The 113,201-nt window shown below is 67.2% G+C and carries 110 protein-coding genes, 1 tRNA gene, 1 pseudogene and 1 riboswitch (1 of these 113 running past the window's edge); of the genes and pseudogenes, 47 read left to right on the top strand and 65 right to left on the bottom strand.

The genetic code is table 11. The features are described 5' to 3' along the window. Nucleotides 1–520 carry the 5' portion of a 3-hydroxyacyl-CoA dehydrogenase gene (locus AC5Y4T_RS17095; protein WP_499954448.1) on the bottom strand. Its footprint begins 245 nt before the window's first position, so 520 of the gene's 765 nt are visible here — the first part of the coding sequence; it begins with the start codon at nt 518–520; the stop codon falls past the left edge of the window. Nucleotides 521–568: 48 nt separating this feature from the next. Beyond that, on the bottom strand, nt 569–1,651 hold the full coding sequence (locus AC5Y4T_RS17090; protein WP_499954446.1) for a CaiB/BaiF CoA transferase family protein: 1,083 nt from the start codon (nt 1,649–1,651) through the stop codon (nt 569–571). A gap of 119 nt (nt 1,652–1,770) precedes the next feature. Between AC5Y4T_RS17090 and AC5Y4T_RS17085 the strand changes: the two genes are divergently transcribed. Together AC5Y4T_RS17085 and AC5Y4T_RS17080 are read left to right on the top strand one after the other, a co-directional pair. After that, nucleotides 1,771–2,583 (top strand): enoyl-CoA hydratase, encoded by an 813-nt coding sequence (locus AC5Y4T_RS17085; protein WP_499950568.1) that lies wholly within the window; start codon nt 1,771–1,773, stop codon nt 2,581–2,583. Nucleotides 2,584–2,672: 89 nt separating this feature from the next. Then, nucleotides 2,673–4,064, top strand: a complete 1,392-nt coding sequence (locus tag AC5Y4T_RS17080) for a DUF2867 domain-containing protein (protein WP_499954443.1) — start codon at nt 2,673–2,675, stop codon at nt 4,062–4,064. On the opposite strand, the gene AC5Y4T_RS17075 is transcribed toward AC5Y4T_RS17080, so the two are convergent. Together AC5Y4T_RS17075 and AC5Y4T_RS17070 are read right to left on the bottom strand one after the other, a co-directional pair. Further along, entirely contained in the window at nt 4,027–4,749 is a 723-nt protein-coding gene (locus tag AC5Y4T_RS17075) for a CPBP family intramembrane glutamic endopeptidase (protein WP_499954441.1), read from the bottom strand. The genes AC5Y4T_RS17080 and AC5Y4T_RS17075 overlap by 38 nt on opposite strands. Continuing rightward, nucleotides 4,746–5,894, bottom strand: coding sequence for an NAD(P)H-binding protein (locus AC5Y4T_RS17070; RefSeq protein WP_499918284.1), 1,149 nt, complete (start codon nt 5,892–5,894; stop codon nt 4,746–4,748). The genes AC5Y4T_RS17075 and AC5Y4T_RS17070 overlap by 4 nt, the downstream gene beginning before the upstream one ends. A 72-nt stretch (nt 5,895–5,966) precedes the next feature. On the opposite strand from AC5Y4T_RS17070, the pseudogene AC5Y4T_RS17065 reads away from it, so the two are divergent. From AC5Y4T_RS17065 to AC5Y4T_RS17055, 3 genes and pseudogenes are all read left to right on the top strand, one after another. After that, nucleotides 5,967–6,107: pseudogene (locus tag AC5Y4T_RS17065) on the top strand (type III polyketide synthase); the annotation flags it as partial. 53 nt (nt 6,108–6,160) lie between these two features. Continuing rightward, nucleotides 6,161–6,661, top strand: coding sequence for an isoprenylcysteine carboxyl methyltransferase family protein (locus AC5Y4T_RS17060; RefSeq protein ID WP_499954439.1), 501 nt, complete (start codon nt 6,161–6,163; stop codon nt 6,659–6,661). Continuing rightward, nucleotides 6,658–7,674 (top strand): NAD(P)/FAD-dependent oxidoreductase, encoded by a 1,017-nt coding sequence (locus AC5Y4T_RS17055; RefSeq protein ID WP_499954437.1) that lies wholly within the window; start codon nt 6,658–6,660, stop codon nt 7,672–7,674. Before AC5Y4T_RS17060 ends, AC5Y4T_RS17055 begins: the two co-directional genes overlap by 4 nt. On the opposite strand, the gene AC5Y4T_RS17050 is transcribed toward AC5Y4T_RS17055, so the two are convergent. The 9 genes from AC5Y4T_RS17050 to AC5Y4T_RS17010 all read right to left on the bottom strand — a co-directional run bounded on the left by AC5Y4T_RS17050 (nt 7,675) and on the right by AC5Y4T_RS17010 (nt 18,656). Further along, nucleotides 7,675–8,478 (bottom strand): crotonase/enoyl-CoA hydratase family protein, encoded by an 804-nt coding sequence (locus AC5Y4T_RS17050; RefSeq protein WP_499954435.1) that lies wholly within the window; start codon nt 8,476–8,478, stop codon nt 7,675–7,677. After that, complete coding sequence (locus AC5Y4T_RS17045; RefSeq protein ID WP_499950565.1) at nt 8,475–9,623, bottom strand: thiolase family protein; 1,149 nt, start codon at nt 9,621–9,623, stop codon at nt 8,475–8,477. The genes AC5Y4T_RS17050 and AC5Y4T_RS17045 overlap by 4 nt, the downstream gene beginning before the upstream one ends. Before the next feature lie 226 nt (nt 9,624–9,849). Beyond that, nucleotides 9,850–11,334 carry an aldehyde dehydrogenase family protein gene (locus AC5Y4T_RS17040; protein WP_499954433.1) on the bottom strand — a complete coding sequence of 495 codons (1,485 nt, stop codon included), beginning with the start codon at nt 11,332–11,334 and terminating at the stop codon, nt 9,850–9,852. A gap of 91 nt (nt 11,335–11,425) precedes the next feature. Next, on the bottom strand, nt 11,426–12,643 hold the full coding sequence (locus AC5Y4T_RS17035; protein WP_499950563.1) for a cytochrome P450: 1,218 nt from the start codon (nt 12,641–12,643) through the stop codon (nt 11,426–11,428). Between the two features lie 10 nt (nt 12,644–12,653). After that, a complete protein-coding gene (locus tag AC5Y4T_RS17030; protein WP_499954431.1) occupies nt 12,654–13,664 on the bottom strand; it encodes an SDR family oxidoreductase in 1,011 nt (336 codons plus the stop codon). Continuing rightward, nucleotides 13,657–14,811: a spirocyclase AveC family protein gene (locus AC5Y4T_RS17025; protein ID WP_499954429.1), complete on the bottom strand. Its 1,155-nt coding sequence runs from the start codon at nt 14,809–14,811 to the stop codon at nt 13,657–13,659. Before AC5Y4T_RS17025 ends, AC5Y4T_RS17030 begins: the two co-directional genes overlap by 8 nt. 3 nt (nt 14,812–14,814) lie before the next feature. Beyond that, nucleotides 14,815–15,933 carry an ABC transporter substrate-binding protein gene (locus AC5Y4T_RS17020; protein WP_499954427.1) on the bottom strand — a complete coding sequence of 373 codons (1,119 nt, stop codon included), beginning with the start codon at nt 15,931–15,933 and terminating at the stop codon, nt 14,815–14,817. An 85-nt stretch (nt 15,934–16,018) separates the two neighbouring features. Beyond that, entirely contained in the window at nt 16,019–16,876 is an 858-nt protein-coding gene (locus tag AC5Y4T_RS17015; protein ID WP_499954425.1) for a CbbQ/NirQ/NorQ/GpvN family protein, read from the bottom strand. Between the two features lie 55 nt (nt 16,877–16,931). Next, on the bottom strand, nt 16,932–18,656 hold the full coding sequence (locus tag AC5Y4T_RS17010; RefSeq protein WP_499954482.1) for a nitric oxide reductase activation protein NorD: 1,725 nt from the start codon (nt 18,654–18,656) through the stop codon (nt 16,932–16,934). Nucleotides 18,657–18,777: 121 nt separating this feature from the next. Between AC5Y4T_RS17010 and AC5Y4T_RS17005 the strand changes: the two genes are divergently transcribed. The 8 genes from AC5Y4T_RS17005 (at nt 18,778) to metE (ending at nt 28,581) form a co-directional block, all read left to right on the top strand. Continuing rightward, a complete protein-coding gene (locus AC5Y4T_RS17005) occupies nt 18,778–19,752 on the top strand; it encodes an SDR family NAD(P)-dependent oxidoreductase (RefSeq protein ID WP_499954423.1) in 975 nt (324 codons plus the stop codon). Between the two features lie 84 nt (nt 19,753–19,836). Further along, nucleotides 19,837–20,979, top strand: coding sequence for an acyl-CoA dehydrogenase family protein (locus tag AC5Y4T_RS17000; protein WP_499954421.1), 1,143 nt, complete (start codon nt 19,837–19,839; stop codon nt 20,977–20,979). Next, nucleotides 20,976–22,097: an acyl-CoA dehydrogenase family protein gene (locus tag AC5Y4T_RS16995; protein ID WP_499954419.1), complete on the top strand. Its 1,122-nt coding sequence runs from the start codon at nt 20,976–20,978 to the stop codon at nt 22,095–22,097. Before AC5Y4T_RS17000 ends, AC5Y4T_RS16995 begins: the two co-directional genes overlap by 4 nt. Beyond that, nucleotides 22,097–22,744 (top strand): nitroreductase family protein, encoded by a 648-nt coding sequence (locus AC5Y4T_RS16990; protein WP_499954415.1) that lies wholly within the window; start codon nt 22,097–22,099, stop codon nt 22,742–22,744. The genes AC5Y4T_RS16995 and AC5Y4T_RS16990 overlap by 1 nt, the downstream gene beginning before the upstream one ends. A gap of 138 nt (nt 22,745–22,882) precedes the next feature. Beyond that, nucleotides 22,883–24,190, top strand: a complete 1,308-nt coding sequence (locus AC5Y4T_RS16985; RefSeq protein ID WP_499954414.1) for a TetR/AcrR family transcriptional regulator — start codon at nt 22,883–22,885, stop codon at nt 24,188–24,190. A gap of 70 nt (nt 24,191–24,260) precedes the next feature. After that, on the top strand, nt 24,261–25,103 hold the full coding sequence (locus AC5Y4T_RS16980; RefSeq protein WP_499918303.1) for an SDR family oxidoreductase: 843 nt from the start codon (nt 24,261–24,263) through the stop codon (nt 25,101–25,103). A 184-nt stretch (nt 25,104–25,287) separates the two neighbouring features. Beyond that, complete coding sequence (locus AC5Y4T_RS16975; RefSeq protein WP_499954413.1) at nt 25,288–25,929, top strand: SDR family oxidoreductase; 642 nt, start codon at nt 25,288–25,290, stop codon at nt 25,927–25,929. A gap of 56 nt (nt 25,930–25,985) precedes the next feature. Further along, nucleotides 25,986–26,155, top strand: a riboswitch (cobalamin riboswitch). A gap of 155 nt (nt 26,156–26,310) precedes the next feature. Beyond that, a complete protein-coding gene (gene metE / locus AC5Y4T_RS16970; RefSeq protein WP_499954412.1) occupies nt 26,311–28,581 on the top strand; it encodes a 5-methyltetrahydropteroyltriglutamate--homocysteine S-methyltransferase in 2,271 nt (756 codons plus the stop codon). Between the two features lie 36 nt (nt 28,582–28,617). On the opposite strand, the gene AC5Y4T_RS16965 is transcribed toward metE, so the two are convergent. Beyond that, nucleotides 28,618–30,351, bottom strand: a complete 1,734-nt coding sequence (locus tag AC5Y4T_RS16965; protein ID WP_499918307.1) for a DUF3556 domain-containing protein — start codon at nt 30,349–30,351, stop codon at nt 28,618–28,620. 303 nt (nt 30,352–30,654) lie between these two features. Between AC5Y4T_RS16965 and AC5Y4T_RS16960 the strand changes: the two genes are divergently transcribed. The 3 genes from AC5Y4T_RS16960 to AC5Y4T_RS16950 all read left to right on the top strand — a co-directional run bounded on the left by AC5Y4T_RS16960 (nt 30,655) and on the right by AC5Y4T_RS16950 (nt 33,829). Then, complete coding sequence (locus AC5Y4T_RS16960; RefSeq protein WP_499954411.1) at nt 30,655–32,019, top strand: flavin monoamine oxidase family protein; 1,365 nt, start codon at nt 30,655–30,657, stop codon at nt 32,017–32,019. A gap of 79 nt (nt 32,020–32,098) precedes the next feature. Then, nucleotides 32,099–33,460 (top strand): HNH endonuclease signature motif containing protein, encoded by a 1,362-nt coding sequence (locus AC5Y4T_RS16955; RefSeq protein WP_499954410.1) that lies wholly within the window; start codon nt 32,099–32,101, stop codon nt 33,458–33,460. 138 nt (nt 33,461–33,598) lie between these two features. After that, nucleotides 33,599–33,829 carry a hypothetical protein gene (locus AC5Y4T_RS16950; RefSeq protein ID WP_499954409.1) on the top strand — a complete coding sequence of 77 codons (231 nt, stop codon included), beginning with the start codon at nt 33,599–33,601 and terminating at the stop codon, nt 33,827–33,829. Between the two features lie 37 nt (nt 33,830–33,866). Here the strand turns inward: AC5Y4T_RS16950 and AC5Y4T_RS16945 are convergent, their stop codons facing one another. Continuing rightward, nucleotides 33,867–34,376, bottom strand: coding sequence for a DoxX family protein (locus tag AC5Y4T_RS16945; protein WP_499954408.1), 510 nt, complete (start codon nt 34,374–34,376; stop codon nt 33,867–33,869). 68 nt (nt 34,377–34,444) lie between these two features. Here AC5Y4T_RS16945 and AC5Y4T_RS16940 point away from each other — a divergent pair, with 68 nt between their 5' ends. The 3 genes from AC5Y4T_RS16940 to AC5Y4T_RS16930 all read left to right on the top strand — a co-directional run bounded on the left by AC5Y4T_RS16940 (nt 34,445) and on the right by AC5Y4T_RS16930 (nt 37,372). Next, a complete protein-coding gene (locus AC5Y4T_RS16940; RefSeq protein WP_499954407.1) occupies nt 34,445–35,059 on the top strand; it encodes an NADPH-dependent F420 reductase in 615 nt (204 codons plus the stop codon). Between the two features lie 94 nt (nt 35,060–35,153). Next, nucleotides 35,154–36,761: a pyruvate, phosphate dikinase gene (locus tag AC5Y4T_RS16935; protein WP_499954480.1), complete on the top strand. Its 1,608-nt coding sequence runs from the start codon at nt 35,154–35,156 to the stop codon at nt 36,759–36,761. Beyond that, nucleotides 36,758–37,372, top strand: a complete 615-nt coding sequence (locus AC5Y4T_RS16930; protein ID WP_499954406.1) for a MarR family transcriptional regulator — start codon at nt 36,758–36,760, stop codon at nt 37,370–37,372. The genes AC5Y4T_RS16935 and AC5Y4T_RS16930 overlap by 4 nt, the downstream gene beginning before the upstream one ends. Here AC5Y4T_RS16930 and AC5Y4T_RS16925 read toward each other — a convergent pair whose 3' ends face one another. From AC5Y4T_RS16925 to AC5Y4T_RS16915, 3 genes are all read right to left on the bottom strand, one after another. Then, nucleotides 37,373–38,599 carry a wax ester/triacylglycerol synthase domain-containing protein gene (locus AC5Y4T_RS16925; RefSeq protein WP_499954405.1) on the bottom strand — a complete coding sequence of 409 codons (1,227 nt, stop codon included), beginning with the start codon at nt 38,597–38,599 and terminating at the stop codon, nt 37,373–37,375. Between the two features lie 25 nt (nt 38,600–38,624). Further along, the gene (locus AC5Y4T_RS16920) at nt 38,625–39,533 is read right to left on the bottom strand and encodes an alpha/beta fold hydrolase (protein ID WP_499954404.1); all 909 of its coding nucleotides are present in this window, start codon (nt 39,531–39,533) and stop codon (nt 38,625–38,627) included. 108 nt (nt 39,534–39,641) lie between these two features. After that, complete coding sequence (locus tag AC5Y4T_RS16915) at nt 39,642–40,118, bottom strand: VOC family protein (protein ID WP_499954403.1); 477 nt, start codon at nt 40,116–40,118, stop codon at nt 39,642–39,644. Nucleotides 40,119–40,240: 122 nt separating this feature from the next. Here AC5Y4T_RS16915 and AC5Y4T_RS16910 point away from each other — a divergent pair, with 122 nt between their 5' ends. Further along, nucleotides 40,241–41,104 (top strand): alpha/beta fold hydrolase, encoded by an 864-nt coding sequence (locus tag AC5Y4T_RS16910; protein ID WP_499954401.1) that lies wholly within the window; start codon nt 40,241–40,243, stop codon nt 41,102–41,104. Between the two features lie 75 nt (nt 41,105–41,179). On the opposite strand, the gene gnd is transcribed toward AC5Y4T_RS16910, so the two are convergent. Both gnd and AC5Y4T_RS16900 read right to left on the bottom strand, forming a co-directional pair. Further along, entirely contained in the window at nt 41,180–42,202 is a 1,023-nt protein-coding gene (gnd, locus tag AC5Y4T_RS16905) for a phosphogluconate dehydrogenase (NAD(+)-dependent, decarboxylating) (RefSeq protein ID WP_499954399.1), read from the bottom strand. A gap of 13 nt (nt 42,203–42,215) precedes the next feature. Beyond that, a complete protein-coding gene (locus tag AC5Y4T_RS16900) occupies nt 42,216–43,625 on the bottom strand; it encodes a glucose-6-phosphate dehydrogenase (RefSeq protein WP_499954397.1) in 1,410 nt (469 codons plus the stop codon). A 130-nt stretch (nt 43,626–43,755) separates the two neighbouring features. Here AC5Y4T_RS16900 and AC5Y4T_RS16895 point away from each other — a divergent pair, with 130 nt between their 5' ends. After that, the gene (locus AC5Y4T_RS16895) at nt 43,756–44,580 is read left to right on the top strand and encodes an adenylate/guanylate cyclase domain-containing protein (RefSeq protein ID WP_499954395.1); all 825 of its coding nucleotides are present in this window, start codon (nt 43,756–43,758) and stop codon (nt 44,578–44,580) included. On the opposite strand, the gene AC5Y4T_RS16890 is transcribed toward AC5Y4T_RS16895, so the two are convergent. After that, nucleotides 44,577–44,741, bottom strand: a complete 165-nt coding sequence (locus tag AC5Y4T_RS16890; protein ID WP_499918322.1) for a hypothetical protein — start codon at nt 44,739–44,741, stop codon at nt 44,577–44,579. The genes AC5Y4T_RS16895 and AC5Y4T_RS16890 overlap by 4 nt on opposite strands. Before the next feature lie 155 nt (nt 44,742–44,896). Between AC5Y4T_RS16890 and AC5Y4T_RS16885 the strand changes: the two genes are divergently transcribed. Then, on the top strand, nt 44,897–45,577 hold the full coding sequence (locus tag AC5Y4T_RS16885) for a guanylate cyclase (protein ID WP_499918989.1): 681 nt from the start codon (nt 44,897–44,899) through the stop codon (nt 45,575–45,577). Nucleotides 45,578–45,584: 7 nt separating this feature from the next. Here the strand turns inward: AC5Y4T_RS16885 and AC5Y4T_RS16880 are convergent, their stop codons facing one another. The 6 genes from AC5Y4T_RS16880 to AC5Y4T_RS16855 form a co-directional block, all read right to left on the bottom strand. Continuing rightward, nucleotides 45,585–45,908 (bottom strand): putative quinol monooxygenase, encoded by a 324-nt coding sequence (locus AC5Y4T_RS16880; protein WP_499954393.1) that lies wholly within the window; start codon nt 45,906–45,908, stop codon nt 45,585–45,587. A gap of 361 nt (nt 45,909–46,269) precedes the next feature. After that, the gene (locus AC5Y4T_RS16875; protein WP_499918324.1) at nt 46,270–46,827 is read right to left on the bottom strand and encodes a peptidoglycan endopeptidase; all 558 of its coding nucleotides are present in this window, start codon (nt 46,825–46,827) and stop codon (nt 46,270–46,272) included. Between the two features lie 186 nt (nt 46,828–47,013). Then, complete coding sequence (locus tag AC5Y4T_RS16870; RefSeq protein ID WP_499954391.1) at nt 47,014–47,373, bottom strand: hypothetical protein; 360 nt, start codon at nt 47,371–47,373, stop codon at nt 47,014–47,016. Between the two features lie 62 nt (nt 47,374–47,435). Further along, the gene (locus tag AC5Y4T_RS16865; RefSeq protein ID WP_499954389.1) at nt 47,436–47,819 is read right to left on the bottom strand and encodes an Mtp family mycobacterial-type pilin; all 384 of its coding nucleotides are present in this window, start codon (nt 47,817–47,819) and stop codon (nt 47,436–47,438) included. Nucleotides 47,820–47,882: 63 nt separating this feature from the next. Then, nucleotides 47,883–48,281, bottom strand: coding sequence for a VOC family protein (locus AC5Y4T_RS16860; RefSeq protein WP_499954387.1), 399 nt, complete (start codon nt 48,279–48,281; stop codon nt 47,883–47,885). 111 nt (nt 48,282–48,392) lie between these two features. Then, on the bottom strand, nt 48,393–48,731 hold the full coding sequence (locus AC5Y4T_RS16855; protein WP_499954385.1) for a WhiB family transcriptional regulator: 339 nt from the start codon (nt 48,729–48,731) through the stop codon (nt 48,393–48,395). A 336-nt stretch (nt 48,732–49,067) separates the two neighbouring features. Here AC5Y4T_RS16855 and AC5Y4T_RS16850 point away from each other — a divergent pair, with 336 nt between their 5' ends. Together AC5Y4T_RS16850 and AC5Y4T_RS16845 are read left to right on the top strand one after the other, a co-directional pair. Then, nucleotides 49,068–49,706 carry a methyltransferase domain-containing protein gene (locus AC5Y4T_RS16850; protein ID WP_499954383.1) on the top strand — a complete coding sequence of 213 codons (639 nt, stop codon included), beginning with the start codon at nt 49,068–49,070 and terminating at the stop codon, nt 49,704–49,706. Nucleotides 49,707–49,989: 283 nt separating this feature from the next. Continuing rightward, entirely contained in the window at nt 49,990–50,490 is a 501-nt protein-coding gene (locus AC5Y4T_RS16845) for a nitroreductase/quinone reductase family protein (protein WP_499918330.1), read from the top strand. Nucleotides 50,491–50,539: 49 nt separating this feature from the next. Here AC5Y4T_RS16845 and AC5Y4T_RS16840 read toward each other — a convergent pair whose 3' ends face one another. The 4 genes from AC5Y4T_RS16840 to ychF form a co-directional block, all read right to left on the bottom strand. Continuing rightward, on the bottom strand, nt 50,540–50,770 hold the full coding sequence (locus AC5Y4T_RS16840) for a type II toxin-antitoxin system RelE family toxin (RefSeq protein ID WP_499954478.1): 231 nt from the start codon (nt 50,768–50,770) through the stop codon (nt 50,540–50,542). 29 nt (nt 50,771–50,799) lie between these two features. Continuing rightward, nucleotides 50,800–51,075, bottom strand: a complete 276-nt coding sequence (locus AC5Y4T_RS16835; protein WP_499954476.1) for a type II toxin-antitoxin system Phd/YefM family antitoxin — start codon at nt 51,073–51,075, stop codon at nt 50,800–50,802. A gap of 88 nt (nt 51,076–51,163) precedes the next feature. Further along, nucleotides 51,164–51,424, bottom strand: a complete 261-nt coding sequence (locus AC5Y4T_RS16830) for a limonene-1,2-epoxide hydrolase family protein (RefSeq protein ID WP_499954381.1) — start codon at nt 51,422–51,424, stop codon at nt 51,164–51,166. Nucleotides 51,425–51,433: 9 nt separating this feature from the next. Continuing rightward, nucleotides 51,434–52,507, bottom strand: coding sequence for a redox-regulated ATPase YchF (gene ychF, locus AC5Y4T_RS16825; RefSeq protein WP_499954379.1), 1,074 nt, complete (start codon nt 52,505–52,507; stop codon nt 51,434–51,436). 140 nt (nt 52,508–52,647) lie between these two features. On the opposite strand from ychF, the gene AC5Y4T_RS16820 reads away from it, so the two are divergent. Then, nucleotides 52,648–53,832, top strand: coding sequence for a DUF6542 domain-containing protein (locus AC5Y4T_RS16820; protein ID WP_499954377.1), 1,185 nt, complete (start codon nt 52,648–52,650; stop codon nt 53,830–53,832). Between the two features lie 69 nt (nt 53,833–53,901). Here AC5Y4T_RS16820 and AC5Y4T_RS16815 read toward each other — a convergent pair whose 3' ends face one another. Further along, nucleotides 53,902–54,912, bottom strand: coding sequence for a 4-hydroxy-3-methylbut-2-enyl diphosphate reductase (locus tag AC5Y4T_RS16815; RefSeq protein ID WP_499918335.1), 1,011 nt, complete (start codon nt 54,910–54,912; stop codon nt 53,902–53,904). An 89-nt stretch (nt 54,913–55,001) separates the two neighbouring features. On the opposite strand from AC5Y4T_RS16815, the gene AC5Y4T_RS16810 reads away from it, so the two are divergent. Genes AC5Y4T_RS16810 through AC5Y4T_RS16795 form a run of 4 tightly spaced genes read left to right on the top strand, consistent with a single transcriptional unit; the run spans nt 55,002 to nt 58,274 of the window. Beyond that, complete coding sequence (locus AC5Y4T_RS16810; protein ID WP_499950540.1) at nt 55,002–55,601, top strand: lipid droplet-associated protein; 600 nt, start codon at nt 55,002–55,004, stop codon at nt 55,599–55,601. Continuing rightward, complete coding sequence (gene xseA, locus AC5Y4T_RS16805) at nt 55,598–56,854, top strand: exodeoxyribonuclease VII large subunit (protein ID WP_499918337.1); 1,257 nt, start codon at nt 55,598–55,600, stop codon at nt 56,852–56,854. Before AC5Y4T_RS16810 ends, xseA begins: the two co-directional genes overlap by 4 nt. Further along, a complete protein-coding gene (locus AC5Y4T_RS16800; protein WP_499918338.1) occupies nt 56,844–57,113 on the top strand; it encodes an exodeoxyribonuclease VII small subunit in 270 nt (89 codons plus the stop codon). Before xseA ends, AC5Y4T_RS16800 begins: the two co-directional genes overlap by 11 nt. A gap of 60 nt (nt 57,114–57,173) precedes the next feature. Then, complete coding sequence (locus AC5Y4T_RS16795; RefSeq protein WP_499954374.1) at nt 57,174–58,274, top strand: 3-beta-hydroxysteroid dehydrogenase; 1,101 nt, start codon at nt 57,174–57,176, stop codon at nt 58,272–58,274. Here AC5Y4T_RS16795 and AC5Y4T_RS16790 read toward each other — a convergent pair. Genes AC5Y4T_RS16790 through AC5Y4T_RS16780 form a run of 3 tightly spaced genes read right to left on the bottom strand, consistent with a single transcriptional unit; the run spans nt 58,271 to nt 61,363 of the window. Then, nucleotides 58,271–59,809, bottom strand: a complete 1,539-nt coding sequence (locus AC5Y4T_RS16790) for a carboxylesterase/lipase family protein (protein ID WP_499954372.1) — start codon at nt 59,807–59,809, stop codon at nt 58,271–58,273. The genes AC5Y4T_RS16795 and AC5Y4T_RS16790 overlap by 4 nt on opposite strands. A gap of 25 nt (nt 59,810–59,834) precedes the next feature. Further along, nucleotides 59,835–60,632 (bottom strand): dienelactone hydrolase family protein, encoded by a 798-nt coding sequence (locus tag AC5Y4T_RS16785; RefSeq protein WP_499954370.1) that lies wholly within the window; start codon nt 60,630–60,632, stop codon nt 59,835–59,837. A 32-nt stretch (nt 60,633–60,664) separates the two neighbouring features. After that, the gene (locus AC5Y4T_RS16780) at nt 60,665–61,363 is read right to left on the bottom strand and encodes a DUF4245 domain-containing protein (protein ID WP_499918342.1); all 699 of its coding nucleotides are present in this window, start codon (nt 61,361–61,363) and stop codon (nt 60,665–60,667) included. A 55-nt stretch (nt 61,364–61,418) separates the two neighbouring features. On the opposite strand from AC5Y4T_RS16780, the gene glpX reads away from it, so the two are divergent. The 3 genes from glpX to AC5Y4T_RS16765 are packed head-to-tail and all read left to right on the top strand — an operon-like array spanning nt 61,419 to nt 65,001. Then, entirely contained in the window at nt 61,419–62,498 is a 1,080-nt protein-coding gene (glpX, locus tag AC5Y4T_RS16775) for a class II fructose-bisphosphatase (RefSeq protein WP_499918343.1), read from the top strand. Nucleotides 62,499–62,524: 26 nt separating this feature from the next. Next, complete coding sequence (locus AC5Y4T_RS16770; RefSeq protein ID WP_499950535.1) at nt 62,525–63,931, top strand: class II fumarate hydratase; 1,407 nt, start codon at nt 62,525–62,527, stop codon at nt 63,929–63,931. 53 nt (nt 63,932–63,984) lie between these two features. Next, complete coding sequence (locus AC5Y4T_RS16765) at nt 63,985–65,001, top strand: hypothetical protein (RefSeq protein ID WP_499954368.1); 1,017 nt, start codon at nt 63,985–63,987, stop codon at nt 64,999–65,001. Nucleotides 65,002–65,015: 14 nt separating this feature from the next. Here the strand turns inward: AC5Y4T_RS16765 and AC5Y4T_RS16760 are convergent, their stop codons facing one another. The 5 genes from AC5Y4T_RS16760 to AC5Y4T_RS16740 form a co-directional block, all read right to left on the bottom strand. Further along, complete coding sequence (locus AC5Y4T_RS16760) at nt 65,016–66,458, bottom strand: adenylate/guanylate cyclase domain-containing protein (protein ID WP_499954474.1); 1,443 nt, start codon at nt 66,456–66,458, stop codon at nt 65,016–65,018. Nucleotides 66,459–66,602: 144 nt separating this feature from the next. Beyond that, nucleotides 66,603–67,478, bottom strand: a complete 876-nt coding sequence (locus AC5Y4T_RS16755) for a polysaccharide deacetylase family protein (protein ID WP_499918346.1) — start codon at nt 67,476–67,478, stop codon at nt 66,603–66,605. A gap of 57 nt (nt 67,479–67,535) precedes the next feature. Continuing rightward, the gene (gene phoH2, locus AC5Y4T_RS16750; RefSeq protein WP_499918347.1) at nt 67,536–68,837 is read right to left on the bottom strand and encodes an RNA 5'-3' helicase PhoH2; all 1,302 of its coding nucleotides are present in this window, start codon (nt 68,835–68,837) and stop codon (nt 67,536–67,538) included. A 246-nt stretch (nt 68,838–69,083) separates the two neighbouring features. Then, nucleotides 69,084–69,911, bottom strand: coding sequence for an acyl-ACP desaturase (locus AC5Y4T_RS16745; protein ID WP_499954366.1), 828 nt, complete (start codon nt 69,909–69,911; stop codon nt 69,084–69,086). 131 nt (nt 69,912–70,042) lie between these two features. Then, the gene (locus AC5Y4T_RS16740) at nt 70,043–71,512 is read right to left on the bottom strand and encodes a glycine hydroxymethyltransferase (protein ID WP_499954364.1); all 1,470 of its coding nucleotides are present in this window, start codon (nt 71,510–71,512) and stop codon (nt 70,043–70,045) included. A gap of 115 nt (nt 71,513–71,627) precedes the next feature. Here AC5Y4T_RS16740 and coaA point away from each other — a divergent pair, with 115 nt between their 5' ends. Continuing rightward, nucleotides 71,628–72,566: a type I pantothenate kinase gene (gene coaA / locus AC5Y4T_RS16735; protein ID WP_499918351.1), complete on the top strand. Its 939-nt coding sequence runs from the start codon at nt 71,628–71,630 to the stop codon at nt 72,564–72,566. A gap of 26 nt (nt 72,567–72,592) precedes the next feature. Here the strand turns inward: coaA and AC5Y4T_RS16730 are convergent, their stop codons facing one another. The 3 genes from AC5Y4T_RS16730 to AC5Y4T_RS16720 all read right to left on the bottom strand — a co-directional run bounded on the left by AC5Y4T_RS16730 (nt 72,593) and on the right by AC5Y4T_RS16720 (nt 75,452). Beyond that, nucleotides 72,593–73,015 carry a hypothetical protein gene (locus AC5Y4T_RS16730; RefSeq protein ID WP_499954362.1) on the bottom strand — a complete coding sequence of 141 codons (423 nt, stop codon included), beginning with the start codon at nt 73,013–73,015 and terminating at the stop codon, nt 72,593–72,595. Nucleotides 73,016–73,243: 228 nt separating this feature from the next. Next, a complete protein-coding gene (locus tag AC5Y4T_RS16725) occupies nt 73,244–74,623 on the bottom strand; it encodes a hypothetical protein (protein ID WP_499918353.1) in 1,380 nt (459 codons plus the stop codon). Nucleotides 74,624–74,663: 40 nt separating this feature from the next. Then, nucleotides 74,664–75,452 (bottom strand): (2Z,6E)-farnesyl diphosphate synthase, encoded by a 789-nt coding sequence (locus AC5Y4T_RS16720; protein ID WP_499954472.1) that lies wholly within the window; start codon nt 75,450–75,452, stop codon nt 74,664–74,666. 175 nt (nt 75,453–75,627) lie between these two features. Here AC5Y4T_RS16720 and trhA point away from each other — a divergent pair, with 175 nt between their 5' ends. Next, nucleotides 75,628–76,401, top strand: coding sequence for a PAQR family membrane homeostasis protein TrhA (gene trhA / locus AC5Y4T_RS16715; RefSeq protein ID WP_499918354.1), 774 nt, complete (start codon nt 75,628–75,630; stop codon nt 76,399–76,401). A gap of 19 nt (nt 76,402–76,420) precedes the next feature. On the opposite strand, the gene AC5Y4T_RS16710 is transcribed toward trhA, so the two are convergent. The 4 genes from AC5Y4T_RS16710 to mca form a co-directional block, all read right to left on the bottom strand. Continuing rightward, a complete protein-coding gene (locus AC5Y4T_RS16710; RefSeq protein ID WP_499950529.1) occupies nt 76,421–76,804 on the bottom strand; it encodes a nuclear transport factor 2 family protein in 384 nt (127 codons plus the stop codon). A 77-nt stretch (nt 76,805–76,881) separates the two neighbouring features. Continuing rightward, nucleotides 76,882–78,897, bottom strand: a complete 2,016-nt coding sequence (locus tag AC5Y4T_RS16705) for a thioredoxin domain-containing protein (protein ID WP_499954360.1) — start codon at nt 78,895–78,897, stop codon at nt 76,882–76,884. Continuing rightward, nucleotides 78,884–79,177: a hypothetical protein gene (locus AC5Y4T_RS16700; RefSeq protein ID WP_499918357.1), complete on the bottom strand. Its 294-nt coding sequence runs from the start codon at nt 79,175–79,177 to the stop codon at nt 78,884–78,886. The genes AC5Y4T_RS16705 and AC5Y4T_RS16700 overlap by 14 nt, the downstream gene beginning before the upstream one ends. Next, on the bottom strand, nt 79,174–80,046 hold the full coding sequence (gene mca / locus AC5Y4T_RS16695) for a mycothiol conjugate amidase Mca (RefSeq protein ID WP_499918359.1): 873 nt from the start codon (nt 80,044–80,046) through the stop codon (nt 79,174–79,176). Before mca ends, AC5Y4T_RS16700 begins: the two co-directional genes overlap by 4 nt. 113 nt (nt 80,047–80,159) lie before the next feature. On the opposite strand from mca, the gene AC5Y4T_RS16690 reads away from it, so the two are divergent. The 3 genes from AC5Y4T_RS16690 (at nt 80,160) to greA (ending at nt 85,724) form a co-directional block, all read left to right on the top strand. Continuing rightward, nucleotides 80,160–80,594 carry a DUF4307 domain-containing protein gene (locus AC5Y4T_RS16690; RefSeq protein WP_499918361.1) on the top strand — a complete coding sequence of 145 codons (435 nt, stop codon included), beginning with the start codon at nt 80,160–80,162 and terminating at the stop codon, nt 80,592–80,594. Nucleotides 80,595–84,176: 3,582 nt separating this feature from the next. Beyond that, nucleotides 84,177–84,512: a hypothetical protein gene (locus tag AC5Y4T_RS16685; protein ID WP_499918362.1), complete on the top strand. Its 336-nt coding sequence runs from the start codon at nt 84,177–84,179 to the stop codon at nt 84,510–84,512. 717 nt (nt 84,513–85,229) lie between these two features. Then, nucleotides 85,230–85,724: a transcription elongation factor GreA gene (gene greA / locus AC5Y4T_RS16680; protein WP_067348672.1), complete on the top strand. Its 495-nt coding sequence runs from the start codon at nt 85,230–85,232 to the stop codon at nt 85,722–85,724. Nucleotides 85,725–85,755: 31 nt separating this feature from the next. Here greA and AC5Y4T_RS16675 read toward each other — a convergent pair whose 3' ends face one another. From AC5Y4T_RS16675 to AC5Y4T_RS16660, 4 genes are all read right to left on the bottom strand, one after another. Then, a complete protein-coding gene (locus AC5Y4T_RS16675) occupies nt 85,756–86,922 on the bottom strand; it encodes a cystathionine gamma-synthase (RefSeq protein WP_499918363.1) in 1,167 nt (388 codons plus the stop codon). An 11-nt stretch (nt 86,923–86,933) separates the two neighbouring features. Continuing rightward, entirely contained in the window at nt 86,934–87,668 is a 735-nt protein-coding gene (locus AC5Y4T_RS16670) for an RDD family protein (protein ID WP_499918364.1), read from the bottom strand. Between the two features lie 87 nt (nt 87,669–87,755). Next, entirely contained in the window at nt 87,756–89,162 is a 1,407-nt protein-coding gene (locus AC5Y4T_RS16665; protein ID WP_499954358.1) for a cystathionine beta-synthase, read from the bottom strand. A 63-nt stretch (nt 89,163–89,225) separates the two neighbouring features. After that, nucleotides 89,226–90,293, bottom strand: a complete 1,068-nt coding sequence (locus AC5Y4T_RS16660; protein ID WP_499954356.1) for an alpha/beta hydrolase fold domain-containing protein — start codon at nt 90,291–90,293, stop codon at nt 89,226–89,228. Between the two features lie 244 nt (nt 90,294–90,537). Between AC5Y4T_RS16660 and AC5Y4T_RS16655 the strand changes: the two genes are divergently transcribed. Together AC5Y4T_RS16655 and AC5Y4T_RS16650 are read left to right on the top strand one after the other, a co-directional pair. Beyond that, on the top strand, nt 90,538–91,500 hold the full coding sequence (locus tag AC5Y4T_RS16655; RefSeq protein ID WP_499954470.1) for an SGNH/GDSL hydrolase family protein: 963 nt from the start codon (nt 90,538–90,540) through the stop codon (nt 91,498–91,500). 93 nt (nt 91,501–91,593) lie between these two features. Continuing rightward, the gene (locus AC5Y4T_RS16650; protein ID WP_499918367.1) at nt 91,594–92,811 is read left to right on the top strand and encodes an acetyl-CoA C-acetyltransferase; all 1,218 of its coding nucleotides are present in this window, start codon (nt 91,594–91,596) and stop codon (nt 92,809–92,811) included. Between the two features lie 137 nt (nt 92,812–92,948). On the opposite strand, the gene AC5Y4T_RS16645 is transcribed toward AC5Y4T_RS16650, so the two are convergent. Beyond that, nucleotides 92,949–93,806: a Bax inhibitor-1/YccA family protein gene (locus AC5Y4T_RS16645; RefSeq protein WP_499918368.1), complete on the bottom strand. Its 858-nt coding sequence runs from the start codon at nt 93,804–93,806 to the stop codon at nt 92,949–92,951. Nucleotides 93,807–94,021: 215 nt separating this feature from the next. Here AC5Y4T_RS16645 and AC5Y4T_RS16640 point away from each other — a divergent pair, with 215 nt between their 5' ends. The 3 genes from AC5Y4T_RS16640 to AC5Y4T_RS16630 are packed head-to-tail and all read left to right on the top strand — an operon-like array spanning nt 94,022 to nt 97,656. Continuing rightward, a complete protein-coding gene (locus tag AC5Y4T_RS16640) occupies nt 94,022–95,068 on the top strand; it encodes an enoyl-CoA hydratase/isomerase family protein (protein WP_499918369.1) in 1,047 nt (348 codons plus the stop codon). A gap of 14 nt (nt 95,069–95,082) precedes the next feature. Beyond that, nucleotides 95,083–95,865 (top strand): enoyl-CoA hydratase, encoded by a 783-nt coding sequence (locus tag AC5Y4T_RS16635; protein WP_499918370.1) that lies wholly within the window; start codon nt 95,083–95,085, stop codon nt 95,863–95,865. 9 nt (nt 95,866–95,874) lie between these two features. Then, nucleotides 95,875–97,656, top strand: a complete 1,782-nt coding sequence (locus tag AC5Y4T_RS16630; protein WP_499918372.1) for an alpha/beta hydrolase — start codon at nt 95,875–95,877, stop codon at nt 97,654–97,656. Here AC5Y4T_RS16630 and AC5Y4T_RS16625 read toward each other — a convergent pair. Continuing rightward, on the bottom strand, nt 97,653–98,090 hold the full coding sequence (locus tag AC5Y4T_RS16625; protein WP_499918373.1) for a rhodanese-like domain-containing protein: 438 nt from the start codon (nt 98,088–98,090) through the stop codon (nt 97,653–97,655). The two genes, AC5Y4T_RS16630 and AC5Y4T_RS16625, sit on opposite strands and share 4 nt — an antisense overlap. Beyond that, a complete protein-coding gene (locus AC5Y4T_RS16620; RefSeq protein ID WP_499950519.1) occupies nt 98,087–98,698 on the bottom strand; it encodes a cupin domain-containing protein in 612 nt (203 codons plus the stop codon). Before AC5Y4T_RS16620 ends, AC5Y4T_RS16625 begins: the two co-directional genes overlap by 4 nt. Before the next feature lie 115 nt (nt 98,699–98,813). Between AC5Y4T_RS16620 and AC5Y4T_RS16615 the strand changes: the two genes are divergently transcribed. Next, complete coding sequence (locus AC5Y4T_RS16615; RefSeq protein ID WP_499954354.1) at nt 98,814–99,257, top strand: lipoprotein LpqV; 444 nt, start codon at nt 98,814–98,816, stop codon at nt 99,255–99,257. Nucleotides 99,258–99,359: 102 nt separating this feature from the next. Next, nucleotides 99,360–100,424 (top strand): patatin-like phospholipase family protein, encoded by a 1,065-nt coding sequence (locus AC5Y4T_RS16610; RefSeq protein WP_499954352.1) that lies wholly within the window; start codon nt 99,360–99,362, stop codon nt 100,422–100,424. Between the two features lie 32 nt (nt 100,425–100,456). Here AC5Y4T_RS16610 and AC5Y4T_RS16605 read toward each other — a convergent pair whose 3' ends face one another. From AC5Y4T_RS16605 to AC5Y4T_RS16560, 10 genes are all read right to left on the bottom strand, one after another. Then, nucleotides 100,457–101,326: a patatin-like phospholipase family protein gene (locus AC5Y4T_RS16605; protein WP_499954350.1), complete on the bottom strand. Its 870-nt coding sequence runs from the start codon at nt 101,324–101,326 to the stop codon at nt 100,457–100,459. Between the two features lie 23 nt (nt 101,327–101,349). Continuing rightward, the gene (locus tag AC5Y4T_RS16600) at nt 101,350–102,240 is read right to left on the bottom strand and encodes a class II glutamine amidotransferase (RefSeq protein ID WP_499950517.1); all 891 of its coding nucleotides are present in this window, start codon (nt 102,238–102,240) and stop codon (nt 101,350–101,352) included. A 25-nt stretch (nt 102,241–102,265) separates the two neighbouring features. Beyond that, nucleotides 102,266–102,739: an SRPBCC family protein gene (locus tag AC5Y4T_RS16595; protein ID WP_499918381.1), complete on the bottom strand. Its 474-nt coding sequence runs from the start codon at nt 102,737–102,739 to the stop codon at nt 102,266–102,268. Nucleotides 102,740–102,759: 20 nt separating this feature from the next. After that, a complete protein-coding gene (locus AC5Y4T_RS16590) occupies nt 102,760–104,385 on the bottom strand; it encodes a long-chain fatty acid--CoA ligase (RefSeq protein ID WP_499954348.1) in 1,626 nt (541 codons plus the stop codon). A 218-nt stretch (nt 104,386–104,603) separates the two neighbouring features. Further along, on the bottom strand, nt 104,604–105,722 hold the full coding sequence (locus AC5Y4T_RS16585; RefSeq protein WP_499954346.1) for a WD40 repeat domain-containing protein: 1,119 nt from the start codon (nt 105,720–105,722) through the stop codon (nt 104,604–104,606). A 380-nt stretch (nt 105,723–106,102) separates the two neighbouring features. Beyond that, nucleotides 106,103–106,876, bottom strand: coding sequence for a DUF427 domain-containing protein (locus AC5Y4T_RS16580; protein ID WP_499950514.1), 774 nt, complete (start codon nt 106,874–106,876; stop codon nt 106,103–106,105). A gap of 8 nt (nt 106,877–106,884) precedes the next feature. Further along, nucleotides 106,885–107,157 carry a DUF6295 family protein gene (locus AC5Y4T_RS16575; protein ID WP_499918385.1) on the bottom strand — a complete coding sequence of 91 codons (273 nt, stop codon included), beginning with the start codon at nt 107,155–107,157 and terminating at the stop codon, nt 106,885–106,887. A 9-nt stretch (nt 107,158–107,166) separates the two neighbouring features. After that, nucleotides 107,167–107,922, bottom strand: coding sequence for a dienelactone hydrolase family protein (locus AC5Y4T_RS16570; RefSeq protein ID WP_499950513.1), 756 nt, complete (start codon nt 107,920–107,922; stop codon nt 107,167–107,169). A gap of 107 nt (nt 107,923–108,029) precedes the next feature. Beyond that, a complete protein-coding gene (locus AC5Y4T_RS16565) occupies nt 108,030–108,827 on the bottom strand; it encodes a hypothetical protein (RefSeq protein ID WP_499954344.1) in 798 nt (265 codons plus the stop codon). Nucleotides 108,828–108,962: 135 nt separating this feature from the next. Next, the gene (locus AC5Y4T_RS16560; protein WP_499954342.1) at nt 108,963–110,189 is read right to left on the bottom strand and encodes a methyltransferase; all 1,227 of its coding nucleotides are present in this window, start codon (nt 110,187–110,189) and stop codon (nt 108,963–108,965) included. Nucleotides 110,190–110,432: 243 nt separating this feature from the next. On the opposite strand from AC5Y4T_RS16560, the gene AC5Y4T_RS16555 reads away from it, so the two are divergent. Then, nucleotides 110,433–111,614 (top strand): serine/threonine-protein kinase, encoded by a 1,182-nt coding sequence (locus AC5Y4T_RS16555; protein WP_499954340.1) that lies wholly within the window; start codon nt 110,433–110,435, stop codon nt 111,612–111,614. A gap of 44 nt (nt 111,615–111,658) precedes the next feature. Here AC5Y4T_RS16555 and AC5Y4T_RS16550 read toward each other — a convergent pair. Then, nucleotides 111,659–111,735 (bottom strand) — tRNA-Leu (locus AC5Y4T_RS16550). 351 nt (nt 111,736–112,086) lie between these two features. On the opposite strand from AC5Y4T_RS16550, the gene AC5Y4T_RS16545 reads away from it, so the two are divergent. Both AC5Y4T_RS16545 and AC5Y4T_RS16540 read left to right on the top strand, forming a co-directional pair. Beyond that, on the top strand, nt 112,087–112,986 hold the full coding sequence (locus tag AC5Y4T_RS16545) for a PPE family protein, SVP subgroup (protein WP_499918393.1): 900 nt from the start codon (nt 112,087–112,089) through the stop codon (nt 112,984–112,986). A gap of 58 nt (nt 112,987–113,044) precedes the next feature. Then, nucleotides 113,045–113,201, top strand: a 157-nt coding sequence (locus AC5Y4T_RS16540) for a PPE domain-containing protein (RefSeq protein ID WP_499954468.1), incomplete at its 3' end; no start/stop codon positions are given.

Genomic DNA, 113,201 nt, shown 5'->3' with positions numbered 1-113,201 from the left:
TCGGCAGGGTCATGCCGACGACGCCGCCCTTGGACGCCGAATAGGCCGCCTGGCCGATCTGGCCCTCGAACGCGGCGACCGAGGCGGTGTTGATGATGACGCCCCGCTCTGGGCTTGCTTCGGGACCGATGGCTTCCGTCTTGGCGATGCGCTCGGCGGCCAGCCGCAGCACGTTGAAGGTGCCGATCAGGTTGACCCCGATCACCTTCTTGAAGCCGTCCAGCGGGAACGGGCCGTCCTTGGACAGGGTCTTGATGGCGTTGCCGATGCCGGCGCAGTTGACGTTGATCCGCAGTGTGCCCATCGACTCCGCGGCGTCCAGGGCCTTGCCGACGGCGGCCTCGTCGGTGACGTCGGCCTCGACGAAGCGAGCACGATCGCCCAGCTCACGGACCGCTTCTTCGCCACGCAGGTCGATCACGACCACCTGGGCGCCGCGGTCGAGCAGTCGTTTGGTGGTGGCCAGGCCCAGGCCTGACGCTCCGCCGGTGACGACGGCAACGGCGTCTTTGATCTCCATCCGAGTCCTTCCCTGATCGCTTGAGTCCAGCCAACTGGTTGGTTGGGACTATACCCATTCCCTGAGAACAGCTTCGGGGTCGGTCACCGGCGCCGCGGGCCGCGGCGTCTCCGGCGCGGTACGGGAGAACCGCGGCGCCGGTAGCGGCTGCAAGCCGCCGTTGACCTCGTAGAACGTGTCGCGCTCGGTGATGTGCGGCTCGGTCTGAACCTCGCCGAAGGCCAGCACGGGCGTCACGCACGCGTCGGAGTCGGCGAACACCTTGGCCCAGTGGTCGCGGTCCTGGCTTGCGAACTTCTCCGTCAGCAGGGCCCGCAGCTCGGGCCAGCGGCCGACGTCGTTCTGGCCGGGCAGGTCGGCGCCGTCCAGGCCGAGCCCGGCCAGCATGGCGGCGTAGAACTGCGGTTCGATGGCGCCGACCGCGACGTAGCGCCCGTCGGCGCATTCGTAGGTGTCGTAGTAGGGCGCTCCGCCGTCGAGCAGGTTGGTGCCGCGCGCGTCGGTCCACATCCCGGATGCACGCATCTGCCACATCATCTGGATCAGCACGCTCGAGCCGTCCACCATCGCGGCGTCGACCACCTGGCCCTCGCCGGAGGTCTGCCGCTCCCATAGGGCGGACAGGATGCCGAGCAGCAGGAACATGGAGCCGCCACCGAAGTCACCGACCAGGTTCAGCGGCGGGACCGGCCGCTCGTTCGCCCGGCCGATGGAGTGCAGGATGCCGTTCAGAGAGATGTAGTTGATGTCGTGGCCCGCCTGCTGGCTGCGCGGGCCGGTCTGGCCCCAGCCGGTCATGCGGGCGTAGACCAGCCTGTCGTTGACCTTGGCGCAGTCCTCGGGGCCCAGGCCGAGCCGCTCGGTGACGCCCGGGCGGTAGCCCTCGATCAGCACGTCGGCTTTGGCGATCAGTTTGAGGACGAGGCCGCGTCCTTCGTCGGACTTCAGGTCGGCGGTCACCACCCGCCGGTTGCGCATCATGGCGTCCTTGGCGACTCCACCCGGCCCCGAGGAGGGGCGGTCGATGCGCACGACGTCGGCGCCCAGGTCCCCCAGGATCATCGCGGCGTGCGGGCCGGGGCCGATGCCGGCCAACTCGACAACACGCAGTCCGTTCAACGGTCCAGCCACGATCCACCGACCTTTCGTCCGCTTTGACGCCCTTGACCGTTGTCACCAAACAACCAGTCGTTCGACATCTTCGCAGCCGCGCCGCAGGACCGCGCACCCCGGTCACTTATGGTGAGCCGATGACTACTTCGGCGATCGCCACCCTGACACCCGTCGCGGGCCTTGACGTCACGCTGTCCGACGGCGTTCTGTCGGTGACCATCAACCGACCCGACAGCCTGAATTCGCTGACCGTTCCGGTGATCACCGGACTCGCGGACGCGATGGAGTACGCGGCCACCGACCCTGAGGTCAAGGTCGTGCGACTGGGCGGCGCCGGACGCGGCTTCAGCTCCGGTGCGGGCATCAGCGCCGACGACGTCTCCGACGGCGGCGGCGTGCCACCGGACGAAATCATCCTCGAGATCAACCGGCTGGTGCGCGGGATCGCCGCGGTGCCGCACCCGGTGGTCGCTGTGGTCCAGGGACCCGCGGCCGGCGTCGGCGTCTCCATCGCCCTCGCGTGCGACGTCGTATTGGCTTCGGAGAGCGCGTTTTTCATGCTCGCCTTCACCAAGATCGGGTTGATGCCCGACGGTGGGGCGTCGGCGTTGGTGGCGGCCGCGATCGGCCGGATCAGGGCCATGCAGATGGCGCTGCTTCCGGAGCGGCTGACCGCCGCCGAGGCCTTGTCGTGGGGCCTGGTCACCGCGGTCTATCCGGCCGGCGACTTCGATGCCGAGGTGGACAAGGTGATCGCCCGGTTGTTGAGCGGCCCGGCGGTGGCCTTCGCCAAGACGAAGCTGGCGATCAACGCGGCCACGCTGACCGAGCTGGACCCCGCCCTGCAGCGTGAATTCGACGGACAGTCGGTGCTGCTGAAATCCCCCGACTTCGTCGAGGGCGCAACGGCCTTCCAGCAGCGGCGCACTGCCAACTTCACCGACCGGTGAAGTTGATGCGGTGATCGGCCGCAACGCTTAAGCAGCCTTCGATGAGGTAATCCTCGTCGTCAGACCCACTGACGAACGACGGAGGATCGATGCCCGAACAGGTGCGATGCCTGGTTACCGGAGCGACCGGCTACATCGGCGGACGCCTGGTCCCCCGACTGCTGGACGACGGCCATCACGTTCGGGCGCTGGCGCGCAACCCGGACAAGCTGGCGCAGGTGCCGTGGCGGCAACAGGCCGAGGTGGTCCGCGGCGACCTGGGCGACCTCGATTCACTGACCGCCGCGTTCGACGGCATCGACGTGGTCTATTACCTCGTCCACTCGATGGGTACCTCAAAGGATTTCGCCGCCGAGGAAACCCGCGCCGCCCGTAACGTCGCGACGGCCGCGCGGCGCGCCGGGGTGCGACGAGTGGTGTATCTGAGTGGGCTGCATCCCGAAAACCGCGATCTCTCACCACATCTCGCGTCACGCAGGGACGTCGGCGACGCGCTGATCGATTCCGGGGTCGAGACGGTGGTGTTGCAGGCTGGGGTGGTCGTCGGCTCGGGGTCGGCGTCGTTCGAGATGATCCGGCACCTCACCGACCGGTTGCCGGTGATGACCACGCCGAAATGGGTGCACAACAAAATTCAGCCGATCGCGGCGCGCGACGTGCTGTACTACCTGGCCGCGGCGGCTTCTCTTTCGAAGGCCCCGGTCCCGGAGTCGCGCACCTGGGACATCGGCGGGCCCGACGTGCTGGAATACGGCGACATGATGCGCGTGTATGCCGACGTGGCGGGGTTGGGCAAGCGCTACCTGATCGTGCTGCCTTTTCTGACCCCCACGATCGCCAGCCTATGGGTGGGGACGGTGACCCCGATCCCGGCCGGCCTGGCACGGCCGCTGATCGAATCGCTGGAATGCGATGCGGTGATGCGCGATTCCGACATCGACGGCATCATCGCGCCGCCGCCGGGCGGGCTGACCGGCTACCGGCGGGCGGTCGAACTCGCGCTCGCCCGCGCCGCGCGTGGCGTCCCCGAACCCACCTGGTCATCGTTGCGGTCCGAACCGGCCGAGGCCCTGCCCACGGACCCGGACTGGGCGGGCGAGATCGTTTACACCGATGTTCGGACCGCCGCGACCGCCGCCGAGCCCGGCGACGTCTTCACGGCGGCGGAGGGCGTCATGAACTCGCGGGCGGCCGACTGGAAGGTCGACGAGCGCACGGCGGGAACCCTATTGCGGCTGCGCTCCACCAAGCGAGCGCCGGGACGCGAGTGGCTCGAGATTGCGGTCACCGGCCAAGACGGTCGGGGCGCCCGTTATACGCAGCGCTCGATCTTCCTGCCGAGGGGTATCCCGGGGCGGCTGTACTGGTTCTTCGTCTGGCCCGCCCGCGTCGCCGCACGGCGCGCGCTGGCCCGCGAGGTCATCGCGTCAGCGGATGGAGAAGTCAGACGCCGAACATCGGGGGCAGCACGAGAACCATGATCAGCCCCCACACCAGATGGGTGAGCATCGGCGCCAGGACACCGCCGGTCGCCCGGCGCTCGAACGCGCACACCGTCCCCAGAATGATCGCGGCGAAGCCGAGCATCGGATTGCCGCTGGCCAGCGTCGCGCACGTGTAGAGGACGGTCGAGATGATGATCGGATGGCGGCGGCCCAGGGCGGTGTAGAGCGCGCCGCGAAAGAACACTTCTTCGGCGACGCCGTTGATCAGTGTGATCGCCACGATCACCGGATACCACCCGTGGTGGGCGTAGAGCAGCACCCGGGTTATCAACTCCGCCACGGGGGTGATCTGCCGGACGATCAGCCCGCCCACCACGAAAGCCCCGCCCACCAGCAGGCCGACGCCCGTGCCGGTGAGGACCGGCCGCTGGTTGCGTCCCCGCCAACAGATGCCGCCGAGGTGCAGCGGGCCGGAGACCAGCGCTCCGGCGGTCCACACCGCCGCCAGCACCAGCGTCAGCCAGTAAAAGCTTGCATCCCCTGGATGCCGCCGCAACGACAACCCGAGCACGCCGGCCCCGAGGACCACCGTGATGGCCACGATGACCCGCCGGCGCCGCACCACTCCGGGCGATTCGTTATGGGGCACAGCGACATTGGTGACCGCACGGCGTAATTCGGTGAAGACGCCGCTGTGATATTGACTCGCGGACTGGGTCATGCAGGGTGCACCTTCGGGGTCAGGGCGATCAGGATGTCGAGGCCGGTGCGCACGGCTCCGGCCATCGGGCCGGGAACCCTGTCGACCAGCCCCAGGGTCGGCCGCACGATCGACGGGGTCACCCGCCGGGCGAGCCGGCGGATGCGCAGCGCGTCGCCGCCGGCCCAGGCGGGATCGGTGTTGGCGAGGTGGTGTGGATCGGCCAGCGCGTTGACGGGACGCGGCCGATGCGTGGACTGGCCGGCCAGGGCCAGCGCGATGGACTCGTCGATGCCGAGCAGGCCGCCGGGCGGGTCGGGAACGCGATCGCGCAGCCCGCTGGCCGAAGCCACCATCGGGTGGTCCAGCGATTCGACCAGATCACCCGCCAGTCCCGGGGGCACCGGCAGGGCGACGCCCGTGATCAGCGAGGCCAGCGTGGTGTCGATCCTGCCGACCGGCAGTCCGGTGTGCCAGCGGCCGGAGACGCGTGAGTACGCCTTGAGCAGGTCCCGGTAGGACGTGGTGTCCGGGCCGGCGATGTCGTAAGCCCCGGCGGGCACCAGGTCGCGATCGGCCGCGGCCACGAGATAGTGCAGGACGTCGCGGATGGATATCGGGTCGATCGGGTTGTCCATCCAACTCGGGATCGGGATCAGCGGAAAACGATCACCGACGTAGCGCATCATCTCGAACGACGTCGAGCCGGCGCCGATGATGATCGCAGCGCCCAGCCATACCAGCTCCGGGCCGTCCGGGATGGTGAGCGCCTCGGCCACCTCGGCCCGACTGGTCAGGTGCTCGGACAGATCCTCGTCCGCGGGCACGAAGCCGCCCAGGTAGACGATGCGTCGCACCCCGGCGTCGCGAGCCGCCGCCGCGAAGTTCGCCGCCGCGGCCTTGTCGGCGTCGCGAAATCCGGGCTGCCCGATCGCGTGCACCAGGTAATACGCCGTGTCAACGGGACCGCAGCCGGCGAAAGCGGAGGCCAGCGTCTCGGGGTCGGCGGCGTCCAATCTCACCGGCGTGACGTCGTCGAACCAGCCGAACCGCTTGAGGCGCGCCGGGTTTCGCGTCGCCGCGATTACCTGATGCTGATCGTCCAGCAGAGCGGTGACCAGGCGTGATCCCACGTAACCGGTGGCACCGGTGACCAAAGCCCGCATATCGCAGACCCTAGCGGCCCGGCAGGGCGGCGGGCAGGTGAACCGGCGGCGCGGCGGCGCCGTCACCTCGACATGGAGGCATGCGGTGGTTTCGCCGCCTCGACGGGCGCTGCGCTAAGAGATTGGTCCATTGCCGGGGTTGCGGTGAAGTCTTCACCCAACCCCTATACCCAAACTGAAGCCATCCGCGCGCCGACCGACGTCGCCGATCCGCGGACGACGGTGCTGGTGCTGCCGGGCCGGCGGAGCTGGTAAAGACTGTAGCCATGTATTACCTGCTGGTCCTGGCGGTCGGACTCGAACGCATCGCGGAGCTGGTGGTTTCCACCCGCAACGCGCGCTGGTCGTTCACCCAGGGCGCCAAGGAGTTTGGCCGATCGCACTATCCGGTCATGGTGATCATTCACGGCGGGTTACTGGTCGGCTGCCTCGTCGAACCGTGGGCGCTGCACCGGCCCCTCATCGGGTGGCTGGGCTGGCCGATGCTGGCGGTGGTGGTGGCCAGCCAGGCATTGCGCTGGTGGTGCATCACGACGCTGGGGCGGCGGTGGAACACCCGGGTGATCGTTTTGCCGCGGGCCCCCTTGGTGCGTCAGGGGCCCTACCGGTGGCTGCACCATCCGAACTACGTTGCGGTGGTGGCCGAGGGGTTGGCGTTGCCGCTGGTGCATACGGCTTGGCTGACCGCCGCCGTCTTCACGCTGGCCAACGCCGCACTGCTCAGGGTGCGACTGCAGGTGGAGAACTCCGCGTTGGGTTACACGTGACCGATTACGATGCGGACCTGCTGATCGCCGGCGGCGGCCCGGCGGGCCTGGCGACGGCGCTACATGCGCGACGGCTTGGACTTTCGGTGATCGTGGCCGAGCCGCGGGACAGCCCCATCGATAAGGCGTGTGGCGAAGGGTTGATGCCCGGCGGGCTGGCCGAATTGACCTCGCTGGGTGTGGATCCCGTCGGCATGCCTTTTCACGGGATCGCTTACGTCAGTGAACGGGTGCGGGCCCAGGCGCGCTTTCGGGGCGGGCCGGGCCGCGGCGTGCGCCGCACCACATTGCATGCGGCGCTGGCCGCGCGCGCGAAAGAGCAGGACACCGATTGGATCCGCACCCGAGTGACGAGCGTGGCGCAGGACGCCCACGGCGTCTCCGCCGCGGGTGTGCGCGCGAAATGGTTGGTGGCGGCCGACGGCCTGCATTCACAGGTCCGGCGCGCCGCCGGGATCACGGCAACGGCGGGGGCGCCGCGACGCTACGGGGTGCGGAGGCACTACCGGGTGCCGGCATGGTCGGAATTCGTCGAGGTGTACTGGTCGCGCTGGGGTGAGGCGTACGTGACGCCGGTCGAACCCGATCTCGTCGGTGTGGCGATCCTGTCGCGTGGCCGGCCCGACCTGGCCTGGTTTCCGCGGCTGGCCCGCCGGCTGCGCGGCGCCGCCTCGGGGCAGGCCCGCGGCTGCGGCCCGTTGCGTCAGCTGGTCTCCCGCCGGGTCGCGGGGCGAGTACTGCTGGTCGGGGACGCGGCCGGCTACGAGGACGCGCTCACCGGCGAGGGCATCAGCCTGGCGCTCAAGCAGGCCGCTGCGGCCGTCGACGCCATCGTCACCGACGCGCCGGCGTCCTACGAGCGGGCCTGGCACCGGATCACCCGCGATTACCGGCTGCTCACCCGGACGCTGGTGTTGGCGAGCTCGTCGCGGGCGGTGCGGCGCGCCGTCGTGCCGACCTGCACGCTGCTACCCGCGGTGTTCGGCCGCGGCGTCAACATCCTGGCGGGCTAGCTAGCGCGCCTGCCAGACCGGCTCCCGCTTCTCGGCGAACGCCCTCGGCCCCTCTTTGGCGTCCTCGGATTTGAGCAGGGCCTTCATCTCGCGCATGGTGCGCTCCCACCCCGGTTCGTCGCCCACCACGACGCCGTCATCGACGCCGTAGGCGACCCGCTTGCTGGCCTGCACCGACAGCGGGGCGTTGACGGTGATCCGCGCGGCCAGCGCCAGCGCGGCCTCCAGCACCGAGCCCTGCGCGACGACCTCGTTGATCAGGCCCCAGTCGCAGGCGGCGGCCGCGCTGAGCGGTTCGCCGGTCAGCAGCAGCCGCATCGCCACCTTGCGCGGCAGCTGCTCGGCGATGCGGAAGACGCCGCCGGCGGCGGCGATCAATCCCCGCTTGACCTCGGGGAGGCCGAACTGCGCTCGCTCGTCGGCCACCACCAGGTCGCTGGCCAGGGCCAGCTCGGTGCCACCGCCGAAGGCGGTGCCGTTGACCGCGGCGATGGTGGGCTTGTCGATGAAGTGGTGGACGTATCCGGCGAAGCCCCACTCGGGATGCTCGGGGTGATAGATGTTCTCCCGGCGTGCGATCGCCTTGAGGTCGGCGCCGGCGCAGAACGACTTGTCGCCCGCGCCGGTGACCACCACCGCCCGCACCTCGGGGTCGCGCTGCGCCTCTTCGAGCGCGTCCCCGAGGCCGATGCTGACGGCGGCGTTCACGGCGTTGCGGGCTTCGGGGCGGTTGATGGTTATCACCATCACGTTGCCCCGGCGCTCGGCCAGGGCCCCCTTCTCAAGGGCATCAGCCTCGGTCACAACAGTTCCACGATGGTGGCGTTGGCCTGGCCGCCGCCCTCGCACATGGTCTGCAAGCCGTACTGAATTCCCTTGTCCCGCATGTGATACAGCAGGGTGGTCATGATCCGGGCGCCGGACCCGCCGAGCGGGTGCCCCAACGCGATGGCGCCGCCGTTGGGGTTGAGCTTCTTCTCGTCGGCGCCGATGTCCTTGAGCCACGCCAGCGGAACCGGCGCGAACGCCTCGTTGACCTCGTAGGCGCCGATGTCGTCGATCGACAGCCCGGAGCGCTTGAGCGCCTTCTGCGTCGCGGGGATGGGCGCGGTCAGCATGATCACCGGGTCCGCGCCGGCCAGCGCTGCGGTGTGCACCTTGGCGATCGGCTTGAGCCCCAGCTCCTTTGCCTTTTCGGCGGACATGAACAGGATCGCCGCCGAGCCGTCGGAGATCTGCGACGAGTTGCCGGCGTGAATCACGCCGTCTTCCTTGAACGCCGGCTTCAGCGAGGCCATCTTCTCCATCGGCGTGCCGCGTCGGATGCCTTCGTCCTTAAGGACCACATTGCCGTCGGCCACGCTGATGCCCACGATCTGGTCATCGAAGGCGCCGGCATCCTGTGCGGCAGCGGCCTTTTCGTGAGAATCGAGAGAGAACTGGTCGAGCGCGGTGCGATCGAACCCCCACTGCTCGGCGATCATCTCCGCGCCGATGCCCTGGTTGGGGATCTGGCCTTGGTAGCGGTCCAGGAATGCCTGGGGATACGGGCGCCCGCCGTTGGCCAGCGATGCGCCCATCGGGGTCCGCGACATCGACTCGACACCACCGGCGACGACGACGTCGTAGTGCCCGGCGATGACCCCGGCGGCGGCGAAGTGGATGGACTGCTGGCTGGAGCCGCACTGGCGGTCCACGGTCACGCCCGGGACGGTCTCGGGCCAGCCTGCCGTCAGCAGGGCGGTGCGGCCGATGTCGAGGGCCTGCTCACCGGCCTGCATGACGCAACCCCAGATGACGTCGTCGACCAGGCCCGGATCGACGCCGGCCTTGTCGACCAGGCCGTTGAGCACCTGCGCGGACAGATCCGCCGCGTGTACTCCGGACAATCCGCCGTTGCGCTTGCCGATCGGTGAACGCACTGCCTCGACGATGACGGCCTCAGCCATGGTCTTGTCTCCTTTGACATGTGGACTTCGAAAAGAGTGGAGTCTTGCCGTTGATTGTCAACCAAGGGGTTGGGCGGGCGAAGCCCGGGGTGCCGTGGGAGGGCCGGTCCCCGTCCGAGATTGCGAACGGGATTCGGCGCCGCCACCCGACTCAACCGAAATTGCCGCCACGGTCGCGATGGGTCCGAAACCGCGACCATGACGGCAATCTCGTCGAAAGTGATTCCTAGCCGGCGGGGTATGCGACCGACTTGATCTCGGTGTACTGGTCGAATCCGGCCACACCGTTCTGGCGACCGATGCCGCTCTCCTTGTAGCCACCGAACGGCGTGTCGGCAGCGTAGCCGGCGCCGCCGTTGACGCCCATGAAGCCGGCCTTGATCCGGCGGGTCACCGACAGCGCGCGCTCTAGCGAACCCGCGAACACGTTGCCGGCCAACCCGTACACACTCTCGTTGGCGATCCTGATCGCGTCCTCCTCGTCCTCGAACGGGATGACCGAGAGCACCGGGCCGAAGATCTCCTCTTGCGCGATGGTCATCTTGTTGTCGACGTCGGTGAAAAGCGTTGGGCGGATGAAGTATCCCTTGTCGAAGCCGGTTTCCGCGCCGGGGCCACCGACCAGCGCGGTGGCACCCTCGTCGACACCCTTTTGGATGTAGCCCGTCACCCGCTCGTACTGCCGCTGCGAGATCACCGGCCCGCACAGCGTCGCGGGGTCCTGCGGGTCGCCGCACGTGACGTTCTCGTAGATGTTCTTGAGGATCTCCACGCCTTCGTCATAGCGGGACCGCGGCAGCAGCAGCCGGGTCGGGTTGGCGCAACCCTGGCCGGCGTGCATGCACGGCGCGATGCCGACCATGCAGGCCGTCGCGAAGTCGGCGTCCTCCAGGACGATGGTGGCCGACTTGCCGCCGAGCTCGAGGAACAGCCGCTTCATCGTCGCGGCGCCCTTTTCCATGATCCGCTTGCCGACCACCGTCGAGCCGGTGAACGAGATCAGGTCGACCTTGGGCGACAGCGTCAGCTCCTCACCCACGAAGTGGTCGGAGGCCGTGACGACGTTGACGACGCCGGCGGGGATGTCGGTCTTCTCGGCGATCAGCCGGCCCAGCCGGTTCGCGTTGAACGGTGTGTTCGGCGCGGGCTTGAGCACCACGGTGTTGCCGCTGCCCAACGCCTGGCCGAGCTTGTTGAGCGTGACCTCGAACGGGAAGTTCCACGGCACGATCGCGCCGACCACACCGACCGGCTCCCGCCACACCTTGATGGTGGTGTTGGCGCCGGTGAGGCTGATAACCCGGTCCCCGAGGTCGGTCTCCCAGGCGTACGAGTCGATCAGCCGAGCGGGGTATTTCAGGCCGTCCGCCAGCGGCGCATCCAGCTGGGGCCCGTACGTGATCGCGCGGGGCGCGCCGACCTCGAGGATGAGCTCCTCGCGCAGCTCGTCGATCTCGGACTCGATGGCCTCGTGCAGCTGCAGCAGGCAGCGCTTGCGCAGCTCCTTGTTGGTCGACCAGTCGGTCTCGTCGAAGGCGCGCCGGGCCGCGTCGATGGCCCGGTGCATGTCCTCCTTCGAGGCGTCCGAGACCTCGCCCAGGGACTCCTCGGTCGCGGGGTTGATGTTGGTGAAGGTGCCGGCCTGGCCTTCGACGAGCTTGCCGTCGATCATCATCTTCGGCTCGAAGCGGACCTTTACAGCCTCAGTCATATCTGTCACTCTCTTCTGACTCGGTAGAAGGGCTACGGAGAGCCTTACCGGAAACTAGCCGATTGGCAAGTTGCACCCTTCAGCGGGCCGGTCATCGCGGATCGAACAGCACCGGAACCGACGTCGGTGACCGGAAGACCTGGCCGCGGATGTGGGGGTCGTCCGCATCGGGGTCCAGGCGCAGATTCGGCAGCCGGTCGAGCAGAAGGTTGATGGCGGTGCGCATTTCGAGCCGCGCCAGGTGCATGCCGAGGCACACGTGCACGCCATGCCCCCAGCCCAGATGCGCCCGGGCCTCCCGGTGGATGTCGAAGGTATTCGGATCGGGATAGCGATCCTCCTGGCGGTTCGCCGAACCGAGCATCGGCATCACCGTCGCCCCGGCCGGGATCGCCACGCCTCCGAGTTCGGTGTCGCGAGTCGCCACCCGGGTGATGGTCAACAGCGGCGACTCCCAGCGCACGCCTTCCTCGATCGCCTGGGGCAGCAACGATCGATCCGCGCGGACCGCATCCAGCTGCGCCGGATCCGACAACAGCGCCAAAAGCAGGCTGCCGAGCGCGCGGTAGGTCGTCTCGACGCCCGCCGGCAGCAGCAGCCGAAGGAACGAGAAGATCTCCTCGTCCGCAAGCTTTTCCCCGTCGATCTCGGCCGCGCCGAGGGCGCTGATCAGATCGTCCTTCGGCTCGGCGCGGCGGGCCTCGAGTATCGGCGCGAAGTAGTCGCACAGGGCGGCCGAGGCCGCGAGCCCGCGTTCGGGGTTCATCAGCCAGCTCAGCAGCGAGATCGACCACCGCTGAAACTGTGGGTAATCCTCTTCCGGCAAGCCCAGCAGCCCCGCGATGATCTGGCTCGGGTAGTCGAAGGTGAATTCCTTGACCAGATCGGCCTTGCCATTGGGCGCGAACTTGTCGATCAGGCCGTTCGCCACGCGGCCGACCAACTCGTCCTGCCAGCGCGCCAATGACTTCTGCGAGAACGCCTTGGACACCAACGAACGCAACCGGCCGTGGATCGGCTCGTCCATGCCGAGCATCACGCCTTCACCCAGCACGGGCCCGAATGCGGCGATGACCGCGGCCGAGGAGAACGTCTCGTTGTCGCGCAGCATCTGCTGGATGTCTTCGTGGCGGTACACGATGAACATCGGCAGCCCTTCCTCGTGCGGAAGCGCGCCCGACGTCTCGAGTCGCTGCACCGGTTCCTCGCGGCGCAGCCTCGCCAATTCGGTGTACGGGTCCCGCACGTCACCGGATATCGCGTCGTCGAAGGCGCCGAAATCCGCCAGGTCGTCGAAAAGTTGTTCCATGGTTGCCCCTTCAATCCCCTTGCGCCGCACCCTGTTGCGACGAGAATCGCCCCGCCACCGCGGCCAGCCGCTGCAGTACCGGCTGCGGAAGAACACGGGCGACGAAGACCATCGCCTTTTGACTTGTCGTCAACGGCCACGCCCCGCCCCGCATCGCGCCTTGCCGGGGTATGCCCAGCACGATCCGCGACAGGTGGTGCATGCCCGACGCGGGCAGGATCCTGTTGGCCACCAGCAACATCGAGGCGTCCGGACCGTTGCCTCGGCGGCGGAATGCTCCCCGATCCTCGATCGCCTTGAGCAGGCCGTCGGTGAACCGCTCCGGCGGCCGTGCCATTTTCATCGCGAACCGCCCGCGGCCGTTCATGGTGTTGTGCAGGCGGGCGTACGGGCCGTTGAAGTTTCGGTCATCGGTGGTGCCGGCGTCGGTGATGATCTCGGTGTCATACGTGCCGGCCACCAGGACGGTGACACCGAGACCGAACGGCGCGATCTCGCACGCCATCGACTCCCCCCAGCGCTCCAGGGCCCCCTTGGCCGCCGAGTACGGCGCGGTGGCGGGCTGGCCCCGCACCCCGGCCGCGCTGGACACCAGCACGATGCGCCCCCGGCCGGCCGCCCGCATCGACGGCAGCAGCGCCTGGGTGAGCGTGACGGGACCCAGGACGCTGGTGGCGAACATGCGCTGCCACAGCGCCATGTCGGTCTCCTCGACCATGCCGGCGGCCGAGATTCCCGCGTTGTGCACCAGTGCGTATGGCGCGCCCACCGTCTCTTCGATTGTTTTGGCCGCCAGAGCGATTGACGCGCTGTCCGTCAGGTCGAGCTGGACGCCGATCAACCGGTCGTCAGGCGCCGCGAGCCCCTGTTCCTGAATAGCCTCGCGCAGCAGCGGCATTCCTTGATCGGGCGTCCGCATGGCCGCGACCACGCGCCACCCCTCCCGGTACATCCGCACCGCCGAGGCGAAGCCCAGTCCGCGCGACGCTCCGGTGATGACGACCGTGCGCGGCTCAGCCATTCTTGCCCTGGGCCGCACAGGCTCCTTGACCGGGCGGCGGCGGTTGGACGTGCGGTCGGCCGTTGGGCTCCCCACTCGCCCACGTGGACCAGATGCCGACGGAGTAGGGCCCTTGTGCGCCCTCCTTCTCGTAAAACCCCTGCGGGTCATACACTTTCGCCTCCGGATATGGCCATGGGCAGGCCACCGAAGTGGCGGCGTGACTGACCTTGATGAGCCAGAACCAGCCACCGTAGGCGAAGTAGGACACATTGATGATCACGAACATCACCAAAAATGTCCCCAGCACCGGACGCGTCGGAAACAACTTCGCTTTCGCCGCAAGCTTTTCCGCCACCGACTTGCCGGTGTCGTCGCGGTAGCACAGGATCGCGGCCGGCACCATCACGAAGCACACCGAGAACGACTCCCAGATCAGCGGGAACTGGAAGGTGGTGCCGGTGAACACCGATCCCCACGGGATCACCTGCGAGTAGATGTACATGCCCCAGTGCACCAGGATGTTTTCCAGGAAGGCATCGAAAACGAATCCGATCACCAGCGTGATCAGGCCCAGGCTGACCAGCGGATGCCGCGACACGTAACTCGTGGGCCCGTACTTTGCCTGCAGTCGGCGCAGGGTCCAGACCGCCGGGAAATAGGGCCCGAAATAGAACATCACGTAGCCGAAGACCACGAATGGTTCGACCGTCGGCGACAACGACACCAGCGGCCAGGATTCCGGCCAGTGGACGAGATCGGGGTTGTAGACGGCGAACGGTGACCAGTTCATGATCGGGTCCTGCCACACGATCAGCGTGGTACACAGGAACATCAACATCACCGGGCTACCCGGATTGCGGCGCCAGCCCCTGATGAACACGATCAACAGCAGGATCAGTGCCCCAACCGTGGCCCAATCCAGGAACCCGATGTAGTCCAGCCCGAACGTGAATTTCACCGGACGGGGCCGACCAACCACGTTCGGGTTTGCGACGCGAGGGTCAAGGGCCACACGGCAATTGGCGATGAAGAAGAGCGCGAACGCGGCCAGTGCCGCGCCGGCGATCCAACCGCCCCAGCCGCGCTTGTCTTTGCGCTGCGCGACGGCCGGTTCCTCCTGTGCGGCAGGCGGTGTCGTTTGTTCGGTAGACGGGTTCGTGCTCACGAGTCAGCCTTCCTCCCCGAAGCGATCGACCAGATGCGAGTTGACGCCGTCGGCATCGAGGGTGCGTGCCACCAGGTAGCCGGCGCCCATCCAGGCCCGCCGCGTCCACTTGCCGAACGACACCCGGGTGCCGGGGGCGCCCGACGCGGCGGGCATCATCTTCACCCGCTCGAGGGCCTCTTTGACGCCGCGCGGGCTCAGCGGATGGGCATCGGTGAACGCGCGCACCAGTGTCGCGGCGACGTCGCGGTTCACCACGGTCACGCAGAACTCGGGGCGACTGCCGTCGTACTTTTCCGCATAGGTGTCGAGGAAGTCCTGGCCGATCCGGTTCGCCTCGTCGTACTGGTCGACGCCGATCCAGCCCATGAACGCCTGCCACATGATCGGGTTGACCCACGCGTTCTGCCACGCCGTCGTGGTGAAACGGGGTGGGTCCCATCCCAGGGCCTCGAGCGCCGGGTTGACGAAGACGATTCCGAATCCGAATCCCAGGTGGACGATCGCCTCGGCCTTGGCCTCGTGAAGCGTCTGGACCGCGGCGCTGATGTCCTGGGCCGTCTGGGCTATCGAAACCTCCGCCACGATGCGAATACCCTTGCGCCGACAGGCACTTCGCAGGTTCTTCAGATAGCTCTCGCCGATGAGGCTCTGCTCGACCAGAACCCCGATCTCGGCGAGTCCTCGTTTGGCGATCAGGTCGGCCAGGAAGATCGGCTCGTCGGTCATCGATCCCTGCGGGAACGAGAACGTCCACTCGCCCAGCCAGTCGTCGGTGCCGGTCACGCTGATCGCGGGGACCTTGAACCGTTCCTCGATCGCTTCTCGCAACGGCACGCAGTTATCGGTGATGTTCGGGCCGAAGACGACGAGGCAGCCCTCGTCGACGAGCTCGCCATACGCATCGATCACCGCCTTGACCGACCCCTTTGGCAGACCCTCCACCTCGCGATAGATCATCTGCACGGACCGATCCATCAGGCCCTGCTCGACCGCCTGTCCGAAGATGAGATCGAAGGTCTGGGTGAAGGAGGCGAACAGCTCCTCGGGGAATCCCGGGGGAAGCTTGAAGTCCATGAGATAGCCGACCTTGATCGGCTCTGCGCTGCTCTCGTAGGACATCCGACCTCCCGGGTGACTGGATTTTGCGTGGGCCGATGCGAAAACCTAATATTTGTTCAGACCCTAGCGGGGGCAATATGCAGCGTCAATCGTCGGGCCCGCCGGACCCGCTCGGCGCCAGGTAGATCTCGATCATTTCGCCCAGCGCCTTGCCCACTGCGACGTCGTCGGTCAGCGGGCCCGCAATCGCGGCGCGGGCCGCCTCGCGCATGCTCAGGCCCTCGGCGACCAGCCTGCCCGCGGCGATCAACACCCGCGTCGACGCGACCTCGCGCAGCCCGCCGGTTTCCAGCCGGCGGATGACCTGCCCGAAACGAACCAGTTCGGCCGCGGTGGGCCCGTCCACACCCGCCTCGTGCGCGACGATGCCTTCTTCGAGATCTGCTGCGGGGAAATCGAATTCGATGGCAACCATCCGCTGCCGTGTCGAATCCTTCAGATCCTTCAGCACGCTCTGATAGCCGGGGTTGTAGGAGACGACCAGGCCGAATCCGGGTGCCGCGTCCAGCGTGACGCCGAGTCGCTCGATCGGCAGCTGTCGTCGATAGTCGGAAAGCGGATGCAGCACCACGGTCGTGTCCTGCCGGGCTTCCACCACTTCGTCGAGGTAGCAGATCGCTCCCTCACGCACCGCATGGGTCAGCGGGCCGTCCACCCACACCGTCTCGTCGCCGCGCAGCAGATACCGGCCGACCAGGTCCGCGGTGGTGAGGTCGTCATGACACGCGACGGTGATCAGCGGCCGGCCCAGGTCGTACGCCATCGCCTCGACGAATCGGGTCTTGCCGCACCCCGTCGGGCCCTTCAGAACCAGCGACAGACCCTGGCGGTAGGCCGCCTTGAAAACGGCCTCTTCGCTGCCGACCGCTCGGTAATAGGGCCGTACGGTCTGCGCCTCGGGGGTCCCGCCGTTGACGTAAGCAAGTCCGGATTCGTTGGCCATAGCTTCCCTTCTGCTGCCTCCGGCGATTGGAGCCTAGCCGGAACAGATGTTTGTTTCAAGTACCACACCGAGCGGCATCGACGCCCCCGAGCGCCAACTTCGTTCTGCGACTTGGCATCACCGACACCCTGCGGCGAACCTCCGCCGATCGCAGTGCGGAGCGAAACAGCGGCCCGATGACACCGGCGAGCTGATCGGGTCGCGCGATCGTCGCGTGCGCGGTGCTGCCGAACACCCGGCGCAGCGATTGCACGTCGGTTCCGGCGCCGATCGTCAGGCATACGCAGCCGGTCCCCCGGCGGCGGGCCTCGCTCAGCGCGCGGCGCGCATCCGCGGCACCGTAAGCCCGCTCGTATCCGTGGTCGTAGGCCAGCCCGTCGGACAGCACCACCAGCAGCCGCCGTGACGTACCGCCGCGCGCCTCCAGGGTCGCCGAACCATGGCGGATCGCCGCGCCCAGCCGCGAATACGCGCCGGGTTCAAGGCTATTGAGTCGCCTGATGACCTGGGCGTTCAGCTGGTCGTCGAACCGCTTGACGGGCACCATGCTCACCGCGCGCCGGCCCTGCGAGTAATAGGCGTACAGCGCGACGCGGTCACCGAGATCGTGCAACGCCACGGTCAGGTTGGCGGCCGCCGCGCGCTGGTGTTCATGCACCGTGCGCCCGACTGTTCCGGGTTCGGCCGCCGAGCCCGACACGTCGAGCAGGAGCAGCACCGAGAGGTCGCGCCGGCGCCGCAGGCTGTCGAGATACACGGCCTCGTCGGGCACCGATCCGGCCCGCACTTCGACCCGGGCTTCCACCGCGGCATCGATGTCGATGTCGTCGCCCTGCACCTGGCGGTGGCGGCGGTGCAGACCCATGCCGAGCCGCGACAGCGGCCGCCGCACCCCGATGGCGTCGTCGATGGGCTGGGTGGCCGACCCCTTGATCTGTGGCTCGACCTCACGCACCGTGCACCAGGCCGGCCGATAGTTCTTGCGCGCGACGTCCCATTCCGGATACCGCACACCGTCCGCGGCTGTTCGCCCCTCGTGGTCGGCGTCTGCATCGTCGTCGCCGGTGGTCGAGGCGAGCGAGGCGACGGCGTATGCGCCGCGCCTGCCGGAATGGGTGCGGTGGGTCGGGGTGTCAGCACCGGGCGGACCGCCGCCACGGCCGGTCTTGCGCGCCGACGAGAGCATCTTTTTCAGCCACTTACCGATGAATCCGCCCCCGCCGACCGGACTGGTGAACAGGTCCGGATCGTCGGAGTCGTCCACCTCGCCGTCGTCGAGTTCCTCCAGTTCCGTTGCGGCATTGCTTCGCGGCGCGTGCTCGGGCTTCGCGGCGTCGTCTTGTTTTGCCACCCGGGCGCACGCGGCAATGACCTTGGCCGCACGAATCACGCCGAACTCCGGCGCCGGGTCGTCGAGCGCGTCCCGCGAGGCCGCGATGGCGAGGGAAGCGCGGGGCGAAGCGCTGCGAGCCGCGATGTCGCGGTCGCCCAGCGACGCCAAAACGCTTGGCAGCAATGGTGCGTTCGCGACCAATGCCCGGTGGCCTTCGACCGCCAGGTAGCGCCTTGCCAGCTTGCGGTGCCGAACCAGCGTGCCCACCACTTCGGGCGCCAGGCTGCCGGCGGCAATCATCGACGCTTGCACCGCCACGGCCTCCAGTTGCGCGAGCGGGCCCGCGGCGGCATCAATGTGGATGATCTGGCCATCTGTCCACGCCGGTTCGCCCCGTGACAGCCCGTCGACCGCGACGGCTTGGCCCGCCAGCGCGGAAGCGAGCATGCCCAGGACCTGCGGCCGGTCGGCACGGGCGCCGTCCACGCTCAACCTCCGGATTGTTGACCAAATATCTGTTCCACCGTAAAGTCCGGCTGCACAGCAGTCAACGAAGCGGGAGCACACGATGCTTGACTTCACCGGCCAGGTGGCGGTGGTAACCGGTGCCGGTCGGGGGCTCGGTCGGCTGTACGCGCTGGACTTGGCCCGCCGGGGTGCGGCGGTGGTGGTCAACGACCTCGGCGGCTCGATGCGCGGCGACGGTTCTGACTCAAAAGTCGCCGACGACGTGGTCGACGAGATCAAGAATGCCGGCGGCACGGCGATCGCGTCGTACGACTCCGTGGACAACGCCGCGGGCGGTCAGGCGATCATCGATGCGGCGGTGGACGCATTCGGGCGCCTTGACGCCGTCGTCAGCAATGCCGGCATTTTCGGCAGCGCGCCCTTCGAGGACCTCTCGTACGCAGACTGGACGCGGATGCTGCGCGTGCACCTCGACGGCGGCTTTCACCTGTCCCAGCCCGCATATCGCGTGATGAAGAACAACGGGGGCGGACGATTCGTGTTCATCTCGTCGTCCGCCGGGATCTTCGGCCAGCCGATGGAGGCCCACTATGCGGCGGCCAAGGCCGGCCTGGTCGGATTGACGAACGTCATCGCCATCGAAGGCGAGCCGCACGGGATACTCGCCAATTCCGTTATGCCCACCGGCTTCTCACGAATGGTGACCGAGACGGTCGGTGACGAGAAGTTCCTCGCGGAATCCGGCTTCATGCAAGCGATCCGACCGGAGCTCGTCGTGCCGCTGGTGACGTTTTTGGCCAGCACCGCCTGCACGTTCACCCACCGCAACTATTCCGCGGCCGCCGGCCGCTATGCGCGGGTGTTCGTCGGCCTCACCGAAGGCTGGCTCGCCGACGCCGAGAACCGGCCAACCGCCGAGGACATCGAGGCGCATATCGAGCAGATCTCCTCGACGGAGAATTTCATCGTGCCCGCGTCGATCGTGGACGAGGTGCTCGAAGTGTGTGATCGACGCGGTGTCAGCCCGATGCCGGGTAATGCCGAGGTGGCCTTCCCCGAACCCCGAGGGAGTTGATTGACCAACGATCTGCTCAACCGTAAAGTCCGGCTTGGCCACAAGGCTTTCCGACGCCGAAGACGACGCTGAAGACAGAGGAACGTGGACTTTTCCTACCCGGTGGAAGTGGAACAGTTTCGCAGCGAGCTGCGTGACTGGCTGTCGCGCAACCTCACCGACGAGCTGGTGGCGGCCCGCCGGCCGACCGGCCGCGACGACGCCGCGTTCGAGATGCTGCGCGCATGGAACGCGACGATGGCCGACGCGGGATGGGCCGCAGTGTCTTGGCCCCCCGAATACGGCGGACGCGGCGCAACGGTGCTCGAGCAGCTGGTCTACACCGAAGAGACCACCCGGGCTCGAGCTCCTATGCCGCTCAACGTGATTGGACTCAACAATATCGCCCCGGCGATCATGCAGTACGGCACCGAGTCGCAGAAGCTCACCCTGCTCCCCCGCATGATGCGCGCCGACGACATCTGGTGCCAGGGCATGTCGGAGCCCGAGGCGGGGTCCGATCTCGCGGCGCTGCGCACCCGCGCCGTGCGAGACGGTGACGACTTCGTCGTCAACGGCCAGAAGATCTGGACTTCCCTTGGGCATCGGGCCGACTGGTGTCAGCTCTACGTGCGCACCGATCCCGACGCGCCCAAGCACAAGGGGATCTCCTGCCTGATCGTGGACATGACGCTACCGGGCATCGAGGTCCGCCCGCTGGTCACACTCAACGGTGACGCCGACTTCGCCGAGGTCTTCTTTCACGACGTGCGGGTGCCGGCTGACGCGTTGCTGGGTCCGCTCAACGCGGGCTGGCAGGTGGCCACCACGACGCTCAGCCACGAGCGCGCCGGGGCCGCAAGGCTGTACGCCGAGATGCAGGCCCGGCTCGAAGAGCTGGTCCACGACCTCGCCGGCGCCGGCGCCCTGAGCGATCCGGTGAAGCTGCGGCGCCTCGGCGAAATCGTGGTCCGCATCAAGTATCTCGAGGTCCTGTGTCAGCGGTCGATCTCGGCGACGCTGCATGGTGGTGACGCGTTCGGCTCGGCAAGCCTCGCAAAGACCGTGTGGGGCGAGATCGGCCAGGACCTGGCCGCTCTGGCCTTCGACGCCCTGGGCACCCAGGGTGCCGGCGCGCCATGGGCGAACTATCGCCTGACGTCGCGGTCGCTGACCATCGCGGGCGGTACCACGCAGATCAACAAGAACATCACCGCGCAACGAGTGCTGGGGCTGCCGCGCAAATGAACCTCGAACTCACCGACGAGCAGGTGGCGCTGCGCGACACCACGCGGCGCTTTCTCGCTGACAAGGCATCGATTTCGCAACATGTCCGTCCGCTGCTGGGCGATCCGGCCGGAACGGACGAGGCGGTCTGGCGCGGTCTTGCCGATCTCGGTGCCACCGGGCTGCTGGTGCTGGAGGAGTACGGCGGCGCCGGCATGACGATGGTCGAGGCGGGCATCGTCGCCGAGGAGCTGGGCGCCGCGCTGCATCCGGGCCCTTGGTTGTCGACCGCGGTGGCCGCCGCGCGGGCGCTGACCCGGCTCGGGGACAACGACATCGCACCGAAGTTACTGCGCGGCATCGCCGACGGCAGCACGGTGGCCACCGTTTGCTTCCCGGATTCGGCGAACGCCTCGATCGTCGCGAGCCGACGCGATGACGCCATCGGGTTGCGCGGTGAGATCGCCGCGGTGCCCGACGCCGCGGCCGCCGATGTTCTGCTCGTGGTCGCCGAAGACGCCGACGACACTGCGCTTTTCGCGGTGCGGGCCGGCTCGTCCGGGCTTTCGGTCACCGCGGAGCACGGCATCGACCCCACCCGTAAGCACTTCCGCGTCACGTTCGACTCCGCACCCGCACAACGACTGGCCGCGGCGTCCGCGCACGACCAAGCGGCGGTGATCGACGACGTGCTGATCGCCGCCGCGGCCGATGCGCTCGGCGCCGCGCGCGCCGTAATGGACCTCGCCGTCGAATATGCGAAAAGCAGAACGCAATTCGGTCAGACGATCGGCTCCTTCCAGGCCGTCCAGCATTTGTGTGTGGACATGTTCGAGACGGTCGAGTTGGCCCGCAGCGGTGTGATCCACGCGTTGTGGGCCAGCGACGCATACCCCGAAGCGGATAGCCAACAGGGCGAAGAGCGCCATCTCGCCGCGCTGCGGGCCAAGGCGTTCGCGGGACGGCTGGCCACCGTGGCCGACACCGCCATCCAGGTGTTCGGTGGGATCGGCTACACGTGGGAGCACGATGCCCACCTGTACCTCAAGCGCCTGCTGAGCTGGAGTGCGTTTCTCGGCGGTCCCGATGGTTACCTCACCGAACTCGGTGCGCGCCTTGCCAAGAGAGGCGGGGCCTGATGGAGATCGACTACCTGCTCACCGCGACGCCGTCGGCGCGCAAATCGCTCGACCTCAACGCGCCGGTCGACCTCGACGACATCCGCGACTGCCTGCGCATCGCCCTGCAGGCGGCGAACGGGTCGAATGCCCAGGCATGGCGCTGGCTGGTGATCTCGGATCCGGCGCTGCGCACCGAAATCGCCGGGTTGTATCACCAGGCCTACCTGCTACGGGTAGGTGGACAGCTAATCGCCGACCTCATGCCCGCGGGAACTCCGGAGAGCAGGGTGATGTCGTCGACGGAGTGGTTGGTCGAGAATATGGCGAGCGTGCCGCTGCTGGTAATCCCTTGCTATGAACCGTATTTGCCTCGCATCGAGGGCGATGAATCGTTTCATTTGGCAACGTTGTACGGCTCCATCTTCCCGCCGGTGTGGAATTTCCAGCTGGCCCTGCACACCAGGGGATACGGGACGTGCATCACCACCTTGCATCTGCATCACGAAGCGGAAATCCGGAACCTGCTCGGCATCCCGCCGACCTACGTTCAGGGCTGCCTCCTGCCAGTGGGCCGCCTGCGGTCGGGCCGCAGGTTTTCACCGGCGCGCCGGCGGCCGCTCGAGGAAGTGGTCGCGCGCGACCGCTGGGATGGCCCACCGCTCTAGAATGGGGCTTTCACGGCTTTGTGCAGGGCGTTCAACGCGCGCAGTCTGATAGCCTCTAACAAAGATTTGGTTCGGCTAGAGAGGACGAACGCGAATGCTCGCCGACCCGCAATCGTCCGGATTCGCACACCGCTGACCATGGCCAAGGCCGAGTCCCTGCGCGCCGGCGGCACAGCCGAATCCCCGACCCGCCGCGCCGAAATCCTCGCCACCGCGGCGTCATTGATCGCATCCTCGGGTCTGCGGACGTCGCTGCAGGAGATCGCCGACGCGGCAGGCATCCTTCCCGGCAGCCTGTATCACCACTTCGAATCCAAAGAGGCCATCCTGGTCGAGCTGATCCGCCGCTACCAGGACGACCTGGAGCGCATCGGCCGGGCGGCCCAGGCGAGACTGGACGAACCAGACTCCCGCCCGGCCGCCGAACAGATCATCGAACTCGGTTCGGCGATCGCCGACTGCGCCGTGGAACACCGCGCCGCGTTGCAGATGTCGTTCTACGAGGGGCCGAGTACCGACCCGGAGTTGATCAAGCTGACGCAGCAACGGCCCGTGGCGATCCAGGAGGCGATGCTGCAGACGCTGCGAGCCGCCCGGTGGAGCGGTTACATCAAATCCGACATCGACCTTCCCACCCTGGCCGACCGTATCTGCCAAACGATGCTGCAGGTCGGGCTCGATGTCATGCGCCACAAGTCCGCCCCCGACCAGGTGGCCCGGCTGCTGTGCCGAATCATCTTGGAAGGCTTGGCAACTCGGCCGCCCACCGACTCGGCACTGGACCGCTCCAAAGCCTTCACCGCAGCCAGCGACGTGATCGCGACATGGTCCGACGACAGCGACGCGGACCCGAGCGACAAGGCGGCCGCGGTGCGTGCGGTGGCACGGGCCGAATTCGGCCGTCGAGGATACGAGGTAACCACGATCAGGGACATCGCCTCGGCGGCCGGTCTCGGCACCGGAACGGTGTATCGGGTGATCGGGTCCAAGGACGAACTCCTCGCGTCGATCATGGAATCCTTCGGCCGGAAGGTCGAGGCGGGCTGGGTCAGCGTCTTGCGCTCGGAATCCACACCGATCGAAAAGCTGGACGCGTTGAGCTGGGTCAACGTCAATGCCCTCGACCGGTTTTCCGACGAATTCCGGATCCAGCTGGCCTGGATGCGCCAATCGCCCCCGGACACGCCCAACCCCGGCTGGCTGTACGCCACTCGGCTGCGGCAGATGAAAATGCTGCTCTCCGAGGGCATCCGGTCGGGCGAAATCGGCGTCGACGCGCCGTCCACCGCGATGTTGTCCCGTTGTGTCGTCGGCCTGCAGTGGATACCGGAGAACATCCTGCAAGACATCGGCACCCGCGCGGGTCTGGTGCACGCCCGCGACACCGTGCTGCGCGGCGTCGCCGTCCCCCGCAAGCAAACCCTCATCAACCCGCCCCGGTATTGAACCAAATAACTGTTACCCATACAGTTGAGCAGTTAGAACCGCGTTGGCATTATCCGAGAAGGGGATTTCCATGACCATTGTCGATCGGTTGCGCTACGACGGCAAGCGCGCTCTCGTCGTCGGTGGCGCGACTGGCATGGGCGCCGCGGCGGCCAAGTCAGCGGCCGAGTTGGGCGCCGAAGTCATCGTGATGGACTACGCGCCGGTGAAGTACGACGTCGCCAAGTCCATTCAGGTCGACCTGCGCGACACCGCGTCGATCGACGCCGCGATCGAACAGCTGGACGGCCCGATCCACGCCGTGTTCTCCGCCGCTGGCATCGCCGACGGGACCACCGACCTGATGGCGATCAACTTCCTCGGCCACCGGCACCTCATCGAGCGCCTGCTCGAGCGCAACCAGCTTCCGTCGGGCTCGGCGATCTGTTTCATCTCCTCGGTCGCCGGCATGGGCTGGGAAAACGACCTGGACCTGCTGACCGAGTTCTTGGCGACGCCGGACTTCGCGTCGGCCCAGGAGTGGGTCAAGGCGCACGAGGCCGAGGGCATCATCCACTACGGCTTCTCCAAGAAGGTCGTCAACGCCTACGTCGCGACCCAGGGCTACCCCCTGCTGAAGAAGGGCATTCGGATCAACGCGATCTGCCCGGGTCCCACCGACACCCCGCTGGCCCAGTCCAACGCCGACCTGTGGCTGACGTTCGCCCAGGACTACCGCGACGAGACCGGCTCGAAGGTGCACACCCCGGAGCAGATGGGCGACGTGATGGCGTTTTTGAACAGCGCCGCCGCCTTCGGCATCAACGGCATCACGCTGTTGGTCGACTATGGGCACACGATGGCCTCGCTCACCAACGCCTACCCGCCCGGCAAGCCGATCATCGACATCATCATGGGACGGGTGAAGCTTTAGTGGTGGTCGCGAGCGCGGCGTAGCCGGGCGAAGCGAGCCGCCACCATCGAACCCGTGGTGGTCGCGAGCGCGGCGTAGCCGGGCGAAGCGAGCCGCCACCATCGAACCCGTGGTGGTCGCGAGCGCGGCGTAGCCGGGCGAAGCGGGCCGCCACCATCGGGCGAGCCTCGGTACCGTCGAAGGCATGGCACGGATCATCGTCTTCGGCGGACACGGCAAGGTCGCGCTGCAACTCGCACGAGACCTGACCCAACGGGGCGACCAGGTGAGCTCGGTCTTCCGCAATCCCGATCAATCCGACGACGTCGCCGCCACCGGTGCCAAGCCGGTGGTGGCCGACATCGAGCGGCTCGACACGAACGCCTTGGCGGACTTGGTGGCCGGGCATGACGCTGTCGTCTTCTCGGCCGGGGCGGGCGGTGGCAATCCGGAGCGGACCTATGCCGTCGACCGGGACGCCGCGATCCGGGTGGTCGACGCCGCCGCACAGGCGGGCGTCAAGCGGTTCGTGATGGTGTCCTACTTCGGTGCGGGCCCGGATCACGGTGTGCCGCAGGATGATCCGTTTTTCGCCTACGCCGAGGCCAAGGCCGCCGCCGACGCGCACCTACGCGACAGCGACCTGGACTGGACGGTGCTGGGGCCGGGCCGGCTGACCCTCGACCCGGCGACCGGCAAGATCGCGGTCGGCCGGGCGAAAGGGCAGGTCTCGCGCGCCGACGTCGCGCTCGTCGCGGCCGCCGCATTGGCCGACGATTCGACCATCCGGCGAACCATCGATTTCAACAACGGCGACGTCCCGATCGCGGAAGCGCTGGCGGACTGACTAAGCTACCTCTCGCAGCTGGTCTGCCTGCGTCGCAACCGCGCCGCAAGCATCGAGCGAAGCGAACGTTAGTAACGCTTCGTGAGAGGGAACCCGGTGAGAATCCGGGACTGTCCCGCAACGGTATGCAGGAACGACCGCCGTCACAAGCACTGGTCGCAAGGCTGGGAAGCGACGGCCATTAGGAGCACCAACGGGGTGCACGCCTGCGAGTCCGGAGACCTGCCAGCTGCGCCGGGCGCGCCGCGTCCGGCGGCTCATCGCCTCGTGGAATGGGCGTTAGGCTGCAGCCGTTGCGGTTGGTACCTGGGTACGCACCGCCATCGGATCGGCTGCACGTCCGCCGGCGGTGACCACCATGCCGATTGAAGGACGAATATCGTGACCCCTCAAGCATTTACCGCAACGATCGTCGGCTCACCACGCATCGGTCCGAAGCGCGAACTCAAACGCGCCACCGAGCGCTACTGGGCCGGCCGCACCAGCAGAGCCGACCTGGAGAAGGTCGCGGCCGCCCTGCGGCGCGATACCTGGAAGGGCTTGGCCGACGCCGGCCTGGACTCGGTCCCGGTGAACACCTTCTCCTACTACGACCAGGTGCTCGACACCGCGGTCATGCTGGGTGCGTTGCCCGACCGCGCCGCGCAGGTTCCCGACGACCTGGACCGCTACTTCGCCGCGGCGCGCGGCAACAAAGACGTCGCACCGCTGGAGATGACCAAGTGGTTCGACACCAACTACCACTACATCGTTCCCGAGATCGAGCCCGCGACGTCATTCGCCCTGAACGCGGACAAGGTGCTCTCGGAGCTGAAAGAGGCTGTCGAGCAAGGAATTCCGGCCCGCCCGGTGGTCATCGGGCCAATCACCTTCCTGCTGCTGAGCAAGGCCGTCAACGGTGGCGGCGCGCCGATCGAGCGCCTGCAGGAATTGGTGCCGATCTACTCCGAGCTGCTGTCACTGCTGGCCGACAGCGGCGCGCAGTGGGTGCAGATCGACGAGCCGGCGCTGGTGACCGACATCTCCCCCGACGCACCGGCGCTGGCCGAAGCGGTCTACAACGCGCTGGGCAAGGTGAGCAACCGACCCGCGATCTATGTCGCCACCTACTTCGGTGACCCCGGCGACTCGCTGGGCGCGCTGGCCCGTACGCCCGTCGAGGCGATCGGCGTCGACTTGGTCTACGGCGCCGACACCGCGATTGCGGCGGTGCCAGAACTGGCCACCAAGACCGTGGTGGCCGGTGTCGTGGACGGGCGCAACATCTGGCGCACCGATCTCGAAGCGGCACTGGACAAGCTGGCAACCGTGCAGCGTTCGGCGGCCACCGTCGCGGTCTCGACGTCGTGTTCGACATTGCACGTGCCGTACTCGCTGGAGCCCGAGACCGGCCTGGACGACGCGCTGCGCAGCTGGCTGGCGTTCGGCCGGGAGAAGGTCGTCGAGGTGGTGACGCTCGCTGGCGCACTGAACGAGGGGCGCGACGCGGTCGCCGACGCGATCGCGGCGTCCAACGCCGCGGTGGCGTCCCGCAAGAGCGACCCCCGCCTGCACAACGACAGCGTCCGGGCCCGCATCGACTCCATCGTCACGTCGGGTACGCACCGGGGCGACGCCGCCCAGCGCCGCGCCAGCCAGGAGGCGCGGCTGCACCTGCCGCCGCTGCCGACCACCACCATCGGGTCTTTCCCGCAGACCGTCGAGATCCGCAAGGCGCGTGCCGCGTTGGTCGCCGGCGAGATCGACGAGGCCGAGTACCAGAGGCGGATGAAGCAGGAGATCGCCGACGTGATCAAGCTGCAGGAGAGCCTCGGGATCGACGTGCTGGTGCACGGCGAGCCGGAGCGCAATGACATGGTGCAGTACTTCGCCGAGCAACTGGACGGATTCTTCGCCACGAAGAACGGCTGGGTGCAGTCCTACGGCAGCCGCTGCGTGCGCCCGCCGGTGCTCTTCGGAGACGTGATCCGCCAGCACCCGATGACGGTGCAGTGGGCGAAGTACGCGCAGTCGCTGACCGACAAGCCGGTCAAGGGCATGCTGACCGGGCCCGTCACGATTCTGGCGTGGTCGTTCGTCCGGGACGATCAGCCGCTGGCCGACACCGCCAACCAGGTGGCGCTCGCGATCCGCGACGAGACCGTGGACCTGCAGGATGCCGGCATCGCGGTCATCCAGGTCGACGAGCCCGCGCTGCGCGAGCTGCTACCGTTGCGCCGCGCCGATCAGGAGGACTACTTGCGTTGGGCCGTAGGGTCTTTCCGGCTGGCCACCTCCGGCGTCGCGGACTCCACCCAGATCCACACCCACCTGTGCTATTCGGAATTCGGTGAGGTGATCGGAGCCATCGCCGATCTGGACGCCGACGTGACGTCCATCGAGGCGGCGCGTTCGCACATGGAGGTGCTGGACGACCTGAACTCCATCGGTTTCTCCAACAGCGTGGGACCGGGCGTCTACGACATCCACTCGCCGCGCGTGCCGAGCACGGGCGAGATGGCCGAGTCGCTGCGCGCGGCGCTGCGGGCCGTTCCCGCCGAGCGGCTGTGGGTCAATCCCGACTGCGGGTTGAAGACCCGCAACTCCGACGAGGTGAGCGCGTCGCTGAGGAACATGGTTGCCGCCGCCCAGGAGGTGCGGGCCGAGGCATAGCGATTGTCACGCCAGCGTGGCGCTCCCCGCCGAGCGTCACGCTGGCGTGGCGCTAGCCACCTCGACGGGCACGTCGTCGGCCCAAGGTTGGCGGACGACCATGTCGGCTACCCGGACGACGCCGCGCTCGAATTCGCCGGTCGCCGCGTCGACCAACCGGTACGCCTGCGTCTGCTTGTGAATGGGTTGCGCGTCAAGCAAGACCACTCGCACCTCGCCCGGCTCGAAGTGGCAGCGTTCCTGCAGGGCGGCGATCAGTTGCTCGTTGTGCATGTGGCCGTCGCCGAAGTTCCAGCCGATCGCGGTGCTGCAGATCCGCTCGCCGTCGGTGATGACGTAGTCGTCCTCGTTCTGGTCCGCCATGGCGCGGTGTGCCAGCGTGAACAGCGCGCGGCCGTGAGTGTTGAAGCCGCGGAACGCATATCCCATGTAGATCGGTATCTGGGCCGCCTCGGGGCTGCCGTAGAACCGCTCCAGCTGGGCCTGGGGCATGCTGGCGATCGCCACGATGCCCCGGCTGATCTTGTCACTGGCCGACGGCTTGATGCACCACAGCGTGGTGTCCCAATTGCCCGCGTAGTAACGCATCCCCGGGAGGAACGAGATCTTGCGCGGAAACATGTTGCCCAACACGACGATTCCCGCGATGACGACGAACAGGACCGCCACCACCACCGGGTGTCTCAGGTCATGCAGCCCGATGTGGGTGTGCGCGACGAACAACGACAACACACCGAAGATCATGAAGACGTTCCACTCCAGCGGCACCCCCATCGGGATCGACACCAGGATCCCCAGGTGGAAACAGACCATCACGATGGCGGCGATCGTGACGGGCCAGCCGCCGTGACAGAAGAACAGCGGTAGCGGCACCAACATCTCGATGGCGGTGCTCAGGTGTGCGATCCAGCGCGACAGCCGTCCCGGCCGCAGGTCATCCGGGAAGCTTTCGAAGAAGCGTCGTTTCAGCCAGCGGGGCCGCACCAACGGGTTGTTGGACATCATGGTGGAGATGACGAACGGAAAGTGTTTGTTGAGCTTGGATGTCGCGGCACCCATCCAGATCACCAGGAACACCACTTTGGAGCCGACGATCATGTCGGGCGCGGCGAACACGAACGTCACCGCCATGGTCGCGTAGACCTCGCCACGCGCGGCCAAAAAGATCACCTTGTCGCGCAGCCCGGCCACCGCCAGAAGCACGAGGATCAAAACGATCTTCCAGGCGGGCAGCAGCCCGATCGTGGTGCCCAGTTCGGGTATCGGTCCCGTCCCGTCGGCGAACAGCGCCGCAAGCGTCACCAGAAGGAAGAGGCCGTACAGCGCGACGTCGACCGGTTTGCGCTTCGTGCCCTTGGTGAGTGGCACTCGATCGGGCCATGGTGGCAGCCGGATGGTGCCGAAGCGCATCCAGTACAGAATCGAGCCCATCGGCGGGAAGAACCGGTTGTTCAAAGGGCCGAAGCCGCAACCCAGCCCGATCACCTCGAAGAGCATCGTGTACAGCACGACTTTCTCGAAGACGATCGGCTCCGACCACCACGACGCGACGCGCGTGAACCCGCCGAGGCCGTTGGTGGCCGACGCGAACAGCCACGCGCCGAGGATGTAGAGCAGGATCTTGACGACATAGAACAGATGCAGCACGACCGGTGTACCGAAGCCCACCTCGGCCCAGTGCTTGGCCATCGGCCGGATCTTCTCGCTGCGGGTGCCCTTGTTCCATTCGGCCATGTCGAGCTGCGGCAGCTCCGGCTTCAGAAATCCCATGGTTTCACAGACTAGAACGTGTTCTAGGGGCGCGTACCGCAACCTCGGACAAGAAATCTTTGCGTGCGGCTTTCGCGCCGGCACCGTCGACGGCGGGTCGGCGTGCGGTTATCGAACTGGCCGCGCGCGCGTGCCCTTTGAGCCTGCTTGTGCGCCAGATCATTTCAGGCGCTCGCCGGGCATGCGCTGGCAAGAGCCGCGTCGCCGGGCACCGAAGGCCCGCGGAGATCTGCCTAACCGGCCTCCGCGGGCACCAGGTCGGTGTAGTTTGCTGCTGGGGTGGACGAGGTCGAGGAGCCAGCCGTGTCTGAGGTCGATTTCTGCGTGGTCGGAGCGGGATTCGCTGGGTTGACCGCCGCGTTGCGGCTCAACCAGGCGGGGCACTCGGTGGCCTTGCTGGAGGCGCGCGATCGGGTCGGTGGCCGCACCTTCACCGAGACCCGGGCCGACGGCACGTGGATCGATCGCGGCGGCGCCTGGATCGGGCCGGGCCAGGACCGAATCCATGCGCTCATGAACGAGTTCGGCGTCCCGGAGTACAAGCAGCACAACGACGGCGACGCCATGATGATCGTCGGCGGCAAGAAGCACCGCTATGGCGGCACCATCCCCTGGACGGTGAGCCCGTGGGCCGTCGCCAACCTCGGGTTCGGTTTGGCCGCCATCGACAGGATGTGCAAAGAGATCCCGCGCGAAGCCCCTTGGGACGCAAAGAAGGCCCACGAGTGGGACCGCATCAGCATTGGGGAATGGATCCACAAGAAGTCCATGTCCAAGGACGCCGCCGAGATGTTGGACATGGCCTTCGCCGGCCTCTACACCTCGGCGGCATCGGAGACGTCGTTGCTGTGGGGGCTGCTGCAGACGGCCTCCGCGGGCGGACTCACGTTCGCGATCTCGGGCAAGGGTGGTTCCCAGGATGCCCGCCCGGTCGGGGGGATGGGCGCGCTGCACCGCCCGATCGTGGCCGAACTGGGTGAGGCGCTGCACCTTTCGCAGCCCGTCCGGCGAATCTCCCAGGACGTCGACGGTGTGACAATCGACGCTGCCGACCTGACCGTGCGCGCGCGCCGGGTGATTGTCGCGATCCCGCTGGCGATCGCCACATCGATCGTCTACGAACCGATGCTGCCGGTGGATCGGGAGTTCCTGCATCGGCGCATGCCAAGCGGCGCAGTCGTCAAAATCTCGATCGTGTACGACGACCCCTTCTGGCGCGCCGACGGACTGTCCGGCCAATCCGCGGCGCCGAACTCCCCCGCCACCCTGACCATCGACGCCTGCACGGACACCGCGGACCCGGGAATCATGTGCGTCATCACCGAGGGACGCGCCGCACGGCGGCTGACGGAACTCGATGAGGCCGAGCGCAAAGCGGTGATCATCGACGAATTGGTCGACCGATTCGGCAGCAAAGCGAAAGCCGCGCGGGAATTCCACGAACAGAACTGGACTACCGACCGCTATTCCGGTGGTGGAATGATCGGCCACGCGCCTCCCGGCGTGCTGACCGAATTCGGCTACACCCTGCGCGAGCCCTGTGGCCGCATCCACTGGGCCGGCACCGAAAGTTCGGCCGTCATGTGCGGGTGGATCGACGGCGCGATTCGCTCCGGCGAGCGGGCCGCGGCCGAGGTGGCCGCAGCCGAGGTCGCGGCCGTCGCGTAGCCCAAATCACTTGTGTCACTTTTGTTTCAGTAGTTTCGACGGGGGTCGTTTTGTCGGCGCGCCGACGTATTGTTCGAACATGGGTTCGACTACGCGGGAGCGGATCTGGGAGGCCGTCGGGACGCTGCGCGCGGCGGTGTCTTTGTTGCAGGGGCATTCGTATGACGGGCTGACCAATCCGGAGCGTTTAGCGCTGTTAGAGATATTTGAATGCGAGACTCGCAAACTCCAAACGCCCAGCCACCAATTGATCAATCAGGTAGCCGAGCAATCGGATCCGGCCGAGTTGGGCGGCAAATTGTCCTGGGCGTTGGCCGATCGGCTGCACATCACCCGGGCCGAGGCCGCACGGCGCATCGCCGAGGCGGCGGATCTGGGCCCGCGCCGGGCGCTTTCGGGTGAGCCGTTGGCGCCGGTATTGCCCGCGACCGCGGCCGCCCAGCGCGACGGGGCGATCGGGGCCGACCACGTGTCGGTGATCCGGCGGTTCTTCCACCAGTTGCCCGAGTCCGTCGACCTCGAGACCTGTGTGCACGCCGAGAAACACCTGGCGGTTAAGGCCGCCGAGTTCCGGCCCGACCAGTTCGCCAAACTGGCCCGGCGCCTGATGGATTGCCTCCATCCCGACGGCACCTACACCGACGAGGACCGGGCGCGCGTGCGCGGGCTGGTGCTCGGCAATCAGCAGACCGACGGGATGTCGCGCCTGAGCGGGTGGCTGACGCCGGAGGCGCGCGCCAGCTGGGAAGCGGTGCTGGCCAAGCTGGCAGCCCCCGGCATGTGCAACCCCGACGACGACACACCCGTCGTTGACGGCACCCCCTCAGAAGAAGCGATTCACCGCGATATTCGCAGCACCGGGCAGCGCAACCACGACGGCCTCAACGCCGCCTTACGCGCCGTCCTCGCCAGCGGAAAGCTCGGTCAGCACAACGGCTTACCGGCGTCCATCATCGTCACCACCACACTGGCCGAGCTCGAAACGACCACCGGAAAAGGCCTCACCGGCGGGGGCGCCCTACTACCGATGTCCGACGTCATCCGCCTGGCCCGCCACGCACATCACTACCTGGCGATCTTCGACAAGGGCAAGCCGCTGGCGCTGTACCACACCAGACGCCTCGCCTCGCCGGGACAGCGCATCGTCCTGTACGCCAAGAACCGCGGGTGCACCGCCCCGGGCTGCGACGTCGCCGGCTACTACTGCGAGATCCACCACGTCGAAGATTGGGCCAGCACCTACCGCACCGACACCGACCAACTCGCGATGGCCTGCGGGCCCCACCACCGGCTGCTCGAGAAAGGCTGGACCACCCGACAACGCGCCAACGGCGACACCGAATGGATCCCACCCACACACCTCGACCGCGGCCAACCCCGGGTCAACACCTTCCACCACCCCGAAAAGCTATTGGCGGACGAGAACGACGATGACCCGTAACTAACCGGCCTGCTTGCACCACTTTTAACGGTCCGCGCGGGTCGAAGCCGGTGCAATTCATCAAGAAAACATTCCAAATGAGTTGCGAAGAAAAAAGAATCGGCGACTCAGAGATTAATATCCCTAAAGTCTAGGGCCATGAATGCCGAAGTCATCGTCTACGCATTCGTGTGTGAGATCGCCTTCGCCGCCATGGCTGCCGGGGCCCTCTTGGCACTTGCGGCGCTGCTCAAGGTCATACCGCGGGGGGTGCATGACAGTCCTGGCCGTCTGGACGAGAAACGGGAATCCGTAACGGCGAAGCATCCGGACCGGGCCGAAGCCTCGGAAATTTCATCGTTCGCCGAAATCAGCTCTTACGAGAGATGAATTCCGTTGGGTCGGGCGAGGGCGACGACGACGCTCACTAACCGGCCTGCTTGGCCGGAGGGCGGTAAAAGATCAGCAGCTGGCCGATGGCGCCGGCCAAGCCGAGCACCAGCGAGATCGCGAGCCCGTGCCAGCCGTCCATCCAGTTCTTGCCGAAGACCAGCCGATCCAGGCTGAACTTGCCCGCGCCCAGCGTGGCCACGACCACGGCGCTGGCCGCCAGCACCAGGTTGTATTCCCAGCCCTCCTTGACGATGAAGAAGCCGTTGGCGCGGTGCACCGTCCAGGCCGCGACCAGCATCAGCGACACGAAGCCCGCCGCTGGGATCGGCGTCAGAAACCCGGCGGCCAGGCCGAGGCCGGCGGCCATTTCCGTGGTCGCCGCAACGGTGGCGTGGAACTTGCCGGGCTTCATGCCGATGCTCTCGAACCAGCGCGCGGTGCCCGGGATGCGGCCACCGCCGAAGAACTTGTTGTAGCCATGCGCGGCCAACGTCACGCCCAACACCAGCCGCAGGATCAGTAACCCGACGTCGTAGGGAGTCATAGGTGCAAACTTAGATCATTGCCCCTTCGCATTCGCGAGCAACGTTCACCGAGGGAATCGAGCCCGATATGAAGATCGCGATCATCGGGGCCGGCAACGTCGGCAGCACGTTGGGTACCGCCTGGCGCAATCGCGGCCACCAGGTCACCTTCGGCGTCCGCCGCCCCGACGACCCGAAATACGCGTTGCTCGACGGCGTCGAGACCAACGAGTCCGCCGCGGCCGGCGCCGATGTCATCGTTTTGTGCACGCCCTGGCAGGGCACGCGGGCGGCGGTGCAGGGTTGTGGTGACCTGACCGGCAAGATCCTCATCGATTGCACCAATCCGCTGACCCTCGACTTCTCGGCGCTGGAGGTCGGACATACCACCTCGGGCGGGGAAGCGGTCGCGAAGTGGGCGCCCGGCGCCCGGGTCTGCAAGGCGATGAACCAGATCGGCGCCCCGATGATGGACGGTCCGCAATTGCCAGGCACACCGGTGATGTTTGTCTGCGGTGACGACGAGGAAGCGCGGTCGGTGACCGCCGGGTTGGTCGCCGAGCTTGGTTTCGAGACCGTCGACGCCGGGGACCTGACGGCAGCGCGGCTGCTCGAGCCCTACGGGCTGCTCTGGATCCACCTCGCACTACGTCGCGGGTTCGGTACGAACTTTGCCTTCGGACTGCTGCGCGGACAGTCCTGACATACTCGTCGAGGCCTGATGGGACGGCCCCATCGATACGGATCGCAGGACGAGGGGGTGCGCCGTGACTCGTAGTGCGCGAGGCGGCGGCCCCTTGCATGGCATCCCCGAGGGGATTTCCGTGGTGTTGCTGGACGGCACATCGAGCCATCCGCGGCAGCTGCTGGGCAACAAGGGCCACAGCATCGACGTGATGCGCCGGCACAACCTGCCGGTTCCGCCCGCGTTCTGCATCACCACCGCGGTGGGCCTGCGGTACCTCGCCGATCCCGCGGCGACCATGGACGCCATCTGGGACGACGTGCTCGACCGGATGCGCTGGCTACAGGCACAGACCTCGCGCACGTTCGGGCAAGGCCCGCGCCCCCTATTGGTCAGTGTGCGCTCGGGAGCCACCCAATCCATGCCGGGCATGATGGACACCATCCTGGACCTCGGGATCAACGACGCCGTCGAACAGGCGCTCGCGGCCGCCGGTAGCCCGGCGTTCGCGCACGACACCCGTCGGCGGTTCTTGAAAATGTATCGGCGCATCGTGGGCGCCGGAGAACACGAGTCGGTGCCGTCGGATCCGTACGCGCAGTTGCGCGCCGGCATCGAGGCGGTGTTCGCCTCGTGGAATTCTCCGCGGGCGGTCGCCTATCGCGCCCACTACAAAATCGACGATCAACACGGTACCGGCGTGATAGTGCAGGCGATGGTGTTCGGCAACCGCGGTCCCAATTCGGGTGCCGGAGCGTTCTTTTCACGCAATCCGATCACCGGCGACAACGAGCCGTTCGGCGAGTGGCTGCCCGGCGGTCAGGGCGACGACGTGGTGTCCGGCTCGGTCGACGTCGAACCGATCGTTGCGTTGCGCGACGAACAGCCGGCCGTCTACGCCGAACTGGTCGATGCCGCCCGCGCCTTGGAGCGGATGGACTCCGACATACAGGAGATCGAGTTCACCGTTGAGGACGGCACGCTGTGGCTGCTGCAGACGCGGGCGGCGGAGCTCTCGGCGCAGGCGGCGGTGCGCACGGCGCTGCAGTTGCGACACGAGGGACTCATCGACGATGCGGAGACGTTGCGGCGGGTGACACCGGCGCACGTCCAGGCCTTGCTGCAACCCTCGCTGCAGCCCGAAATACGTTTGGCGGCACAGCTTTTAGCAAAAGGCCTGCCCGCCTGCCCGGGGGTGGCCTCGGGCAAGGCGTACACCGATGTCGATGAGGCGCTGGACGCCGTCGACCGCGGTGAGCGGGTGATCCTGGTGCGCGACCACACGCGGCCCGAAGACGTCTCGGGCATGCTGGCCGCGCAGGGCATCGTCACCGAGGTCGGCGGCGCCTCCAGCCATGCGGCGGTGGTCAGTCGCGAACTGGGCCGGGTGGCGGTGGTGGGCTGCGGCCAGGGAGTCGCCGCGGCGCTGGCCGGTAAGGACATCACCGTCGACGGCGCCGAAGGCGAAGTGCGCGAAGGCAATCTGCGCCTGTCCGCGTGGTCCGAAGACGATACGCCGGAACTGCGCGAGCTGGCCGACATCGCACGGCGGATCAGCCCGCTGCGCGCGCACTCCCGGGGCGAGCACCTGCGATTGGATGACAACTCCGATGCCTCGGTGCGCGCCATGCTGGACAGCGGGCGTGCCGACGTGGTTTCGGCGACGCCCTTGATCGTGATGCTGACCGCGCTGCGCCTGGCGCCGGGGCCCGTGGCGTGACCGAACTATCTGTGCTGCAGGCGGTTCGGCTCAAGGGCCGGGTGACGCCTGCCGACCTGGCCGCGACGCTGGGCACCGACCTTGACGACGTCGCCCCTGTCATCGAGCGGTTGACCGCGGCGGGACTGCTGACCGAAGGCGCCACGTTGCGGATCACCGGTAGCGGCTACGACCGGCTCGCGGCGTTGCTCGCCGAGGAGCGCGCGGACATCGATCGGGTCGCGATCGCCGCCGCCTACGACGACTTTCGCGTCGTCAACACCGATTTCAAACGCCTCGTCACCGATTGGCAGCTCAAGGGCGGACCGGACGGCGTTCCCAACGCCCACGACGACGCCGACTACGACGACGCCGTGCTGGCCCGCCTTGACGACGTGCACGCCCGCACGATGCCGATCATCGCGGCTGCCGCCGCACAACTGCCGCGGCTGAGCACCTATGCGACGAAACTGGCTGCGGCACTGGACAAAGTGAGGGCGGGCGAAACGACGTGGCTGACGCGGCCGTTGATCGACTCCTACCACACGGTGTGGTTCGAGCTGCACGAAGAGCTGATCGTCGCCACCGGTCGGACTCGCGAAGAAGCGGCCCGATCCGGCGACGCCCACTAGCTACAGGGCTGCGCCGAGCAGCGCCACGTAGGCATCGATATCGGGCACGGCCGGCGCGGAGGCGTGCACGCTGATCGCGATGGTGTCGCCGATGCCGTGCACGCCGTGCGTGAGTCCCATCATCGGCGACAGCGCCGGGTACCCCGACGTCAGCACCACCGGGGCACCGCCGAAGCTCAGATCGGCCGCCCCCCGGTTGACGCTGGACACCACGGTGTTGCCGGACACCTGCGTCGCGCGCTCCTGCACATCGAATTGCCCGATGCCCCAACGCAGCAGCCCGGCCGGCACCGCCGCGAACGCGCGATCGGCGGCCCGGGTGGCCGGGTGCTGGAAGCGGAGCCGGCCGTTGGCCAGGTCGGCCGCGATCCGCTCGGCGCGCGCCTCCGGTCCGAGCGTGGGGTACAGCCCCACCACGACATTGCCGAAGTGGTTGTAGGCCGGCGGATTACCGGGCTTGGCCATCGGCACCTCGGCCCCCAGCGAATCGCATTGCCCACCAAGCAAAGTGGACAGCGCCCGCGATACCGCGCTGAGCACGCCGACGGTGACGGTGGGGCCGGGCAGCTGCGAACGCTGTCGCACCAACGTGCGTATCGCCCGGGCGCCGTCGGGTCGCGCATTCGTCGGCAGCACCGGACGCGACCCGACGCCGGCGACCAACAGGCCCGCGCGGATGTCGCGCTCGAGCCGGCGATGGGTGCGAGCCGCCTGGGCGGCACGCCAGGGCAGAAAGCCTGGCCGCGGGCTGGGCACCGCGGGAACGGTCTCGGGCCGGCCGAACAGCCACGCCGCCATCGCCGCGGAGCGGGCGCCGTCGGCCAGCGCGTGCGCGACCTGCAGCACCGCGACGGTTCCCGGCCCGCTGGTACCCGGAACGCCCCAAACCGGGGTGAAGACGTGCAGCCGCCAGGCCATCCGGCGAACATCCAGCTGGTCGTCGGCCAGGCCGCAGACAGCCGCCAGGACGCCGTCCCAGCCGGGCTCGGCGAGATCGTGGCGCACCACCTGCTCGGGCGTCATGCCCATCGCTATCCACTGCGGGTAGCGCACGGGGCCCCGGTCCCGCACCCGCATCGTCAGCGTCGGTTCGGCGTTGGCGCGCAAGCAGACGTGCTCCACGGCACGCGCGTAATCGGCTGGCTCACCGTCGAATCCATAGAGCAGGAACTCATCGCTGGGAATTTTGGCCGACATCCAGTAGAACTGCGCATCGACGGCAGCCATCCGGTGCCCGGCCCGAGCCACGGTGTCAGCCGGGTGAGCCGATGAACCCGAGCACCAGGTCGGCGACCTTGTCGGGTTGTTGGAGCTGCAGGAAGTGGCCGGCGTGTTCGACGATGGCGACCTCGCTGCCCGCGGGCAGCACCTTTTCCGCCCAGCGCGCGAAAGCCGGTGTCATGCAACCGTCGTCGCGGCCATGCAGGTACAGGCACGGCAGCACGGGTTCTTCGGTCCACAACTGGTTCAGTTGCGCGTACTGCGCCGACGGCCGGGTGTTGCGAATGGTGGCACGGTAGGGTCCCAGCGCCGCACGCCAACTCTCCGGCGCCCCGATCGCGGCGTCGACGTGACGCAAATCCTCATCGGCGCGGTAGCCGGGCGACCACCGCCGCCACAGCAACGGCAACACCCAGGATGCGGAACGCTCAGGTAGCCAAGGCAATTGGAAGTACATGATGTACCAGCTGCGAAACACCTGCCGTGCGAGATGGGCGGCCAGCCGGCCGCGCTCGCCCGCGCCACCACTGTGCCTTCGGAACGCCGCCGACGGCGGGACCGACATGATCACCGCCTTGGTGAACGGGCTGTCGGGCATCGCGGCCAGGCCGGTGCCGGCGATCGCGCCCCAGTCGTGGCCGATGATGACGTCGTTCTCGGTGCCGCCCGCCGCCTCGCGCACGCGCAGGGCGTCGTCCATCAGCGCGCCTACCTGATAGCTGCCGTCGGCCGGGATCGACGACGGCGCGTATCCGCGCATGAACGGCGCGATCACCCGCCAGCCCGCCTCGGCGAGCCGGGGGGCGATTTTGCGCCAACCGTAGGGCGTGTCGGGAAAGCCGTGCAGGCACAGCGCGATGGGTCCGCCTTCCGGCCCCCAGGTGAGGGCCTTGAGGCCCCCCGCAGAGCCGGTCGCGTCGATCCAGCCCGGTTCAGCCATGTCCACTCCCTGCTCGACGTCTCCGCAGGGATCAACCTAACCTGTGCGGTCCCACGACGCACCGACCCTGGTGGATACGGTGTCAAACCGACACTGTGCGAGCGGTTTTCACCGTTGCAGCGCGGCGGCTCGCTCCAGCTCGGCGACGATAATCTTGCGCATGCCATACATCGCGTTGGTGGCCGCCGCCGCCCGGGTGCGATCGGGATCGCCGATCAGTTCGTAGACCCGGTCCGGGACAACCTGCCAGCTCACTCCGAAGCGGTCTTTGAGCCAGCCGCATTGCGATTCCTCGCCGCCGTCGGTCAGCCGGTCCCAGTAATAGTCGACCTCGTCCTGGTCCTTGCAGTGGATCGTGAAGGACACGGCTTCGTTGAACTGGAAGTGCGGACCGCCGTTGATCCCGATGAAGCGGGCGCCGTCCAGCACGAAGCTGCCGGACAGGACCCGGCCGGGTTCGCCCGGTCCCGCGTCGGTGGTCTGATTGAAGCCCTCGACGTGGGAGTTGGGGAACACCGAGGTGTAGAACCTGGCGGCCTCCTCCAGGTTGTCGTCAAACCACAACGACGGGGTGATCGATGGCATATCGGTGGCCTCCTCGATGGCTCGTTGGTCTCTGCCCTTGGATAGACCCCGCCACCGACGAAAACTCACCGCTCGTCCACCCGCGCAACAGTGCTTAACCGGCCTATGTAACGTCAGATCGCATGAATACCGTCAGCAGCGGTCCCGAGACGGTGGAGTTTGCCGGCGCGGGAAAGATCACCCTGGTCGCCGACGAGTGGAACCGTGGCTCCGACGGCGCCGCGCGACCAAGCATTCTGATGTTGCACGGGGGCGGCCAGAACCGGTTTTCCTGGAAGAACACCGGCCAGAAGCTGGCCGATGAGGGGCTGCACGTGGTGGCGCTGGATTCGCGGGGGCACGGAGACAGCGCTCGTTCTCCCGACGCCGACTACGAAATCGAGACGCTCACGTCCGACGTCATGCGGGTGCTCGACGCGATCGGCCGGCCGGTGACGATCATTGGGGCCAGCATGGGCGGGCTGACCGGCATCCTCGCCGCTCACCGGGCCGGGCCGGCCAAGGTGACCCGGCTGGTGCTCGTCGACGTCGTTCCCCGATTTGAAAAGGGCGGCAGTGCCCGCATCCGCGACTTCATGTTCAGTGGCCTCGACGGCTTCGACTCGCTGGAGCAAGCCGCCGACGCCGTCGCCGCCTACCTGCCCTACCGAAGCAAGCCGCGCAGCCCCGAGGGGCTGAAGAAGAACCTGCGCCTGCGCGACGGCCGCTGGTATTGGCACTGGGACCCCGCGTTCATGACCAAGCCCGGCGACGATCCCGAACTGCGCACCGAGAGCTTCGAGCAGGCCGCCAAGAACCTGACCATCCCGGTCTTGCTGATCCGCGGCAAGCTGTCCGACGTGGTGAGCCCCGAGGGCGTTCGGCATTTCCTGGCCACCGTGCCCCGCGCCGAGTTCATCGAGCTCTCCAATGCCGGGCACACCGCTGCCGGCGACGACAACGACGCCTTCAGCGACGCGGTGGTCGCATTCGTCAATCGGCGCTAGCTGATGGCGGCGACCCGTCCCCCAGCTTCGCGGGGGTACCCCCAGCGCCCGGCGCCGCCGCGCTCGCGATCGCCGCTAGTTCGCCGGCTTCTCGGCGTGGCCGCCGAACTGCTTGCGCATCGCCGAGAGCGCCTTGTTGGCGAAGTCGTCCAGTGAACGCGAAGCGAAGCGGGACTGCAGCGCGGTCGTCAGCACCGGCGAGGGGACGCCCTCGTCGATCGCCGCGATGGCGGTCCACCGGCCCTCCCCGGAGTCGGAGACCCGTCCGGAGAACTCTTTGAGTTCGGGCGATTCGTGCAGCGCGATCGCCGTGAGATCCAGCAACCAAGAGCCGATGACGCTGCCGCGCCGCCACACCTCGGCAACCTCGGGAATGTCGAAGTCGTACTGATAGAACTCGGGGTGCTCCAGCGGAGCGGTTTCCGCGTCACCTTCCTGCACCTGCTTGCCGATGTCGGCGTTGCGCAGAATGTTCAGCCCCTCCGCGAGCGAGGCCATCATGCCGTACTCGATGCCGTTGTGCACCATCTTCACAAAGTGCCCGGCGCCGGAGGGTCCGCAGTGGAGATAGCCCTGTTCCGACCGGGCGACCTCGCCATCGCGTCCGGGCGTGCGGGCCGCGGCGTCGACCCCCGGTGCGACCGTGCTGAAGATCGGCTCGGCGTGCAGGAAGGCCTCGTCGTCGCCGCCGATCATCAGGCAGTAGCCGCGTTCGCGGCCCCACACGCCGCCGCTGGTGCCGCAGTCGAGTAGGTGAATGCCGTTCTCCGACAGCGTTTTCGCGTGGCGAATGTCGTCGCGGTAATAGGAGTTGCCGCCGTCGATGACGATGTCACCCGACTCCAGCGTCTTGGCCAGTTCCTCGATGACACCCGTCGTGATGGTGCCGGCCGGCACCATCACCCAGACAACCCGCGGCGCGGTCAGCTTCTCGGCGAGCTCCTGCAGCGAGCCGACCCCGGTGGTCCTCTCCTCCCCCGCCATCGCCTTGACCGCGTCGGGGTTGTGGTCATAGACCACACATTCGTGTCCGCCCTTGACGACGCGGCGGACGATGTTCGCGCCCATCCGGCCGAGGCCGATCATCCCAAGCTGCATCGTGGGTGTCTCCTTACTGTTCGTTGGGCTTGCTACGCGGCAGCCACGGCTCGTGCCAGCTGTGGTGACCGCGCACCAGCGCCTGTGCGGCCTCGGGTCCCCACGAGCCCTGGTCGTAATGGCGGATGCGGCCCGGCTTGTCCAGCACGGGCTGCACGATTCGCCACGTCTCCTCGATGGCATCTTCGCGGGCGAACAACTGGCGATCTCCGTTGAACGCGGCGTAGAGCAACCGCTCGTACGGCCGGACCGGTTCGCCGAGATCCTCGGCGAACGACGAATCCAGGTGGACGTCGTGCCACGAATCGCCGACCTGAGCCGACAACTGCAGGCGCATCCCGGGATCGGGGTCGATGCGCAGCACGATCTGGTTGCACTCGGGCGGCCGGCGGTTGGGCAGGAACGAAAATCCCGGGACGTGGTGCAGGAACATCCGGACCTCGGTCACCTTCTCCGGCAACGCCTTTCCGGCCCGCAGGAAGATCGGCACCCCCGCCCAGCGCCAGTTGTCGATCTCGGTTCGCAGCGCGATGTAGGTCTCGGTGGTGGAATCCTTTGCCACACCGGCGACATCGGTGTAGCCACGGTACTGTCCCCGGACGCAACGCTCCGGATCCAGCGCCGGCATCGCACGGAAAACCTCGGCCTTCTTGTCGTTCAGGTCGTCGGCGCCCGCGCCGACGGGGGGCTCCATGGCGACCAGGGCAAGCACCTGCAGCAAATGGTTTTGTACGACGTCGCGCAGTGTGCCCACCGCGTCGTAGAACTTGCCGCGGTCTTCGATGCCGAAATCCTCGGCCATGGTGATGTGGATTTCGGAGATGCTGTCGCGGTCCCACAGCTTGGCGAGCCCTTGGTTGGCGAACCGCAGGTATTGCAGCTCTTCGACGGGTTGTTTACCCAAAAAGTGGTCCACACGCAGGATTTGGTCTTCATCGAGCACCGCGCGCAGCCGCTCGTTGAGGTCGCGCGCCGAGTCCAGGTCGTGGCCGAACGGCTTTTCGACCGCCACCCGCGCGCGCTCCAGCAGGTCGGCTTTGGCCAGATTCTCCACGATGGGGGCAAACAAGGCCGGCGGCATCTCGAGGTAGTAGAGCGGGTGGGAGTCCGCAGGGATCTTCTTGGCGAGTTGTTTGTAGAGACCGGCGTCGGTGACGTCGCCGTGCAGGTAAGACAGCCGCTCCGCCAGCCGGTCGAAGACGGCTTCGTCGAACGCCTCGCCCGATGCCTTGACGGCGTCGCGGGCCCTGTCCTGCAGCTGCTCGATCGTGATGTCGTCACTGGCGACGCCCACGATCGGATGGTTCAGCATGTCGCGGCGCTCGAGCCGGTACAACGCCCGGAACGTCATCTTGCGGGCCAGATCACCGGTGATTCCGAAGATCACCAGCAGGTCAGATGGTTTACTGTCGTCCTCGGCCAAAACCGCTCCTCCCGAAAGTCACCTGATCCGGCTCCTTTGAGATCACTACCCGCGGCTGGCGGAGTCCACACTAGACACTGCCAATAGGGCCGACAACCTGACTGGCCCGCGGTCTTGAAAGGATGGCCGCATGGCTGACCCGCTGCACCTCACGGTCTACATCCTGGCCGGAATTGCCGCGATCGAAGGTGTAGCGCTGATCGTGCTGTGGCGGTTGCTGGTGCGTAGCCAGCAGGAGCTCGACGAGATGCGACAGCGAATCGATGCCCGCACCCAGCTGCTGTCGGGCGGTCGCGAGGCCGTCAAGAGGGTCTGGAATACCGCCAACCTCATGCGCAAGGAAGGTTTCGGCGCGGCGGTGCGCAGCAGCATCGAAGACCTGGCGGACTGGGCCGAAGTCGAACGACCCGACCTCGCCCGCGTCACCCCGGACGGCCGGGTGGTGATCTTGTTCTCCGACATCGAGGAATCCACCAAGCTCAACGAGCGGATCGGCGACCGCGCGTGGGTCAAGCTGATCAGCTCGCACGACAAGCTGGTCTCTGAACTGGTGCAGCGGCGGTCCGGTCACGTGGTGAAGAGTCAAGGCGACGGATTCATGATCGCGTTCGCTCGCGCCGAACAAGCGGTGCGCTGCGGTATGGATCTGCAGCGCGCGTTACACAGGGAGGCAAACCGCAAGCGGCACGAGGAGATTCGCGTTCGGATCGGCATCCATATGGGCCGTTCGGTGCGTCGCGGCGATGATCTGTTCGGCCGCAACGTCGCAATGGCCGCCCGCGTCGCGTCACAAGCGGTCGGCGGCCAGATTCTGGTGAGTCAGCCGGTGCGAGACGCGCTTTCCGATTCCGACGGCATTCGGTTCGACGACGGCCGCAATGTCGAGCTGAAGGGATTCTCGGGCACCTACCGGTTGTTCGCCGTCGAGGCCCCGGCCGATTCAGACTCGGACTAAGCGCCTTGCCCGTTGTATTCGGCCAACCGCTGATGCAGGCGGTCCCGGACCTCGTCCGCGGTGTATGCACGTCGTTTGCGTTGGTCGCGAACCACCAGCACGCCCCCGGCGACGACGCCGGCCGCACCGGCCAGTCCCACCCACTTCCACACATTGCGCATCGCACCAGGCTATGCGCCGCCGAGTCGTTATGCCCCAATTGTGATTGACTTGTGTGCCCGCAACGTACGGTGCCGCATTGAGCGGCTCGTACCGCCGGGCTCACAATTGCGACGACATTGGCGAAAACCGTAACGGCGGACGGGTTTACACGACGATGCTCACCTTGAACCAGGCGCTCGAAGAGACCAGGACCGGTGATCTGTGGCTGTTTCGCGGCGGTTCGGGACCCGACCGCGCCATCCAGACGTTGACCAACAGCCCGGTGAACCATGTCGGCATGACGGTGGCGATCGACGACTTGCCACCGTTGATCTGGCACGCCGAACTGGGTGACAAGCTCGTCGACTTGTGGACCGGAACGAATCACCGCGGCGTGCAACTCAACGACCTTGCGCAATCCGTGCTGCAGTGGTCGCAGCGCTACCACCAACGGTGCTGGCTACGTCAGCTCACTCCGCCGGCCGATCGCGAGCAAGAGAACAAGTTGCTGCGCGTGATCGCGCGGATGGACGGCACCGCGTTCCCCACCACCATGCGCCTGACCGGCCGTTGGCTGCGTGGCCGGCTACCCAACGCGTACGACTGGGTGCGCGGAATCCCGTTGGTGGACAGTAAGGTTCGAGAGTCGATGGAGCGACGCAAAGAGCGCCAGCGGCTCGGCCTGGAAGCGGCGTACTGCGCGGAGACGGTGGCCATCACCTACGAGGAAATGGGCTTGCTCACCACCGAGAAGTACTCGAACTTCTTCGATCCGGGCTCGTTCTGGAGCGGCGACAGGCTTCCGCTCACACCGGGTTACGCCCTGGGCGGCGAAATCGAGATCGCGGTCGGCTAGTCGAGGATTAGTCGACCGCCATTTCGCCCATCTTCGACCAGCCCGTGGCATCGATGGTCTGGTTGATGATCTTGGGCGTGGACTTCAGCGCCTGCGGGACGTCTTGGATGAAGCGCTTGAAGTGGTCGCTGTTGACGTGGATGGCGCCGGCCTCGTCGTCGCGGAACGCCTCCACCAAGACGTACTCCGTCGGGTTGTCCAGGCTGCGCGACCACTCGAACCACAGATTGCCTTCCTCGGCCCGGGTCGCCGCGGTGAACGACGCGACTAGGTCTTGCCAGCGGTCGGTCCACTCGGGTTTGGTCTCGAACTTGACGACGATGAAGATCATTGCGGCCCGCCTCGGTTCGCTAATACCAGTTACGCCCGCCCGATCTCCGCGGGCAGCGCCAGCCTATCCGGCCAGCGGTGGGCGCCGCGGGGGCGTTCCCGCGGCCAACGTCCGGCGTAGTTTGCTTACGTAATGGCTAGAGCAAAGTGTGCTCATGCGTCACAAATGACACATGAGCACACCTCGACCGCACGCCTGATAGTGGCGTAGCTCACAAATCAGCAATTTGCGGCGATATTTCACTTTCGGAAAACATTATCCCCGGCGCCCACAGCACAGGAATGCCTCACCATTATCAGAGCGAGTCTGTGCTGTATTTGTTATTAATTCGCAATTCCTGCGTTCCCGGAATAACCGTATTTCAGGCAACCGGTGGGGGCGGTTCCGCCGGCGCCGCAGCGTCGATCAAAACGGGCGGCGGCGGGGCATCCGGCGCTGGGGGGGCCGGCGCATCCGGCGCAGGCGGCGGCGGAGCGTCAGCCGGGGGCGGCGGAGCGTCCGGCGCGGGTGGCGGAGCGAACAGAGGCGGCGGCGGCGCGCCCTCGTCCGGTGCCATCGGAAGGAACATATGGTGGGTGAATCCGGCCTGGTAGGCGCCCGCACCGCCGATATGCACGCCGCCACGCTCCCCGCTGGAGACGGACGTTCCATCCGGCAACGTCACCGCGGTGTGGCCACCGTTCCAGCCGATGACTACGGCGTTGGGGGCGGTTCCATATTGGAAGCCGCGCGCCAGTAAAGCGCCCTCTTCGTTTCCGGTGTTGAATCGATTACCAAATACGGGCCTGTCAGTCGCTGCATTCGCAATCCACGACGCGAGTCCCGAACAATCGGTACCGGCGGGTGAATCTCCACCCGCGATATACGGCGTGCCGGAGACCTGGCTGATCAACGACATCAAAGTTGCAATAACGACCATGGGCAGCGAGGCTAGCAATAACAATTATCGTGAACCAAAATTTGTGGCGCACGTCATTCCTCGCACGGCCAATGACCTGCGCCGCACGTAGAGCAAATTGATTACACCTCGATATATTTCCCGCAGCTAATACCTGCGCTTCAGGCATGTCGGCTTGGCAGCTTCCGGCAGGGAGCTTCCCAACGGTTAGGCGGGATCGCCCCCTCGTTCGCTGAGCGCCGTCTCACGATCGACATCAGCCTGCTCCCGCTTTGCGCGTGCTCGCAGCCGCTTTCCCTGTTCGTCCACCCGGCGCAGCCGCTCACGTTCGCGCTCCGCGGACGTGCCCTCACGTTCGTCCGCGCGCTGCTCGCGTTCGTCCGCCAGCCTCTCGCGGTCGTCCGCTATTCGCTCACGTTGGTCGGCGACCCGGTCTCTTCTGCCCGCCTGGAATTCGCGTCGTTTGAGTTCGGCCTCGCGGTGGACGAGGGTCTCTTCGCGCTCATCAAGCTCGTGAGCCCGGCGCTCCAGCTCCGCGGGCGGCTCGGCGCGGTCCTCAATGGCCACAGTTCACCCTAAGCTTTAGCGATTCGACCCGCCCAGGGCGCACCCGGTGGTGGCAGACCCGGTCAGATCGGCGTCCATACCCCGTTGTTCCAGATTCCCCAGTTGCCGGCGCCGGTCGGATTCCACATCATTTGCGCTCCGGGCGCCCAGGCCGGTTGAGGTGGCTGCGGCGGAGCCCATGGCGGTGGAGGTCCCCACGGCCCCCAGCCCGCCGGGGCAGACGGTCCGCCCGGGTGTTGCCAGTCGTGGCACTGATGCCAGTCCCAGTCCGAGACGTTGCCCCAGGCGGGGTTCCATGGATCACCCGGGCACCAGTGACCGGTAGGCGGCGGGGCCGGGGCCGCCTGGGCGACGATGCCGCCGGCAAGACCGAGAGCGGACAGCGCCGCTGCGCCGCCCACCATCACGGTCATCGACCACCGCACCGCCCGCTTGAAAGTCGCCATCACCTAAGAATTTCCCTCGGCGACCATCCGGGCAAGTAGTAATCGGATTCAAAAGTGCCATGCTCACACTCCGAACTTGGCCCGCGCCTCCTCGGTCACCGGAGTGAACAGGTTGACCAGGTTCCCATCGGGGTCCCGGAACAACAACGCGCGGTTTCCCCACGGCATCGTGGTCGGCGTCGTCATGACCTCGGCCACGTGCTCGCGGAGCCGCTCGTATTCGGAGTCCACATCCTCGACGATGAACTCCACGATGACGCTGCGGTTGGCCGCGGGCTCGGCCGACCCGGCCCCAAACAACGGAACGGTCTTGTCGCTGCCTATCGCCAGCGTGCCGACCGGCGTCGGGATTTCGGCGAACAGCTCGTTGCCCCAGATCGCGGAGACCCCGGTGACCATCTCGTAGAAACTCACGAGCCGGCTGACGTCGGCGGTGATGATTCTGGTCGAAACGAACTTCATGCGGTCTCCCTCGCGCTTACCCGGTGCGTATCTGAGCACCGAATGCTAAACGCGGGCTCCGACAAGTTCTTGGCGCCAACTCCCGATCTGCCTCCAGCGGGCGCCCAGCTGCTATCCGGCCGAGCCGGCGTTGCGCTTGTCGAAAAACTCCGTCCACGAGGCGACCTGAGGATTTTTCTTGAGCAGAGCCCGGCGCTGGCGCTCGGTCATGCCGCCCCATACGCCGAATTCGACCTTATTGTCGAGCGCCTCGGCCCCGCACTCTCTCATCACCGGGCAGCGACGGCAGATGACCGTAGCCTCACGTTGCTTGGCACCGCGCACAAAGAGTGCGTCCGGGTCTGTTCCACGACACAGCGCCTTGGAGACCCAAGCGCGGTCGTTCTCGGCCGCCGCGTTTTTTACGAGCGCAAGGTTTGTGGGCCGCGCGGCCCGCTTCTCTGCTGACAACGAGCTATTCCTTCGTCCAGGCCGCCCGCGAAATACGAGACCGCCTCACACCTGTTGCTGGGATGTGTGCCACATCGGCCCGTACGTGTGACTTGACCCATGCCTAAGTTAGGCGAATCGGTATCGATTGCGCAACCAGATTTTGGCACGGTCGTACCTTTTTCAGCGGCCGAGGGCCGCCCAAGATGGTGAACCCGAAAGTCGACCACGTCGGACGGCCCCTCGTCACGACCCGCTAGACGACATTCATCCGCCGACCGGACGCCGTGCCGTCTGCGCTCCCGTCACTTCATCCAAAAAGCCGTGTCGCATCAGTGCCTGCTCTACGGTCGTCAGATGGGCGCCCGGGACGCCGTCATGGCGGGTATTGCCAAGCAGCTCGGCCATCCACGTGGTCTGCGCGGACGGCTGGTGGGTGCGGCGCTCAATCGGGGCAACCGGCGCTTCGTGAGCGCGGCCGCGCGAGCGCTGCAACCTGGTGAAGCGTCGAGGGTGGCCGATGTCGGGTTCGGTGGCGCAGTCGGGCTGAAATTTCTGCTTGACAGTGTCGGTCCGTCGGGCAGTGTTCATGGCGTCGAGGTGTCGGAGACGATGCTGCGCCAGGCCGCAGGACGCTACCGTCGCGAGATCGCAACCGGGCGGCTGTCGTTGCATTCCGGGTCCATCACGCAGTTACCGTTTCCCGATGGGGCATTAGACGGCGCCATTACCGTCAACACCATCTACTTCGTCGCGGAGCTCGACCAAGCGTTCACAGAGCTTGCCAGGGTGATAAACAGCCGGGGTCGACTCGTCATCGGACTTGCCGACCCCGATGTGATGGCAAAACTGCCATTTACCGGACACGGCTTTCAGCTCCGTCCGGTGGCGGACGTGATCGACACGCTTCGCAGCACCGGTCTCATAGTGGAACACCGTCAGATCAGTGAAGACGACAACGCGCCGCACCTGCTGATCGCCCACGCCGTCGCGTGAAACTTCGTGAACGAGTGTGGGATTCGATCGAGGCTGACTTTCGTCGTCGATCGAGAGGGGCCGCCCCCGCCTGGGAAGCGAGATCAGAATCAGCGTGAAGCGGCTTTGCCACAAGACGCTGTTTGAAAGCGGAATTCGACCCCCTCGCATCGGCTTCCGACAGTTATCGCTTGGCAGCAGCACCGACTGCGTCGGTGCCAGAGGGTTGACACGGACCCCATCGGGTTATCCACCGCAGGTTGAGGTCCGATCAGCTTCACCCGCCTAGATTCAGGAGTCATCCATGGCCGATCCCGATGCCGCAGCGATGCAAGCGACGCGCGCTAACTGGATCAGTGAGCACCTAGAGATCTACCTGACTTCCCGGGGCGCGCAGGGCCACATCTTCGACCTCACTGCGGTCGGAGGACGTGAGATGACGACGCACTGCTTGATCAGGTGCGTGGGCCGAAAGTCGGGGAAGGCTTACGTCACGCCGTTAATCTACGGCAACTTCGGTGGCGAGATCGTGATCGTCGCATCAAAAGGCGGCGCCGATACGCATCCGGATTGGTATTTGAATATCTTGGCGTCCAAGGCAATCGGTGTGCAGATCGCGACCCAGGCGTTCGAGGCCACCTGGCGCGAGCCCGAAGGCGAAGAGCGTCATCAGGTCTGGGCCTACATGGCGCACCTGTACCCGCCGTACATCACTTGTCAGAAGTTGACGAGCCGCCAGATCCCCCTGGTGATGCTGACGCTCGGAAGACCGATCGACGTGTTCACCGCGCAGGATTCGCAATAACGCGAATGGCGTTGCCGCTACACGTGAACCGGAACTCGACCACGTCGCGTCATCGATAAACGTCACGGCGGTGCCCGATATGGATGACTCTGACGATTACTCGGTCATCGAAAATTTGGTATATGACCCGGAATTCGCCACGCCGGGCGGAATACCTGCCCTCGAGTTCATCGCGAAGGGGCTTGCCAACGCGGTAGGGGTTTTCCGCCAGCGGGCCGCGAATGAACTCCCAACATGCGACAGCGACGGGCTCGGGCAGGTATTCCGTCAGCGCCCGCATCGCAGCCTTGGTCAGCTCGATCCGGTAAGTCACCGAGGCAGCCGCCCGGCGGCGCGCATCTCCTCGGTTACCTCGTCCAGTGTGAAGATCTCGTCGTCTTCCTCAGCCGCTCGCACATCGCGCATCAACTCTTGATCGCTGAGGATGTCGAGCGTTTCCATGATCGAGTCGTAGTCGTCCGCGCTCAGAATCACCGCAGCCCGCCGGCCTTGCCGAGTGACCTCGATCCGCTGATGGGTACGTACCGCTTCATCGACGAGCTTCGATAGGTTCGCTCGAACCTCGGCCAATGGAAGCGTCGTCATGTACAGAATTCTAGCGTGATCCTCGATAACGGCCACGCACTGAACAGTGAACTGGAATTCCATGATCCCCTGACGATCTGCATCGGGATCACGGAACGTCGAAGTAGTCGCGCCAGGCGGTGATCTTGTCGCCCTCTACCTCGAATGCGCCCATACAACGCGCTGAAATTTTGTTGCCGTCGTACACCATCTCGTCAATACGCTCGGTCAACACAACGTTGCCGTTGACGGCAATGTTCACAACCCGCAAGTCAGCTGATTCCATTCGTCGGACGTAGCCCTCGACGGCCGCCCTGATTTCGGCGTGTCCGCGGTGAGCGCCTGCCGCACTTTTAGCCGGTGCACACAATGCGGCTGACTAGACGTTGAAGCGGAACTCCACCACGTCGCCGTCGGCCATGACGTAGTCCTTGCCCTCCATGCGGACCTTGCCGGCGGCCTTGGCCGCCGCCATCGAGCCGGCGGCGATCAGGTCGTCATAGGAGACGATCTCGGCCTTGATGAAGCCCTTTTCGAAATCGGTGTGGATCACGCCGGCGGCCTTCGGCGCGGTGTCGCCCTGGTGAATCACCCACGCGCGCGCCTCTTTTGGGCCCGCCGTCAGATAGGTCTGCAGTTTGAGGGTGTGGAATCCAGCTCGCGCCAACGCATCTAGCCCACGTTCGGTTTGGCCGATGGACTCCAGCAGCTCGGCGGCCGACTCGTCGTCCAGCTCTTGCAGTTCGGCCTCGATCTTCGCGTCGAGGAACACCGCATCGGCCGGTGCGACCATGGCCGACAGCTCGGCCTTGCGGGCATCGTCGGTCAGCACGGCTTCGTCGGCGTTGAACACGTACAGGAACGGCTTGGTGGTCATCAGGTTCAGTTCGCGCAGCAGCGACGTGTCGGCACCGGCACCGAAGAGCGTCTTGCCGGTGTTGAGCACGGCCTCCGCGGCGACGGCCGCCTCGTGCACGGGCTTGCGGTCCTTGTTGTTGCGGGCCTCCTTCTCCAGCCGCGGGACCGCCTTTTCGAGGGTCTGCAGGTCCGCGAGGATCAGCTCGGTCTCGATCACCTCGATGTCGGAGCCCGGATCGACCTTGCCGTCGACGTGCACGACGTCGTCGTCGGCGAAGACCCGCACCACCTGGCAGATCGCGTCGCACTCGCGGATGTTGGCCAGGAACTTGTTGCCCAGCCCGGCCCCTTCGGAGGCGCCCTTCACGATTCCGGCAATGTCGACGAACGTCACCGGCGCCGGCACGACCTTCTCGGAATCGAACATCTCCGCCAGCTTGTCCAGCCGAGGGTCGGGCAGCGGGACGACGCCCTCGTTGGGCTCGATCGTCGCGAACGGATAGTTGGCCGCCACCACGTTGTTCCGGGTCAGCGCGTTGAACAAGGTCGACTTGCCGACGTTGGGCAAACCCACAATTCCCAGGCTCAGGCTCACGGGGAACCAAGTCTAGGTGTCTCGGCGCCGGTCGGCGCCGGGGACCGTTGGTCACCGCCGAGGCGCACCCCGGCATGGCACGCCAGGATCCCTACGAGGTATTTACGGGCCTTTCGGCCCATTCCCGGTACGGTCTACATGTGTCAGCACAGCGGGCAAGTTCGACGGTGGAGGGTGCTCACCGGTCGATCCACCCAAACATCCCAGGCGTGCCCTGGTACGCAGCGCTGCTTATCGCCGTCACCGCGACCGCCATCGGCTACGGCATCGACGCTGGTCACAAAGAGCTGACCCACGTCTTCGCCGGCTTCTATATAGCCGGCTGCGTGGCGGCGGTGCTGGCGGTGCGCCAGGACGGCATCTTCACGACGATCATCCAGCCGCCCCTGATCCTATTCGCCGCGGTCCCGGGCGCCTATTGGCTGTTCCACGACGCCAAGGTCGGCCGCCTCAAAGACCTGCTGATCAACTGCGGCTACCCGCTGATCGAGCGCTTCCCGCTGATGCTGGGCACCGCCGGTGCCGTGCTGGCGATCGGGCTGGCCCGCTGGTATTTCGGAAACGGCTACAAGAAAACCACCACGACGAATGCCTCCGAGGACGCTTCGGGCGGCGCCAGTGTCGACGTCAAGTCCTTCTTCAACGGCATCGTCGCCAAAGCGCAGTCGGCGCTGCAGCCCGATGACGACGCGGAGAACGCCGAAGACACCGCCGGTTCCCGCCGCGGCCGCAGGTCGGGGTCTTCGTCGAGGACCCGCGGCACGACACGCACCACGCGTTCGGCTCGCACCCGCTCCCGGCATTCCCGCGAGTCTTTGGGCGAGGGATCTGAACCGGCCGAGCGGCCCGATCGCGAACGACGCAGCACCCGGCGCGGCGCCGCCTCGGCCCGCGATTATGACGCCACCGAGCCGCCCCGGCGCCCGCGCCGCCGGCCCCGGCCGGACGCCGACCCCGATTCGCGCGGCCAAGCGCCCCGGGAACCCCGTCGCGAACCGCGCACGCGCCGCGATCCCTACGAGCGGCCCACCCCGCGGAGCAGCCGTTTCGACGGTCTCGAGTCCTACGGCGACCGATATGACCCGCCGAGCGGCACCAATTACGGGAGCCGCTACGAGAGCCGCGAGCCGTACCAGCCGTCCTACGAACCGAGGCGCCGGCGGCCCCCGTCAAACGGCTCCAACACGACCCATCACCCCATTTCGCAGGTCCGCTACCGGGGCTCGGGCTCGCAAGACCCGCCGCGCGAGCCACGCACCGAGCGCCGCAGCCGCTCGCGGACGCCCGGACGGCCACCGGCGGAATCGTGGGAGTACGACGTCTAGTGACGATCGCAAGCGCGGCGTAGCCGGGCGTAGCGGGTCGTCACCATCGCCCGAGGCGCCGCGCGGCCCCTAGCGAACGGACCGGATCTCGCGCGGTAGAGCGAACACCAGGGTCTCCTGCGCGGTCGTGACCGGCTGCACCACGTCGAAGCCGCACTCGGCGAGCCGTGCCAGCACGCCCTCCACCAGGACCTCGGGGACCGATGCCCCTGAGGTGACGCCCACGGTGGTGACGCCTTCCAGCCACGCCGGGTCGATGTCGTCGGCCCAGTCGACCAGGTGCGCGGCGGCAGCCCCGCCACCGAGCGCCACTTCGACCAGCCGCACCGAATTCGATGAATTGCGCGACCCGACGACGATCACCAGCTCACACTCCGGCGCCATCGCCTTGACCGCGACCTGCCGGTTCTGGGTTGCGTAGCAAATGTCGTCGCTGGGCGGGTCCTGCAGCTTCGGGAACCGTTGCCGCAGCCGCTCGACGATCTCCATGGTCTCGTCTACCGACAGGGTCGTCTGCGACAGCCACACCACCTTGTTCTCGTCGCGCACCGTCACGTTGTCCACGGCGGCGACCCCGTCGACCAACTGCACGTGGTCGGGCGCCTCACCGGCGGTGCCGACGACCTCCTCGTGGCCCTCGTGGCCGATGAGCAGAATGTCGTAGTCGTTGCGCGCGAATCGCCTGGCCTCGTTGTGCACCTTGGTCACCAGCGGGCAGGTCGCGTCGATGGTGTGCAGGTTCCGATCGGCGGCCGCGGCGTGCACCGTGGGGGCGACACCATGCGCGGAGAACACCACGATCGCGCCCTCGGGGACCTCGTCGGTCTCCTCGACGAACACGGCACCGGCCTTCTCCAGCGTGGTGACGACGTGGCGGTTGTGCACGATCTCGTGACGCACGTAGACCGGTGGGCCGTGCTTTTCCAATGCGCGCTCCACGGTCTCCACGGCCCTGTCCACGCCGGCGCAATAGCCGCGCGGTTCGGCCAGGAGCACTCGCTTACGGACTGGGTCGCCGGCTGCCGATCGCGCTGGTCCTCCCACACGGCCGGGAATCCCCATGTCGATAGTCGGCGGCATGCCGTCCAGGGTACTGACTGCCGACACAGGGTTGCCAGCTCGCGCCGGTGGGCTTGGAGTTAGCCGCCGCTTAGGGCAATCTTGGACCCATGGGCACTGCACCGTATGGAGTTCGGCTGCTGGTCGGCGCGGCAACAGTCGCTGTCGAGGAGACCATCAGGCTGCCGAAAACCATCCTGATGTACCCGATGACACTGGCCAGCCAAGCGGCGCACATCGTGATGCGCTTTCAACAGAACCTCGCCGAGCTGGCAATCAAGGGCGACAGCACCCTCGAATCGATCTTCCCGCCCAAGGACGAGAAGCCGGAATGGGCGACCTTCGACGAGGACATCAACGACGCGATCGACAGCGCCTACCTCCCCGCGCAAGACGGCGGCGAGGGCGAGCGCCGGGCCGAGGGCCGGTTCGCGCTGTACTCGGTGGCCGACGCGCACGAAGATGCCGGCGCGCTGACCACGTCCGCCCGCCAATCCAAGAAGCCGGCCGCCAATGCCTCGGTTCCGCAACCGGAGGTGGTCACCGAGCTGGACTACTCGTCGTTGACGCTGGCGCAGCTGCGCGCCCGTCTGCAATCGCTGAGTGTGGATGACCTCGAAGCCCTGCTGGCCTACGAGCAGGCCACGAAGGGCCGCGCACCGTTCCAGACGCTGCTCGCCAACAGGATCACCCGCGCGAACGCGAAGTGACCCCGGCCGTTACCTCCGAACCGAACTCCGCCGAGAACCCTTTTCCGGTGCGCGCGGTGGCCATTCGGGTCGCGGGTTGGATCGACAAGCTCGGCACCGTCTGGGTCGAGGGCCAGCTTGCCCAGATCTCGATGCGGCAGGACTCCAAAACCGTGTTCATGGTGCTGCGTGACCCGGCCGCCGACATGTCGCTGACCGTGACGTGCCCGCGCGACCTGGTGCTTGCCGCGCCGGTGAAGCTGGCCGAAGGCACGCAGGTGGTGGTGCGCGGCAAGCCGTCGTTCTACACGGGCCGGGGCACATTCTCGTTGCGGCTCACCGAGATTCGCGCTGTCGGTGTGGGCGAGCTGCTGGCCCGCATCGATCGGCTGCGCCGGCTGCTGGATGCCGAGGGGCTCTTCGATCCTCGACTCAAGCGACCGATCCCCTTCTTGCCCAACAAGATCGGATTGATCACCGGCCGGGCCAGCGCCGCCGAACGCGACGTGACCACTGTTGCGGCCGCACGCTGGCCCGGGGTGCGCTTCGCGGTGCGCAACACCGCCGTGCAGGGACCCAATGCCGTCGCCCAGATCGTCGAATCGCTGGGCGAACTCGATCGCGACGCCGAGGTCGACGTGATCGTGATCGCCCGCGGCGGGGGCAGCGTGGAGGACCTGCTGCCGTTCTCCGACGAGACGCTGTGCCGCGCCATCGCGGCGTGCCGCACCCCGGTGATCAGTGCGGTCGGCCACGAACCCGACAACCCGCTGTGCGATCTGGTCGCCGATTTGCGCGCCGCGACCCCCACCGACGCGGCGAAGAAGGTGGTGCCCGATACCGCCGCCGAGCAGCGGCTGATCGACGACCTGCGCCGGCGCAGCGCACACGCGTTACGCAACTGGGTGTCCCGCGAGCAACGGGCGCTGGCCCAGATTCGCAGCCGCCCGGTGCTGGCCGAGCCGCTGGCGGCGTTGACGGCGCGCGCCGACGAGGTTCACCGCGCCCGATCGGCGATCCGGCGTGACATCACGCGGCTGGCCGCCACCGAGACCGAACGCGTCGGCCACCTGAGCGCCAGGCTGGCGACGTTGGGGCCGGCGGCCACGCTGGCCCGCGGTTATGCCATCGTGCAAACCACCGTGCAAGCCATCGGGGCGACGAACCGCGTGCTCCGTTCGGTCGACGACGCACCGGCCGGCACGCGGCTGCGGGTGCGGGTGGCCGACGGCGCCGTGGCCGCGGTGAGCGAGGGACGCGGCGATGGCGCGTAAAAGCGACGGCGCGGACGACTCCAGCACCCCAGCGGAGGGCGAATCGATTACACCTATTAGTCACCTGGCTTATGAGGCGTGCCGGGACGAACTGATCGAAGTCGTGCGGGCGCTCGAGCAAGGCGGCTTGGACTTAGACGAGTCGCTGAAATTGTGGGAAAGAGGCGAACAGCTGGCTAAACGCTGCGAAGAACACTTAGCTGGCGCCCGCAAGAGAATCGAAGACACGCTGGCGGCCGGCGACACCGACGACACCTGAATTCGGGGTCGCGGAGGGTCGAATCGAAAATTTCTTCCCAAACTGGAACACGTTTCAGTTATGCTTTCGGCCATGGGTGATGCATCACTGACGGCCGAACTCGGCCGCGTCCTGGTCACCGGGGGCTCCGGATTCGTCGGCGCCAACCTGGTGTCCACCTTGCTCGACCGTGGACATCAGGTCCGCTCCTTCGACCGTGCGCCCTCGCCGCTGCCTCCACATCCGCAACTTGAGGTACTGCAGGGCGACATCACCGACACGGCCGTGTGCGCCCAAGCGGTCGACGGCATAGACACCGTCTTCCACACCGCGGCGATCATCGACCTGATGGGCGGCGCCTCGGTGACCGACGAGTACCGGCAGCGCAGCTTCGGGGTCAACGTCGGGGGAACCGAGAACCTGGTCCGGGCCGGGCAGGCCGCCGGGGTGCAGCGCTTCGTCTACACCTCGTCGAACAGCGTCGTCATGGGCGGCCAGAACATCGCCGGCGGCGACGAGACGCTGCCCTACACCAACCGGTTCAACGACCTCTACACCGAGACAAAGGTGATCGCCGAACGATTCGTCTTGGGCCAGAACGGCGTTGACGGCCTGTTGACGTGTGCGATTCGCCCCAGTGGCATCTGGGGCCGCGGCGACCAAACGATGTTCCGCAAGCTGTTCGAAAGCGTGATCGCCGGCCACGTCAAGGTGCTGATCGGGCGCAAGTCGGCCCGGTTGGATAACTCCTACGTGCACAACCTGATTCACGGTTTCATCCTGGCGGCGCAACACCTGACGCCCGGCGGCACCGCGCCCGGCCAGGCCTACTTCATCAACGATGCCGAGCCGATCAACATGTTCGAGTTCGCCAGGCCGGTGGTCGAGGCCTGCGGGGAGAGGTGGCCGCGGGTCCGGGTGAACGGCCCCATGGTGCGTGCGGCGATGACGGGTTGGCAGCGGCTGCATTTTCGGTTCGGGATACCGGCGCCGCTGCTCGAGCCGCTCGCCGTCGAGCGGCTGTATCTGGACAATTTCTTCTCGATCGCGAAAGCCTCCCGCGATCTCGGGTATCAACCCCTGTTCAATACCGAGCAGGCCCTGTCGGAATGCCTGTCGTACTACGTCGAGATGTTCGGCGAAATGAAGCGACAGGCCCTGGCGGACAAGGCATCCGCCTAGCGAAAGCTGACCATCTCGCTGCCCCACGCGGCACGGATGTTGGCATCGACGTCGTGCGCCAGGGCGTCACGGCGATCGATGATCAGGCAGGAGCGCTCGTCCGTATACGGCGTCCATTGCGGCTCACCGGTGGGGCCCGCGGGCGTGGCGTTCGCGGCGAAATTGATCCATCGGGTCCGCACCCTCTTGGACACCGCCTTGGCGGACTTGGTGCCGCCCAGCATCAGCGTCGGATCCTTGGGCGCACCGAGATTGCCCCAGACGTAAGGCAATTCGGTGGCATGCGCGGCCCCGATCGTGAGCTTCAGCAATGGGGTGGCGTAATCGAACCGGTAGAGATACACCGGTGCCACGCGGGCGTGCCCCTCGGCGAGCCACACCGACGGCATCCGGAAGCCGACGTCCGTCGCGATGCTCAAACTCCTAGCCCTGCGCCGCAATCCCGAATACGTTGAGACGATCTCCTCTTCGGTGGGCAACTGCAGATCGGGCTGCTCGGCGGCGATCTGGTTGAACAACGACGTGATCGCTCTCGGAGTGATCGGCATCAGCGGCGATCTCAGCAACCGGAAGAGCATCGCCTCGTGCTTGTTGGTGCCGATGATCAGCGGGACCGGATGTGAGCGGCCCTCTTGCGCCCGCTTGACCGGGTAGTCGGTCAGAACGTCGCCGTCGACGATCGGGACGAACGCCAGCGTCCCCGGGTTGCGCACCGGCACGTCGTCGAACACCCGTTGCGACGCGGCCAGGATCGCCGCCGTCGGGATCTCCACCAGCCGTTGAGATTCCGACGGGGTGATTCCGAGCCGGTCGAGGAATGCCCTCGCCACCCGCCCCGCACGCTCGCGGTCGTACACCGAAGTGGCCGGCGAGCTTTGCGCGATCGCCCGAGCGAACAGACCTTCGGCCGCGGGGCTGGCCAGCAGCGTGGTGACGATGGCGGCACCCGCCGACTCGCCGAACAGCGTCACCCGCCGCGGATCGCCGCCGAAGGCAGCGATGTTGTCGCGCACCCACTCCAGCGCCGCCAGCACGTCGCGCAGCCCGACGTTCGAGTCGAAACGCGGGCCCGCGGTGTCCAACGATGACAGGTCGAGAAAGCCAAGCGCCCCGAGCCGATAGTTGACGGTCACCACCACCACGTCGCCGCGGCTGACCAGTCTGCGGCCGTCATAGAGCGTCTGGCTGCTCGACCCCAGGACGTAGGCGCCGCCGTGCACCCACACCATCACCGGCTTGGCGTCATCCGGCTTGGTGCCAGAGGACGCCCAGACGTTGAGCCGCAGGCAATCTTCACCCTGCGGCGCACCCAAATCTATTGGCAGGTTGGGAAATACCGGTTGCGGGCAGGCAGGCCCGAAGGCGGTGGCATCGGCGACCTCGGCGCACGGCGCGGGCGGTTCGGGCGCGCGGAACCGCAGCTCACCGACGGGCGCGGCCGCATACCGCAGGCCTTTCCACGCCTTGACGCCCTCCTCTTGCCCGCCCCGGACCGGGCCGTAGCTGGTTTCGACCACGAGGTCGTCGATTGCCATGCGCGCGCGAAATCTCCTGAGGAACCTAGAAAAGGCGTTGCGTGAGGAACTCGACCACGCGCTTGCGGGCTTGGTAGGCGGGGTGGCCGTCGACCTCGCGGACCTCGTCGGTGAGCACCGAGTGCGCCATCTTGCCGAAGCCGTGCTGATTGCCGGGGCTCGAATCGATGTCGATCACCTCGAAGGCGTCGCCGAGGCGTTCCTTGAGCGTCACGAACCGCTCGCGCGGTACCGCCTTGTCCTCGCTGAACCGCAGCCCCATCGCGCACAGGCCGTCGTTGGCGCACCGATCGGCCACGGCGGCCAGTTCTGATTCGCTCAGGCCGGGATCGCGACGGCGCGCGGCTCCCAGCGGAAACGGGACCGACGGCTGCGAAAGCACCGGCGCCAGCACGCTGTCGTCGACCGCGGCCGCCAGCGCGAACCCGCCGGTGAAGCACTGGCCGATCACGCCGACGCCCTTGCCGGGCGTCGACGCGTTGAGATCACGGGCCAGCGCACGCAGGAACAGCGACACCGGCCGCTGCTTGTTCAACGCGAACGCCGCGAATTCCCTTGCCACACATGCCCGCCCGATCGTACTGGCGATGTAGCCGGCCGTCTTGGCCTTGCCCGGCTCGCCGAACAAAGACGGCATGGCGACGGTGAAGCCGTTGTCTACCAGGTGATTACCCAGGGCTAGCACACCGGGGTGGATTCCGGGAATCTCGGGGATCAGCACCACACCCGGGCCACTGCCCTTGCGGTAGACGTCATGGGTGTATCCCTCACCGCTGAACGGTGCCGCCGACCATCCGGACAGATCAGCCTCTGGTGCAGTCACGTTGACAGGATCCCTTTGCTCGCGCGGGTGAGCTAGCGGCTCGGCAAAGGCGGTTGCGATTGCGTCGCCGACGCCAGCGTACGGAACTGATCGGTGTTTCCGGCGCCGGTTATCGCAATTTGGGTGGCGCCGCCGGGAGCGTTGAGTCGGGTCGTCCATACCGGCTCGGCGTCCGCGCCGTCTTGGCCGGAACCTTGATAGACCACCCAGCTGGTTCCGCTGACATCGACCGCTCCGGTCGGGTAGGCCGACGGGTGGATCGAATTGACGAGCTTGTCCTCGTCGGCGTTGCTCTGGGTCAGGCTCAGATACATCCCGGTCGGACTGATGTAGCCGACGACCGAGATGGGCGCGTTCACCCGTTGACCGCTCGCCGGGTCGGTCCGTCCGCCCTGGATGCCGCCGCGGTGGCCGGAGTTGGCCTGCCAGCCCGCGGGAAGCCGCGGTTGCCGGACCGGAAAGCCGAGCGCGGACGCGTCGGCACGCAGGGCCGCGCCGGCGTCATACGACGGGGCGGGGCCCTGGTGGCTGCCCAGCTGAAAGGAGCACATGCCCAGCATGCCGGCCAGCACAACGCACCCGATGACCAGCGGAATCAGGGACCAGAACATGTCCCGGCCGTCCTGCAACAGCCGGGGCTTCGCCGGCCTGGGAGCGGGTCCGGCCTGCGGAGACGGCGCGCCGGCCACGTTCCCATCGAGCTGGGCATTCAGCGGCGGCTCCTCCGTCATCCTCCAAGTATCCCAGTTCCAGCGGACCGATCCGCTTCTGGGACAATCGACAACCATGACAGTTGAGGGCGACCGCTCGACCGCCGCCGCCGGCCAGGCCTCAGCGCAGGGCCGACCGCGTGGTGAGGCTCCGGACCGCAACCTGGCTTTGGAACTGGTGCGGGTCACCGAGGCCGGCGCCATGGCCGCCGGTCGCTGGGTAGGACGCGGCGACAAAGAGGGCGGCGACGGGGCGGCCGTCGACGCGATGCGCGAGCTGGTCAACACCGTGTCGATGCGCGGCGTCGTCGTCATCGGCGAGGGCGAGAAGGACCACGCTCCGATGCTCTACAACGGCGAGGAGGTCGGCAACGGCGACGGCGCGGAGTGCGACTTCGCGGTGGACCCGATCGATGGCACCACGCTGATGAGCAAGGGCATGCCCAACGCCATCTCGGTGCTGGCGGTGGCCGACCGGGGCGCGATGTTCGACCCGTCGGCGGTGTTCTACATGAACAAGATCGCCGTCGGGCCAGAGGCCGCGCACGTGCTCGACATCACCGCCCCGATCTCCGAGAACATCAAGGCCGTCGCCAAGGTCAAGGCGCTGTCGGTGCGCGACATGACCGTGTGCATCCTGGACCGGCCGCGGCACGCCAAGCTGATCGAGGACGTGCGGACCACCGGGGCGCGGATCCGGCTGATCACCGACGGCGACGTCGCCGGTGCGATCTCGGCCTGCCGGCCGCACTCGGGCACCGACATGCTGGCCGGGATCGGCGGCACGCCCGAAGGCATCATCGCCGCCGCCGCGATCCGCTGCATGGGCGGCGCCATCCAGGCGCAGCTGGCTCCCACGGACGACGACGAACGCCAGAAGGCCATCGACGCGGGCTACGACCTGGATCAGGTGCTGACCACCGAGGACCTGGTGTCCGGCGACAACGTGTTCTTCTGCGCCACCGGGGTCACCAACGGCGATCTGCTCAAGGGCGTGCAGTACTACCCCGGCGGCTGCACCACGCAGTCGATCGTCATGCGGTCCAAGTCGGGAACGGTCCGGATGATCGAGGCCTACCACCGGCTTTCGAAACTCAACGAGTACTCCGCCATCGACTTCACCGGCGACACCTCCGCCGCCTATCCCCTGCCCTGACCGACCGAGAGCGAGGACGCCACTCAATGGCCGCTGACGACACCGAGTACCGCATCGAGCACGACACCATGGGCGAGGTCCGTGTGCCCGCAAAAGCGTTGTGGCGCGCCCAAACCCAACGCGCGGTCGAGAACTTCCCGATCTCGGGTCGCGGCCTGGAGCGCACCCAGATCCGCGCGTTGGGCTTGCTGAAGGGCGCTTGCGCGCAGGTCAATAAGGACCTCGGGCTGCTGGCGCCCGAGAAGGCCGACGCGATCATCGCCGCGGCGGCCGAGATCGCCGACGGCCAGCACGACGACCAGTTCCCCATCGATGTCTTCCAGACCGGTTCGGGCACCAGCTCCAACATGAACACCAACGAGGTGATCGCCAGCATCGCCGCCGCCAACGGTGTCACGGTGCACCCCAACGACGACGTCAACATGTCGCAGTCGTCGAATGACACCTTCCCCACCGCAACCCACATCGCCGCCACCGAGGCCGCCGTGCGTCATCTGATCCCGGCGCTCGAGGTGCTGCACGACGCCCTGGCCGGCAAGGCTCGCGAGTGGCACACCGTGGTCAAGTCGGGCCGTACCCACCTGATGGACGCCGTCCCGGTGACGCTCGGTCAGGAATTCAGCGGATACGCCCGGCAGGTCGAGGCGGGGATCGAACGAGTACGCGCCACGTTGCCGCGACTGGGTGAACTGGCGATCGGTGGCACCGCGGTCGGCACCGGCCTGAACGCTCCCGACGGTTTCGGCGCGAAGGTGGTCGAAACGCTGGTCGCCTCCACCGGCCTGAGCGAATTGCGCACGGCGGCAAACTCGTTCGAGGCACAGGCGGCGCGCGACGGGCTGGTCGAGGCTTCCGGCGCGCTGCGCACCATCGCGGTGTCGCTGACCAAGATCGCCAACGACGTTCGCTGGATGGGGTCGGGCCCGCTGACCGGCCTCGCCGAGATCCAGCTGCCCGACCTCCAGCCGGGCAGCTCGATCATGCCCGGCAAGGTGAATCCCGTTCTGCCCGAGGCCGTTACGCAGGTCGCCGCGCAGGTGATCGGCAACGATGCCGCCGTCGCGTGGGGCGGTGGCAACGGCGCGTTCGAGCTCAATGTCTACATCCCGATGATGGCCCGCAACGTCCTCGAGTCCTTCAAGCTGCTGACCAACGTGTCGAAGCTGTTCGCCGAGCGTTGCATCACCGGGCTGGCCGCCAACGTCGAACACCTCCGCGAGCTGGCCGAGTCGTCGCCGTCCATCGTGACGCCGCTGAACTCGGCGATCGGCTACGAGGAGGCCGCCGCGGTGGCCAAACAAGCGCTCAAGGAGCGCAAGACGATTCGGCAGACCGTGATCGATCGCGGCCTGATCGGCGACAAGTTGTCGATCGACGAACTCGACCGGCGGCTTGACGTGCTGGCGATGGCCAAGGTCAAGCCCGAAGACTGAACCGGCCGTCATCCGGTGACGGCTGTGGTCGACGAGAGTAAGGGTGGTTTTCCATGACGGCTCCTCCCGGCGGTCCCTACGGCCAGGGACCCTACGGAACCAATCCGTATGGGCAGGACCCGAATTGGGGCGGCCAGCCGCAGGGCGGTACCGGCCCCTACCCGCAAGGCGGTCCGGGACCCTACCCGCCGGGCGGTCCCGGTCCTTACCCGCAAGGCGGTCCATACGCGTACCCACCGGGTGGCGCGTACCCCTACCCCCCGCCCGGTGGCGCCCCCTACCAGCAGTATCCCCAACCCGGACAGCAGTTTCCGCCGGGCGGCCCGGGCGGGCCCTACCCCCCGGGGCCGCCGCCGGGTGGTCGCGGCTCGAAGCTGCCGTGGCTGATCGTCGCCGGTCTGGTCGTGCTCGCGGTCATCGCGCTGGTGGTGACGCTGTTGGTGATGCGCGGCGGCCATGACAACAAGCCGGCCACGGCGCCCTCGACAACGAGCACCTCGGTCTCGCAGCCGAAGAACTCTGCGCAGAACGCGACCGATTGCACCCCGAACGTGTCCGGTGGCGAGATGCCACGGACCGACTCGCTTGCCGCGGGCAAACTTTCGTTCCCGGCCAGCGCCGCGCCGGGCGGGTGGACGGTGTTCTCCGACGACCAGGGCCCGAACCTGATCGGCGGACTGGGAGTTGCCCAGGACGTGCCCGGGGCCAATCAGTGGATGATGACGGCGGAGGTCGCCGTCACCAATTTCGTTCCCAGCATGGACCTTTCGGCCCAAGCCACGAAGTTGATGCAATGCATCGTCGCGGGCCCCGGATACGCGAACGCGCAGCCTACGCTCGGACCGACGAAGTCTTCGTCGATCACCGTCGACGGCACCAAGGCCGTGCGGGTCGACGCCGACGTCACGATCGCCGACCCCAGTCGCAACGTCAAGGGCGATTCGGTCACCATCATCGCCGTCGACACCAAGCCGGTCACCGTCTTCATCGGCAGCACACCCATCGGCGATGCCGCTTCGGCCGATCTCGTCGGCAAAATCATTGCCGCGCTGAAGGTCTCCAAGTCCTGACGCAGGTCGGCCGGCTAGCCCGCCGAGCCCGTCGGCGCCGAGACGTGGGTGGCCTCGGATCGTCCGCGCAGTACCGTGGAATAGCACTCGGCCCACTGCGCGCGCTCGGCCTCGCCCGCGGCGTCGACGGCGCCCGCCGAGCACAGGATCCGCCGGTCGGAGGTTTTGGCGAGGTCGGCCAGTCGCGCGGCTTCGTTGACGGCGTCACCGATCACGGTGTATTCGTACCGGTTTTCGGCGCCGACGTTTCCGGCGAACACCCGCCCCGCCGAGACGCCGATGCCGAAATCGACCGGCAGCCGTCGCAATTGGGAGCCCAGCGCACGGGCGGTCGCCAGGGCCGATGAGGCCGGCTCGTCGGCCGGCAGCGGCACCCCGAAGACGGCCAGCGCGGCATCGCCGGCGAACTTGTTGACCAGCCCGTGATATTCGTCGACGGCGTTCACGACGATGCGGAAGAAGTCGTTGAGCACCTCCGCGACCTCTTGCGGGGGGCGGCTTTCCGCGAGCCTGGTGGATTCCACCAGGTCGATGAAAAGCACGGCCGCCTCGACCACGTCGCCCGACAGGGATGCGCCCTCGTTGAGGGCGCGCTGCGCGACGTCGGCCCCGACGTGACGCCCGAACAGGTCGCGTATCCGGTCCCGCTCAGCGAGCCCCGCCACCATCCGATTGAATCCCGTTTGTAATCGCCCGATCTGGGAGCGTTCGTAGGCGCCGACATAGGTGTCCATGCGGCCGTGCTCGACCTCGGCCATCGCGTCGACGACCTCGCCAATCGGATCCGAGATCGACCGCGACGTCAAGATCATGGTGGGCAGTCCCAGCACCAGCGCCGCCAGCGACACCACCAGAATCGGCACGTCCAGCGACGCCGACTTCTCGATCAGCCACCCGTACGAGCGCAGAACGACCATCGTCGCAATGACCGCGATGGGAAATGCGCTGCACAGAAACCACAGCAGGACCAGGCGGGCATACACGCTCGGCACCGCGAGCCGCGGCTCGGCGCCCAACGTGGCGGCGCGCATGATGGGTCGCAGGGTGCGCTGCGCGATCAGCATCCCGGTGCCGGCCGCGGCCGATCCGCCGAGCAGCACGCCGAGCACGATCGGCAGCAGAAGCTGCGGTCTGTCAGTGAGATTCAACAAGATGAAGATCCCGCCGGTCAGCGCCCAGGACGTCACCAGGATCGCCGACTGGCGCCCGGCCAGCTTCATCACGGCTTCGCGTTGCTGCGGGGTGGGGTCGTCGCCCGCGACGAACCAGCGCACTGTGGGAGCCAGGCTGATGGCGCCGGCCACCGCGACACTGACGATGCCCAGCACGACGAGCAACACCACCGGTACCGTGTTCTGCCGCGCGAAGTCGGCGTTGGCGCCGACGGAAGTGTGGCCCCGCAGCGGAATCAAGATGGCGGCCGCTTCGACGACGGCCAGGACGTAGGACAGGCTCAGGTCGAACCCGTACTGGATCAACCACCGCCGAACAGACTTTCGTTGCCCCGTGGCACGTTGCCGCGCCTGGCCACGCCATGACGGCGGGAGCCGATCCCGAAGCCAGCCCACGGTGATCATGTAGAGGTAGGTTCGAAATCCGTGCTAGGCACCGTTGTTCGGCCCTCCGGAGTTCTGCCCCGGGATGTCGGTGATCGGGAAGTTGGGCATCGGTTTCGGCGAGGGGGTGTTGGGCAGCGTGGGGATGTCGCCGGGCGGGATGTCGTGCAATGCGTTGACGGGCGGACCGTTCTCCCGGCCGCCGTAACTGCTGCCAGGGGCGCGTGGCCCCAGCAGGTCGCTGACCGTCACCAGCCGGTAGCCGTTGGCCTTGAGCACCGGAATGAACTGGTACACCAAGTCGACGGTGCTCGAGTACGTGTTATGGAACAACACCACCGAGCCCGGCTTGAGGTAAGTCATCAACATGTAGCGTGTCGCGGCCGTGTTCGAGTCGTTCGCCCAATCGAAAGGGATGACATCCCAGAGGATTTCGGCCAGCCCGAACTGGCCGGCGGTCTGTCGGACCACCGGATCGGACAGCCCCCCGGCGGGGCGATACAGGTTCGGGGTGCGCCCGGTCGCGGCGGTGATCGCGTCGTTGGCCTTGGCGAACTGGGCGGCGATGTCTTCGCGTGGGATCGTGGTCATGTTGGGGTGTTCCCAGGTGTGGCTGCCGATTTCCATCCCCGCGTCGGCAATGCGCTTGGCACCCGCGGGGTTGGCGGCCACCTTGTTGCCGATCAGGAAGAAGGTGGCCTTGGCGTCGTTCTGCTTCAGGATCTGCAGCAGTCGCTCATCGAACGGCCCCGGCCCGTCGTCGAAGGTCAACGCGACGCACTTGACGACCGAGCAGCTCAGATCGTCGGCGCGCGTCACGTGGCCCGTCAGCCCGCCGATCACCAGCACCGCGACGGCAGCCGCCACGCCGACAACCGTGCGCCAGTAGCGCCAGGCTTGGGTGTCGGGTCGTTTCGCCACCGCAGAAGTTTATCGAAGACGCCATTACCCGGGTTCGAGCGCGCTGGTCAGGCGCCCTCACTGTGGGCCGGCGATCTCCTCGAGCATCTCGGTGACCAGGGCCGCGATCGGCGATCGCTCGCTGCGCAGCAGGGTGATGTGGGCGAACAGCGGGTGGCCCTTGAGCTTCTCGATCACGGCCGCGACGCCGTCGTGGCGGCCGACGCGCAGGTTGTCGCGCTGCGCGATGTCGTGGGTCAGCACCACCCGCGATCCGGTGCCCAACCTGGACAGCACGGTCAGCAGCACGTTGCGCTCCAGCGACTGCGCCTCGTCGACGATGACGAACGAGTCGTGCAGCGACCGGCCCCGGATGTGGGTCAGCGGAAGCACTTCGAGCATGCCGCGGGACAGCACTTCCTCCAGCACCGCCGGGCTGGCCAGGCCCTCGAGGGTGTCGAAGACGGCCTGCGCCCACGGGCCCATCTTCTCGCTCTCGCTGCCGGGCAGATATCCCAGCTCCTGGCCGCCGACGGCGTAGAGCGGGCGGAAGACGACCACCTTGCGTTGGGTGCGCCGCTCCAGCACCGCCTCCAAACCGGCGCACAACGCGAGCGCCGACTTGCCCGTGCCCGCCTTGCCGCCCAGCGACACGATGCCCACCGATTCGTCGAGCAGCAGGTCGAGCGCCACTCGCTGTTCGGCGGACCGTCCGCGCAGCCCGAACGCCTCGCGGTCGCCGCGCACCAGCTGGACGCGTTTGTCCGCGTTCACCCGGCCCAGCGCATGAGAGCTGCCGCCGAGCAGCCGAACACCGGTGTGGCAGGGCAGGTCTCGCGCTTCCACCAGATCGATCTCGCCGTCGGTGAACAGGGCGTCGATGTCTTCGGTGGCGGTCTCGATCTCGCGCATCCCCGACCATCCGGACGCGACCACGTCCTGCGCGTGGTATTCGTCGGCGGCCAGCCCCACCGCGGCGGCCTTGACCCGGAGCGGAATGTCTTTGCTGACCAACGTAACTCGTTTGCCTTCGGCCGCGAGGTTGGCGGCGCAGCTCAGGATCCGGGAGTCGTTGCTGTCGTTGCGGAAGCCGCTGGGCAGCACCGTCGGGTCCGTGTGGTTGAGCTCGACGTGCAACGAACCACCCTGCGCCCCAACGGGAATGGGCTGATCCAGCCGTCCGTGCACCAGCCGAAGGTCGTCGAACAGCCGCAGCGCCTGGCGGGCGAACCAGCCCAGCTCGTGGTGGTGGCGTTTGGCCTCCAGCTCGCTGATCACCACCAACGGAACAACCACCTCGTGTTCGGCGAACCGGCTGCACGCCCAGGGGTCGGACAGCAGCACGGAAGTGTCGATCACGTAGGTCCGGATATCGGTCACGTAGCGCTCCTCGAGCGGGATGAGCCCGCGCGGACCCGCACAGGCATGTCGACGGGAACCGCAGCACCAGGACCGGGGCCGGTCCTTCCGTTGTGGTGACGGGAGGTGCCGCCCTGGCAGCAGAGCATGACGCTGACCATCGAGAACGACGCTACTCCGGTGGCCGCGTGCCCGCTGTGCAGGCGCGCCGACGTGGCGAGCCGCGACCACCTTCATGCGGTGGCCGGTATCGAGAGATGCGCGCGTTCAGCCGACGACGAACTGCCGCAGTTGGGGGTCGTCCGCGACCCCCCATGCGGTGATGCGGTCGGAGATCGCCTGGCGCAGTTGCTCAGGACCGAAAACGCCTGCCTTCTCGACGTTCTGCACCTTGTCCACGTACGCGTCGATGTCGGCGCCGGGCACCTGCAGGTCGGCCGCGCGGGCGGCGATCGCCGCGATCGTCTCGTCGCGGGTGTACTCGAGGCAGTGCGCGACGAGGTTCGAGAAGAAGACTTCGTGGCGCCGCTCGTCGCGGGCGATCCGGTCGATGAGGCCGGCCAGGATGGGTTCCTCGAGTTGCGCGGCCAGGTTCTCGCAGAACACCGCGTGGGTGCGTTCGACGAACGCCATGTGCACCAGGGTTTCCACCTGCGAGTAGGTGTCGGCGCGGTAGCCCTTCATGACGTACTGGACGCGGGCCTCTTCGTTGGCGGTCGGATCGACCTCTCGGGTCACCACCAGATACTCACGCAGCGCGATCGCGTGCAGGTGCTCCTCGGCGGTCCACCGGCCCAGCCAGCGGCCCCAGTAGTCCTCCAGGATGAAGTGCTCTACCAGCTCGCGGTGGTGCGCGGCGAGGTTGTCCTTGAGCAGGAGCAGGATCTCGCAGGCGTCGGTCAACGGCCTCGGCAGCGTCATCGACGACGAATCCCAGTCGCGTCCACCCAGGAAGGCGAAGTTCTCGCCCCGGTCGAACGGCACGTAGTCGTGCGCGAACCAGATTTCTTCGGTGGACAGGTGGCGGTCGATGTTCGCTTCGACGACCGGCTCGAGTTCCAGGGTCAGCGCGTTAGCGACAGGTCTTTCGGCCATGAGATAACTGTAACCCGCGTACACAGGTTCATGAAATCGACCGGGCCGTGTCGCGCCAACTGGTGACTTTCGTCCCCGAGCGCGCCGTCCGGCCGGGCTCCACTCCCACAGGCCCCTCGTACGGCGGAAACCTACAGCGCGAGGCCGGGGTAGAGCGGGTTGGCGTCCAACAGTTCGGCCGCGGCCGCGCTGACCCGTTCGACGGTGCCATCGGCCAGCGAGTACTTGGCCTTGGAGGTGCCTTCCGGCTTCGTGTTGGACAGAACGTCGACCATCAGCTCGGCCACCCGGTCGAAGTCGGCCGGACCGAAGCCGCGGGTGGTGAGCGCCGGGCTGCCGAGCCGGATACCGCTGGTGTACCAGGCGCCATTGGGGTCGGCGGGGATGGCGTTGCGGTTGGTGACGACGCCGGCGTCCAACAGGGCCGACTCGGCCTGGCGCCCGGTCAAGCCGAACGATGTGACGTCGAGCAGCACGAGGTGGTTGTCGGTGCCGCCAGTGACCAGCTGAGCATCGCGCTTGAGGAAGCCGTCGGCCAGGGCCTGGGCGTTGTCCGCAACCCGCTGCGCGTAGGCCTGGAACGCGGGCTGCCTCGCCTCGGCGAGCGCGACGGCCTTGGCCGCCATCACGTGTGACAGTGGCCCGCCGAGCACCATCGGGCAGCCCTTGTCGACCGCGTCGGCGTATTCGGGTTGGCACAGGATGAGGCCGCCGCGCGGACCGCGCAGCGACTTGTGCGTCGTCGTGGTCGTGACGTGGGCGTGCGGCACCGGATCCTCGTCGCCTGTGAACACCTTGCCCGCCACCAGCCCGGCGAAATGCGCCATGTCCACCATCAGGGTGGCACCGACCTCGTCGGCGATCTCACGCATCGTCGCGAAGTTGACCCGGCGCGGGTAGGCGGAGTAGCCCGCCACGATCACGAGCGGCTTGAACTCGCGCGCGGCGGCCGCGACGGCGCCGTAGTCGATGAACCCGGTGTCGGGGTCGGTGCCGTAACTGCGCTGGTGGAACATCTTGCCGGAGATGTTGGGCCGGAAGCCGTGGGTCAGGTGGCCGCCGGCGTCCAGCGACATGCCTAACAGGCGCTGGTTGCCCAACTTGTTGCGCAGCTTCTCCCAGTCCGCCTCGGACAAGTCGTTGACGTGCTTGACGCCGGCGTCGGCCAGGCCCGGCGCCTCGACCCGGGTAGCCAAGATCGCCCAGTACGCAACGAGGTTGGCGTCGATGCCCGAGTGCGGCTGCACGTAGGCGTGCGGCGACCCGAACAGCTCACGAGCGTGCTCGGCGGCGACGCTTTCCACGGTGTCGACGTTCTGGCATCCGGCGTAGAACCGATGTCCGACGGTGCCCTCGGCGTACTTGTCTGACAGCCAGGTCCCCATGGTCAGCAGGACCGCAGGCGACGCGTAGTTCTCGCTGGCGATCAGCTTGAGCGAATCACGTTGGTCGGCGAGCTCTTTGCGCGTCGCCGCGGCGATGCGTGGTTCGACGGACTCGACCACCTGCAGTGCTGCTCGGTAGGCAGCGGTCGCGGTGTCGGCGTATTCGGCGCCCGGTGACGCGGTCGAGATGGCGGTGCGGGTCAAGTCGGCTGACATGAGAACGAGACTAGTCGGCCGACTAACCCCACAGTGAGGGCGCTCGCGCTATCCAGCGCTGACTTTTCGCCAGCCCAGCCGTTCGGCATTTCATCGCTCCTGTAACACTTGCACTATGCCGCGGCTTAGCGAGCCGAGCCCATATGTGGAGTTCGACCGAAAGCAATGGCGTGCGCTTCGTATGTCGACGCCGCTGGCCCTCACCGAGGAAGAACTGGTCGGCCTGCGGGGCCTGGGTGAGCAGATCGACTTGCTCGAAGTCGAAGAGGTCTACCTGCCGCTGGCCCGGCTCATTCACCTGCAGGTCGCCGCGCGGCAGCGACTGTTCGCCGCCACCGCCGAATTCCTCGGCGAACCCCAGCAAGCCCCGGACCGGCCGGTGCCGTTCATCATCGGGGTGGCCGGCAGCGTGGCGGTCGGCAAGTCGACGACCGCCCGTGTGTTGCAGGCGCTCCTGGCGCGCTGGGACCATCACCCCCGGGTGGACCTGGTCACCACCGACGGCTTCCTGTACCCGAATGCCGAGCTGGATCGCCGAAACCTGATGCACCGCAAGGGGTTTCCGGAGAGCTACAACCGCCGGGCGTTGATGCGGTTCGTGACGTCGGTCAAATCCGGATCGGACTACGCCTGCGCGCCGGTCTATTCGCACCTCAAATACGACATCATCCCCGGGGCCAAGCACGTGGTCCGCCACCCCGACATCCTGATCCTGGAGGGCCTCAACGTTCTGCAGACCGGTCCGACCCTGATGGTGTCGGACCTGTTCGACTTCGGCGTTTACGTCGACGCCCGAATCGAAGACATCGAGCAGTGGTACGTATCGCGATTCCTGGCCATGCGCAGCACCGCCTTCGCGGATCCCGAATCGCACTTCCACCACTACTCGGCGTTGAACGACACCAAGGCGGTCGCCGCCGCGCGCGAGATCTGGCGCTCGATCAACCGCCCCAACCTGGTCGAGAACATCCTGCCCACCCGGCCACGCGCCACCCTGGTGCTGCGCAAAGACGCCGACCACTCCATCAACCGGCTGCGGTTGCGCAAGCTCTGACGCCCCGCACCCGGCCGGGCGGCAGATCACGCCTCGAGGCGACGCACTCCCAGGTATTGCAGTCCCGCGAACGCCGCGGTGTATGCGCCGGTGGCCAGCGTCAACGCGACGCCCGTCAGGGTCAGCGGCAGCGCTTCCGCGGCCACGATCGAGGCCAGCGTGAACACCACATTGACCACCATGACGCTGATACCGACGCGGCGCAGTTCCGGTAGCGCGCCGAGGCTGAACACCAGCAGGCCGGCGAGCACGAAAACGACGCCCACGCCGTATTCCTGGAAGGACGTCAGGCCGGTCAGCGACGAAATCGGGTCGGCGAGGAAGGCGATGGCCAAGCCGAACATGCCCGTCAGGGTCGCGTCGGCACGCACGGCAAAACGCAACAGCGAGTCCGTCGAGTCGTAGAGGGGCCGGGTCGAGATTGTTGATACGCCGGTAATAGAGCTCATCTGCTTACTCCTCGCGATGGCGGGTTGGGTCGAACAGCTTTGAGGGTGCCGCCAGTGCACTGCCATATCGACTCGTGGCGCTGCCAACTAGTGCCACGGATACAACGACGAGGTGGTTCACCCGACTTATTCCCATCGGCGGGTAAATATTTGACACGCGCCAACCACGGGGCCTCAGCGGCCCCAAAAGCCACAGAAGTTCCTGACCTCGGCGACCGCGGTGGACTGCTACCCGTTCGAGTCGCTGGGAACCGGGATCCGCCCACGAAGATCGGCGGCGATCAAGCGGGCCGCGGCGTTCTGCCAGTTGTGCAGCGAACGCTGCGGCACCTCGGTGACGAACCAGTGCCAGGCTTGGCGCGCGGTCGGATCCAGCCCCGAGGCGGTGGCGTTCTGCGCGTAGGCACGCACCCCGACGACGTAGGGGAAGTACAGCGAGTTGTAGTAGCGCCACTCTTCGCTGGTCCCGAAGTCGCCGCCGTCGCGCGGTTTGAGCCGCGCTATGCCGTCGGCCAGCACGGCCTTGAGTTCGTTGGCCCGCTCGATCGGTTGGTCGGGGGCTCCCCGGGCCGCCAGCCGCTCGTCGATCAGCGGTAATGCGGTCAGCGGGCTGGCGACCAGCTTGGTCAGGTCACCGTAATGGCCCAGCGCCCGCCGGGTGAGTCTGGCGAAGGTGACGTCGTCGACGTCGGCGAGCGGGTGCTCCTGGCGCAGGGGCAGTGCCGCACCGGTGTGCCGCAGCGCGGCCCGATCCGCCCGCAGCGCAGGCGATTTCGAGAATGCGAGCCGGTCGAGCAGGCCGGCCAGCGGATCCGCGAGCACCTGCACGGTGATCGCGATCGCGAGGCTGGTGAACAGCAGCACCGTAAGCGCGGTCTGCGCGCCGGGATCGTTGCCGGTCACCGCCAACCCGATCAGCGCCTGGCCGCCGAACAGCACCGCCACCGCCACCGAACCGGAGAACGAGCGGAGCATGTCGGCGCGCAGCGCGTGACCCTCGTCGAACGCGTCCCACAGGGCGACGGCGACTCCGAGCCCCAGAACATCGCAACTCGTGGACGCCAGCGCGACCCAGCTGGGCACCAGGCCCAGCGGAATGATCAGGATCGCGTTGCTCAGCGCGAAGAACAGGGTGGCCGTGATGGCCAGTCCCACCGCGGGCTTGGGCCGCCGCGGCCGGCGCAACACGGCGGCCATCGCGCCGAGCGTCGACACCGAGATCACCGCGAACATCAGCCAGTGGCCCGGCCGCAGCGGCCCGTCGACGCCGCCGGCCAGCGTCGCCCCGAACAGGGTCAGCGCGGCAACCGCGGCCACGAGCAGCAACTCGCGGGCGCGGCCCCGGGACACGTCGCTGGGCCGGGACAGCTCGATGAGCACCGCGAACCACGCCACGCCGGGGACGGTCGCCAGGTAGATCTCGGCTCTGCTCAACGCCGGAGCGTACGCGGGACTGGCGATCCGGACCGCGTCCAGCCCCACCACGAGCGCGAACCCACACAGTCCGATCGCGGTGAGCGCGAGGACGGGCTTGCGCGGATCGCGGGCCGCCAGATAGAGGCCCAGCCAGGCGCTCAGCGTGAACACCACCGCCGACAGCGCAGCCATGCACTCAGTGTGGCACGCGGGCGCTTGAGACCTTCGGGGGTTACTTGCCGTGCCGGCGATCCCGCCGGCTGTAGTCGCGCAGCGCGCGCAGGAAGTCGACGCGGCGGAACGCGGGCCAATGCGTTTCGCAGAACCACATCTCCGAATACGCGCTCTGCCACAGCAGAAACCCGGACAGCCGTTGCTCGCCCGACGTGCGGATCACCAGGTCGGGGTCGGGCTGGCCGGACGTGTAGAGGTTCTCGGAGATGGCGTCGACGGTCACGGCGTCGACGAGTTCCTCGCCGGCGGCGCCGTTGGCGAGTTCCTTGTTGAGCAACGCACGCACCGCGCCGACGATCTCCTGCCGGCCGCCGTAGCCGACCGCCACGTTGACATGAAAGGACGCGACGCTGGGCGTGGACTCGACGGCCCCGCGCAACCGGCGGGCCGGCTCGTCGCCGAGCAGTTCCAAGTCCCCCACCGTGCGCACGCTCCAGCGGTTGGCCGGTGCGCAGATCTCCTCCACGACATCGGTGATGATCTCGATCAGCCCGGCCAACTCGTCGGGATCGCGTTGCAGGTTTTCCGTGGACAGCAGGTACACCGTCGTCATTTCGACGCCGGCTTCCTGACACCAGCGCAGCATCTCGGCGATCTTGGACGCACCCATCCGGTAGCCGTAGCTGACGTCTACGTATCCCGCGTCGCGGGCCCACCGCCGGTTCCCGTCGCACAGCACGGCGATATGCCGCGGCAGCTGTGACTTCGAGGCGGCCAGGCCCTGCCGCAGCCGCAACTCGTAGACGCGATACAGCGGCTCTTTGAGGCGCGGTGGGATAATTTCCACGAACATCCACCCTACTGCCAGCGGTGATCAATTCACCGGTCTCATTTCGGCTCGGTGCCTGAGAAACCTGAGAAGTCGAGACTGCGCCGTAACCATCCCTCGCTACTGTGGATTCTGAGCAGCCTTGGGCGACTTCCGCCGGTATCCATCGTTGCGAGAACAAGACACAGGAGACATGAGCAGCCAGACCAGCACCGTCCCCAACCCGGAGCCCGAATCCGACTCGATCGTTCCGGGGAACACCGTCGAGCAGTTCGCCGAGGGCGCCGCCCAGGTCTTGGGCAAGCCCCGGATGCGCGGCTGGATCCACTTCGTCTCCGCGTGGCTGGCCATCATCACCGGCGCCACGCTGGTGTCGGTGTCGTGGGCGGCCTCCTCGCCCCGCGCCGGCCACTCGACGCTCGTCTACGCCGCGGCGACGGTGGCGATGTTCGCGGTCAGCGCGACCTATCACCGGGTGCAGTGGAAGTCGGACGTCGCGCGCAGCCGGATGAAGCGGCTGGACCATTCGATGATCTTCGTCTTCATCGCCGGTAGCTACACCCCGTTCGCGCGGCTGGTCATGCCGCAGGACACCGGGGTGCTGGTGCAGTGCATCGTGTGGGGCGGCGCGGCCGCCGGCATCGCGTTGAAGATGTGCTGGCCGACAGCGCCGCGCTGGGTCGGCGTGCCGCTGTATCTGCTGCTGGGGTGGGTGGCCGTCTGGTTCGCGCCCACGATCCTGCACCAGGCCGGCGTGGCCGCGATGGTGCTGCTGGCCGTGGGCGGCGTGTTCTACAGCGTGGGCGGCATCTTCTACGGGCTGCGCTGGCCCGACCCGTGGCCGAAGACGTTCGGCTATCACGAGTTCTTCCACGCCTTCACCGCGATCGCGGCGATTCTGCACTACATCGCCATGTGGTTCGCCGTCTTCTACACGGGCGACCACGCCTGGCTATTGGGCGGCTAGGGCTGCCTCATCACCCCGATCAGGCGGGGGTGACGTCGTCGTCCGGCGACCAGTAGGCCTTCATCGAGGCGATCTTGCCTCGGCTGTCGAAGACCATGACGTCGATCGGCTCGATCACCATGCGGTGCTCGCCCGCGGTCACGGTCAGCCGGAATTGGAAGGCCGCCTCGTTGCCCGCGACGCGCAGCGTCACCAGTTCGCACTCGCGCTGCAACTCGTTGATCGCGGAGTAGAAGCCGTGGATCGCCTGCCGGCCGATGTGCACCTCGCCGCCGACCGGATCTTCGACGGTGGCGTCGTCGGCGTACAACTCGACCAAGTCGTCGGCGCTGCCCTTGGCGACCAGTTCGATGTAGCGGTTGACCGTGTTCCTGATCGCTTCGGTCTTGGCGGCATTCGGCATGGGACGCAGGGTAACCCCGCGCTCGTGGCGATCGCCAGCGCGGGGTAGCCGGGCGTGGCGGGTCGCCGCCATCGGCTTCAGTGACCCGCAACACCCAGGGCGGCGGCCAATTCGGTTGCACCGGTCACCGGCAGGTCGCAGACCTGGCCGCGGCACACGTAGGCGGCGTCGGCGCCGCCCACACGGGGCCGACCGGCCAGCAGCGGCGACGAATCCACCTCCCCGCCCATGACGATCGCCCCACCCGGTGCCAGCCGTCGCGCGTCGGCCAGCAGCGTCGAGGCCGACGGGTCGCAGGCAACCGCGATCTGCAGCGGTCCGCGCACCGCCGCTTCCGCGACGGCCAGCCAATGCCCGGCCGACCGCGGCGCGCGTTCCAGCAGCACCGAGTGCGCACCCAGCGATTCGGTGGCCGCGCGCAGGTACCGCTCGGCACGATGACCGTCGACCAGGTGCGCGGCGGTCAGCAGCGCCTCGGTGATCGACGACGCCCCCGACGGGGTCGCGCCGTCCAGCGGGTCGGCCGGCCGGAGCACCAACCGCTCGGCGTCGTCGGCGGTGTCGAACCAGCGGCCGGGTTGTGCATGATCGGCGAAGTGCGCCAGCGCGGTGTCCAGCAGATCGGTTGCCGTCGTCAGCCAGATCGCCTCGGCTGTCAGCTGATACAGCGCAAGGAGCCCGGTGGCAAGCATCGCGTAGTCCTCGAGGATCGCAACGCTCTCGCCGACCACGCCGCCCAGGCTGGCGCGCCGCAACCGGCCGTCGACCACATGCAGATCCAGCAGCGCACGCGCGCAACGCCGCGCGGCTGCGGCCAGTTCGGGCTCGCCCAGCGCCAAGCCGGCTTCGGCCAGCGCGGTGATCGCCAGCCCGTTCCAGGACGAGACGACCTTGTCGTCGCGTCCGGGCTGCGTTCGGGTGCGCCGGGCGGCCAGCAGCGCGGACCGCACCCGGTGCAACCGCTGCGAATCATCGGCATCGGCGCGGGCCTGCAGCACCGAGGTGCCGTGCTCGAACGTGCCGCTCTGGGTGACGGCGAAAATGCTTGCCGCCCAAGGCCCGTCGTCGGGTCCGAGCACCTCGTTCAGCTGCGCCGGTGTCCACACATAGGTCGAACCCTCGCGGCCGTCGGCGTCGGCGTCCAGCGACGAGGTGAACATGGCACCGTCGGCCAGATCGTCGAGCAGGAATCGGGCGGTCTGGGCGGTGATCCGGCGCGCCAGCGGGTCATCGGTGCGCCGCGCCCAGTGCGCGTACGCGCGCAGCAGCAGGGCGTTGTCGTAGAGCATCTTCTCGAAATGCGGTACCACCCAGGCATTGTCGACGCTGTATCGGGCGAAGCCGCCGGCGAGTTGGTCGTAGATGCCGCCCCGCGCCATCGCGTTGCCGGTGTGCGATACCGCCGCAAGGGCCGCCGGCGAACCGGTGCGCTCGAAGTGGCGCAGCAACGCCTCGAGCAACGCCGACGGCGGGAATTTGGGCGCACCGCCGAACCCGCCGTGCACCGCATCGTGCTCCTGCAGCAGCGTGGCGACGGCGTGGTCGCACAGCTCCGGCGCCACCGAAGGACCGGCGCCAGGCAGACCGGACGCCATCTGGCGTAGCTCGCCGGCGATATGGTCCGAGGCCTCCTCCACCTCGCCACGACGCTCCCGCCACGTCGCGGATACGGCCGAAAGGAGTTGCAGGAAACCATCTTTCGGATAGTAGGTGCCACAGAAAAAGGGGCGGCCGTCCGGAGTGAGGAAACAGGTCATCGGCCAGCCGCCATGCCCGGTGAGGGCGACGGCGGCGTTCATGTAGACCGCGTCGATGTCCGGGCGTTCCTCACGGTCGACCTTGATGCAGACAAACCCCGCGTTCATCGCGGCGGCCACTTCGTCGTCTTCGAATGATTCGTGGGCCATGACATGGCACCAGTGGCAGGCGGCGTAGCCGACGGACAGCAGGATAGGCACGTCACGGGCGGCGGCATCGGCCAGCGCCTCGGGGGTCCACTGGTGCCAATGCACCGGATTGTTGGCGTGCTGGCGCAGATACGGGCTCGTCGCCAGGCCAAGGGTATTCGTCGAAGCGGAGTCAGCCGGGCTCATCGCCGGGCCCCGGGGCTCGCGGCGAGCCGTCCGCCTCATCCCGGTCGACCGCGTCGGTGCCCTCGTCGGCGGCCTGGTCCGGTTCGGGGTGCTTGGGATCAAACGTGTCCGGCACCTTCTTCAACTGCCGGTTCATCGAACGCAGCAGGAACAGCGTGCTGATCAACAGCAGCACGACGATCAGCAGCCCGATCGGGCTGGCCTTGCCGAAATCGGGGCCGGTGTGGTGCGGCTGGCCGTCGGCTTGCCAGCCGAGGGCGGCGAGAAACAGGTGATTCACTCGTCGCTCTCGATTCCGGCGAACAGGTCATCCTCGGGTAGGCGGACCGGAACCCGCGACCGCGCCAACTCGAATTCCTCAGTGGGCCAGAGCCGTTGCTGCCACTCGATGGGAGCGGCGAAGAAGTCGTGGTCCGGGTCGATCTGCGTGGTGTGCGCCCGCAGCGCGTCGTCGCGTTGGCTGAAGTACGCCGAGCACTCGACGCGCGTGGTCACCCGGGACGCGAACGGGTCGTGCTTGGCGTCCCAGTGCTCGAGCCACTTCTTGAACGGGGGTTCATGACCGTGCTTGATGGCTTCGTCGTGCAGCAACTGCATCCGGGCGCGCAGGAAGCCGTGGTTGTAGTAGAGCTTGGACACCGTCCACGGCTCGCCGGCGTCGGCGAAGCGCCGATAATCGCCGGCCGCCTCGAAAGCGCCGACCGAAACCTGATGGCAGCGAATGTGATCGGGGTGGGGATAGCCGCCGTTTTCGTCGTACGTGGTCATCACGTGCGGACGGAACTCGCGGACCACCCGGACCAGCGCCTCCACCGACTCCTCCAGCGGCACCAGCGCGAAACAGCCCTCGGGCAGCGGCGGCGGGGGGTCACCCTGGGGTAGGCCGGAGTCGACGAAACCCAGCCAGGTGTGCTCCACGCCGAGTATCTCGGCGGCCTTGGCCATCTCGTCGCGGCGAATTTCGGCGATGTGTCCGTGCACCTCGGGCAGGTCCATCGCCGGGTTGAGGATGTCGCCACGCTCACCGCCGGTCAGCGTCACCACCAGCACTCGATGGCCCTCGTCGGCGTAGCGGGCCAGCGTGGCCGCGCCCTTGCTGGACTCGTCGTCGGGGTGGGCGTGCACCGCCATTAACCGCAATTCGCTCACGTGCCCCCTTGTCTCACCTGCTGGTCGCCCGGTCTGACCCTATAATTCCAGTTTCGAGTTCGTTGCATGCTGTCGGCCGGTGCCGGGCAGCCGACAACCAGGCATAACCAGCTATGACCGAAACTCCTGCCTCGCGTCCGGAGGCCCGCTACGGGCGCTCCCGGCTGTCGCGTATCCCCCGGCGGTGGGTGATCCTCACGCTGGGCGTGCTGGTAGTCGTGGCGGGGCTCGTCGTTGCCCTCATCGGTTATCACCGGTTCGGCACCAGCGACGTCAAGGGGACGATGGCCGGCTATCGGGTGATCGACGACCAGACGGCGTCGATAACGATCAGCGTGACGCGATCGGATCCGTCGCGGCCGGTGGACTGCATCGTGCGGGTGCGATCTCAGGACGGCAGCGAGACGGGCCGGCGAGAGCTGCTGGTCCCGCCGTCGGACGCGGCCACCGTGGAGGTGACCACGACGGTGAAATCCTTCGAACCGCCGGTGGTGGCCGACATCTATGGCTGCGGCACCGATGTGCCCGCCTACCTGCGCCCGGCGTGACCTTCTAATCCGCGACCGAACTGAACCGCAAGTCGGGACACCGCTGTGTTCGGACCGCTGGGCACCGCACTCCACGATCCGTGTGTGGTCGATGACGCGAACGAGACAGTTGCGTAACGCATTCTCCTTGGCGGGACCGAACCTCTTCTCGAGGGTTTCGTTTTGCGGCCAACAAGCGGAACCGAGAACGTGTTGCTGGACGAAACGCGGCGAGTCGAAACCTATTGGGCTGCAAGCTCGTCGCGATTCTCGACGAAAAGGAATTCTTTACCAATCGTTTTCGAATTATCGATCTCGTTAATTTCTAACAAATTCGTTTGTAGAAACTCTACCCATTCAAACCAAACGTATGTCATAGTCACACGCTAAGGGGTTCCTTCCTCGAGAGGAGGTGTGTACCGATGAAGATCGCAGTAGCGACAGCCGGCGCCACCGTCGCGGCCGGCGCCACCACTCCCGCGCCCTTCAGGTTGTGGCGAACCCCTCGTCCCTGAACGGACTCTAACTTTTTATCTTGCGGCCTCTCGCCGCATTAAATGACCGAAGCGCGCGGGACTCACCAGCATGGCATCGAAGAGTGTCTGCGTAGTGCCATAATTCCCCGCCCTGACTGCAGAAGTTCGGCGAAACTCACCAGCCTGCGCGATTGGCGAGAATTTCGCGCGCGAGACGGCGCAGATGGCACTCACCATATCGCCGGCCTAAAACACTAATTGCGGCTGATTTCGCCGCTACCTACAGAGAGGTCGAGTGTCATGTTTGACACACGATTAATGCGGATTGCGGCCGCTGCCGCAATCGGGCTGTCGCCCACCTCGATATTTGTCGCTCCTGCGGCGAATGCCTATTGTCTGCCGTTCGTCGGCTGTTACGGGCCGAACATACCGAACCCTGTAGCACCGCAGGCTCCAATGATGCCGCACGTGCCTGCCATGCCAGCAGCGCCGGCCCCGGTGGCAGCCCCTCCAATAGCGCCACCTGTGGCGCCTGTGGCGCCGCCCCCCGTCTTGGCTGCGCCCCCGGCTCCGATAGCACCAATAGCGCCGCCACCCGTTTTGGCGGCACCACCCCCGGCTCCGCTCGCACCGCCGGTCGCGCCGCCACCCGCACCAGTCTTGGCTGCACCACCTCCGGCGCCCGCGATAGCACCACCAGCACCTGTGGCCCCGCAACCCGAGGTGCTAGCCGCGGCACCGCCGGCACCCATTGCACCGCCGCCGGCACCAGTTCCGGCCGCGGCTCCGGTAGCGCCTCCGGTGGCGCCGCCGCCTGCGGTTCCTGCCGCGGTACCTGATCTGCCAGCACCACCGGCAGCACCAGTACCCGCCGCGGCCCCGGTGGCACCACCCCCAGCGGCACCACCTGCGGTTCCGGCCGCTGCCCCGGTAGCTCCGCCACTAGCGGTGACACCGGATATGCCGGGTAACGATCCGCAGCAGACGCTAGATGCGTTGCGGAATGCAGGTGCCATACCGTCGCCTGGCAACCCCGTACCGGGCCACATGCCAGCACCGCCGCCTGCGGCATCGGAAACAGCTCCTGCACCGGCCAACACGCCGATGCAACAGCTGAACAACCTGGAGAATGAGCAGCGCGCATCCCAAGGGTTACCGCCGCTACCGCCGCCACCGGCTCCTGCACCCAACGCAGCGCCGCCACCGAACATGCAGCAGATCATGGGTCCGTTGCAGAACGGGACGAACCCGTCAGCGCAGCCAGCTGTGACGGCACCAGAGCCCGGGGCACCAGTAGGGCCGGCACCCGGCTCGCCACCCGCCATTCCGGCTTCCGCGCCGGGATCGTCCGGTCCGATGCCTGGTGTTCCGGCCGACACCTGCAGCCCTGCGGCCGGGCCGTGTAACAACAATTCGGCGTACAACCAGGCGATGTTGGGCGACTGCCAGATGGCTGGGAACTGCGACAGGGTTCAGTTGTTGCCGCAATACACACCCGGCCCTGGGTCTCAGCCAACAGGGGCACCGGCAGCTGCAGCACCGCCAGTTGGCCCGACTCCTGCGGCCACAGGGGGGGCTGGCCCCGGCAATGGGGCGCCCGCGGACGGCGGCTTACTGCTGGGTAATCCCAATCCTGCGGGTAATCCTGCGGCGGTCTCGCCGCAAGCCTCTCTCTATAACGAGGACGCCTACCCGAGGATGGCCTGCTATCAGTCTCTGATGAGCGACGCCACGTGTGGCAACCTGCCTGAGTTCAACACCAATAACCCGGGGATGAACGTCACGGCCAACGTGATTCCTGCTTCCGGTCCGCAGACGCCAATCACCGATGCGCCTCCTATGGGCTTGCCTAATCCATGTCCAATGGCCAACGGTTACTGGGGCCAATGTGCGCCGCTCGGAACCCCGTCGACACCGGCTGCCGCTCCGCTGGGCACAGCTCCGGCCGTCCCGGCAGCAGTTCCAGCCCCGATCACAAGTGGAATTCCTGCGACCCCGGCCGGACCAGCGCCGGACAGCTACTGCGCAACGTTGATAAACTGCGACTTCTCGTCGATGCCGCCGTTTGATCCGAGCGCAGGAGCGCCGGATGCGGTTCCGGCTGCAGCACCGGACAGCATACTGCCGCCCAACAATGCACCGCCACCTGCTCAGGGTCCATGCCAATCAGGTGCGGCAGTAGGTCCGGACGGCTCCTGCGGGGCTCCGGCAACTCCACCGCAGGATCAGAGCCAACCGGCGGCATGCACATCGTCCAGTGTGTTCTCGACGGGTAGCGACCCACATCGGGCCATCTTGGTTGACGTCAATGGCGCCAACTATTGCGTGGCACCGGGGAACCCACTGTCCCCGGCAGTAAATCCGTCAGACAGTCCTCTCTCAACGCCGCCCGCTAACCCGTATGCCAACTGCATCGGCTCGGCCTGTGTGCAAGATATCCACAACAGTCAGCAAACCTTCCCGACAGACGGCCAGACCTACAACGGTATGACCTACAATGCCAACTGCATCGGGGGCGGATGCTGGCAGGATGCGAACGGCAACACCGTTCCTGACCCACGGCCGATACAGCCGGGTGAAGGGGCATTAGCGCCAGCGCAGCAAACCAATCAGGGTAACGCCCCGCAGTACCAGGGTCCGTGCCCAACCGGCGTTGCAGTGAATGGCCAGACTGGCGCGTGCCCAGCAGCCCCAGCGAAGCCAGCAGTCTCTCCGAGTAACACAAACACCACTACCACGCCTTTAAATGACGGTCCTGGCAGTGGAAACTGCAATCCCGCCAAGTGGGGATTCAGGTGCATCACCGGCTAAGCGAAAGGACGTAGCCAGGTCCAGACTGCGGCCCCCAACCCCCCGGCCCGCAGTCTGGCTCATGGCTATGGCATTACGCCAAGGTCAATAGAAGGGCATGCGCATTGAAAACTCTCTACACAGCGGTGGCGGCGACTTCTTTGCCCTCGCGCCAGTCATCGTTGCCCCGGCCGCAAAGGCCGGTTCCTCCTGTAGTGGAAATGGCGCAAACGCCAGGTCCGCATGCGGATCCTGCCTTGTATACGCCGCAATGCCATGGGCTCCCAGCCGACAAGGCCGCACAGTGTGCCGACCGCATTGCCGTCGGGCGGACATAATGCGCGCCATTGTCGCGGCCTCCGTCGCCGCCACGGCAATAGTCCTGGCTGGCCTCGCGCATGCTGACGGCAGCGCAAGCCTGAACGCCGCTGTCGAGCAGCTCTATAACAAATACCAGGCACGGTGCACCCCCCTGACGCCGCCACACTTCCAAGGCATCCAGATCACCGGTGATGGACACGGCCGGGTCATCGACACCAACCCCAGCTTGGGTGGACCGTTCGAATATATGAAGCTACCCAACGGGGCACCAGGAGTTCCCGGCGCGCAGTATCTCCGCGCAGACGCCAATGACGGCAGCGGGATCTACTACGTCGCCTTTAACTTCTGCTAAGAGACGGCATGCGAAACGTCATCGTCGCGGCGCTATCGCCCTCGCGCCACCGACGGTCCTTGCTCCTATTCCCTCGGAGCCACCGGCCTATTGTGGGCTACCTAAGCCCAACTGAACCCCGAGTAATTTCGGGTGTTTAGCGGGGGTGCACAACGGCCAAGCCCGCAAGGCGGAGCATGTACGGGCACGGTGGCGCAGGTAGCTGACTGCGACGCCCGTAATTTCGGCGGTTAAGCGATTAGACGGAAATCGTTGCGTGGTTGGGCTTATAGCTCCGCTGTCGGGCTGCTTATACTTGCGCCGCCGGCCAGCGCGTGATGCCTGAAGCTTGGGGTGGCCCAACATTCCTGAAACAGACGGCGCTTCAGCCCGCTGAGGACTTTGCCCAAGGTGACGTCCCGCGGCCTTGGCGGCGGTTCCCATGCATCGCGCCGCTATCCCGCTTCCTGCTGGCGCTGGGTCTCCCGTGCCATGTCCTTCGACCCTCAGCGCCTCGTGTAAGGCCTGGTAAATCCTGATGGAGCAAAGCGGTAAGCAACATTTTGCGCGGTGGTAACATGGACTAATACACGGTTCCGGTTGGGACCGTGTTGCTGCATTAGCGGCCGTGAGCAAAACGGAGCGGCAGCACACGGGGCGGGACGCACACGTCGGGAGCGGCGGAGCTAACAGGACTCAACGCGAACTCGCGGAACAACATACGAGGAGCACGACGAGATGACGGACACTTCCGTGACCTGGCTTACCCAGGAGTCACACGACCGACTCAAGGCCGAGCTCGATCACTTGATTGCGAATCGTCCGGTCATTGCCGCGGAGATCAACGACCGCCGCGAGGAAGGCGACCTGCGCGAGAACGGTGGCTACCACGCCGCCCGCGAAGAGCAGGGCCAGCAGGAGGCGCGCATCCGCCAGCTGCAGGACCTGCTGAACAACGCGAAGGTCGGCGAGGCGCCCAAGCAGTCCGGCGTCGCGCTGCCGGGCTCGGTGGTGAAGGTCTGCTACAACGGCGACGAGTCCGACACGGAGACCTTTTTGATCGCCACCCGCCAGGAGGGCGTCAACGACGGCAAGCTCGAGGTGTACTCCCCGAACTCCCCGCTGGGCGGCGCTCTCATCGACGCCAAGGTGGGCGAGACCCGCAGCTACACCGTGCCCAACGGCAACACGGTGAAGGTGAAGCTGCTCAGCGCGGAGCCCTACCACTCCTGATCCGATGGCGGCGGGCCGCCCGGGCCCGCCATTAGCTTAGCGCCCGATCGAGATCGGCCAGCAGGTCGGCGATGTCCTCGATGCCGACCGACAGGCGCACCAGATCGTCGGGCACTTCCAATTGCGACCCAGCCGTCGAGGCATGCGTCATGGCGCTGGGATGCTCGATCAGCGATTCGACCCCGCCCAGCGATTCCGCCAGGATGAACACCGTTGTCTTGGCGCACAACTCGCGGGCGGCGTCGCGGCCGCCGCGCATGCGCACCGACACCATGCCGCCGAAACCGCGCATCTGCCGTGCGGCGACCTCATGTCCGGGGTGTGATGGCAGACCTGGGTAGAGCACGGTGCTCACCGCGGGGTGGCCGGCGAGGAATTCCGCTACGGCCGAAGCGTTTTCGCTGTGCCGCTGCATGCGCAGCACCAGCGTCTTGAGGCCGCGCATCGTCAGGTAGGCGTCGAACGGGCCGGGCACCGCGCCGGCCCCGTTCTGCAGGAAGGCGAACGCCTCGTCCAGCCCCTGGTCGTTGGTGACCAGCGCACCGCCCACGACGTCGGAGTGCCCGCCGATGTATTTGGTGGTGGAGTGCAGCACGATGTCGGCGCCCAGGGTCAACGGCTGCTGCAGCGCTGGAGAGGCAAAAGTGTTGTCCACCAACACCTTTGCCGAACTCTGCCGGCCCAGTTCGGCCAGGGCCGCGATGTCGGCGATGGACAGCAGCGGGTTGGTGGGGGTTTCCGCCCAGATCAGCCGGGTCCGCGGCGTGATCGCGGCGGCGACGGCGTCCAACTCATGGAGCGCCACCGGGGTGTATTCGACGTTCCACTTTGTGAAGACCTTGTCGATCAATCGAAAGGTGCCGCCATAGGCGTCGTTCGGGATCACCACGTGGTCCCCGGGCCGCAGCACCGCGCGCAGCGCGCAGTCGGTGGCGGCCATGCCCGAACCGAAGGCTCGCCCGTAGGCGCCGTCTTCGACGGCGGCCAGCGCCGCTTCCAGTGCGGCCCGCGTCGGGTTGCCGGTACGCGCATACTCGAACCCGCCGCGCAGGGAGCCGACACCATCCTGGGCGAACGTGCTGCTGGCGTAGATCGGTGCGTTCACCGCGCCGGTTGCCGGGTCCGGCCGATAGCCGGAGTGAATGGCTTTGGTGGCCAGCCCGGTGAACTCGGGATGTCGGTTGGGGTCGTCGCTCATCGACGATCAGCCTAGGTGACAGCGGGCCTCTCGGCGCCGTCGATCGGCAGGCACACCGTCGTCATGATCTTGTCCGCCAGCGTTTGACGCTTCGAATCCCACAGCGGGAAAAGGAAACCGATGAAGCAGATGACGGCGTCGACGAAGTGCGCCAGCGAGCGCACCACCGACATTCCGAAGCCGATGGGCCGGCCGGTGACTTCGCTGACCACGTGGAACTTGAGCACCGATTTGCCGACGCTCGAGCCGGTGGTGCCCTGACGGTAGCCGAAATTCCAGATCAGATAGAACAGCCCGATCATCGACGCCAGCCACTGCGCCACCATGCCGGCCGTCGAGTTCTGCGTGGCGCAGTACTGGTTGACGGCGTACTGCGTGACGTCGGTGATGCAGGCGGTCTGTTGGGTGGCGACCAGGATCGCGGTCCCGATGCCGTGCACGACGACGTACGGGAGGATGTCGATGATGAATGCCAGCGCCCGGGTGAGCCAGGGCGTGTAATCCTGCGTCGGCAGCGTGCGGATCGCCGGTCCGGGTGGTGGCGGCGCGTATCCCCCCGCCGAGGGTGGGGGCGGCGGGTAGGAACCGCCGGGCGGCGGCGGGGGCGGCGGGTAGGTCCCACCGGCGGCGGACTGCGGAGGCGGCGCGGTCTCCTGCCCGCCCGAGGGCGGCTGCTGACCACCCGAGGTGCCGGACGACGAGGGGGGTGACGGGTAAGCGCCGCCGGGCGGCGGTTGATCGGTCATGGGCAACCTTCCACTCGCGTCCAGCCGAACTAGGCCGAAACAGTACCCGAGCGCGTCGCGGCCGGGCGAGACGCGCGGCGTCGCGAATCACCGGCGCCCGGGCAGCCCCCGAGGCCTGTCGGAGAGGAAACCCAGCAAGTCATAGCGGGTGATCACCCCGACCGGTTTGCCTTCCTCGACCACCATCAACGCATCCCAATCGCGCAGCGCCTTGCCGGCCGCGCTGACGGACTCTCCGGCCCCGATCATCGGCAGCGGCGGGCTCATGTGCTGCGCGACCGCGTCCGCCAATTTCGCCCGGCCCTCGAAGACGGCCGAGAGCAGTTCGCGTTCGGAGACGCTGCCGGCCACCTCCCCCGCCATCACCGGGGGCTCGGCCCCCACCACCGGCATCTGGGACACGCCGTACTCGCGCAGGATGCCGATGGCGTCGCGCACGGTTTCGGACGGGTGGGTGTGCACCAGGTCGGGCAGCTCCCCGGACTTGCGGCGCAGTACGTCGCCGACCCTGGACTGGTCGGTCGAGCCGTCGAGGCGGCTGCGCAGGAACCCGTACGACGACATCCAGGCGTCGTTGAAGATCTTCGACATGTAGCCCCGCCCACCGTCGGGCAGCAACACCACCACGATCGAGTCGGGCCCGGCCTGCTCGGCGACCCTGAGCGCGGCGACCACCGCCATCCCGCACGACCCGCCGACCAGCATCGCCTCCTCGCGGGCCAGCCGCCGGGTCATGTCGAAGGAGTCGGAGTCGGAAACGGCGATGATCTCGTCGGGAATCGTGGGGTCGTATGCCTGCGGCCAGAAGTCCTCGCCGACGCCCTCCACGAGGTAGGGCCGGCCGGTGCCGCCGGAATACACCGATCCCTCGGGGTCTGCGCCGACGATGCGCACCGCGCCGCCGGACACCTCTTTGAGGTAGCGGCCCGCGCCGGTGATCGTTCCGCCGGTACCGATGCCGGCGACGAAGTGGGTGACCTTGCCGTCGGTGTCGGCCCAGACCTCGGGGCCGGTGGTGGCGTAGTGGCTGGCCGGGCCTTCCGGGTTGGCGTACTGGTCGGGCTTCCACGCGCCGTCGATCTCCGTGACCAGCCGATCGGAGACGCTGTAGTAGCTGTCCGGATGATCGGGCGGGACGGCCGTCGGGCAGACGACGACCTCGGCGCCGTAGGCCATCAACACGTTGCGCTTGTCCTCGCTGACCTTGTCGGGGCAGACGAACACGCACTTGTAGCCGCGGTGCTGGGCGACCAGGGCCAGCCCGACGCCGGTGTTGCCCGAGGTGGGTTCGACGATGGTGCCGCCGGGCCGAAGCTGCCCGCTGGCTTCGGCGGCGTCGATCATCTTGACCGCGATCCGGTCCTTCGAGCTGCCACCGGGATTGAGGTATTCGACCTTGGCCGCCACGATGCCGGCACCGTCGGGGACGACGGAGTTCAGACGCACCAGCGGTGTGCCGCCGATGAGGTCACTGATGTGCTGCGCGATCCGCATGCGTTCATCGTCTCAGGCGGTTTCGCGCGGCGCACAACCACACTCCGCGGAGTTTGCGCGCGCCTACTCGGTGGCTTCGCGGATGTAGTCGCCGATCTGCCGCAGCGAGCGGATGGCCTCGGGCACCATCGGCGCCGCGAGCTGAAAGTCGTGGACCTGTCCGGGCCATACCCGCACCTCGGCCGGCACGCCCACCGCGGCCAGCCGGCTCGCCGCCAGCCGCGCGTCGTGCAACAGCACCTCGGAGCCCGACACGTGGATCAGCGTGCGCGGCAATCCCGGCTTGATGTGGTCCAGCGGCTCGTAGATCTCTTCGGGCTTCCCGTCGACGATGTTCTTCTCGGCCGCGCCGGCCACCAGCTCGGCGAGCGCATCGAACGCCCCGGCGGTGAACATCGCATCCGTCTCGATGTTGGGGTGGGCCTGCTTGGGTTCCTTGGCCAGCTGCAGCAGCGGCGAGATTCCCACCAGCGCGGCGGGATCCTCGCCCTCCTCCTGCAGGCGTTGGGCCAGGGTGAGCGCCAGGTAGCCGCCCGCGGAGTCGCCGGCCAGCACGATCTGGTCCGGTTCGTATCCGCGCCGCCGTAGCCACCGGTACGCGTCATGGCAGTCGTCGATCGCCATTCCGACCGAATTCTTCGGCAGCAGACGGTAATTGACCACCAAGATCGGCGAGTCGGCGAACTTGGAGAGGGCTTCGACCAGCCGGCCATGCGAGTTCGCCCCACAGGTCAAAAAGGCACCGCCGTGCAGGTAGACGATCACGCGGCGGCTGCCGTCGGCGGGTAGCACCCCGGGAGCGCGAACCAGCTGCGCCGACGCGTGGGGCAGCTGCACCGCCTCGCGGACCGTGGCCGACGCCGGGATCAGGACCCGGGCCGTGAGATCGATGAGACCCCAGGGCCACGGCAGGTTGGGGACGTGGCTGCCGACGGACAGAATCGGCCGGATGGTCAGCCGCGAGGTGAGGTTCGCCAGTCGCGCGGCGACGCTGGGCCCCGATTCCAGGACCTCGACCGGGGCGCCGTCGCTGATCGCGAATTTGCGCGCCTGGGCTCGACGCGTTCGCAGGACGTCATGGGGCCGAACGGTATTTGCCGATAACCCCGATTCCTTACTAGGTGCGGTCATGCTCAACACTTCCTACGCCGTTGTAGTGCGATACAGCATGTGACGAGGAGCCCGAGCGTCTGGTTCAGCCGTTTGCCAGAGCGCTCAGCCAATCCCTTGTCTTCAGCTTGACAGGCGTTGCTTAGTACAACGTATGAAATAGCTGATTTGATACCAGTTTTGCTTCGCACCGTGATCAGTTCGTTTTCCAGCCGCACGCCGAGAACTCTTAAGTCGCACTAAACTTGATTGCGTGACCATGCGTGTGCCACGTCGTTCGGCAATCGCTCTGGCCACAGCAGGCGCGCTGGCCTCAACAGGAACCGCCTACCTGGGGGCGCGGAGCCTGTTGGTCGGCCAGGCCACGCACGCGCGCACGATCATTCCGAAAGCGTGGGACATCCCGCCCCGCGCCGACGGCGTGTACGTGCGCGGCGGCGGCCCGGTGGAACGCTGGCACCGCGGCATGGCGGTGGACCAGCACCTGATGATCTTCGGTGACTCGACCGCCACCGGATATGGCTGCATGAGCGCCGACGAAGTGCCCGGGGTGCTGATCGCCCGCGGCCTGGCCGAGCAGACCGGGAAGCGAATCCGGTTGAGCACCAAGGCGATCGTGGGCGCCACCTCGAAGGGCGTGTGCGGTCAGGTCGACGCGATGTTCGTGGCCGGCCCGCCGCCGGACATCGCGGTGATCATGGTCGGCGCCAACGACGTGACCGCGCTGAACGGCATCAGCCAGTCGGCGCAGCGGCTGGGGTTGACCGTGCGCAAGTTGCGCGCCCGCGGCGCCGTGGTGATCGTCGGCACCTGCCCGGACCTCGGATTCATCAGCGCCATCCCGCAGCCGTTGCGGTCGATCGCGCACGAGCGCTGCCTGCAGCTTGCCCGGGCCCAGACCGCGGCGGTCCGGTCGGCCGGCGGTGTGCCGGTGCCGCTGGCGCAGCTGATGGCGCCGCAATTCCGCGCCACCCCCGACGTGATGTTCTCCGCCGACGGGTTCCATCCCTCCGCACCCGCCTACGCGCTCGCGGCCGACGCGCTGCTGCTCGCCCTCTGCGACGCGCTGGGTGAGGAGGTCCAGCGGCCGCCGCTGACTCCGGCGGTGCCCGCGGCGGCACCGGTGCTCGGTCAGGGGCACACCCGCACCAGCGTGATGTCGCGGCTGTGGCGGCGCCCGACGCCCGGACCTGCCCCGTCTTCGTGCCCCGAGGTCGGCAGCGACTAGATTTGTTCTCGCCCGTCGCGGTGGACCTACCGCCCAACGGTGAAGCGAGCCAGCCCCATCTGTGGGATCTGCAGTGATCTGAAGGGAACCGCCATGCCTGAAGCCGTCATCGTCTCAACTGCTCGCTCGCCGATCGGCCGCGCGATGAAGGGGTCGCTGGTCAACATGCGCCCCGACGACCTGACCGTCCAGATCGTGCGCGCCGCCCTCGACAAGGTGCCCGCGCTGAATCCGCACCAGATCGACGACCTGATCCTGGGCTGCGGCCAGCCCGGCGGGGAATCCGGATTCAACCTGGCGCGGGTCATCGCGGTCGAGCTCGGCTTCGACTTCCTGCCTGGCACCACCGTCAACCGGTATTGCTCGTCGTCGCTGCAGACCTCGCGGATGGCCTTCCACGCGATCAAGGCCGGTGAGGGCGACGCCTTCATTTCCGCGGGTGTGGAAACCGTGTCGCGCTTCGCCAAGGGCAGCGCCGACTCGTGGCCGGACACCAAGAACTCGCTGTTCGATGAGGCCCAGGAGCGGTCGGCCGCCGCGGCCCAGGGCGCCGAGGAGTGGCACGACCCCCGCGCGGACGACAACATCCCCGACGTCTACATCGCCATGGGCCAGACGGCCGAAAACGTCGCGCTGCTGACCGGCATCAGCCGCGAAGACCAGGACCACTGGGGAGTGCGCAGCCAGAACCGCGCCGAGGAGGCGATCAAGAGCGGGTTCTTCGAGCGCGAGATCACCCCGGTGACCCTGCCCGACGGCACCACGGTGAGCACCGACGACGGCCCCCGCCCCGGCACCACCTACGAGAAGATCAGCCAGCTCAAGCCGGTGTTCCGGCCCAACGGCACGGTAACCGCGGGCAACGCGTGCCCGCTCAACGACGGCGCCGCCGCGGTGGTGATCACCAGCGACACGAAGGCCAAGGAACTGGGCCTGACTCCCCTGGCGCGCATCGTGTCCACCGGGGTCAGCGGCCTGTCCCCGGAGATCATGGGCCTCGGTCCGATCGAGGCGACCAAGAAGGCGCTGGCGCGCGCCAAGTTGTCGGTCAGCGACATCGACCTGTTCGAGATCAACGAGGCGTTCGCGGTCCAGGTGCTGGGTTCGGCGCGCGAGCTGGGCATCGACGAGGACAAGCTGAACGTCTCCGGCGGTGCGATCGCGCTGGGCCACCCGTTCGGCATGACGGGTGCCCGCATCGCCACCACGCTGCTCAACAACCTGCAGACCCATGACAAGACGTTCGGTCTGGAGACCATGTGCGTCGGCGGCGGCCAGGGCATGGCGATGGTGATCGAGCGGCTGAGCTAGGCCGTTCGCCGCGTCCAGTGTGAAGCTGCGGCGGCGACACGCCGCGTGTGCGCGCCATAGCTTCACACTCGACGCCCTCAGTGCACACGAAAAAACCGGCACGCCAAGCGGCGTGCCGGTTTTTCTCTGTGGCGGAGCTAGTCGTTCTGCAGGTAACTCAGCAGACGCAGGATCTCGATGTACAGCCAGACCAGCGTCACGGTCAGGCCGAGCGCGATGCCCCATGCCGCCTTCTCCGGCGCGCCGGCGCGGACCATCTGGTCGGCCGCGTCGAAGTCGATCAGGAAGCTGAACGCCGCGATCGCGATGCACACCAGCGAGAAGATGATCGCCACCGTGCCGCCGCTGCGCAGGCCCAGGCCGGTGCCGCCGTTGACGTGGAACATCGCCAGCACGAAGTTGCCGAGCATCAGGGCCAGCACGCCGAACATCGCGGCGACCAGCATGCGGGTGAACTTGGGCGTCACCCGGATGGCCCCCGTCTTGTAGACGACGAGCATCCCGAAGAACACCCCGAAGGTGCCCAGCACCGCCTCACCGATCAGCGCCCCGGCGTTGGCGTTCGACACCGAGAAGTTGGCGAAGACGAACGAGATGGCGCCCAGTACCAGACCCTCGAGCACCGCGTAACTCAACACGATGCCGGGGTTGTCCTGCTTGCGGCCGAAGGTGGCCACCAGCACCAGGGCCAGGCCGCCCAGTCCGCCGACCAGGGCCAGCGGCATGGCCAGCGCGACGTCGCGGGCGACCAGGAAGTAGGAGACCACGGCGGAGACCGCCAACACGGCCAGCGTGATGCCGGTCTTGGTGACGACGTCGTCGATGGTCAGCGGCCGCGAAGCTTTGGCCTCTTGATACGGAGCCTGATACGGAGCCGCGTAGGGGTCGGCCCCATAGCCATAGCCCTGCATCGGGGGCGCGCCAGTGCCGAATTGCGCGTATCCGCCCCTCTGCTTTGGCAGCGAACGAAATACCGGGTTGCTTGTCTCCCGCACCGTCGGATCCTCTCTAATTGGCTTCGAGCTGTGCGAACACAATCTCAACGATTGGCGTTGCACCCCGGTTCCCAGCGGACCTGGGCGTTTCGGGGGTGGATATGGCCTGCGCCGTTGTCGTCGCGTTAAAGATAACCCGTACCCGCGGGTACCGCGCCGGTCGTGACGATCTAGATTTCTTGCTCGGGGCTGGACCGGCGATGGGAGGCGAGGGCGTGACCGACGAATCCGATGAGGTTCTGACCCGAGTCGAGGGAAGCGTCGGCTTGATCACCCTCAACCGCCCCAAGGCCATCAACTCGCTGAATCAGCAGATGGTTGACGCGCTGAGCGCCATCCTCACCGGCTGGGCGGACGACGACGCCGTGGGCGCGGTCGTGCTTTCCGGCGCCGGCGAACGCGGACTGTGCGCCGGCGGCGACGTGGTCTCGATCTATCACAGCGCGCGCAAGGACGGGGTCGAGGCGCGACGCTTCTGGCGCGACGAGTATCTGCTCAACGCGCAGATCGCCGAGTTCCCCAAGCCGTACGTGGCCCTGATGGACGGCATCGTGATGGGAGGTGGCGTCGGCGTCAGCGCCCATGCGAACACCCGGGTGGTCACCGATACCTCCAAGATCGCCATGCCCGAGGTCGGCATCGGCTTCATCCCCGACGTCGGCGGCGTCTATCTGCTGTCGCGGGCCCCCGGCGGGCTGGGCCTGCACGCGGCGCTGACGGGGGCGCCGTTCTCCGGCGCCGACGCCATCGCCATGGGTTTTGCCGACCATTACGTCCCGCACGGGGACGTCGAGGCGTTCCGCCGCGCGGTGATCACCGACGGCGTCGGCAAGGCGCTCGAGAAGTACGCCGTCGAGCCGCCGCCCAGTGAGCTTGCCGCGCAACGAGACTGGATAGACGAATGCTTCGGTGGCGACACCGTCGAAGACATCATCGCCAGTCTGCGGGGGCACCGAAAAGACGGGGCCGGGCCGGCCAACGACGCGGCCGACCTGATCGCCACCCGCTCCCCGATCGCGCTGTCGGTGACCCTGGAGGCGGTGCGCCGCGCCGCCGAACTCGAGACACTCAAAGACGTTCTGACACAGGACTATCGGGTGTCCTCGGCGTCGCTTCGCTCACACGATCTGGTGGAGGGCATCCGCGCACAGCTCATCGACAAGGATCGCAACCCCAAGTGGTCACCGGCGCAGCTGTCCGCGGTCACCGCGGCCGACGTCGAGGCGTATTTCACCCCGGCCGACGACGACTTGAGCTTCTAGAAAGGCGGTTGTAGATGGCAGACGCAGACTACGAGACCATCCTCGTCGAACGCGAAGAGCGGGTCGGCATCATCACCCTGAACCGGCCGAAGGCCCTCAACGCGCTCAACACCCAGGTGATGAACGAAGTCACCCGCGCGGCAGCGGATTTCGACGACGACCCGGGCATCGGGGCGATCATCATCACCGGCTCGGCCAAGGCGTTCGCCGCCGGCGCGGACATCAAGGAGATGGCCGGGCTGACGTTCGCCGACGCCTTCGGCGCCGACTTCTTCGCCCCGTGGAGCAAGCTCGCCGCGGTCCGGACCCCGACCATCGCCGCGGTGGCCGGGCACGCACTAGGGGGCGGCTGCGAGCTCGCCATGATGTGCGACGTGCTGATCGCCGCCGACACGGCGAAATTCGGCCAGCCCGAGATCAAACTGGGTGTGCTGCCCGGCATGGGCGGCTCGCAGCGGCTGACCCGCGCAATCGGTAAGGCCAAGGCCATGGACCTCATCCTGACCGGCCGGACCATCGGCGCCGAGGAAGCAGAACGAAGCGGCCTGGTCTCGCGAGTGGTGCCGGCCGACGATCTGCTGACCGAGGCCAAGGCCGTCGCGACCACCATTGCGCAGATGTCGCGCTCGGCGGCCAGGATGGCCAAGGAGGCCGTCAACCGCGCTTTCGAGTCCACCCTGGCCGAGGGACTCCTGTACGAGCGCAGGCTGTTTCACTCGACTTTCGCAACCGAGGATCAGTCCGAAGGGATGGCGGCCTTTGTCGAGAAGCGCCCGCCGAACTTCACCCACCGCTAGGACGCCTGGATGAGCGAGCCGATTTCCGCGACACCCACCGAGGCGGAGCAGCCCGCGGCCGACGTCGCCGAGAAGGCCGAGCCGGACGTCGCACCGCAACGGGCACCCGCGCCACGAGCCGGGCGCGCGGCGCCCACCCTGCCCTGGACTGAAAGACCTTGGTGGGTAAGGCATTACACGTTTACCGGCACTGCGGTCGGCCTCATCTTCATCTGGCTTTCGCTGACCCCCTCGCTGCTCCCGCGCGGCCCGTCCTTCCAGGGGCTGGTCAGCGGACTCTCGGGCGCCATCGGCTATGGGCTGGGGGTCTTTTCGGTCTGGCTGGTGCGGTTCATGCGCGAGAAGGATCACAGCCCGCCGCCGCCTTCGTGGGCATGGAAGGTGCTGATCCCGATCGGCGTGGTGGGCCAGGTGCTGATGGCGATCTGGTTCCACGTGTGGCAGGACGACGTGCGCGACCTGATGGGCGTGGCGCATTTGCAGTGGTACGACTACCCGCTGGCGGGAGTCTTGTCGCTGGTGGTGCTGTTCACGGTGGTCGAACTGGGCCAGTTCACCCGCTGGCTGGTGCGCTTTCTGGTCGGTCAGGTGGACCGGTTCGTTCCGTTTCGGCTTTCGGCGACCATCGTGGTCGTCACGCTCGTGGTCATGACCGTCGCCGTGCTCAACGGTGTCGTGCTCAAGTTCGCCATGCGCACCATGAACGACACCTTCGCCTCGGCCAACGACGAGATGAGCCCCGACAGCGCCGCGCCGAAAACCCCGCTGCGCTCCGGTGGGCCCCAGTCGCTGGTGTCGTGGGAATCCCTTGGCCACCAAGGGCGCATCTTCATCGAGGGCGGACCGAAGCTCGCCGATCTGACCGCGTTCAACGGAACCCCCGCGGTCGAGCCGATCCGGGCCTACGCCGGGCTGGACTCGTCCAAGGGCATCACCGCGGCCGCGGAGCTGGCGGCCCGGGAACTGCAGCGCACCGGCGGCCTGCAGCGCGCCGTCGTCGCGGTGGGCACCACCACCGGCACCGGCTGGATCAACGAGGCGGAAGCCTCGGCGCTGGAGTACATGTACAACGGCAACACCGCGATCGTGAGCATGCAGTATTCGTTCCTGCCGAGTTGGCTGTCGTTCCTGGTGGACAAAGAGAACGCCCGGCACGCCGGACAGGCGCTCTTCGAGGCCGTCGACAAGCTGATCCGCCAAATGCCCGAGGCGCAGCGACCCAAGCTCGTCGTGTTCGGCGAGAGCCTGGGATCGTTCGGCGGCGAAGCGCCGTTTTTGAGTTTGAACAATGTGCTGGCGCGCACCGACGGGGCGTTGTTCAGCGGACCGACCTTCAAAAACACGATCTGGACCGATCTGACGTCGACGCGTGACAGCGGATCGCCGGAGTGGTTACCGATCTACCAGGATGGTCGGTTCGTCCGATTCGTCGCCCGCGCAAAGAATTTGACGCGCCCCAACGCGCCGTGGGATCACCCGCGGGTGGTGTATCTGCAGCACGCGTCGGATCCGATCGCCTGGTGGACGCCGGACCTGTTGTTCAGCAAGCCCGATTGGCTGAGCGAACCGCGCGGCTATGACGTGCTACCTCAGACGCGCTGGATTCCGGTGGTCACCTTCCTCCAGGTTTCGGCCGACATGGCCGTGGCGGTGGACGTACCCGACGGGCACGGCCACCGTTATGTCGCGGACGTCGCCGACGGCTGGGCGGCCGTGCTGCCACCGCCCGGCTGGACGCCGGACAAGACGGCGAAACTGCGTCCGTTACTGCACTCCGGCGACACGGGTTAGAGCCAGCGGCGGGCGGCGCCGCCGGTGTCCGCGAACACCGGATCGACAGCGCCCCCCGCCAGCTCGCTCAGCACGCCGGCCCCGGCCAGCGCGTGATAGCCGCCGATGACGTCGGTGGCGCGATGCAGGCCGATGTCCAGCAGCGCGGCCGCCGCCAAGCTGGACGTGTAGCCCTCCGAACACAGGATCACCCATTCGACGTCGTCGCCGACGGCCTCGGGCAGCTTGGCCTCGCTGGTGGGATCGCAGCGCCACTCCAGCACGTTGCGTTCGATCACCAGCGCCCCGGGCACCTCGCCCTCGCGAAAACGCTGGGCCTGCGGCCGAATGTCGACCAGCACAGCGCCGCGGCGCAGCGCGTCGGGCACCTCGACCGCGGGCAGGCGGCGAAACCGGCGCCGGGCGGACCTCAACACGACGTCGATGCGGCTCATAGCGATCCCTCCGGCTGGTCGGTCAGTTCGGTGCGCTCGCGCCGCAACGTCTTGCGGTCAGTGACCTCGTAGTACGACATCGCCGTCAAGGGCGGCGAGTAGGCGTGCACGCTCAGGGTCGGCCCTACCGCCGCGGCGCCGACGCCGGGCGCCTCCGCGACGGGCCGGGAAACGGGCACCGTGACCGGCCGGGGCGCCCAGACCACGTCGTGGACCCAGCCCAACGGGAACCCGGCCTGATCGCCTGCGTCGAGCCGACGGCGCCGCAACGCCCTTCCATCCCAACGGTATTCATTCAACGATCCGGACAGGACGGTCAATGCGCCCAGCGACCCACCGTGGTCGTGCAGTTCGGTCGGCTGCCCGGGCACCCAGCTGATCAGCCACACGTCGAGTTCCTCGTCGCCGTGGATGCGGGTGAACCAGCGCCGCGACTCGGGTATGCCGCCCTCCGGTAGCAGGTGGTCGCAGCGCCCGCTGAGCACATCGTCGGCGGCCCGGTCGGTCGCGTAAAGCAAATCGGGCACGCGCAGCCGGGTGGGACCGGAGGACGGGGCGGAAAGGGGCCGCGGGCGCGGGGCAGCGGCGGTAAAGACGGGCACAGACATCGGAGGGCTCCAGGACGGAAAACGGATGGGACAAGCGGCGGCGTGTTACGGCCGACAACACTCGCAAAATCCGAAGCGCTCCATCACGGCCGCCAGTGTTGCATAGATTGAGGGCGTGCGCTTCAGCGGCGATCGGTCCCGGCGGTGGTGTGTGGTTGTCGCCGCGGCCGGGGCGCTGGCCGTCGCGGGGTGCTCGCACGGTTCCCACAGCGGTGCCCCCTCGGGGCCGCCGACGCGGCAATCCGGCAATCCCAACGGCCCGCGCTCGGCGCCGCCGGGCTCAGTCGGGCTGTCCCCCGCCGGCGTGACGACCAGGGTCGACGTCCCCGCCGACTCGACCGAGGAGGAGTACTACCAGGCCTGTCACGCCGCGCACGAGTGGATGGACGCGCAACCCAAGACCGGCGCGTCGCTGTTCGAGCCGTATCTGTCGATGGTCCAGGCGTCGCCGTCGGGCACCGCGGGCAGCTGGAATGCGCCGTGGTCGACGTTGACGCCGGCGCGGCAGGCCGCTGTGATCGTCGCCGCGCGGGCGGCCGCGAACGACGAATGCGGGTAGCGGCGCGTCCCGGCAATTCTTCGCCGCCGCGCAATTGCGATCACGGGTGAAAAAAGTGCCCGCGCCGCCCGCCGGGCAACGTCGTCCGCGCAAAATGGAGGGGTGCCTGACGAGACTCCGCGTCGATCCGAACCGACCCGGGTGGCACTCGCGCTCGGCAGCGGTGGCGCCCGCGGCTACGCCCACATCGGGGTGATCGAAGCCCTGACGGCGCGCGGCTACGACATCGTCGGCGTCTCCGGCTCGTCGATGGGCGCCCTGGTCGGCGGCCTGCAGGCGGCCGGGCGGCTCCACGAGTTTGCCGACTGGGCGAAGTCGCTGACCCAGCGCACCATCCTGCGGCTGCTGGACCCGTCCATCAGCGCGGCCGGCGTGATGCGGGCGGGCAAGATCTTGGACGCGGTGCGCGACATCCTGGGGCCGGTCGCCATCGAAGAACTGCCCGTCCCCTACACGGCGGTGGCGACCGACCTGCTGGCGGGCAAGTCGGTGTGGTTTCAGCGCGGCCCGCTCGACGAGGCGATCCGGGCGTCCATCGCGATCCCCGGCGTGATCGCACCCCACGCTGTCGACGGTCGGCTACTCGCCGACGGGGGCATTCTGGATCCGCTGCCGATGGCCCCGCTCGCCGCGGTCAACGCCGACCTGACCATCGCGGTGAGCCTGTCCGGCAGCGAGACGATCGCCAACCGCGAGCCGGAACCCGGCGCCACCATCGAGTGGTTGACCCGCATGGTGCGCAGCACCTCCGCGCTGCTCGACACCGCCGCCGCCCGTTCGCTGCTCGATCGGCCGACCGCCCGGGCGGTGCTGAGCAGATTGGGCGGGCCGGCCGGCGAACCGGACGACTGGTCGGACACCCCGGACGACGAGCAGCCGGTTGACGACGCCGCCGAACTGCCCGGTGTGGGCACCGAGGTGCCGAAACTGGGCAGCTTCGAGGTGATGAACCGGACCATCGACATCGCCCAGGCCGCGCTGGCGCGCCACACGCTGGCGGTCTACCCGCCCGACCTGCACATCGAGGTGCCGCGGTCGACGTGCCGGGCCCTGGAATTCCACCGGGCCGTGGAGGTGATTGCCGTCGGCCGCGCGCTGGCGGACGAGGCGCTGGACGCACTGGAAGTCGAGGACGACCAGGACGTCCCACCCGCGATCCAGCGCTGAGCACTCTCAACTCGGTTGTGCGCCAGGCACTTTCATAGCCCCAGGAAGTGGGCGATGGCCGCGGTCTCGCGGCGGCCCTGCGCGCGCCCGGCCACCGCCGACGGGATGCGGCAGCCCGGATCCAGGGCGTTGGGCCCGAAGGCGGCCAGCGATTGGCCGTCGGCGAAGACGGCGAAGGCGGCGCCGGGGAACGCCGAGACCTCGGCGGCCGGCCCGGCACCGAACGGCGACGGCGCATCGACGCCCGCGGGCACCAGCACCACCGCGGTGTCGCAGTCGGTGGCCACCGCGAGGTTGACGGAGCTGGCGACCCCGCCGTCCATGTAGTGGCGGCCGCCGATCGTCACCGGCGGCCACGCCCCGGGCACCGCGCAGCTGGCCGCGACGGCATCGACCAGGTCGACACCGGAGTCGCCGTCGAACACGGTCAGCTCGCCGGTTTCGACGTCGATCGCGGTGAGCCGCAAGTCGCGATCCGGCCAGCGGTGCGACGGCAGGCGACGCGCGATCACGTCCCGGCGCACCGGCGCGGGAACGGTTTTGGTCGCCAGCGCCACGGCCCCGATCCGCTGCATCTGTTGGCGTGTTTTGTCCAGTGTCTCCTCGTACGGCTCGCCCAGAGCCGTCAGGAACAGTTCGGTGATGGTCTCGATGTCGACCCCGGAATCGATCTCTGCCGACGACTCGGCGACCTGGCGGTCGAACAGCTCGTCCAGTGTGCGGCCGCTGCTCAGCTGCGCCGCGACGGCCGAGCCCGCGGACGTCCCCACCAAAACGTCCGACTCGCCCAACAGCCGGGCCACCGTCGGCGACTCGTCGGCGATGCCCCGCAGAACACCTGTCTCCCAGGCGATTCCCGCTATCCCACCGCCGGCAAGCACCAACGCGCGTTTGGTTGTCATGCCGTTCACCTTGCCAGCACGGATCACGCCAGCTGCCGGGTGTTCGGCAGGGCGTGCTGCGATTCCTCCACCGGCGAGCTCAGGTCCTCGCGGCGCAGCAGATGTTCGGGCGGGTCGGGCAGGATCATGCTGCGGTGGATTTGCAGATTCGCATCGACATGGAAGAGTTCGCCGGCCGGCAGCAGCCGCCAGCGCGGCTCGTCGTCCATCACCTCGGTGGCGAACACCACCGACGGCCGCTCACACAGATGCTCCGACCTGGCGTGAATCCTCTTGGTGCACAAGTCGAATTCGGGATCGCGCGAACCCCTATCGCCGGATCGATCCAGAATGTAGAGCTGATGGGTCTCCGGGTATCGCAGCGCCCACATGTCGGTGGCGGTGCTCAGCAATACGTTGACCGCATAGATCGGAGCGTGCTCGGCGAGCCATCGCATGGCGTCGGTGAGGCCGGCCGTGATGTCGCCGTCGCGCGCCCGGATCGCGCCGGTGATCAACGCGAAGACGCGCTCGGAGTCGGTGTCGCCCAACACCAGATCGTCGGTGCCGACCTCACGCAGGCGCTCGTCGATGATGTCCAATCCCTCGAGGACGCCGTTGTGCGCGAAGATCCGCCCGTCCTGCAGGAACGGGTGGGTGTTATGGATGTCGAGCGATCCGGTGGTCGCGTAGCGGACGTGGGCGATGACGGTCGTGCCGGTCATCCGGTGCGCCTCGGTCGCGAATTCGGCGTCCTGCCAGGCAGCTATCGGCTCCTTGTATACGTGCGGCCGGCCGTGCTCGTCGAAGACGCCCAGGCCGGTGCCGTCCGGATTTCTTCTGCTCTGTTCGGCCAGGCTGTCCGGCGCATCCAGCAGCCAAAAGGTCGCGGTGCAGGCGTGGGTCCCGGCGTGTACGCCAAAGAGTCGGCACATGGCTTTCCACGCTAGCGCTCGACGATCAACCCGTCAGCAAGGCAGACAGGTGACGCAGCGCGCGCCGCGCGTAACCCTTCCACATCATTCCCAGCAGCGGCAGCGCCCGGGCCGTCAGCGCCGAGCGCGGGTGGATGTCCCAGCGCCAGGTGATAGCGGTACCACCCGATGCGGGTGTGAAGATCCATTCGCCCAGGATGTGGTCGACCAGCATGGCCATCGGGCCGGTGATTTCGGAGAGCCGGTAGCCGAACGACCGTGGCGGGTCGACGCTGGTCAGTTCCTCGCGCATGCTGGCGCCGCCGGCCAGATGCACGACGCGGGTCTGGCCCGCCGCGTCCCAAGCGCCGGTCTGTTCGCGCACTTCCCTGATCGGGGGGAACGGTCCGTACCAGCGGTGAAAAAGGGTCGGGAGCGGAATCGGCAGCGTCCGGTCAAACGCGTGCCGTACCTCGACCGGGGCCACCACGGATTGGTCGACGACGAGCGAATGTGCCACCGGGGTCCAGCCTTTCAAGCTCAGCGCGCCTCGATCACCTGGTATTCGTCCGCGGCGTATCGCGACCGAATGCTTTTCTTGTCGTACTTGCCGACGCTGGTGCGGGGAATCTCGTCGATGAAGGTCCACCGTTCGGGCAGCCACCATCGAACGACCTTGTCGGCCAAGAAGTTTCGCAGCTCGTCGGCGCCCACCGATGCGCCCTCTTTGGCAACGATGACCGCGAGCGGCCGTTCCTCCCAGCGCTCGTCGGGAACGCCGACGACGGCGGCCTCGAGCACGTCCGGGTGGCCGATCAAGAGGTTTTCCAACTCGACCGAGGAGATCCATTCCCCACCGGATTTGATGACGTCCTTGGCGCGGTCGGTCAGGGTGACGAATCCGCGCTCGTCGATGCGGCCGACGTCGCCGGTGCGTAGCCAGCCGGAGTCGAACTTCGACTCGTCGCGGCCCAGGTAGTACGAGCCGGCGATCCACGGCCCGCGCACCTCGACCTCACCGACGGCGTTGCCGTCATTGGGCAGCACCTGCCCCTCGTCGTCGACGATGCGCATCTCCACCCCGCAGACCGGCTGGCCCTGCGTCCCGCGATAGGACCAGTGCTGATCCGCACTGGTACCCGGTGGGGGCCACGCCATGGTGGCCAGCGGCGACGTCTCCGTCATGCCCCACAGCTGACGGATCTGCACGTCGTGCTTTTCCTCGAAAGTGCGCATCAGCGAAATCGGGACGGCCGAGCCGCCGCAGACCACCAACCGCAACGAGGACAGGTCGTGGTCGGGCTCGTCCTCGAGGTGGTGCAAAACGCCGTTCCAGATGGTCGGCACCGCGCCGGTCACGGTGGGCTTCAAGTCCTCGATCATCCGGACCAGCGACGGCGGATCGAGGTGGCAATCCGGCAACACCAAATCGGCGCCGGCCATCAGCGCCGCATACGGCAGCCCCCAGGCGTTGGCGTGGAACATCGGCACCACGGGCAGCACGCTGTCGGTCGACCCGACGCCGATGCCGTTGGTGGTACACGCGCCCATGGTGTGCAGATAGCTCGAACGGTGGCTGTAGACAACGCCTTTCGGGTTCCCGGTGGTGCCGCTGGTGTAACACATCGCGGCCGCGGAGTTCTCGTCGATGTGTGGCCAGTCGAACTCGGTGGACTCGGCGCCGAGGACCTCGGCATAGCGCAGCACGGTCTTACCGGACCCCTGCAGCGGGTCGGTGTCGTCGCCGACGACGATCACGGTGTGCACCGTCTCCAGGTCGGGCAGCACGGGTGCGAGCAGTTTGACCAGCGCGGCGTCGACCAGCACCACCTGGTCCTCGGCCTCGTTGGCGACGAAGGCGATCTGCTCGGGGAACAGCCGGATGTTGAGCGTATGCAGGACGGCACCCATCGACGGCAATGTCAGGTATGCGGTGAGGTGCTCGGCGTTGTTCCACATGAAGGTGCCCACCCGCTGATCACCCGTGATGCCCAGCCGGCGCAGGCCGTTCGCCAGTTGCGCGGCCTGCTGGCCGAGCTCCCGGTAGGTCGTGCTCCGGTAGCCATCCCCAGTGGCTGTCGTGACGGTCCGCTCCCCGTGCACCGTGCAGCCGTGACGCATGATCGCGGTGATGGTCAACGGAAAGTCCTGCATCGTGCCGTCCACTGAGCTACCGCCTTACTCTCGGCGCGGCACCGCATGTGCCGCCGGCCGCCTCTACCCTAAGCCTGAAATCGGCGCGCGTGGCAGCACCTGAGGAGACTGCTGGTCGACTGCGTGGATCCCGTTCGGCCGGGGCAGCTTTGGGCCTAGGCATTGCCGCACCCTCGCACCGAACGCACACGGTTCACACCCGGCGCGCCGGGCCCGCCCCTGCGGCGGGGCTAGGCCAGGACGGGCTCCCACTCCGGAAGTTCCGGCAGCCAGCCGGCAATCGACAGGTCCGGGTGGTACGCCCCGCGGTGGGTCTGCGTCGGTGTCGCGGAGGCGATCCGCGCCGCGGTGACCACACCGGAGTGGTCGGCGACATAGAGATGGCCGCCGTCGGGGCTTTCGACCACGCACGACGGGTTCTTGGACAGCGTGACCTCGCCGACGACATCCTGCTGGCGGGTGCTCAGCACCGTGATGCGGTCGTCGCTGACCAGGTAGGCGCGCGCGCCGTCACGACTGAGCGTCATCCGGGTGAGGGGGCCGGTGATCTCCGGGACCTTGTGAGTGCCGACGATTTTGTTGGACCGGGTGTCGACCACATCGAGCACCGCGCCCGCGACCGGATCGCAGCTCGCGACGTACGCCGTGCCGCCGTCGGTGCTCAACGCCACATCGCGGACGGGCACACCGAGATCGACGACGCCGACGATGCGCGACCGTCCGCCGACCCGGCGATTGTCGGACCGCGTCCGGGTCTCGATCATGGCCAGACTGCCGCCGGTCGGGGCGTTCATGCCGACGTAGAGCCGGCGTCCGTCGGCGCTGATCCGCACGCATGCGGTGGTGGCGCCCGGCGCGGTCGCCAGGTCGATGACCTCGAGCTCGCCGGTGGTGGTGTCCAGCACCGTCACATCGGCGCCGCGAACCGCGTTCCGGCTGGCGTAGAGATAATTTCCGTCCGGGCTCACCGCCAGGCCGCTCACGCTGTTCGCGAGCTGGTGTGTGGCGATGCGCCAGCTCGTGACGACGTCGATGACGTCGATGGCGTCATAGCCGGGGGTCGCGGTGCTGACGTAGGCATAGTTGGAGTCCGCACTGCTCATGGCGACCGCGAACGGTTCGGCCAATTCGGTCACGATGCTCGAGACGCGACACGTGTGGGCGTCGACGACCGAAACCACGTCGCGGGCGTAATTCGTGACGACCAGCCTGCGCCCGTCGGGGCTGATGTCGAGATCGCTGATCGGACCGTTGTGCAACGGGACTCGCCTCACCGAAGTGGTGTCGAGCTCGAAGACTCGCCGGTCTCGATCGCCGTGCGCGGCCGTTGGGCCGTTCACATCGTTCACGCTGGCACCGCCTTTGCTGTGTGTTTCGGCGCGGAGGCGAAGCCGCCGATACGTGTGCGACGGACTGGCCTTCCGGAATCACCGGCTTTCAGCACCGAAAGGCGCTGACGAGACTGGTTTTCGGTAGTCTACTGGCCAAAAATCGCCCCACCGCGGTTCGAAGTGCTCGACGTTAGCTACGTCACTCCGCGTACTCAGGTTCTGCTCAGACTTCCAATCGAGCTGTACCGCAGTCGCTTACCCGTAGCGAAAGTCAGGCAAACGCGCTTCCGGCGGATTTCGCCCGCGCCGCTAACAGCCCACGTGAGGGCGATATCGGTACAGAAGTACGGAATTCTCAGGTTTGTCGGCCGACGAGGGATAGATCACACCGCTCGACGCTAGCTGAACTGCGTCTGCGGCCGCGCGAGCCTCACCCCGTCGACGGTGATGTCGACCTTCTCGTTGTAAAACGCGATGAGACCGGCGATCTGTCCGACCGCCGGAAGCGGATAGTGATAGGTCCACGCCAGGTCCGCCCGCAAGTCTTGCTCATCGGCGGATCCCACTCGCACCGACCAATACGCTGACGTCACTCCCTTGTAGGGACACAACGTCTGCGTCACGCTGGGTTCCAGGTGCTCGAAGGCGACATCGGCCGGATCGATGTAATACCTTGTCGGCAAACCTGTTTCGAATAGCAGAACGGGACAACTGGTGTCGGCCAAGGTGATTCCGCCGAGTTCCACTACGACGTGCCGGTGCGAACGCAGGGCGTCGACGCGCGAATAAGGGTTGCGTGGGTGACCGTAAATCGGCTCATCTTCTTCGAACCAGCGCAACGGATTCCACTCGAATCGCACCGTACCGGCCAGCGGGCCGTCGCCGTCGGCGTCGAACACCCGCGCCGCGGCCTCGTACGTCTGGCCGGCGCCGATCAGGGAGTACAACCGCGACGGGCCGAATTGCACCTTCTGGGCGTGGTTTTCGTCGCGCAGGAACTCCGAGCGGACGTCGTCGAGCGGGATGTAGTACTGCGGGTAATACGGGACTTCCCACACGTACCGCGCGGAGGTGGTGTCGAACACCAGGGCATCGCCGAGATAACCACGGACCCGGCGCGGGGCGGGTTCGATCCTGCCCCGCTCGGCGGCCATCTGCGGGTAGTCGGTCATCGCGTGGCCTATTGGTTCTTGGAGGCCAGCCCGGCGGGTGCGTGACCGATGGCCTTCCGGATGGCGTCGGCCAGCGCGAGCGCGCTCTCCTCGGTCAATTCCAGGGCCACCCGCGCCGACGGGCCGAGCTGCGGATTGATCACGTCGATGTTGACGGTGTGACCGTAGGGCGCGTGCACCGGATGGTCGACGTATACCGTCGCGCGGTCGGCGCCGAACCATCCCGTCGCGCCCTTGCCGCTGCCGTCGATCTCGACATGTTCGGTGAGATAGGTGCACATGGCGCGTGCCTAGCCTTTCAGGTAGGTGGCGAAGAACTCGTCGATGCGCCGCCAGCCGTCCACCGCGGCCTCCGGCCGGTACGCCGGCCGGTCGACCGAGAAGAACGAATGACCCGCGCCCTCGTAGGAGTGGAATTCGTGCGGCTTGTCCACCTTGTTGAGCTCGGCATCCAGCGTGGCCACCGCAGCGGGGGCCGGGAAGCGGTCATCGAGTCCGAACAAGCCGAGCAGCGGACAGCTGAGACTGGCGGCCAGATCCAGGATCGGCTTCATCACCTTGGGCATGCCCTCGGGCGGGTCCTCGACGATGAACGCCCCGTAGCAGTCCACCGCCGCGTCGAAGGGCAGCGAGCAGGCCGCCAGATAGGCGTGGCGTCCGCCCGAGCAGTGCCCGATGACACCGAACTTGCCGTTGGCGCCGGCCAACGAGCGCAGGTGCTCGACCGCGCCCGCGACGTCGCCGACCAATCGTTCGTCGGGCACTCCGCCCGCCGCCCGCGCCGCGGCGGCCGCGTCATCGGGCGCGGCACCCGGCGCTTCCCGCGAGTAGAGGTTGGGCGCCACCGCGTTGTAGCCGCTGACGGCGAGGCGGCGGACGAACTCCTTGGTCTCCCGGTCATATCCGGGCATGTGGTGGATCCACACCACGCCGCCCCGCGAGCCCGGTGCCAACGGCACGGCTTGGTACGCCTCGATCTCGTCGCCGCCGTGGCCGGCGATGGTGATGGTTTCTGCGCGGATGGCGTCCGCGCTGAATGCGTTCATCACGACTCCTCGTCTCCGCTCCGATGGCACTCCCGCGCCACCCGGATGCGGAGCGCCGCTGCAGTCGGTCCGCTCCGCCGAGAACCAACGTAGCGCGCCGCGGGTTTTCAGTGCCGCTTGTCGCGCACCTTGTAGGTCGAGGGCCACGACTTTCGGGACTCGTCTCCGGTCAGCGGAGTCCCCATCCCGCCGACCTTGACGGCGTAGGCCTCCTTGCCGGGCCCGACCTCACGGTTGGCGTGCTCCTGGGCCAGGAAGTAGAGCTCATCGATGGTGGCTTCGTCGTAGGCGACAAACGAGGTCTCCCGCGCGACGTCGTCGATGCCGACGAGCAATCGGTCGGGCAGCAGCCGCGACGCCACCGCCGCGAGCCCGAGCAGCCCGAAGGGAATGATCCAGTAGCAGAGAAACGACAGTGGGGTCTTCGTGTCCAGCATCCAGGCCGCGGTGGTCCCGGTAGGGCTTTGCGCGACCGACGGGATGACCGACGACACCGTCATCCCGGCGAAAGTTGCGACCCACAGCCAACTGAGGATCTTGACGACCCGGCCGAACAGCTCGGTTTTGACGACGTCGGGAGCTTGTTCAGCCGCGGCGAACTCGGCCACGAAGGGCTTGCCAACCAGCACCCCGAGGAGCGTCACCAGCAAGATCCCGGCGTTGCTCAGCGGCAGGATCCACCGCTGCAGGAACGACTCGCTGAGCGTGAAGGCCAGGACGGCGAGAATCAAAAGCACTGCGACGGAAGCAAAATCGAAGAACTGCCATTTCCTGCCCACCGCACCCCCCACGCCCAGGCTGGCGGCGGCGATGGCCAGGGCGACCAGCACGGCCGCGACGAACGGAACGTTACCGACGAGCACCCAATACACGATCCACGGCGCGAGGCCGAACAGCATCCCCATGCTGCGTCAGTGTATGAGTGGCGCTTTGCGGCGCCGTCGGCGGCTAACCCAAAGTATTGGTCCGCGCGCCGAACACGGCGGCCGGTGGTGGCACGCAGGACTTTCAAAAACCTTGCGCCGCAACCTAACCCGGGTCTACGCGGGGGCCGGCGTGTTGAGCGCCATCGCCAGGAAGTCGAGCCGCCACAACGAGCGGAACAGTGCCAGCCCGAATTCCTGCACGCGCTCTCCATCTTGCGGTCTGACGTCGCCGCGCCGCGCCACGCAGTCGATGATTTCTGTGATCGTGCGACGGCCGTCGACGTGCTGAACGAAGGGCAACTGGGCCGGGTTGAGTTTCAGCGTCGCGCCGGGCAGGTGGATCGTCTCGCCGGACAGCAGGCACGCGGTGCGCAGCAGCGGGACGTAGTCGAGGCAAGCCGGCGCCGAGAAGTCGACCGCATAACCCGCTTTCGGGCGTTCGGGGCGGCAGGCGAGGAAGAAGTGGGTGGCGTTCGCCGGCTGCAGCCGCTCCATCACCGACCACAGTGTGGTGTCGGGCAGCTGGTTGACGAGCGACTGGAATTGGCTCGCCGGCGCGACGAAGTCGTGCGGGTAATACGGCGCGTTGCGCAGCCAGCCCTGAAACGCCAGCCCGGCCGACGCGACCAGGTCCAGGCATTCGTCGACGGTGTAGCTGCGTTGGCGGGCATGCAAGAAGGTGTCAACAACGGCACCCTCGGACATCAGGTCGCGGGCAGCCTGCAGGTAGGAGCGGACCGGATGGTCGGAAGGTAGCGTCGCGATCGCCTGGACGACCAATTGCACCGACGCGGCGTCCTGGGACAGCCCCAGGTCGCGGAACGCCGATTCGAGCATGTCGACGCCGATTCGGCCGTACTTCGCGTAGAGCATGACGCCCAGGGCCCCGTCCCGGCGCAGACGTTGGCCGAGCGCCGTGAGCCCGGCCAGCGGATCGGCCATATGGTGCAGGACGCCGCTGCAGACGATGAGGTCGAAGTCGCGGGAGAGCGCCGAGACCTCTTCGATCGGAAGCAGATGCAGTTCCAGGTTGTCCAGACCGTGCTTGTCTTTCAGCTGCCGATGGTGATTCAGCGCAGACTGGCTGACGTCGATCGCGACGACTCTGGCGCCGCGGTTCATGTAGGCCAGCAGGGCCGCCTGGAAGGTGCCGCATCCGGCAACGAGAATGTCCAAGTCCGCTTTGTAGTCCCGATCGGGCCACAGCATCCGGTGGGACCAATAGGGGTCGAACCAATCCCAGTGATTAGACGTCCACGCCGCGAGATCGGTTACCGGAGGCGGATATTCCCACCGATCGTATTGACGGCTGACACCGTCGACCCGCGCATCCTCGGTCACTTCGGCGCTTGCTCCTTCGCGGTGGCGGATCGCCCAACGGTACGACGAACTTACTGCGCCCGCCGATTCTGTGCGCGCGATGACGCACCGCGAAACTCAGTTCATCGCAAACGACATCGCCTGGTGCGGGTACGTGTTTGTGCGCTTGCGCTGCGCGGGTCGGGGATGAGCGTTTTGAGCCGTCGCTGTTCGGGTAAACGACGGCACGATTGTGACCGCAGGGGCACGGAGTTAGCAGGGCGAATGGACACCCGCGTGTTGCTCGCCGGCCGTTATGAAGTGCGCGGCAGGCTGGGTCGTGGTGGCATGGCCGAGGTTTGCGACGGCTGGGATACCCGATTGCGCCGACCGGTCGCGATCAAGCTGATGCATCCGGACGTGAGCGCCCAGAGCGGCATGCGGAACCGGTTTGATGCGGAGGCCCGCGCGGCCGCGGCGCTCAACCATCCGAATATCGTCGCGATCTACGACACCGGCGAGCACGACGGCAGGCCGTTCATCGTGATGGAACGGTTGCCCGGCGGAACCCTGGCTGACGAGGTGCGCCAGGGCCCACTCTCGCAGCAGCGGGTCCACGCATTGCTCGACAGCGTCCTGGCGGCGCTGACTGAAGCACACCGCGCCGCCATCCTGCATCGCGACATCAAGCCCGGAAACATTCTGCTTGCCGCGGGCGGCGAAACCATGAAGGTTGCAGACTTCGGGATTGCCAAGACTCCGGAAGCCACCAAGACGCTCACCGGCCAGATCCTCGGCACCATCGCCTATCTGAGCCCCGAGCGACTCGCCGGAGCACCTGCGTGCGTGGCTGACGATCTGTATGCGGTCGGCGTGGTGGGCTACGAAGCACTCGCCGGGCACCGCCCGTTCCCACAGGAGAATATGGCGGCGCTGGCCGGGGCCATTCTGCACGGACGCCCGCCGCGGCTGGCCGGGCTGCGACCCGACGTCGAACCCAGCCTGGTCACGCTGATCGAACGCGCGATGGCGCACGACCCACGACAGCGGTTCGGTAGTGCCGAGGAGATGCGCGCCGAGCTGCACCACGGTCGCAACGCGGCCGCAGCCATGCCGGTCGCGGCGCCACCCTATCCGGCCACCAAGCTGCTGGAAGTGCCGGTAGCCGGCCGGCCCACGAACACTTTCTTCCCGGCGCTGGTCGATTCGACGACGAGCCGCAGGAGAAAGTTGCTGGGCATCATGGCGGTCGTGGCGGTACTGATCCTGGTGCCGCTCGCCCTCGCGCTTGACGCGTCGTCCTCGCACGCACCCCAGGAGCCCGCCACCACCAGCACGCCGGCGCCGGTCCCTGTCAATAGCGCCGCGCCACCGCCTTCCCCGCCCCCGCAACAGCCGCCGGTCCCCGCCTTGCACGGCCCCGGCAAAGGGCACGGCAAGGGAAACGGCGGCAACCGGGGAGATTAGGGCGACCACGCGTAGCAGAGCGGCCGCGCGGTTCCCGGCAAACTTGGTGCCCCCAGTCGGACTCGAACCGACACTGGGCGGATTTTAAGTCCGCTGCCTCTGCCAATTGGGCTATGGGGGCCCGGCGGCGAATCTAGCGCGCCGCCGCCGAATTCAGGGCATCGCATCCCGCTCGAATCGCCACAAATTCGCAAGATGCATTCGGGATGAGTCTGGGCTAGGATCCGCGCCCGCCCGCCTTAACGGTGGCTTTCCGTCAGATGACAGATGACGCCGCTATGTCATCCGGCAAGGCCGTGTTAAAACTGCCGGCTCCATCGTTAAAAAGCCGTAAACGGCTGTCAACCTGGCCCTTTAGGCCGGGAACGTGGACGTGTGGCTCGTTAGTGTTACGCCAACGCACAGGGGCCGTTACGCAAACACACAGGTCGACCAGCACATGTGGTCGGCTCGTTCCAGCTTAGGAGCAACCGTGGCTTTTCTGACAACACAGACCGAAGAGATGCTCGCCGCCGAGGGGCTGCTCTCGGGCATCAACACGAATCTGGCGGCGCAGAACGCGGGCGCCGCGGCGGCGACGACGGTCATCGCGCCCGCCGCAGCAGACCCGGTGTCGGTTCAGCAAGCGGCAATCTTCTCGGCGTACGGCACCCAGTACCAAACGATCGCCGCGGAGGCGCAGACCCTTCTGCAGAATTACGCGCAAACCCTCGGCATCAGCTCCGGCAGCTACGGGGACACCGAAGCCATCAACGCCGCCCAGGCCACGCTTTCGAGTGCCGCATCTCCTCTCGCTGCCGCTGCGGCCACACCCTCGAACACTCCGCTGGACTTCCTCTCCTACCTGCTCGGCAGCACCGGCAACGGCACCAATCCGAACATGCTCGGCGGGATCTTCGGCCTTTCGAGTAACGGCGCCAACATCCTGAACATCGGCGCCGGTAACTGGGCGTCTGCGGGGTCGGACCTGCTAGGTCTGGCCGGTGGCGGTCTGCTCGACACCTCTGCGGCCGACGCCGCCGGTTCGGCCGCCGACGCGGCGGGCCTCGCCGACTCGACAGCGCCGATGGCGCCCATGGCTGGCGGCGGCATGGCAGGCCTGGGCGCGCCGATGGCCGCAGCAGGACAGGCCACCATGGTCGGCAAATTGTCGGTGCCGCCGACCTGGGCCGGCTCGGCCACCCCGGTCGTCGGCACCAGCGCTGCGCCGCTGGAGACGGTGGGCTGGACTGCCGCCGCACCGCAGGCCGGCGCGGGGACCATCATCCCCGGGATGCCCGGGATGGGCGCGGCCGCGCGCAACAGCGCCGGCTTCGGCGCGCCGCGCTACGGCGTCAAACCGATCGTCATGCCGAAAGCGGCGACCGTCTAAGCAGCGAGCACGGTTAAGCGAAGCAGTTTCCGAACGGATAAAGGGAGCGAGAAGACAAATGGTTTTTGATTTTGCCGCCATGCCGCCAGAGCTGACCTCCACGCTCGTCTACACCGGTCCGGGCGCGGCGCCGCTCATGGCGGCCGCGGCGGCGTACGCCAACCTGGCCGCGGAGGTGAGCTCGACGGCGACCCAGTGGGAGTCGATCATCTCGC

The organism is Mycobacterium sp. NGS11 (assembly GCF_059813315.1).
Note: the sequence above shows the minus strand (reverse complement) of the source record. Positions and strands in the feature narration are given on the sequence as shown.

Coding starts and splice junctions, on each gene's coding strand:
- AC5Y4T_RS16880 (WP_499954393.1), bottom strand. CDS start 45,908: ATGATCTTCATCGTCGTCAAGTTCGAGACCAAACCCGAGTGGACCGAC.
- AC5Y4T_RS16690 (WP_499918361.1), top strand. CDS start 80,160: ATGACCGAAACTCCTGCCTCGCGTCCGGAGGCCCGCTACGGGCGCTCC.
- AC5Y4T_RS16860 (WP_499954387.1), bottom strand. CDS start 48,281: ATGAAGTTCGTTTCGACCAGAATCATCACCGCCGACGTCAGCCGGCTC.
- AC5Y4T_RS16885 (WP_499918989.1), top strand. CDS start 44,897: ATGCTCACCTTGAACCAGGCGCTCGAAGAGACCAGGACCGGTGATCTG.
- AC5Y4T_RS17080 (WP_499954443.1), top strand. CDS start 2,673: ATGCCCGAACAGGTGCGATGCCTGGTTACCGGAGCGACCGGCTACATC.
- AC5Y4T_RS16745 (WP_499954366.1), bottom strand. CDS start 69,911: ATGGCCGAAAGACCTGTCGCTAACGCGCTGACCCTGGAACTCGAGCCG.
- glpX (WP_499918343.1), top strand. CDS start 61,419: ATGACAGTTGAGGGCGACCGCTCGACCGCCGCCGCCGGCCAGGCCTCA.
- AC5Y4T_RS17030 (WP_499954431.1), bottom strand. CDS start 13,664: ATGGCTGAGCCGCGCACGGTCGTCATCACCGGAGCGTCGCGCGGACTG.
- AC5Y4T_RS16635 (WP_499918370.1), top strand. CDS start 95,083: ATGGCAGACGCAGACTACGAGACCATCCTCGTCGAACGCGAAGAGCGG.
- AC5Y4T_RS16955 (WP_499954410.1), top strand. CDS start 32,099: ATGGGTTCGACTACGCGGGAGCGGATCTGGGAGGCCGTCGGGACGCTG.
- AC5Y4T_RS16770 (WP_499950535.1), top strand. CDS start 62,525: ATGGCCGCTGACGACACCGAGTACCGCATCGAGCACGACACCATGGGC.
- AC5Y4T_RS16580 (WP_499950514.1), bottom strand. CDS start 106,876: ATGACCGACTACCCGCAGATGGCCGCCGAGCGGGGCAGGATCGAACCC.
- AC5Y4T_RS16995 (WP_499954419.1), top strand. CDS start 20,976: ATGAACCTCGAACTCACCGACGAGCAGGTGGCGCTGCGCGACACCACG.
- AC5Y4T_RS16665 (WP_499954358.1), bottom strand. CDS start 89,162: ATGCGGATCGCGCAGCACATCAGTGACCTCATCGGCGGCACACCGCTG.
- AC5Y4T_RS16895 (WP_499954395.1), top strand. CDS start 43,756: ATGGCTGACCCGCTGCACCTCACGGTCTACATCCTGGCCGGAATTGCC.
- AC5Y4T_RS17085 (WP_499950568.1), top strand. CDS start 1,771: ATGACTACTTCGGCGATCGCCACCCTGACACCCGTCGCGGGCCTTGAC.
- AC5Y4T_RS16780 (WP_499918342.1), bottom strand. CDS start 61,363: ATGACGGAGGAGCCGCCGCTGAATGCCCAGCTCGATGGGAACGTGGCC.
- AC5Y4T_RS17035 (WP_499950563.1), bottom strand. CDS start 12,643: ATGGAACAACTTTTCGACGACCTGGCGGATTTCGGCGCCTTCGACGAC.
- AC5Y4T_RS16985 (WP_499954414.1), top strand. CDS start 22,883: ATGGCCAAGGCCGAGTCCCTGCGCGCCGGCGGCACAGCCGAATCCCCG.
- AC5Y4T_RS16990 (WP_499954415.1), top strand. CDS start 22,097: ATGGAGATCGACTACCTGCTCACCGCGACGCCGTCGGCGCGCAAATCG.
- AC5Y4T_RS16795 (WP_499954374.1), top strand. CDS start 57,174: ATGCTTTCGGCCATGGGTGATGCATCACTGACGGCCGAACTCGGCCGC.
- AC5Y4T_RS16800 (WP_499918338.1), top strand. CDS start 56,844: ATGGCGCGTAAAAGCGACGGCGCGGACGACTCCAGCACCCCAGCGGAG.
- AC5Y4T_RS16965 (WP_499918307.1), bottom strand. CDS start 30,351: ATGGGATTTCTGAAGCCGGAGCTGCCGCAGCTCGACATGGCCGAATGG.
- AC5Y4T_RS16975 (WP_499954413.1), top strand. CDS start 25,288: ATGGCACGGATCATCGTCTTCGGCGGACACGGCAAGGTCGCGCTGCAA.
- AC5Y4T_RS16650 (WP_499918367.1), top strand. CDS start 91,594: ATGCCTGAAGCCGTCATCGTCTCAACTGCTCGCTCGCCGATCGGCCGC.
- AC5Y4T_RS16790 (WP_499954372.1), bottom strand. CDS start 59,809: ATGGCAATCGACGACCTCGTGGTCGAAACCAGCTACGGCCCGGTCCGG.
- AC5Y4T_RS16725 (WP_499918353.1), bottom strand. CDS start 74,623: ATGGCTGCGCTGTCGGCGGTGGTGTTCACGCTGAGCGCCTGGCTGGGC.
- AC5Y4T_RS16910 (WP_499954401.1), top strand. CDS start 40,241: ATGAATACCGTCAGCAGCGGTCCCGAGACGGTGGAGTTTGCCGGCGCG.
- trhA (WP_499918354.1), top strand. CDS start 75,628: ATGAGCAGCCAGACCAGCACCGTCCCCAACCCGGAGCCCGAATCCGAC.
- AC5Y4T_RS16940 (WP_499954407.1), top strand. CDS start 34,445: ATGAAGATCGCGATCATCGGGGCCGGCAACGTCGGCAGCACGTTGGGT.
- AC5Y4T_RS16660 (WP_499954356.1), bottom strand. CDS start 90,293: ATGACCGCACCTAGTAAGGAATCGGGGTTATCGGCAAATACCGTTCGG.
- AC5Y4T_RS16835 (WP_499954476.1), bottom strand. CDS start 51,075: ATGACGACGCTTCCATTGGCCGAGGTTCGAGCGAACCTATCGAAGCTC.
- AC5Y4T_RS16815 (WP_499918335.1), bottom strand. CDS start 54,912: ATGCCGCCGACTATCGACATGGGGATTCCCGGCCGTGTGGGAGGACCA.
- AC5Y4T_RS16670 (WP_499918364.1), bottom strand. CDS start 87,668: ATGACCGATCAACCGCCGCCCGGCGGCGCTTACCCGTCACCCCCCTCG.
- AC5Y4T_RS16945 (WP_499954408.1), bottom strand. CDS start 34,376: ATGACTCCCTACGACGTCGGGTTACTGATCCTGCGGCTGGTGTTGGGC.
- greA (WP_067348672.1), top strand. CDS start 85,230: ATGACGGACACTTCCGTGACCTGGCTTACCCAGGAGTCACACGACCGA.
- AC5Y4T_RS16605 (WP_499954350.1), bottom strand. CDS start 101,326: ATGACAACCAAACGCGCGTTGGTGCTTGCCGGCGGTGGGATAGCGGGA.
- AC5Y4T_RS16915 (WP_499954403.1), bottom strand. CDS start 40,118: ATGCCATCGATCACCCCGTCGTTGTGGTTTGACGACAACCTGGAGGAG.
- AC5Y4T_RS16675 (WP_499918363.1), bottom strand. CDS start 86,922: ATGAGCGACGACCCCAACCGACATCCCGAGTTCACCGGGCTGGCCACC.
- AC5Y4T_RS16920 (WP_499954404.1), bottom strand. CDS start 39,533: ATGGCTGAACCGGGCTGGATCGACGCGACCGGCTCTGCGGGGGGCCTC.
- AC5Y4T_RS16950 (WP_499954409.1), top strand. CDS start 33,599: ATGAATGCCGAAGTCATCGTCTACGCATTCGTGTGTGAGATCGCCTTC.
- AC5Y4T_RS16840 (WP_499954478.1), bottom strand. CDS start 50,770: ATGCGGGCGCTGACGGAATACCTGCCCGAGCCCGTCGCTGTCGCATGT.
- AC5Y4T_RS17020 (WP_499954427.1), bottom strand. CDS start 15,933: ATGTCCTACGAGAGCAGCGCAGAGCCGATCAAGGTCGGCTATCTCATG.
- AC5Y4T_RS17015 (WP_499954425.1), bottom strand. CDS start 16,876: ATGGCCAACGAATCCGGACTTGCTTACGTCAACGGCGGGACCCCCGAG.
- AC5Y4T_RS17005 (WP_499954423.1), top strand. CDS start 18,778: ATGCTTGACTTCACCGGCCAGGTGGCGGTGGTAACCGGTGCCGGTCGG.
- AC5Y4T_RS16875 (WP_499918324.1), bottom strand. CDS start 46,827: ATGGTCGTTATTGCAACTTTGATGTCGTTGATCAGCCAGGTCTCCGGC.
- AC5Y4T_RS17010 (WP_499954482.1), bottom strand. CDS start 18,656: ATGCTCGCTTCCGCGCTGGCGGGCCAAGCCGTCGCGGTCGACGGGCTG.
- AC5Y4T_RS16555 (WP_499954340.1), top strand. CDS start 110,433: ATGGACACCCGCGTGTTGCTCGCCGGCCGTTATGAAGTGCGCGGCAGG.
- AC5Y4T_RS16620 (WP_499950519.1), bottom strand. CDS start 98,698: ATGTCTGTGCCCGTCTTTACCGCCGCTGCCCCGCGCCCGCGGCCCCTT.
- AC5Y4T_RS16890 (WP_499918322.1), bottom strand. CDS start 44,741: ATGCGCAATGTGTGGAAGTGGGTGGGACTGGCCGGTGCGGCCGGCGTC.
- AC5Y4T_RS16575 (WP_499918385.1), bottom strand. CDS start 107,157: ATGTGCACCTATCTCACCGAACATGTCGAGATCGACGGCAGCGGCAAG.
- AC5Y4T_RS16865 (WP_499954389.1), bottom strand. CDS start 47,819: ATGGCGACTTTCAAGCGGGCGGTGCGGTGGTCGATGACCGTGATGGTG.
- AC5Y4T_RS16925 (WP_499954405.1), bottom strand. CDS start 38,599: ATGGCTGCCGTCGATGCGCAGTTCTACTGGATGTCGGCCAAAATTCCC.
- AC5Y4T_RS16980 (WP_499918303.1), top strand. CDS start 24,261: ATGACCATTGTCGATCGGTTGCGCTACGACGGCAAGCGCGCTCTCGTC.
- AC5Y4T_RS16570 (WP_499950513.1), bottom strand. CDS start 107,922: ATGAACGCATTCAGCGCGGACGCCATCCGCGCAGAAACCATCACCATC.
- AC5Y4T_RS16850 (WP_499954383.1), top strand. CDS start 49,068: ATGGGCGCCCGGGACGCCGTCATGGCGGGTATTGCCAAGCAGCTCGGC.
- AC5Y4T_RS16630 (WP_499918372.1), top strand. CDS start 95,875: ATGAGCGAGCCGATTTCCGCGACACCCACCGAGGCGGAGCAGCCCGCG.
- AC5Y4T_RS16625 (WP_499918373.1), bottom strand. CDS start 98,090: ATGAGCCGCATCGACGTCGTGTTGAGGTCCGCCCGGCGCCGGTTTCGC.
- AC5Y4T_RS16600 (WP_499950517.1), bottom strand. CDS start 102,240: ATGTGCCGACTCTTTGGCGTACACGCCGGGACCCACGCCTGCACCGCG.
- AC5Y4T_RS16845 (WP_499918330.1), top strand. CDS start 49,990: ATGGCCGATCCCGATGCCGCAGCGATGCAAGCGACGCGCGCTAACTGG.
- AC5Y4T_RS17075 (WP_499954441.1), bottom strand. CDS start 4,749: ATGACCCAGTCCGCGAGTCAATATCACAGCGGCGTCTTCACCGAATTA.
- gnd (WP_499954399.1), bottom strand. CDS start 42,202: ATGCAGCTTGGGATGATCGGCCTCGGCCGGATGGGCGCGAACATCGTC.
- AC5Y4T_RS16685 (WP_499918362.1), top strand. CDS start 84,177: ATGCGCGCCATTGTCGCGGCCTCCGTCGCCGCCACGGCAATAGTCCTG.
- AC5Y4T_RS16730 (WP_499954362.1), bottom strand. CDS start 73,015: ATGAGCTCTATTACCGGCGTATCAACAATCTCGACCCGGCCCCTCTAC.
- AC5Y4T_RS16710 (WP_499950529.1), bottom strand. CDS start 76,804: ATGCCGAATGCCGCCAAGACCGAAGCGATCAGGAACACGGTCAACCGC.
- AC5Y4T_RS17045 (WP_499950565.1), bottom strand. CDS start 9,623: ATGGCTGAGGCCGTCATCGTCGAGGCAGTGCGTTCACCGATCGGCAAG.
- AC5Y4T_RS17060 (WP_499954439.1), top strand. CDS start 6,161: ATGTATTACCTGCTGGTCCTGGCGGTCGGACTCGAACGCATCGCGGAG.
- AC5Y4T_RS16705 (WP_499954360.1), bottom strand. CDS start 78,897: ATGAGCCCGGCTGACTCCGCTTCGACGAATACCCTTGGCCTGGCGACG.
- AC5Y4T_RS16765 (WP_499954368.1), top strand. CDS start 63,985: ATGACGGCTCCTCCCGGCGGTCCCTACGGCCAGGGACCCTACGGAACC.
- AC5Y4T_RS16810 (WP_499950540.1), top strand. CDS start 55,002: ATGGGCACTGCACCGTATGGAGTTCGGCTGCTGGTCGGCGCGGCAACA.
- AC5Y4T_RS16565 (WP_499954344.1), bottom strand. CDS start 108,827: ATGGGGATGCTGTTCGGCCTCGCGCCGTGGATCGTGTATTGGGTGCTC.
- coaA (WP_499918351.1), top strand. CDS start 71,628: ATGCCGCGGCTTAGCGAGCCGAGCCCATATGTGGAGTTCGACCGAAAG.
- AC5Y4T_RS17070 (WP_499918284.1), bottom strand. CDS start 5,894: ATGCGGGCTTTGGTCACCGGTGCCACCGGTTACGTGGGATCACGCCTG.
- AC5Y4T_RS17040 (WP_499954433.1), bottom strand. CDS start 11,334: ATGACTGAGGCTGTAAAGGTCCGCTTCGAGCCGAAGATGATGATCGAC.
- AC5Y4T_RS16740 (WP_499954364.1), bottom strand. CDS start 71,512: ATGTCAGCCGACTTGACCCGCACCGCCATCTCGACCGCGTCACCGGGC.